This window comes from Sphingobium sp. R-21 (assembly GCF_049913335.1).
Lineage (GTDB): Bacteria > Pseudomonadota > Alphaproteobacteria > Sphingomonadales > Sphingomonadaceae > Sphingobium.
This window is the reverse complement of sequence record NZ_CP184374.1, coordinates 564,299-679,641: the sequence shown is the minus strand read 5'-3', so window position 1 is coordinate 679,641 and position 115,343 is coordinate 564,299. Positions and strand designations below refer to the sequence as shown.

Here is a 115,343-nt window from a genome sequence, read left to right as displayed (position 1 = left end):
GACGGCCGCCGGCTGTTCGAAGGATTGGTGGAAGGGCTGCTTACCCAAGCCTGAGTCCGACGGATATCGCGTTCGACAACTCGACCGGGTCTGGCAAGCAGGGACGGCCTTGTACCCGTCATTCGCACGATCATTCTTAGCGCACTAAGCAAATTTTCCGTCTTAGTCGCGCCGCGCTACTTGGCTCACCCGCCACGATGATAGTCATATTCAAAGGCACGGCCTTCCTGTTTGGTGAGGATCGCGCCAATGATCGCCCCGCCCGCCCGGCGCAACCGATCGACGGCGACGCGCAGGCCGCCATGATGATTGCGTCCCCATTCGACGACCAGCAGCGTCACCTGCGCCTTGCTCGCCAGCAGGCAGGCGTCGGACAGGCCCAGAACGGGCGGCGCATCGATCAGCACGGTGTCGTACCGCCCCCGGACGGTTGCCAGCAGGGAGTCCATCGCGGGCGTCACCAGTAATTCGGCGGGATTGGGCGGGATCGCGCCGCAGGGCAGCAGGGCTACCCCCGGCAAGCCGCTGTCCACGACAACCTCCTCCATCTTCGCCTGGCCCGTCATCAGTTCGCTGATCCCCCGCGCCGGCGAGATGCCGAACAGGCTGTGCTGCTTGGGCCGACGCATGTCGGCATCAATCACCAGCACGCGCTTGTCCAGCTTCGCCAACGCCTTGGCCAAGGCATATAGGGTAGAGGACTTCCCCTCCCCCTCCTGCGCACTGGTGACCAGGATGGAACGCGGCAGCCCCGCTGCGGACCCCAGAAGCAGGGAGGAAGCCATCGGCGCGAAAATCTCCGCCGCCGGCTTCTCGCCCGCCGGGACCGCGCCGAGCAAAGGCAGGTTCACCCGCTCCGCCAGCGTGTCGGCAGACGTAACGGCGTCATCAAAAATATGCCGCCCGACCACTGCCATCAGCCCGAGGATCAGCCCGCCCAGCGAAGCGAACAGCATCGTGATGCCGATATTGGGCGAGGATGGCCGGGAGGGCACGGCCGCCCGGTCCAGCGGCTGGATACGCCCCGCCTGGAACCCAGCCTGCGATGCCATGTCGCGATAGCGCTGGAGCAGGCTATCGTGCAGCAGGCGATAGGTATCGACCTGCCGTTCCAATATGCTCATCTGCACGCCGCGTCCACGTTCCGCCGTGGCCTGCCGCTCGACCTTGGCGATCTCGGACTGGATCTGCTTTTCGCCATGGACGGCGACGTCATATTGTTCCTTGAGCGACGCGCGGATCGTGCCCGCCATTGCTTCGGCCTGATCATCCAGCGCCGCGAGCCGGGCGCGCGCCTCGCGCATCTCAGGATGGGCGTCCTTGCGGAACTGGCGTTCCTGCACGACCTGAGCCCGCGCCTGCGCCCGTTCCGTCATGATCTGCTGCATCGCGCCATTGTTCAGCACTTCGGGCAGGGTCTCGACACTCGACATGCGGGCGCTTTCCCAGCGCTTTTGCGCCGCGATCCGATCCGCTGTCGCCTGCGCGCGGAAGGCGTTGAGCTGGGCAAGCCGCGTTGCCGTAGTGCCATCGGGCGCGGGATCGGCGCCGCCATTGCGATCGGATTCGGGTGGCATCATGGCTCCGGCATTGGCCGCATAGACCGCCAGGTCGCGCTCCGCCCGTTCCAGATCCTTGCGCGCGCCGTCCAACTCTCCCAACAGGAATCGTCGGGCCTGAACCCCGGATTCGAATCCACGCTTCAAGTCCGTCCGGATCAGGCTGTCCGCATAGCTGTTGGCAACCCGCGCCGACAGCACCGGATCAGCGCTTGTGAAGCTGATGCGGATGACCCGCGACTTGCCGGGCAACTCAACGTGCAGATTGTCGCGTAGCAGGCTGACGACGGTTTCGGTTTCGACCTGCCGCTGGCTGAGCGAGCCAGTCCCCTGTTCCGGCCGCCGGACATTCATGCCCTCGAAGAAGGTTCGACTGCCGATCAAGGCCAGTTCGCGCGCCACATCTTCAGCCAGAGCACGGCTGCGCAGCACTTCCAGTTCGGTCTGCATCAGCGCTTCATTGTCGGACGGCGCCGTCTGCCGCTGCGCTGCGGCAGCTCCCGCGGCACCAGCCGGGACATCCTCTACCTCCACGGAAGCGGTGGCGCTATAATCAGGCGTGGACAGCAGGATGAAGACCACGCCAGCCAGCACGCAAAGCGCCATGGTGACGAACAGGATGATGCGATGCCGCCGTACCGCCGTCCACGCCGCGCCGGCCGTTGTCGCGAAACGCGCGGCGCGCCCCTCCATGGAGGAAGAGGCGCCGCTGTCGTCGATCAGCAGTCCCGAGCGCGCCATCAGAGCCCTCCATCCAGCGCGACGAACCCTGCACCAACGGCAGGAAGCGCCAACAGCGCGCCACCCAGGATCGCCTTCGCGCGCGACAGGCCGACGATGATGGTGTCGCCCGGCAGGATTTCGGGATCGGGCGCCTCTCCCTTGCGAATCGCGCCAAGGTCGAACATCGCGGCCTTGCGCTCTCCCTCCGCTTGCCGGACCACGACGATCTGCCCCATGCTGGCAAGGCGGGTCGGGCCCCTGGCCATCGCGATCGCCTGCAGGAGTCCGACGCGACCGTCCACGGGAAACAGGCCCGGCTCGCGAACCTCTCCATCCACGGTGATGCGGCGGCCCACCGCCTTCTTGATGAACACCGTCACCTGTGGCGAGACGAGATAGCGCTCACCGAGGCGCCCGGCGATGACATCGGATGCTTCACTGGCGGAGAGGCCAGCCACGGAAACGTCGCCGACCAGTGGCATGCGCACCATGCCTGCGGCTGTCACCTGGGCGTCCTCAAGGGACAGGCCGGGTTCGTGATAAACCTGTATGCGCAGGACATCGTCGGGCGAGATGCGATAATCCATCCCCACGGCAGGAGCGGGCGGGATGACGGCATAAGCCGCCTCGCCCTTCGGCGCATCCTCCACGGTCGAGCAGGCGCTGAGCAAGAGGCAGGCCGTGACCATGATCCTCGCTCGGCTCTTGCTGTCGGTCGGCCACCTCATGCCGCTAAAGTCCCCCGCAATTCAGTGGGCACGCGCAAAGCCTGCCATTGCGGGCGGGGTTAACGACGCGACGGGGACATGGCAACCATTCGCCGGGCGAACGCGGCGCCGATGCGCCGGATCAGATGGCGATCCGGGCCTGTTCCGGGACGGCCTGACCCGAGGTCGGCCGTCGGGGCTGATCCGGCCAGACGCCGCGGGTGTCGTAGACCGCCTTGTCGGCGCGTTCGTCCACCGGAACCGATTTGAACATGTCATGATCGACAAGAATGACGAAAACGCCGCATTGTTCCAGAGCCGTATCGAGATCGGTCAGTTCAGCGCCGGTTCCGGCAAATTCCATCGGCAGGTCATGGGCATAGGGTTCGACCAGCCTGATGCGGCGGCCATAACGCTTGGCGAGGCGCGCCGCGACCTTCACGGCCGGGCTCTCGCGGAAATCGTCGATATTGGGCTTGAAGGCAAGACCAAGGCAGGCGACCGCTTCGCCCGGAAATTCATCGATCAGGTCGGACGCCTTTGCCACGACATAGTCGGTCTTGCCGTCATTCACTTCGCGAGCCGTGCGGATGAGACGGCTGTTTTCCGGATCGCCATGGACGATGAACCAGGGGTCGACAGCGATGCAATGCCCCCCGACGCCAGGCCCGGGCTGAAGGATGTTGACGCGCGGGTGACGGTTGGCGAGGCGGATGACCTCCCACACGTCGATGTCCATCCGCTCCGCGATGACGGACAGTTCGTTGGCAAAGGCGATATTGACGTCACGGAAGCTGTTCTCGACCAGCTTCACCATTTCCGCCGCGCGGGCGGACGTGGTGATGCAGGCACCGCGAACGAACTGGCGGTAGAAACCCAGCGCCTTGCGGGCACAGCGCGGCGTGATGCCGCCGATGCAGCGGTCATTGTCGATCAGTTCGACCAGAATGCGTCCGGGAAGGACGCGCTCCGGACAATAGGCGACGGCGATGTCGCCCGCGACGCCAGGCTCCGGCATTTTGAGATCGGGGCGAAGTTGCGCGAAAAGGTCGCGCATGGCTTCGGTGGTGCCGACGGGGGAGGTGGATTCGAGGATGACGGTGTCCCCAGCCTTCAGAACCTGCGCGACCGTACGAGCGGCCTTGAGGACATGGCTGATGTCAGGGGCGCGATCTTCAGCCACGGGAGTTGGCACGGCGATGATGAAGACGTCGCTGGCTTCTACTTCCAGGCTGGCGCGGAGATTGCCGCGGGACACGACACCCTGGACCAGGCCATCCAGGTCGACTTCCTCTATATGGACGCGGCCGGAATTCACCGTCTCCACGACATGGGCGCTGACATCCACGCCGACGACCTGCGCGCCGCCGCGGGCGATCAGGGCGGCGGTCGGCAGGCCGATATAGCCGAGGCCGATGACGGATACCTTCTGCTGGAGTTTATCGAGGGGCATTGGGCGGGGTCCTGGGGAAGCCGATGATCTGCACCGGTTTGTGACGGGAAATGCTGAAGATTTGGGTAACGGAACGTCGAGTCCCATCGCCAGTTCGTCGCGGGCCTGCGCTCAGGCGGCCCGTTCCAAATTCCCTTGCGATCTTGCGCTTGCGGCTATGATGCCCGCAATGCGTTCCGACGCATGGCCGTCGCCGAAGGGATTATGCGCGCGCGACATGGCGGCATAGGCAGCATCATCATCCAGCAAGGTGACAACGGAGCGGACGATCCTGGCGCGATCCGTGCCAACCAGCTTCGCCGTGCCGGCCTCCACCCCTTCCGGACGTTCGGTGGTTTCGCGCATCACCAGCACCGGCTTGCCGAGTGAGGGAGCCTCCTCCTGCACGCCGCCGCTGTCGGTCAGGACCAGGTCGCTCATGTCGAGCAGGCGTACGAAATGCGGATAGTCCAGCGGCTCGATCATCGCGACGTTGGCAAGGCCGCCCAGCACGGCGTCCATCACCGGGCGGACATTGGGATTGGGATGGACGGGGAAGATCACGGCGACGTCGGGGCGCGCCGCAATGTCGGCCACCGAACGCGCAATCGCCTCCATCCCGCCGCCGAAATTCTCGCGGCGGTGGCTGGTGACCGCAATGATGCGCTTCCCGGTGAACCGCCGCGCAAGGCCGTCCAGGCCCGATGCAAGAGGGGGTTCGGACAGCACCCGTTCGCGAGTGGCGAGGAGCGCGTCGATCACCGTATTGCCGGTCACGAATATGCTGGCCGGATCGCGATTTTCCGCCAGCAGCGCATCCGCGGCCGCCTGGGTCGGCGCGAAATTCATGTCCGCAATGCAGGCGACCACACGGCGGTTCACCTCTTCCGGCCAGGGGTGATGAATATCGCCGCTGCGCAGGCCCGCCTCGACATGAGCCACGGGAATCTTGCGATAATAGGCCGCCAGGCTGGCGACCATGGTGGTCAGCGTATCGCCATGCACCACCACACGGTCGGGCTTTTCCGCGTCGAACGCCTTCCCCAGTTCCACGATCAACTTCGCCGTCAGGCCATCCAGAGTCTGGTTCGGCGTCATCACGTCGAGGTCTATGTCAGGCACGATCCCGGCGATCTCCAGGACCTGATCCAGCAGGCCTCGATGCTGCGCGGTCACGATGACGCGCGGCTCTACATCGTCCCGGGCCTGAAGCGCGTGTATCACGGGAAACAGCTTGATCGCCTCAGGGCGCGTCCCGAACACCAGAGCAACCTTCATATCTTACCCTTTGCAAGCCGTCTTTCGGGTAAGTGCTTGGCAGAAAATGGTAACCATCCCCTGAACATGAGTACTCCCGACGCCCGCTTTCGCTTAGGCAAGTAGCTGTGCTAGAGGCCAGCCGGACCTTTTCCCATTCGAGGGCTCAGTTACTATATGAAGATCACGATGATCGGCACGGGCTATGTTGGGCTGGTGTCAGGCGCCTGCTTTGCCGATTTCGGCCATGACGTGGTGTGCGTGGACAAGGATGCCGGCAAGATCGCCGCCATCGAATCGGGCCGCATGCCGATATATGAGCCGGGCCTCGACCATCTCGTCGCGAGCAATGCTTCGGCAGGGCGGTTGAACTTCACCACCGATCTGCCGGCAGGCGTGAAGGGCGCGGATGCGATTTTCATCGCCGTTGGCACGCCTTCACGACGCGGCGATGGGCATGCGGATCTGAGCTATGTCTACGCAGCGGCGAAGGAAATCGCGGATTCGCTCGACGGGCCTACCGTCATCGTGACGAAATCCACCGTGCCGGTCGGCACTGGCGATGAGGTCGAACGGATCGTCCGGGAAGCCCGACCCGATCTGGACATACAGGTCGTGTCCAACCCGGAATTCCTGCGCGAAGGCGCAGCCATCGGGGATTTCAAGCGGCCAGACCGCGTCGTGGTCGGCACCACCGGGAGCCAGCGCGCGATCGACGTCATGGGGCAGATCTACCGTCCGCTGAACCTCAACCAGGCGCCTGTCATGTTCACGGGGCGGCGAACCGCTGAACTGATCAAATATGCCGCAAACGCCTTCCTTGCGACGAAAATCACCTTCATCAACGAAATGGCGGACCTGTGCGAAGCCGTGGGCGCGGAGGTACAGGACGTGTCGCGGGGGATTGGGCTCGACAACCGCATTGGCGCGAAATTCCTGCACGCGGGTCCGGGCTATGGCGGCTCCTGCTTCCCCAAGGATACGCTGGCACTGGTGAAGACCGGCCAGGATTATGACACACCGATCCGTATCGTCGAAACCGTGGTGCAGGTGAACGATCTGCGCAAGCGAGCCATGGGACGAAAGATCGTGAAGGCTCTGGGCGGCGACGCGCGTGGCAAGAAAGTTGCGCTGTTGGGCCTGACCTTCAAGCCCAATACCGACGACATGCGCGATGCGCCGAGCCTTGCCATCGTGCTGGCGCTGGAAGATGCGGGCGCGCAGATCGTCGCCTATGACCCGGAGGGCATGGATGTCGCCGCGCCGCTGATGCCGGGCGTGACCATGACGAAGGATGCCTATGAAGCCGCGACCGGTGCCGACGCGCTGGTGCTGGTGACGGAATGGGATGCATTCCGGGCACTGGATCTGAAACGTCTGGCCGCCTTGATGAACGAACCCGTGCTGGTCGACCTGCGCAACATCTATCCGCGCAGGGAGGCGGAAACGGCCGGCTTTGCACTCACGCGGGTCGGCGGCAAGGGCGTCCTGGCCTGATGCTGCTGAAGCCAAGGGAAGGACGCGATGAGCCCGCCCTTCCCCGGTTGCATCATTGGCTGGTGGCGGCCATTGCCTTGTTCGCGATCATGCTGATCGTACCCGTCATTGCCGGGCTGACCTGATCCGGTCCGGCCGGTTTCAAGTTCAGGCTTACGCCTTCAGCTTCCAGCCGCGCTTGAGCAGCACATAACACAGCACGCCCAGTGCGACATTGAGTCCCAGCAGAACCACGCTGCCCACCACGACATCGCCGTCCGCCGCAGCGACGAAACCATAGCGGAAGCCCGAAATGGCGTAGAAGAAGGGATTGGCATGACTGATCGCGCGGAAAATAGGGGCAAGGCGATCGATCGAATAGAAGGTGCCCGACAATAGCGTCATCGGTCCGATCACGAAATTGGTGATGGCGGCGGCATGATCGAACTTTTCCGCCCAGATCGACGTCAGCACGCCGATAAAGGCCGTCAGCCCTGTACCCATCAGACCGAACCAGAGGATGGCCCAGGGATGCGCCGGAGTTACGTGCACGCCCGGCCACAGCGCCATCGCGCCCCATAGGGCAAGGCCGACGCAAAAGGCCCGGGTCACCGCCGCGCCGACCAACGCCAGCAGCAGCTCGCCGACCGACAGCGGCGGCATCAGATAGTCGATGAGCGTCCCCTGCATCTTTCCCGCAAGCAGGGAGAAGCTGCTGTTCGCGAAGGCATTGTTCATCATTCCCATGATCATCAGGCCCGGCGCGATGAAGTCGGCAAAAGGAACGCCCAGCACATGGCGATTGGCTCCGCCCAGCGCCAGGGTGAAGATGACGAGGAACATCAGCGTCGTGACGGCTGGCGCCCAGATGGTCTGGAGCTGCACCTTCATGAAGCGTCGCACTTCCTTGCGATAGAGCGCGCGGGTGCCGGCCCAGTTCACATTGCGGATGACCAACTCCCCAGGTTCGTGGAAAGGCGCCTGATGCGATGGGGAGGCAGCAATTTTGGACTGGTCGTTCATGGTCGGATCGACTATCGGCTGAGGGGTTGTGCCGCAAGGGCGTTGTGCACGGGAAATTGAACCCGCGCTGGCGCGCCCCATATAGGGTGCGAATTTGAAATTTTGAGGAGTCATTCATTGTCCTGGACCGACGAGCGCATCGACCAGCTCAAGGCAATGTGGGAAAGAGGCCTGACCGCCAGCCAGATCGCCGACGAACTGGGCGGCGTCAGCCGCAACGCCGTGATCGGCAAGGCTCACCGGCTGGGCCTGCAATCGCGTCCTTCGCCGGTGAAAGCCAACGAAGTACCCAAAAAGGCGGCCCCGCCTCTGCGCAAGCCAGCGCCCGAAGCCGAAGCGCCAAAGCCTGCCGCGCCTGCGCAGCAGGCCGCGCCCGCGCCCGTTCGTCCGACCGCGCCTGCGCCAACCCCTGCCGTTGCAGCTCCCGCAGCAGAAGCGCCGGCCACGCCGCAGCCGCGCATCATCTCGGTCGGCCCCGGCGGCTTTCTACGCCAAGGTCCGGGCGACCAGCAGGCACCGATCCCGCCCGCCCCGCCACGCCGTCTGGTGCCGGCAAAGCCCAGCCCTGACATTGCCGGCAAGACCACGTTGCTCGATCTCACGGAACGCATCTGCAAATGGCCGATGGGGCATCCGGGCGAGCCGGATTTTCATTTTTGCGGCGAAGCGGTGAACCCTGGCTTTCCTTATTGCGTCGAACATTGCGGGCGCGCCTATCAGGCACAGTTGCCGCGCGGCACCCGCCGTCCGCCGCCGCCCCTGCCCTTTGGTGGCCCGCGGGTTCGCTGATCGCTGGCTCCCCAACATGAAAAGGGTCGCCCCTCCGGGAGCGGCCCTTTTTGCTGGGCAATGCAGTGATCAGCCCCAGGCTGCTGCTTTGCGGACCAACGCGCTTGCGCCCGCCGTCCGCCGGCTTATAGCTTGTGCCCATGTCTGAAGACCTGTTCGCAGCCAACACCTCCTCCACGCCGCAATATGACGCCTCCGCCATCGAAGTGCTGGAAGGGCTGGAGCCGGTCCGGCGCCGCCCCGGCATGTATATCGGCGGCACGGACGAACGGGCGCTGCATCATCTGGCGAGCGAAGTGCTGGACAACAGCATGGACGAGGCGGTGGCAGGACATGCGACGCGGATCGAGGTGTTGCTGGAGCCGGGCAACAGGCTGACCGTCATCGACAATGGCCGCGGAATCCCGGTCGATCCGCATCCGAAATTTCCGGGCAAGTCGGCGCTGGAGGTGATTCTGACCACGCTCCATTCCGGGGGCAAGTTCACCGACAAGGCCTATGCCACCTCTGGCGGTCTGCACGGCGTGGGCATCAGCGTGGTCAATGCGCTATCAGTCGTCACCGTCATCGAGGTGGCGCGGAACAAGGAATTGTTCCGCCAGAGCTTTGCCCAGGGCTTGCCCACCAGTGGGCTGGAAAAGGTCGGTGCCGCCCCCAACCGGCGCGGCACGTCGGTCAGCTTCATCCCCGACCACGAGATTTTCGGGGAGCAGAAGTTCAAGCCCTCTCGCCTCTATCGCCTCGCGCGGTCCAAGGCCTATCTGTTCGCGGGCGTGGAAATCCGCTGGAAATGCGCACCGGAACTCATCACGGACGACACGCCGCCCGAGGCGGTGTTCCAGTTTCCCGGCGGCCTTGCCGATCACCTCAAGGAACAGGTGGGTGACCGGGAATGCGCCACCAGCGCCTTTTTTTCCGGATCCCAGGATTTTCCGGACGCCGCAGGCCGGGTGGAATGGGCCGTGGCGTGGCCGCTCTGGTCGGACGGTTCCTATTCCTGGTATTGCAACACCATTCCGACGCCCGACGGCGGCACGCATGAAACGGGGCTGCGCGCTGCATTGGTTAAGGGCATCCGTGCCTTTGGCGAACTGGTCGGAAACAAGAAGGCGAAGGACATCACCGCCGACGACATCGTGACTTCTTCGGAAATCATGCTGTCGGTCTTCATCCGCGATCCCCAATTCCAGAGTCAGACCAAGGACCGACTCACCAGTCCGGAGGCAGCGCGGCTGGTGGAAAATGCGGTGCGTGACCATTTCGACCATTACCTCTCCGACCATATGGAGCGTGGCAAGGCACTGCTCGCCTATGTGCTCGACCGGATGGACGAGCGGCTGAAACGCAAGCAAGAGAAGGAGGTCAAGCGCAAGACCGCCACCAGCGCGCGCAAGTTGCGGCTGCCGGGCAAGCTGACCGACTGTTCGAACGACGATCCGGAGGGAGCGGAAATCTTCCTGGTCGAAGGTGATTCAGCCGGCGGCTCGGCCAAGCAGGCCCGTGATCGCAAGACGCAGGCAATCCTGCCCCTGCGCGGCAAGATATTGAACGTCGCTTCCGCCAATACCGCCAAGATCCTGGCCAATCAGGAGATTGCCGACATGATCCTGGCGCTGGGCTGCGGCACGCGCAAGGACTGCAATCCCGACAATCTGCGGTACGAACGCATCGTCATCATGACCGACGCCGACGTCGACGGCGCGCACATCGCGACGCTGCTGATGACCTTTTTCTTCCAGGAAATGCCGGAACTGGTGCGGCGCGGCCATCTCTATCTGGCGCAGCCGCCGCTTTACCGCCTGACCGCCGGCGGCAAGAGCCTCTACGCCAGGGACGACGCCCATCGGGAAGAAATACTGGCCAAGGAGTTCAAGGGCAAGAAGGTCGACATCAGCCGCTTCAAGGGCCTGGGGGAGATGAACCCGGCGCAGCTTCGCGAAACGACAATGGATCTCAAGACCCGCAGCCTGATCCGCGTCACCCTGCCCGACGACATTGAGGACCGGCAGCAGGTCCGCGAACTGGTCGACCGGCTGATGGGCACCAACCCGGCGCATCGCTTTGCCTTCATTCAGGAGAATGCGGCAACAGTCGATGAGGGGGCAATCGACGCCTGACGAGTGATTTTCCGGGAAATCCCGGAAAACCGGATTGTCGTGATTTGCCTCAAAAATGGCCGGGCAAAAATTTGCCGGCAATTTTTTGCCTACTGCCGCGTTAACCAGCGCGGGGCACCGGATGTTCAATTTTCGGCGCGATACGGGCAAGCATGTCAGGCTTCGTCCCGCTCACTCGCTCATCGGTCCTGCGCCGCCTCGCGCTTGGTACCACCTCCTCTCTGCTATTGGTTGCAGCGAGCGGGCATGCGCTGGCGCAGGCGCCCCTGGGGGCGTTTCCGGACGTCTCCGCGCAAAATCGAACGGCCTACGCGCCCGCCGACCGCGTCACCGCAAATCTCCTCGCGGGCGGTATGAGCCGTCTGGCGGCCATCAGTGCGCAGCAAGGGGGCGCGGTCAGTTCGGTGCCCTGGGGCACACAGCCGGTCGCACCGGATACGATCGTCAACGATTGGCGCATCAACGACTTCAGCGGCAAGTTGCCCGGCTGGCGGCTGGAGGGCGTCCAGCTTTCCGTGCTGAGCTTTCGTCAACCAATGCTGGTGCCGGGCTTCATGCAGGGATTTTTGACGACGCAGACGGCTACCGAAATGCCGCAGGGCAGTGCCTTCGTCATGCCGGCACGATCGATCCACGCGCCTTCGGACCGGATGATCGCACCGCGCAATGGGCAGCCTGACGTTTTCAGATCGGTCGCCATGCCGATTTCCCGAACATTGCTCGACAGCAAATGGGCTTCCGTTTCCACAGCGCTGCCCGGCAAGGGGGTGTGGAGCGCTATTCTGAACACGGCGCGCGGTTCGGCGGCACAGCAGCAGGTGGAAACGATCAACAGCTGGGTCAACCGCCGGCTGCATTTCGTCGACGACAGGCAGGGTGGCGACAACTGGGCATCGGCAGCGCATACATTGCAAAGCGGCACCGGCGATTGCGAGGATTATGCCATCGCCAAGATGAAGCTGCTGGAAGCGGCCGGCTTCGACCGTCACGCCATGTTCCTGGTGATCGCCCGTGATCTGGTGCGACAGGCTGACCATGCCGTCCTGGCGGTGCGGATCGGCGATGAATTGATGATCCTCGACAATATGACCGACCGGGTGCTGCCATCCTCCAGCGTCAGCGACTATCGCCCGATCATGAGCTTCAACGCCTTTGGCCGATGGACCCACGGCTATCGCGTGACGTCGCCTGCAAAGGTGCAGTTCGCGTCGCGGTGAAACTCAAGCGCACCCACCCTTTCAAAGGAAAGTGCCGCTCTCTGGCAGGCTCAGAGCGAAGGGTGAATTTCGTCACCTTTCCCTGAGCGCTTCCGATCGAGCCTTCATGATCGGCTTCAGCAGGTAGGCCAGCACTGATTTGCGGCCGGTCAGTATCTCCACATCGCATACCATGCCGGGCGTGATCGGCAGCTTGTGCGCGCCCGATCCGAGCCAGGCGCGATCCGTCTCCACGACCACGGTGAAATAGGCCTCCCGCGTCGCTTCGTCATAGACGCTGTCGGCCGACACCTGCTGCACCGTGCCGGTCAGCCCCCCATAGATCGAGAAGTCGTAGGCGGTCACCTTCACGACCGCCCGGTCGCCGGTCTTGATGAAGGCGATGTCGTTCGGCTTGACCCGCGTCTCTACCAGCAGCTTTTCGCCAATGGGCACGATCTGCATGATCTTCTGACCCGGACTGACATAGCCGCCGATGGTCGTCACCTGCACGTCATTGACCACACCGTCGACGGGCGAGCGGATCTCCGCCCGCTGCGCCCGTCCCCTCGCGCCCCGAAGAGACTCGCTGTTGACGGCGATCTTCGCCTCCAACTGGCTACGCTCGTTGAGCGCGTCCTGACGGAACTGGAAATTCGCTTCCGAAAGCTGTGCCTGCGCCTCGCGGATCGCAGCCCCGGCGCGGGAGGCCTGCTGCTGCGCAGCGTTCAGGCGACCCTGCGCGTCGACCAGCTCACGCCGGGCATCGAGCAATTCGGTCTGCGGGATGATCGACTTGGCGGCGAGCGGTTCCAGCATCGCCACGCGCTGACGGGCCAACTGAACGCTGCCGGTCAGGCTGTCGATGGTCGCCTGCGCCTCGCCCTGTTCGCGGCGGCGCTGGTCGACCTGGGCCGCCATCGCATCCTGCTTGCTGCGAAGCGCCGACTGGCGAACGGCGGCGAGGGCCTGCTCCTGCTGGCATTCCGGCCCGCCGGTCGTGCAGGCGGCGCCCTCACCTGTACCCTCCCTCTCCAAACGTCCGGCGCGGGCGGTCAGCGAACGCGTCTCCGCCTGAAGCTGGCCCAGTTCGGAGGCGAGCATCGCATCGTCAAGCCGAACCAGCAGCTGCCCCTTGCTCACCTTCTGACCGGAGCGGACCAGGATTTCCTCGATCGTGGTCGGCTCTGCGGACTGTATGACCTGCGCCTTGCTGGACGGGATCACCCTGCCCTGCCCGTGTGTCACCTCATCCACTGGGGCGAGGCTGGCCCACATGAGGAAGACCAGCAGGCCGCCGCCGCTGTAAAGGATCACCTGCTTGTTGCCCGGTTGCCCCCGCAGCCAGCTTATCCAGCGCGAAATCATGGTTGCACCCCTTGGATATGATGGTCGTCAGCGGCCAGCGTCACTGGCGCGGCCTTCTGCTGGGCGGCGAGCAAATTGCTCAGGGCGCCCTTTGTTTCTGCAGGATCGGGAATGGACAGCTTCCACCCCTTGGTCGGATCCATGCGCCCGCCGACATCATTGACCGCCCGACGTTCGGGCAGCGCAGCGACCGGCGGATAGTCGATGACTGGCTGGGACGCGGCGGCAAAGCGCGACGGATCGAAGGCCGGAATGATCTCGCCGCCGGCATAGCGGCCCGTGAAGGCCGTCGGCTGGCCCCAGCCTCCTGGCCAGCGATAGAAGATATGCGCGCCGATCTGCGCCAGCTTCGCCAGATGCGGCGCCCAGCGCGGGAAGACATAATCGGCGTGATAATGGGTCGCGGTGCCCACCTGCTTCTCGACCCGCCCACTCAGCGCGTCGGCAGCGATCCGCTTCGCCCGATTCCAAAGGTCTGGCAGGGGATGCCGCGCCAGCGATCCGTCACAGACGAAGCTGAACTGGCAAACGGACGCGTCGAAACGCTGATAGACCACGCCGCATACGGTCTTCGCAAAGGCGGGATGGCGAACGCGGTTCAGCACCACTTGCGCGACGGCACGCTGACCGCTTTCCGGCTCGCGGGCGGCTTCATAATATACCGCCTGGGTCAGACATTGGAGCGCGTGATCATGATCCTCACCAGCCGCAATCAGCGCGCGAAACGGCTTGGCGACGCCGATCACACCGCCGGAGAAGCCGAGACGCTGATTTTCCTCGCGAGCCCTGTCACCTTCTGCGGCCGGGGTGCTCTGCTCCGTCATCTGAACAAGAGCGAGATATTGGCGGGGAATGGCGGGGGCGGTTTCCACGATCTTCGTCTGAATGGCGGGGCGCTGGGACTCATGAGGCCAGAGAAAAACCGCCGCCATCGTTGCGATTCCAAGCCCAAGGAACCACGCGCTCCAGGTTCCTGCGAAGGCAGGAACCCAGTTCAGACGGCGGGGCTGGGTCGAGCCAAGCGACTTGTCTCGCCTCGATGCCTTCGCAGGAGCACTTCGGATGGAATGGACGGGATGAGTGCTCATTGCCCGGCCACCCGCTGGAGTTGGCCAATGATCTCGTCACGTGGCCCATCCGCCAGCACCACACCCTGATCGATCACGATCAGTCGATCCACGATCCGCAACAACGCATGACGGTGTGTCGACACCATCAGTGTCTGGCCGGGATCGAGCGCCTTCTCCAGATGATCGATGAAGAGATTTTCGGTCTGGTTGTCCATCGCGCCGGTCGGCTCGTCGAGGAAGAGCAGCTTTGCAGGCTCCACCAGAGCGCGCGCCAGCACCAGAAAGCTGCGCTGACCGCCGGACAGGCGGTTGCCGCGCTCTCCTATATGCAGGTCGAACCCCGCCGCATCGCGTCCGAAGAACCGCGCCGCCCCCGATCTCTCCAGCGCTTCCAGTAGCTTTTCGTCGCTGGCCTCGCGGGCGCCCAGCAGCAGGTTTTCGCGCACCGACCCGCTGAACAGTTCGGAATCCTGCCCGACATAGCGGAAGGCGGAGCGGAGTTCATGGGGATGATATTGACGGCTGTCGATCTCATCCAGGTTGAGGGCGCCGCCGGTCGGCGGATAGAGACCACAGATCACGCGACCCAGCGTCGACTTGCCCGACGCCACGCGGCCGATGATGCCGATGCGCTCGCCCGGCTCGATGCGCAGGTTAATGCCCTTGAGGCTGGGCTGGCTGGAGCCCGGATAAGCAAATTCAAGGCCCTCTGCGACAATGGCACCCTTGCGGATCCTGGGGATGATGCCGCGCGCGCCGTCCAGCCTTTCGTCGGGCTGGTCGATCAGCGTCTGCAGGCTGTCGAGCGTCGTCATCGCCTGCCGCGCCCGCACGATCACGAAGGCAAGCTGCCCTACCGGCGCCAGCGAACGGCCGGCCAGCATGACGATGGCGATGATCGCACCCATTGAAATGTCGCCTGCCGCGAACATGTAGAAGCCGCCGATGACCAATGCGATGCTTGTCACCTGCTGGCACAGCGACGCCAACGTCACGCTCTTGGACGACAGGCGCCGCAGCTTTTCCTGCGTGGCCGCGCTCATCCGGGCATAGCGGCGCCAGCGCTCCAGCATTCGTCCTTCGGCACGGCAGGCCTTCAGCGTCTCAATGCCGCCGATGGCCTCCACCAGCGCGGCGCTTTGCAGGCTGGAATCCGCCTGCGCATCGCGGGACAGGCGGGCCATGGACCGTTGCAGGAACCATCCCGCAGTCGCCATGATCCCCATCATCACGACCGGTACGATCGCGAGCCAGCCCCCCAGGAGCGCGATGATGGCGACGAAGAAAAAGAGGAAGGCGATGTCCACCACCAGGACCACGGTGGTCGAGGTGAAGAATTCGCGCACGGATTCGAATTCCGACACGCGCCGCGCCAGCGCCCCGGTGCTGCCGGAACGGCTTGCGAGCGGCGTGTTCAGCACCTTTTCAAACAGGCGTTGCGAAAGGCGTTCGTCAATCTCCCGCCCCGCCTCGTCCACCAGTCTTGCCCGGGCGATGCGCAGTGCGAAATCCAGGCTGAAGGCCAGCATCACGCCGATGCCAAGCACCCAGAGGCTGGAGGCCGCCTTGTTCGGAATGATCCGGTCATAGACGTTCATCGTGAACAGCGGCAGCGCGAAGGCGAGCAGGTTGATGATGCCCGCCGCCAGCATGACATAGCCGAAGCCGCCGCGTGCACGCCAGACTTCGCGCCAGAACCAGTGCTGCCGCACCCGTTCGTCCCAGGGACGCTCCTCTGCCCGTTCACGACCGTGATCGGCCATGACGACAAGCGCTTCCCCGGTGAAAACGCCTTCCAGATCGCTCAACGGCGCCCAGACCGCTTCATCCGCATGAGGAAGCTGGACCAGCGCGTCGCCGGCCTTGATGTCCATCAGCAGCAGGAACCGCCCGCCCCGCAGCGGCAGGATGGCCGGCAGATTGCCAGGACGCCATTTGTCCAATCGACCGCGGACGTGGTCGCTCAGCAGGCCGATCTGGTCGAGCGCCGATTCCGCCTGATGAAAGGGCAGGCGCCCGGATTCATCTACGGCGAGGCCGGCTCGCAGTCCCACTATGCCGGGCGAACGGTCGAAATGCCGCGCCGCATGGGCGATGCTCTCGACCAGTTCGTCACCGGGCGTGCCTTGATGGTCCAGCCATTCGGCCAGACTGAGTGTGCTTCGTTCCAACATTGTTTACCCCGCGCCATCCCGGCTTGCGCCAGGATGGCCCCCAATAATGAAACTCAGCCCGGATAGCGCCGCCGCTGCAATTCAGCGGGCGGCAGATCAGGGACATTATAGGTCTTCCGCGCATCGGCCTTGGCGTCCGAAGGCGTGGCCAGGCCCAGCGTATCCAGCAGCGTGTTGGTGGCCGCCAGGATCTGATATTGCGCGAACATTTCCGAGAAGCGGGCCGTTTCCGTCCGCACCTGCGTGTTGAAGCGGGTGTTCTGGCTGTCCAGAACGTCCAGCAGCGAGCGCCGGCCCACGTTGAACTGCTCGCGATAGGAAACCAGCAGTCCGTCGGAGACCGTGCCCTGACGCGACAGGTCGGTGACGCGCTTCTTTTCCGTATCCCAACGGTTCCAGGCGGTGCGGACATCCTCCTCCGCCTCGCGCAACCGCTGGCTCAGGCGGAAGCGCGCTTCGCTTGCCCGGCGGGTCATTTCCTGGACCTTGGCCCGGTTGATGCCGCCATTGTAAAGCTGCCAGCGCAGGACCACCCGGCCCTGGATGTCGTTGGTGCTGCCCCGGAAGCCGTCGACATCCTGGCCGACGCGGCCGGTGCCCTCCACGGAGACCGTCGGCCCAAGCTCCGACTTGGCCTCATCCACCACGGCATGCGCGGCCTGGATATCGGCCTCAGCCTCGCGAACCAGCGGATTGTGCGTCCGCGCGGCGGCTATGGCTTCGTCCAGCGTCGGAGGCAGAGCGCTCGTCACAGCATCAGGCATGGTCACCTGATCGATCGACAGACCGGTCAGGGTGCGGAACTGAATGGCCGCATTGGTCATGTCCTGCTCCGCCTCGCTCTTGCGGACGAGGGCGGCCTGCAGCCTTTCCTCCGCCTGCTGCTGGTCGGCAATGCTGATGGACCCCTTGCTCACGCCCTCGCCCAGATCACCGAGCAGCTTGCGATGGAAGGCGATATTGTCCTCCGCCGCCGCCACGACCCGCTGCTGGAGCATATAGTCCAGATATTGGCGGGTGACGTTGAGCGCCACGAACTGCGACCGTTCGCCGACACGCAACGCAGCGCCATCGGTGCGGGCGGCCTGCCGGCGCTTCTCAGCGCTGCGATAGCCCGAATCCCAAAGCGTTTCCTCGGCGCGAACGCTGGCTTCAAGCGGCCAGAGAGTCTCATTGTCGAGATTGAGCGCGCGGCGGGTGGCGTTTTCCAGGCGGCGGACGCCAGCCGACCCCTCGACGCTGACGCGGGGCAGGTAAAGACCCTGCGCCTGTTCGCGTTCGAATTCGATGGCCTGCTTGTTCTCTATCGCCTGGTTGATCTCCGGATGGCTGTCGAGTGCAGCAGCGATCGCGCTCTTGAGATCCGTCGTCTGGGCCCAGCCCGTACTCACCATGGCCGCCGCACAAAGGGCGATCAGGCTGCCACATGTTTTGCGCATGATAGTCATGCCGTCCTCCCCTTAATTCGCGCTGGCGGTGATTTCGACCCGACGGTTCATCGGTTCGCGCACACCATCGGCGGTTTCGATCTTGAGCTGGGTTTCGCCCAGGCCGTTGACGGTCATGGCATCCGTGGGGATGCCACCCTGGCTGAGCAGATTGGCGACATTCTGCGCGCGGCGCAGCGAAAGGCCGTCATTATAGCGGTTGCTGCCCGAAGTATCGGTATAGCCGGTCACGCCAAAGCGCTTCCACCCGCATTGCGCCGCCGTCTGGGTCAAGGTCGTGACAGTGTTCACCCCTTCCGGCAGCGGCATGTCCATGTTCCAGTCGAAGAAGATGGACACCGCCGGCGCCGTGCAGTCCAGCGCGGGTGGGGCTGAAGCTGCCGACACCGGCGGCGGTGGCGGCGCCGTGAGGCGTGCCACAAAGTCGTCGCACTTGTTGATGCTTTCCGCATCCTTCGTGCCGGATTTGATGAAGCCGATGGCGATGCCGCACTGGTTCTTCGCCTCCACGGCGTAGGTCCAGCGGCTGTCCTGGGCCGCGCGGATGCTGGCGTCGCCCACGGCCTTGACCGCCGTGTCGTAACGGCTGTCGAGTGCATCCCGCAATTCCGACTTGCCCAGTTGCAGCAAGGGCGAAGCAGGCGCCGCCCAGGCCGCTGTCGTCGTCAGCATGGCGGTCGTCAGCCCAACGGCCACCGCCTTTCCAACAGCATTTCGCATATTCACTCTCCCCAAAATTCCCCGCGAGAAAATTTCTAGATCAACCCCAAGTTCAGGCATGCCCGGCTGCCATCGCTTCATGCGCGACCATCGCCGCGTCGAAGATGGCTGTCGCCGCCGCCAGATGCCCGCTGTCCACTGCCTCGCCCGCGACGGGGTTGAGCAGGAAGGGCGCGGCGGCATGTTCGCCGCCCGGCAGCGCCGCCAGCAGCGCATCGATGTTCGGCGCGTCATGGGCGCCCAGCGCTTCCTTCACGACCTCTGCCGCATCGGCAGCCGGAGCCGCCTGCTGCGCCGCCAGAACCGCCGCGGCATTGCCGTCGAAGGCGGGAGGCAGGTCGATCGATTGCGCCAGCAGCCCTTCATGACCGCTGAGCTCGGGCTGAGCCGCATCCGCCGTTTCGACAGCAGCATGCGCGTCGTTGCCGTCGGACAGGCTGGCATGTTCCGGCGCGGCTTCCTCGCTGGCATGGCCAGTCGGCGCAGGCTGCTCATGCACGGCCTGATCGTCGCTCGCGGCGAGCGTGGTCGGCGCGCTTTCCTGCGTGGCGGTCGGCTCGTCCGAAACGGTATCGGTCGGCGCGGTTTCCGTGACTGGAACGTTGCTTTCGGTCACGGTCGGCTCAGGCTGCTGCTCGGTCGTCGCCTCGGCGGCGCCCGCCACCGCAACCAGGCTTGCCGCAACCAGCGCCTGGTTGAAGCCGCTGCTCGTGCTTTCCGTCTTGCTGGCATCGCTGCTGGTGCCGGTGCGGAAAGTGACGTCGCCGATCGTTCCGGTTGTGCCATCGGTGCGGGTGAAGCTTGCCTCGCCCAGAACCGTCACATCGCCATCGGCAGCGACATAGCCATTGCCATCGGCCGTCAAGTTGATGGAGGCGATGCCCATGTCGGCAAGCGACTTGAACTCGCCCGCATCCACAACGCCGTTGCTGTTCGCATCCTGCCACACGCCGAACTCGGCAAATGCGGTATCCGTTGCGTCGAACACGCCGTCGCCATTGCTGTCATAGGCAAGGCGCAACCCTTCCAGGTCGCTCGACGCATTGGGCGCGTCGTCGGCGAAGACGATGTCGTAGCCGCCGCCCGTCGCATGGGCGAGCAGGCCGTCGTCGGAGGACACCCAGGCGGTGTTGACCGCACCGGCGCCATAGTCGTGCGTGACACCAGCGGAAAGGCCCAGAAACTCCAGCCCGTCTCCATCCAGGTCGATGGCGACCGGTGGAACGGCGACCGGGTTCAGCGTGACGCTGATCGCGCTGTTGACGCTGTCGCCATCGGCATCCGAAGCCACGATGGCATGGTTGATGTTGATCGGCGTGCCGCTGTTCAGCGTCTCGACGGAGAAAATGCCGAGGTCGAACGGATTGTTGACGTGCGGCGATTCCACCAGCACCGCGTCAAAGCCCTGGGCGCCGACAATCTCATATTTGTCGTTCACCTGCAGGCCGGAGATGAAGACGCTGCCGGAGGAGAAGGTGACGCCGAAGCCCGCCTGGGTGCCATCGGCGGTGAAGGTATAGACATTGCCCGTGCTGAAATCGGTCACCGAGACCTTGACGATGCCTACGAAGCTTTCACCCGCCTCTGGAGATGCGGACGAGTAACCCAAATCCTGGTCATTGTCGGCATTGATCGCCGTGACCTTGACCGTCACGCTGTTGTTGGGGCTGCCGCCGACCTGGGCGATGCTCTGCTCGAAGCTGATAACGCTCTGGTGATCGACATAGGCGAAGCCCGTCGTCGTGCCCGCGCTGGTGGTCAGGGTCTTCACCAGGTCGATGCGAACCGCTTCATCGGGATTGACCGAGTTGTTATCGACGCCGATGGAGTCAGCGTCGGTATTGATCGACCCACGCCCACCGGAAGAGTTGCGTCCGGAGAGGAGTACGTCGATGGCGTCGGTGGTGTCGACCCCCAGCCCGCGATAATCGGTATTACCGGCCTTGGCGGAACTGAAGCTGCTGATCGAGATTTCGCTGCCATTGGTGATCGTGCCATGCAGGTCGAACACATATTTGTCCGTCCCCGGCTGCAACGTCACCGTATAGCCAATGTCGCCATCGGCCGTCCTGGCGGTCAGCACATTGGTGCCATTGCCGAAGATGAACAGGTCTTCGCCATTGAACCGCAGCGTTGCGCCGCTGGTGTCCTTGGCGGGCGCACCATCGGTGATGTTGAACAGCGCATCGCCGACACCGTCAGCCCCCGCCACGCTGGCAAAGTTCAGGTTGAAGGCCGTCGCCGGGCTGTCATTGTTGGCGACCGCCCCGGCCGCAGGCGTGAAGGCGCTGGGCATATCGTCGTCAAAGCTGATGTTGAGCTGGCCGACCGCCGACGATGTCGGGTTGGTCGACAGATCATAATCGCTGTCGGTGACGAGGAAATTGAGGCTGACGGAGGCATCATTCTCATTCCCGCCCGCCGCATGCAGGACGTTGTCGAGCAAGGTCACCGTATAGGCGCCGGTCGTGGGGTTGACGACCACCTGGAACAGCGGCGTACCGCGCCCGCCAACCGTCGTGATGGTCGCGGTCAGCGTGTTGCTGGCGCCGTTCCAGCTATAGGAAACCGTGTCCGTGCCAACAGTGCCGGTCAGGCCGTTCATGTTGGCGAAGGTCACGCTGCCGCCGCCGTCATCACCGAAGGTGAATCCCAAAGTGCCGCTGAAGCTGGCCTCGCTGGGGCCTGCGTCGTTGTCGCCCACATTGGCGTCGACATCGCCAATCGTGCTCAGCGGATTGCCGCCGGTCAGGCCATCATCGTCCAGCTTGGCGGCGGTGTTGTCCGCCGTCGGCTTGTTCGCGTCGCCCTGGAAGGTGAACTTCAGCGTCGCGCTGGCCGTGTCGTTGTCGGCATCGCGCATGACATAGGTGAAGCTGTCGGTCGATCCCGAAGGGACCGAAACCTTGGGCGTGTAGATGTAGCTGCCGTCTGAGAACAACTGCAACGTACCATAGGTACCGACGATCGTCTGGCTGCCGCCCAGCGTTATGGCGCTGCCGCTAACCGAAACCACCGCGCCGGGCGTGTCCGCGCCGACATGATCGTTGGTGAGGACATTGCCGGTCGATGCCAGCGCCTTTTCGATGGTCGTAACATTGTCATCGGCGGCTGTCGGGCTGTCATCCTCGATAGTGACGGCTATGCTGGTGCCGACCGTCGTGGTGCCGTCGCTGACATTCACGGGGACCGAGAAATTCTTCAGATCCTCTACATTGATGCCGCTGTGATCGACGGACTGGAGCAGCGTGACCGTATAGGCGCCCGCATTGTTGATCGTGATCGTGATGACCGGCACACCGCCAGCCGATCCGGTCAGGGACTGCGTGCCGACACCAGTCCAGGTGACGGGCAGGCCGTCAGCGCTGAGTACCGCGCCGGGGTCGCCCAGGGTCATGGTGACGGCATCGCCATCCACATCGGTTGCGGTGATCGTGCCGCCCGCCGTCACCGAGTTCGTCGTATCGCTGGGGGTGCCGGCCGTGTCCGCATTGGCGCCTGACAGCCCCTCTTCGGAAACCACCGCAACCCCGCTGCCGACCTGCGGCGCGTCATTCGTGCCCTGGATCGTGATGGTCAGCACGGCAGTGGTGCTGTCCCCGTCCCCATCGGTGATGGTGTAGGTGAAGCTGTCCTGCAGCGTTTCGCCATCGTCCAGTTGCTGGACGGCGGCCAAGCCGTTGTTCAGCGTATAGGTATAGCCGCCCGTGGAATTGAGGACGAGCGAGCCGTAGCTGCCGATGGCATTGCCGCCGATGGCGCCCCCGGTGACCGCCGTGACCGCGCCACCCGCCGCCGGGCCATCGGCGCCCAGCGAGTCCGCACCCGCCGGATTGCCGTCGCTGCCCGCGCCCGTCAGCACATTGCCGCTGGCGCTCAGCGTGACGTCTTCCTTCACGACGTCGGTATCGTTGGCCGCGACCGGCGTGTCGTCGTCGACATTGATGGTCAGCGTGCCGGTGGCGGTGTCATTGTCGGCGTCGCTCACCCGATAGGCGATGTCGAAGCTGACATTATTCTCGTCGCCGCCAAGCGGATGGACGATGGCGGCATTCTGCACCACCGAATAGGTGCCCGCGACCGGATCGGTCAGCGTCACGGTCAGCACGGTGGTGCCGCCCTGCTTCACCAGCAGGACAGTGCCATTGCTTTCATAAGTGAAGCCGACCGGCGCGCCCGTGCCGAGCAGGGTAATGCCGCCCGGACCGTCCGCGCGATAATCATGCGCGAGCGTGCCCGTGGCGTTGACGCTGTTCGCATCGTCGCCCGTGCCATTGGCGTTGCCGCCCAGCGCATCGTCGTCCAGTTGCACGGTCGGATTGGCGCTGACGACCGGCAGATCGTCGGACACGCTGACCGACACGGTGCCGGTGGCGGTGTCGCCATCGCTATCCTGCGCGATCACCTGCACCGAACCAAGCGCGACCAGATCATCGGCATTGATACCCGGATGGGTGTCGTAATTGTCGTTCAGCGTGGCCGTCACGGTTGCAACGGTGCCGACGACCGACAGGTTCAGCGTCACGACGACGCCGCGCTCATCCGAACCGGTGATCTGCGTGTCGGACACCCGCAGCCAGGTCAGGTCGCCCGTCAGGCTGCCCGTGCCGCCGAAAACGATCGAGACGATCGCATCCGAACCGGGTGTGAAGGTGATGGAGCCGCTGTCGAAATCAGGGTTAGCCTCGCTGGTACCGCCAGCCAGGTTCTGGTCGTCCAGCGCCAGGCTGATCGGGCCGCTCGCGGTCGGAATCGCACCATCGGTGACCGTGATCGGCTGGTTCGCCGTCGACTGGTCGCCATCGCCATCGGTGATGACATAGGAGAAGCCCGCGTCGACACCGCTCGCATTGTTGAGGTTGGTGGACGGGTTGAAGGTCCAGGCACCCGCCGCCGTGAACGTGTAGGCGCCGAACGCCGTGTTCACATTGGTCGTGCCCACAGCGTTGATCGCCGTGGTGACGCCGCCGATGGTGACCGAAGTCAGCGTGGCGCCATCCGCGCCCAGCGTGTCGTTGGCCAGGACATTGCCGTTGATGTCTGCGCCATCCTCCGCCACGGTCCGGGCCGCGTCGTTCACGGCGGTCGGAACATCGTCCACCACATCGATGGTGATGGTGCCATTGGCGACATTGCCCGCACCGTCGACCGCCTGATAGGTGAAGATTTCGGCGCCCAGGAAAGTCTGCGGACCGTCATTGGTGGTCGGGCCATCGACAGGCGAAGTCAGCGTATAGGTATAGCTGCCATTGCTGTTCAACTGGATCTGCCCATAGCCGCCATTGGCGGAGCTGGTCAGCGTGTAGCTGACGGCGCCGGTGACATTGAGCTGACCAGTCGTCGTCTCGGTGGTTTCGCCGGGCGTGCTGCCGGTCACGCTGCCCGCCGCGATGTCGTCGCCGGTCACGCTGGTGTCCAGTGCCGCCTCATAGACAGTCTTGGTCTGGTTGTCTGCCGGCAGGGCAACGTTCGCGACGTCGATGGTCAACGTCGCCGTCGCCAGATCGCCGTCCGCGTCGCGGATCGTGTAGACGAACACGTCCTGCTGATCCGCAGAGATCGCGTTGGGCGTCGCATCATAGCGATAGCTGCCGTCCGCGAAGAGGGTCAACGTGCCGTAGTTGCCCGCGACCGCCGTGCCGACATGGCCGCTGACGGGGGTGTTCGCATCGCTGCCCTTCGCCACGCCGACCACACCCGGCGCATAGCCGTCCGCGCCCGGTTGGTCGTTGACAAGCACGCCATTGGCCGCCGAGACGATCAAGGAGCCGCCCTCATCGACCGAGCCGCTGTCCGCTACCGCGATGGGCGCATCGTCCAGCACGGTCACGTTGATCGCATCGGCTGGCGAGACATCGCCATCGCTGTCCGTCACGCGCACGGCGAAGGCATCGCCCGCCTGGGGGTCGGCCGCGCCGCTGATCCCGTCGCCGTCCAGCGGATCATTGTCGGGATGGGTGGGATCGTTGACCGCCAGCGTATAGCTGTAGCTGTAATGGCCCGCCCCGTCCGAAGTCACGGTCAGCGTGCCCGCCGCGCCCGCGACCACGACCGGCGTTCCCGCCGTCGCCGCGGTCACATCAACCCAGGCACCGTTCTTGTCCTGCACCTCTACCTTGGTCAGCGTGTCGCCGCCGGTCGCGATGGTCATGGAACCGGTCGCCGTCTCGCTGTCCCCGGCTGCCTGCGTGCCGCCGGGCAGGCCAGCTTCCGACACAGTCATGTCGGTGACGCTGACGGTCGGCGTCGAATCCCTGAGCAGGTTGATCGTCACCGTCGCGGTCGACGTGTCGCCATCGCCGTCGGTGATGGTGTAGGTGAAGCTGTCGCTGCCCTCAGCGCCCGCATTGGGGGTATAGAGGAATACGCCATTGCCCTGATAGACGACGCTGCCTTTGGCCGCGCCGGTTTCCAGCGCGACGCCGCTGGCGAGGTCGACGCCATCGGCCCCGGCCACGTCATTGGCGAAGACATTGACGGTTACCGACGCATTTTCAGCAAGCTGGCCTGCACTGTCGTTCACCGCGGTCGGCACATCGTCCACCACGCGGACGTCCAGGCTGGCCGTGTCAGTCGATCCGTCGGTGTCGGTGACGACCACCGCAAAGCTGTCCGTCAGGCTGCCATCATTGGCGCCCGCATGCAGCAGCGTATTGTCGTTCAGCGTATAGCTATAGCTGACCGTCCCGCCGGTGACGTCGCCATCCGCGCCGATAACGGGCGTGAAGCCGGTGATGGTCAACGTGCCATAGGCGTTGGACAGGGTGACGCCGCTGATGAAGCCGCTGGCACCGAAGATCGGCTGGCCGCCAACGGTTATGGTCGCCACGCCGTCCGGCGCGGAGAGGGAGAAATTGCCCGTCTGGGTCAGCGCCGCCGCATCCGCCGAGCTGCCGTCCGCCAGATCGTTTTCGAAGACGGTTTCTTCCGCGCCCTCGCCGTCCAGGCCATTGATGGTCACGCCATCATCGCTGCCCTGGATGGTGATGGTGATGGTCGCGCTGGACGGATCGCCATCGCCATCGGTCAGCGTGTAGGTGAAGGTTTCGGTCAGCGTCTGGTTCTTGTCCAGGCCCTGGACCACGCCATTTTCATTGTCCAGCGTATAGGCATAGCTGCCGCCCGGCTGGATCACCAGCGAACCATAAAGACCGGCGAGTGGTGCGCCGACCGTGCCGTTCGTCCCGGCAAAGGCGATGGCGGTGACCTGCGCGCCGTCGGCGCCCTGCACGTCGGCATTGCCGTCGGTGGCGTTGGCGTCCGTGCCGCCCGATCCGGCGATGACATTGCCGTCGGCGACCAGCGGGCCATCCTCACGCACCGAATCCACGTCATTGGTGGCAGTCGGAACGTCATCGATGATCGTGATGGTCAGCGTGTCGGTCGCCTGGTCGCCGTCCACATCGGTGACGGTGACGACGAAGCTGTCGGTCACATCGTCGCCATCGGTATTGGTGGTCAGCGTATAGCTGTAATCGATGCTGCCGTCGCTGATGCCGGTGACGGTCAGAATCCCCTTGTCGGTAACGATCTGCTGGCCGGGGCCAGTGATCAGGACACCGTTGATGGTGACGGTCGCGGGGCCGTCCGGCGCGGTATAGGTGATTGTGCCGTCAGTGGTCTCGACATCGGTGCCCGCCTCTGACCCGACCGGGTCGTTGAGGCCTGCTTCGTCGACGATCGTGCCCTCGCCAACCTTGGGGATGGAGATGATCATGACGTCGCCATCGGCGATATCGATCCGCAATATGGCGCTGGACGTGTCGCCATCGCCGTCGAGCAGCGTGTAGCTGAAGCTGTCGCTGACGCCACCCGGCGTGCCTGCGGCACGGACATAGCTGTAGCTGCCATCCGCATTGAGCGTCAGCGTGCCATATTCGCCTTCAAAGGTGCCGGTGGTTGAAACCATCGCCCCGTCCGCGCCCTTGACGTCATTGGTCACGACATTGCCGGTGACCGGGCCATAGGTGCCCGCGGCAATCGACCCGGCATCGTTGTTGGCGGTCGGGACGTCATCGACGATCTGCACGTCGATACTGGCATTGGCGGTCGATCCGTTGCGATCGGTCGCCACCACGGCAAAGCTTTGCAGGATGCTGTCCGCGCCCGACGCGTCATGGTCCAGGCTGTTGTCGGTCAGCAGGAAGCTGTAGGTGAAGGTGCCCGCGGTCGGCACGCCGCCCTGGGTCGCCGTCGCGGTGAAGCCGGTGATGGTCAGCGTGCCGAGCGGCGTCGTAACCACCTGTCCGGCAACGAAGGCGCCATTGGCCAGCACCGAAACGCCGCCAATGATGACGCCCGACAGGCCGTCCGCGCCGCTGACGGCAAAGGAACCGGTCTTCGTCAGCCCGGTCGCGTCAGGCGAACTGCCGTCCGACAGGTCGTTTTCCAGCACCACGAGTTCGGCGCCCTCAAGGCCGAGCGCGCCGTTCAGGCCGGTGATGGTGATGCCGTCATCGGCGCCGTTGATGGTGATCGTCAGCGTTGCGCTGGACGTGTCGCCATCCGCGTCGGTGATCGTATAGCTGAAGCTGTCGGTCAGCGTCTGGCCAGGCACCAGAAACTGCACCGCCGGGTTGGCATTGGCCAGGGTATAGCTGTAGGCGCCCGACGCCGTCAGCGTCAGCGTGCCATAGGTGCCCTGGAAGGTGCCGGTGGTCGTCACGGCCGCGCCGTCCGCACCCTGCACGTCGGCCACGCCGTCCGTGCCGTTCGCGTCGCTGCCACCGCTGCCGGTCATGACATTGCCATCCGCGACCAGCGGGCCATCCTCGGTCACGCTATCGGCATCGTTGACGGCCGTCGGCGCATCGTCGGCGATGGAGATGGTCAGCGTGGCGCTTGCCTGATCGCCGTCATTGTCGGTGACGACGACGGTAAAGACTTCCGCAGGCGGCGCGCCGACGACATTGTCGCTCAGCGCATAGCTGTAGCCGATCGAACCATCCGCGATCGAGGTGATGGTCAGCACGCCCAGCGGCGTCGTTACCGTCTGCCCCACGGTCGTGATCGCCACACCGTTGATGGTCACGCTCGCCAGCCCGTCATTGGCGTTGATCGCGATGGTGCCGATCGTCCGCTCGCTATCCCCCGCAGCCGCCGAACCGGCCGGTTCGTTGCCGCGCGCGGGAAGGCCCGCCTCGCTCACACCGGCCGTCGCGGCCGTCGCCCCAGCAGGCTGATCGGGCGTGATGATGGTGACTTCCGGCGGATCGTTCGGCGCAATCGGCAGGATCTCGCGCTCTTCGGGCTGGCTGAAAAGCAATTCGGTCGGCGGCAACAGGTCGCCCAGGCCATGGGGATCGCCCACATCGCCGTCAGGACCGATGAAATTGCCGCCGGAACTGCGCGGCGGACCGGCCGCAGGCTGCGGTTCCTCCCCGATCAGGAGAGCCGCCAGGTTGACGGAAGGAATTTCGACATCGCCGACAACCAGGCGCGGCATGACCACCGCCCCCTCCAGGATCACCAGATCGGTGCCATCGGGCAGGTGGACGATCAGATTGCGGCCGGAAACCTCGATCTGGTTGATATCCGTGCCCGCAGGCAGGACAATGGTACCGTCCGGATTGGGCGCGACCGTCCTGACGACATCCGCGGCATGCGACTTTCCGGGCTGGGCCAGCTTGGCCTTCGCCGCCAGTGCGGCTGCCTCCGGGTGAAGGGCCTGCTGATGGTCAGCGGTATCTTTGCCATCCCAATCGCGCTCGTAATCCATTGTCCATCCCACCTGTCGCCATGGGGGCATGGAAGAAGCGCGCAAAAGGGCTTGCCCCGAATGCCTGATGCATTCGGACCTGACGCCTTTTCCCGACATTGCGGCAATCAGCGGATCAGCTATTGCCCCTAGTCAACGTTCTCCCGCCGGCAGGACCGTTTGAAAGTCGGCTGCCGCCCCGGATTAACATTTTGCATCTGTATTTTTACTGACCCGATGGCTGATCTTATTCGTCGTCCTCGAAATGAGTCACGCAGATTCCAGTTTTGTTAACCATTTTAATACGATACAGCCGAAAAAATAACTTTAGGATTATTACTAAGGATATATATAGTTTCAGAAAATTATATCTTTTCGACTATGCCGATCTTGGCCTTGGTTAACAAATTGGGCTGAGGGCATATGCGACTCGGACAATTCGTTTGCGGTTCGACTCGTCGCGAACCTGGCACGAGCGGACTTTGGCAAATAACGAATTTGGATCGGGACCAGATGAAACGACGGGCGCTTTCCATCCGGAAATGGAAACGGGCGGCCGGTTTACGCAACCGACCGCCCGCCCTAATGCGACCCATAGGCTTATCTTTCGGAGCCGTGCTTTCCTTCCCGCGGCTTCGTCCAGTCGGCCTGTGACCGGCGATAAGCTATGGAAATTCAATCCCCCTCCGACAAGAATCAGGAATAACGGTTGCGTAATTTTAAACAATTGACCCGATGACTTATATCCAAGGTTAATCGTTCAAACCACTGCGGCAGAACGCAAGGATATTCTTCGTCAGGGACGAATTTGGTCTATGGCCGTTGCTGCATCGGGCGAAGGTTTTTCCACATCATTCCCCTGCCCTGTGGATTGATCGGACGATTTGATTGCATGATCCTGTTCATTCGCCCCGCCGCCCGCGACAATTTCGACCGATCCGGCGGAAGGGAAGGAATCCATCGTCACAGCGGGCCTGGGCATGTCGGCCAATATCCGTTCCATCCGCTGACTGCGTGCGCTCCCCGAACCGGTGGTGCGCCGGAAACTGGCCAGGGCATAACCCGCCAAAGGCTCAGCTGCGTCATAGCGTTTGCGCGCCATGTAGAAATCAACAAGATTTTCCAGGGCAAGCTGCGTGTTGGGATCGTCACCCCCCCTGGTCCGCAAATAGCTGTCGAACACGCGCCGATACAGGCTTTCCGCCTCCCTGAACTGCCCGATGGATTCCAGTTGCAACGCCAGGTCGTTGGCGGAAATCAGCGAGCGGGGATCATCCGGGCCGAATAGTTCATCGGCCAGCGCCAGGCCTTTCCGTGCGGGATCGATGCCATCGGTCGCCTTGCCCGACGCATAGGCAGCCTGGGACGCCGCCACCAGCTTGCGCCATTCCTTTTCCCGCGCTTCGGTCACGTCCGGGACATAAGGCGCTTGCGCGTGCGCGGGCGAAGCAATGCACAGCAGCAGGGCGCCTCGCACCATCCAGACCCTTTTGCCGACGCCCAAGCCACTCTCCCTTCGCAATCTTTCGGCTGATGGATGCTATGTCCAACAGGCTTAAGAAAGTGCAAGCGCGGACTTTTACGCTGTCAGCGCCTCGACCAAAGCCCTGACCTTCTTTTGCCGCCATTGCGGCAGGGGCGCGATCAGCCAATAGGCCAGTATCGAAGGCGCAGCGTCGCCCACCTGCCGCACGCGCCCAGCCGCGATATCCGCCTGGGCCAGCAGGAAGGGCACGCAGGCATGGCCGAATCCGTTGGCGGCCGCTTCGATCGCCAGCCCCGCATCGGCGACGCGGATCGTTGATGGCACATCCTCCTTGGGACAACCGGGCCATTCGATGCGATGATCGGAACCGTCCTTGACCGCTTCCACGGTTACAAAGGCCGCCTCGCCCAGCTTCACGCCCTCATTCTCGCCCGGCCCCTCGGCCAGACGCAAGGCGAGGTCGAGATTGGCTTCGGTGAAGTCCAGCGCCTCGTCAGCCGCGACTAGCGCGAACTTGAGGTCCGGCTGGCTGGCCGCATAGCCCGCCAGACGGGGCTGGAGCCATTTGGCCGTGATGTCTCGCGGCGCCGCTATGGTGAGCGAACTGCTGGACTGACCCGCCTGCATGGCGCGCACCGCTTCCTCGAACTCCAGGAAACCGGCACGCAGGGCAGCGAGGCCCGCTTCGGTCTCAGGCGTCAGTTCCAGCCCCTTGGGAGTCCGGCGAAACAGGACGACGCCCAACAGATCCTCCAGCGCGCGAATCTGCTGCCCCACGGCAGCTGGCGTCACGGCCAGTTCATCCGCGGCGCGCGTAAAGGACAGGTGCCGCGCCGCGGCATCCAGCACGCGCAGGCCGTTGAGCGGCAAATGGGTACGCTTCATTCGGCCACCGCCGGCGCGATCAGCGCGAAATGCGGGATGGCGATGTCGAACGTCTCGCCGCTGGCGCCGATCATGTGATAATGCCCCTTCATCGATCCCGTCGGCGTATTGAGCGGGCAGCCTGATACATAGTCATAGCTCTTGCCTGGCTGCACCACTGGCTGTTCCCCCACGACACCGTCTCCATCGACACGATGCTGCGTGCCGCGCCCATCGGTAATGATCCAATGACGCGTCAGCAGTTGCACCGGCTGGTCCCCGTCATTCTCGATACGGATATGATAGGCCCAGAACCATCGGCCCCGGTCCGGCTCCGACTGTTCGGGCAGGAATGTGACCGCGACGTGCACGTTGATGTCGCGCGTTGTCGCGTGGAAGGGAAAAAGTGCGTTCACGGGTTAAGAAATGCGCCTTTCACCCCTGTCCCGTCAACGCCCTATCGACTTCAGCGCGCGATCCAGATCCTCGATGACATCCTCCGGATCCTCCAGCCCGACGTTGAGGCGCAACATGTCCTCGGTGATGCCGACCTCCAGCCGCGCCGCTTCCGCCATGCCGTAGTGCGTGGTGGATGCGGGGTGCGTCATCAGTGAGCGGGCGTCGCCGATATTGTTGCTGATGTCGACCAGTTCGAGACCGTTGAGCAGACCATGCGCTTCGGCCCGGCCGCCGCCGACATAGAGCGAGAAGATGGGCCCGGCCATCGCCATCTGCTTCATGGCGAGCGCGTGCTGGGGATGGCTTTCCAGACCCGGATAGAGCACCCGAGCCACCCGGCCTTCCAGGAATTTCGCGACCTTCAATGCATTTTCGCTCTGTCGGCGGATGCGCAGGTCGAGCGTCTCCAGCCCCTTCAGCACCACCCAGGCGTTGAACGCACTGAGCGTCGGCCCGGTGTTGCGGTGAAAGGGCAGCAGCGTGTTGATGATGAAATCTTCCGTGCCGCAGATCGCGCCCGCGAGGACGCGGCCTTGCCCATCCATCATCTTGGTCGCGCTATAGGCCACCACGTCCGCGCCATATTCCATCGGACGCTGGAGCGCGGGCGTAGCGAAGGCATTGTCGACAACGCTGGTGATGCCATGGGCCCTGGCGATGCCGCAGATGGCGGCAAGGTCCACCACGTCCATCGTCGGATTGGCAGGCGTCTCAAAGAAAAACACCTTCGTATTTGGCCGAACGGCAGCTTCCCAGGCAGCATTGTCGGTCGCATCGACCGTGGTCGTCTCGATACCGAATTTGGGCAGCAGCGTGTCGGTCAACCAGCGGCAGGACCCGAACAGCGCCTTGCCCGCTACCACATGATCACCCGCGGAAAGCTGGCACAGCAAGGCAGCCGTCATCGCCGCCATCCCCGTTGCGGTCGCGCGGCAGGCTTCGGCCCCTTCCAGCAGGGCGATGCGCTTTTCCAGCATCTCGACCGTGGGGTTCTGAAGGCGCGAATAGGTCATGCCCTGCTGCTCGCCGGCAAAGCGCGCCGCGGCGTCCTCAGCCCGGTCGTAGCTGTATCCGCTGGTCAGGAACAGCGCCTCGGACGTCTCGCCATATTCGGTCCGGGCGCTGCCGCCCCGCACAGCAAGGGTCGCGGGACGCCAGGTCCGGGTGATTTCGGGATTCTGCCCGCTCTTGCGCTTCATTTCCTTATCCTCGGATCCCGAAATTTCAGACCAGAGCCGCCAGCACGGCATCGCCCATTTCAACCGTATTCATCGTGCCGCCCAGATCGAAACTGCGCGCGCCATCGGCAAGCGCCTTCGCCACGGCGGCGTCGATCCGGTCGGCCTGCTCCGGCATGCCGAGCGAGTAGCGCAGCATCATGCCTGCGGACAGGACCGTTGCCAGCGGATTGGCCTTGCCCTGTCCGGCAATGTCGGGCGCGGAGCCGTGGATCGGCTCATACAGTCCCTGATTACTGTCGTTGAGCGTGGCCGAAGCCAGCATGCCGATGGATCCCACGCACATGCTCGCCTGATCCGAAAGGATGTCGCCGAACATATTGCCGGTGACGATGACATCGAACTGCCCAGGATTGCGCACAAGCTGCATCGCGGCATTGTCGACATACATGTGGCTGAGCGCGACGTCGGGATAGTCCGCCGACACCTCTATCACCACGTCGCGCCAAAGCTGGCTCGTCTCCAGCACATTGGCCTTGTCCACCGAGCAGAGCTTACCCCGGCGCGCGCGCGCTGCCTTGAACCCCTGATGCGCGATCTTGCGCACCTGCTCCTCATTATAGGACATGATGTCATAGCCTTCGCGCAGCCCCTCCGGCGTCTTGCGCATGCCCTTTTCGCCGAAATAGACGTCGCCATTGGTCTCGCGCACGATCAGCAGGTCGATGGCGCTCGCCACCTCCTGCTTGAGGGCGGAGGCGTCAGCCAGCTCGGGAAAGACCTTTGCCGGGCGCAGGTTGGAGAAGAGACCGAGTTCCTTGCGCAGGCCCAGAATCGCCTGTTCAGGGCGGAGATGGCGTTCCAGTGAGTCGCAATCCGGATCGCCCACGGCGCCGAAGAGGATCGCGCTGGCACGCCTGGCAAGGTCCAGCGTTTCGGGCGGCAGCGGATGGCCAACGGCCTTGTAGGCCGCGCCGCCGACCAGCCCTTCCTCATAAATGATGCCATCGATCGCCAGCGCATCGAGCACGCGCCGTGCCTGCGCGACGATCTCGGGACCGATACCGTCTCCGGGGAACAGGGCGATCAACATGGGGCAACTCCTTCAAACGCGTGGCTGCCCCTTATGAAGCGCGTGCGGCCAGCGCAAGCGTTTAGGCGAAGGAGAAAGCGCCCGCTCCCGCAAAGGCAGAAACGTGAAACAGGCAAATTCAGGCAACAGCTCTTTTGAGCCGCTCCACCAGACGCTCCCGCGCGGCCAGCACATCGGTCCGCCAATCGGTCAGCACCGATCGTTCGAGGAAGAAGCCCGTCAACCGCAGCCCGTCCAATATGGCGGGCCAATCCCCTGCTCCACCCTCCAGCAGAAAAGCGGGCAGAGGCAACAGCCGGTCCTCATAGCCCGCAGCGCCCGCGCGGCTGACTCCCGCCGCACTGCGAGGACTGACATAGGCGAGGTCGTCGTTCCCGCCGGTCGCAGCGCACCGGGTTAGATCCAGCCCGAAGCCCAGTTCCGCCAGCAACAGCAATTCATAGCGGACCAGCGCCACTGCCCAGCCCCGCGCGGCGGGCGCGGCCTCCACAGCGCCCAGCACGCCGTCCAGCGCCGCATAAAGCGCTGGATAGGGCGTCCCCTCGGGCAAGGCCACGGCCGTGAGCGCGCAGACCCAGTCGATCGCTGCCGCAGGCAAGGGCTCCGCCAGAAGGGGAGCGCGGCTATGGTCCAGTTCGACTGTCAGTCCGGCCAATTGCTCCTCGGTCCGGGCGCGGAACTCGGCCTTGACGGCATTGCCGGGAAGCAGGACGGGGCGGAGCTGGCGCGACCGTCCGCCTCGGACGTAGCCTGCAAGCAGGCCATGATCGGGCGTCAGAAGACGCGCGACCGCCCCATGTTCGCCATGGGGCCGCAACGCGCACATCAGGGCCGGAGTGATCAGCGTTGCCATATCCCTTCATATCGGCCCGCAGCCCCCCGCGCCATCCATCTCCTCTTCAGCTCGACTGTCCCAGAATCGCGCAGAAATCGCCGCCCAGGGCAAGGCCGCCTTTTGATATAGGTTGCTTTTCCATCAGGCCATGCGCACAATCATGCGGGGACTTGTCGGGGGACAAATTTCACCATGTATCACATGCCCTTGGCATCATCTTCCGCGATGGACCGCTTGGTGCTTTGGCTGGGACGTTCGCCGACGCTGGGTTTTGCCATATCCCGCGTCGCCTTTTCGGCTGCGGCGACGTGGCAGATCGAAGCGATGTTCAGCAACGAGCCGGATTTCGCCCACACGGCCTTGCTGCTGAAGGCTGCCGTGTGGACATGGACGGCGATCAGCATCGCGCAAAATTCGCTGACGCCGCCTCTGGGCCTGCTGCTGCGTCCCATTTTCCTGATATTCGACCTTATCGCCTTCCTGACGGTCATCGTGCTGTGCGAACCCTTGCAGATCGCGGCGCTGGGTTGCCTGTTCTTCGTCGCCTGGTCAGCATCCGACCGTTTCGGTCGCGGGGCGGTCCTCATCCTGGGGATATGCCTGATCTTCGCTTTCATCGCGCGGGGATATTATGAAAGCTGGGCTTCGGCCCGCCACGTGGCCGCAGTGGACCGCGCGATCGACAGCCTGACCATCGTCATCGGCTGCGTCATCGCGGCATCCATGTTGAGCATGAACATATTGGAACGGCGACTGATAAGCTGGTCGGAAAGGCTGCAAGGCGTCGGTCTGTCCTTCCAGAAGTCGCTGGCGCAATTTCTGGTGGAGCAGGTCTCCCAGTTGATGAACTCCCGCTATTGCGCGTTCGTTTGGGAGATGATGGACGATACCACCGTCCACTGCGAACTGTACGACGGCGACGGCGTGCGGCATCTCATTCTGCCACAGAAGCAGATTGACGGGCTGTCGAATGTCACCCCGCGGGAAGCGCCCTTCCTCTATTCCACCCAGTCGCCACGGCTGTTGCTGCGCAGCCGCCTCGGCATATTGCGGAACGAGCGGGCACCGGATCTGGTCGACAGCATATCCGACGTCTTCGGCGCAGGTCAGGGCGCGAGCATTCATATCCAGGCGGGCGAACTGCGCGGCAGGCTGTTCATCGGGACCAGCCATGGCTGGTCGCCCGCCGTGCTGTTGCGTTGCCTTCGCATACAGGAGGGGATCGACCTTTTCCTGGAGCGCCATTTCTTCTTCCTCGCCTGGCGCCAGCGCACCTTTGCCGAAGCGCGCCAGGCGCTGAGCCGCGATCTTCACGACAGCGTGCTGCAGACATTGGCCGCGCTTCGCGTCCGGCTGGCGACCACTATCCATGGCCTCTCCAACGCCGCCGTTCCTGACCAGTTGACGGAACTCAGGTCGATGGAGGAACTGGTGACGGCCGAACAGGCGCATCTGCGTCGGTTGCTAAGCCAGCAAAGTCCGGTTGCGGCTGAGACGGATGTCGACCTTGGCCGGGAGGTCGAACGCTGCTGCCGCTTCATCGCCCTGCAATGGGCGATAGATTGCCGCCTGAACCTGGCCGAACGTTCGATGACCGTATCCGCCGAAACGGCGGCGGAAGTCGAATATCTGATCCGCGAGGCCGCGGCCAATGCCGTCAAGCACGCAAATGCGCGCCACATCACCGTATCGATCGCACAGGTCGAGGATGAGATATTGATTGCATTGAAAGACAATCCCGGGCCGCAGGCGGTCGCCCGCGAAAACTATACCGGCGATTTCGAACTCCAGTCGCAGTCCATCATGAAGCGACTGGGCAAGATCGGCGGAACAGCATATTTTCATAATCTGAGTATGAATTCGCTGATCTCGATCAGATTACCCTCCTCCTTACCAAGGTCTCCGATATGATGGCCCAGATAGCGATAGTCGACGATCATCCGATCTTCCTGGATGGCATGGCCCAGTTCCTGAGCTCCCACGGCCATGACATATTGTTCTGCGCCCGGTCGGTCGAAGAAGCGCTGGAACGGATGCAGGCGGGCGAGCCCGACCTGCTCATCCTCGACGTCAGCATGAAGAGCGGCGGCGGCCTTGCGATCCTTTCTGCCATCCGGAATAGCGGCAGCACCGTACCGGTCATCTTCATGACCGTGCATATCCGCCCGGAACAGACGCTGGAAGCGATCAAGCTGGGCGTTGACGGGGTGGTGCTGAAGGACAGTGACCCCAATGATCTGCTAGGCTGCATCCAGCAGGTCCTGAGCGGCAACAAGAGCATCGCACCCTTCGTCATGGAACAGGCGCTGGTGCACAGCATTTCCGCTCCCGCCAGCGAAGCCAATGTGCTTGCCGTCCTGACCGACCGGGAACTGGAGATCGCCGGCCTGATCCGCGCAGGCCTGCGCAACCGCGAAATAGCGAACCGGTGCGGTTTGACCGAGGGGACAGTGAAGGTCCACCTGCACAGCATCTTCCAGAAATTGAACATCAAGTCGCGATCGGAACTGATCATCATGATGATGTCGATGGACAGCGAAATACCCGCCGTCGGCATGGAGCATTAGAGGACGCAGATCGCGCACTTCAAATCGTTGTTCTCACATCATTTGAAGCGTAATCCGATCCCTACCTTTCTGCTCGATGCTTCCTTGTTTTCAGCGATTTTCTTAACCAGCAACAGGTTGCGATCGCGTGAAAATCGCCATTGTCTTTTAATGCCGCATTTTCCGAGCCGTTGACCGTAAACGGTCGACTTGAAAATACTTTAGAGCATTTTCGGGTTGCGCCGAGTCATATGTTCTGATTCGAAGGTGTCGGTTAATCGGCGAGGCTGAGATGACGGCACCCTTATCCCAGGATTTGCGCAAACGGCTTGTCGCGGCTGTAGCGAAGGCAGTTCTGCCCGCGCGGCAGCGGCCCGGTTTCAGGTGAGCCCGGCAGCGGCGGTGAGCATCGTGCGCCGAGCACGGGAGACCGGTAGTACAGAGCCTGCCCGGATCGGCGGTTATCGTCGGCCGCTTCTGGCGGATCATGAGGCCTTGTTGCGTGAACCGATGTCCACCCGGAAGGGTATCACGCTGGCCGAGATCAGGGCGGAACTGGTCGAACGAGGTATCCAGCCGGGTTCGCTCTCGACGATCTGGTCAACCCTCAAGCGGTTTGGCCTGTCCCATAAAAAAAGTCGCTGAGGGCCGCCGAGCAGGATCGGCCTGACGTTGCCGATCATCGTCAGCGCTGGCGGGTGTGGCAGCGCTTCATGGACCCAGCCGCGCTTGTGTTCCTGGATGAAACCGGCGCGACCACCAATATGGCTCGACGCTATGGCTGGAGTCCCAAGGGCGAGCGCCTGATCGACGCTGCCCCATTCGGTCATTGGCGAACGACGACATTCATCGCGGGCCTGCGTTCGACCGGAATCATCGCTCCGATGGTCCTCGATGGCCCCATGACAGGCGAAACCTTCCGCGCCTATGTCGAACAGTTTCTGGCACCGACGCTGTCGCCGGGCGACGTGGTCGTCCTCGACAACCTGCCGGCTCATAAGGTCGCCGGCATTCGTGAGGCCCTCACCGCCGTTGGCGCCAGCATCCTGTACCTTCCGCCCTACAGTCCGGACCTGAACCCGATTGAGCAATTGTTCGCCAAACTCAAGGCGCTTCTGCGAAAGGCGGCGGCTCGCACCCGCGACGCCCTGTGGGATACCATCGGTCGTTTGCTCCCCGCCTTCAGCCCTACAGAATGCCGCAACTACATCGAAAACTCAGGATATGCCTTCGACTAAAACAAAAATACTCTAGCTGAGCCCGCGAACAAAATCGGGCAGGCGTGCCGCGCCGCTGGGATTGGGGCCGGCCATGTAAAGGGCCATGATCGTGCCCAGGGCAATCGCTACGCCATAGGGTATCGGTCCCTTCTTGTCGAACAAGGCAATGGGGGAGCCTTCCCGTACTCTCTGCGGCACCAGCCGCCGTCCGGCCATGAGCACCAACGCCAGCAAGCCGCCGCCTATGGTGACATAGATCAGCCACGGTATCACGCCCGTCCAGTCAAACCACAGCGCGCATGCTGCCATCAGCTTGACATCGCCACCGCCCATCGCGCGCATGGCGAACAGGCCGCAGCCGACCGCGAACATCCCCAGGAAAACGGTGCCGTTACGCCATATGTCATTTTCCCAGCCGACCGTGGCGACCCAGACCGCATAGAGCCCGACAACCAGCAGGGGAAAGACATTGGATATGCGCAATCGGGCCATGTCCTCCACCGCCGCCGCGATGAGCAGGAGTGAAAGGGCAAGCAGAACCAGATCCTTCATCATTTCCCCGCAGTTTTCATGCCGTCCAAAGCCGCAGCGGCATCCGGCACGAAGCTGTCGCCTTCGGTCATCGCCCGGCTTAGATAGGCCTGCGCCTTGGGCAGGTCGCCCATTCGCATCGCAACCTGTCCGGCGTTGCTGAGCCGGCGCGCCCATTCATCGGCTGTGTCGCCGGGCCGGCGGCTGATATCGCGGCCCGCCATGACATAGGCGGTGTCGCCATTGGCGATGATCCGTACATCGTCCGGCGCGGTTTCGCGCGCCTTGTCGAATATCACCGCGGCCTTCGCTGCCTTCCCCTGCTTGAGCAGCGACAATCCGTAATTGTTGAGAACCTGGGACGGCTTGTCCGTCAATTGATACGCCCGCTCATAAGCGGCATTGCTCAGCGCCCAGGATTGGGCCTCGTCATAAGCAACGGCCAGCGCATTCCAGGAACGCCAGCGTCCCTCGCAATCCGCCACGGCCCGCCGCAACGACTCCAGCGCCTCCTGTGCCCGGCCCAGCCGCAGCAAAGCGATCCCTTTTCCCTCACCGACGCGGCAGTCATTGAGACCGCCCCGCTCCAGCGAGGAGAAACGGGCCAGCGCCTCCTCGTCACGCCGTTTTTCGAGCGCCATGCGCGCATCGGCGATCTCTATCGCCTGCAGCGCGGCCGGTTGCGCGGCGACCCGCCACTGGCCCAACATCGCATCCGCCTGGATGATGCGGCCACCGTCAATCGCCTCATCCACCAGCCGAGCATAATCGAGCGGCGCAGGCGCCGCCCCGGCGACCGGCGTCGCGGCCGCCAGAAGCAGCGCCAGGATCATCCCCGCCGGCCTTTCCGATCGGGCTGCGCCATCGACTTCCACAGCCGTTCAAACAGTCCGTCATAAGCCGGCCTGACGTCCTCGCCTGCGGCAAACTTCGGCAAAGACGCCGCATCCGGCCTGCCGACGGTGATGATCGGAGCCGTCAGTTCAGACCGCGCCTGGCTTTCCGCCACCGTGACGATCCGGGTCGTCAGTTGCGGGTTTGTACGTTCCGTCGCGGCCGCATCCATCGTCCGCAACCGCACTTCTCCCAGAGACATGCGTTCCAGCTCGACGCTTGCCGTTCGTACCGGAGAGCCGACCGGAACCGCCGACGCCAGTTGCGCCAGGGTCGAACGAGCGACGACGGTCGCGCCCTTTGGCGCTGCGCCTGCCTGGGCGAGCAAAGCGTCAGCTTCGCTGTTGAAGCCCTGCGCCGACAGACTCCGCGCGAAATTGCGGGCAATGCGCTGATCTTCCGGCGCACGCGACAGCGCCAGTTCGAAAAACTCCCGCGCCAGATCATGCCGTCCCATGGCCGCATAGCTGATCGCGACCCCGTTCAGCCCATGCGCATCGGTCGGATCGCTGCGCACAGCGCGGCGGAACGCATCCAGCGCCAACGCATACTCTCCGCGCGAAAACAGCACGTCACCCCGGACCAGCGCATCCTGCGCTGGTCCGGAGGCTTGCTGGTTGACGGGCCTGATCGAAAGGACGCCCTTTTGCGGCCCGCTGCACGCCGCTGTCGCAATGATGAGAGCGACTGCCACTATAGCTTTGTTCATGGTCCCCCCTCCCTCTTTCTAACGAGTCATGACTGGCAGGATGTCGCGCGCCACGCGAACCACCGCCGGCAACATCAGCACGCCAATCATCACCGGCAGCATGCAGGCGACCAGCGGCACCGACAGCAGAACCGGCAGGCGATGCGCCTTTTCCTCGGCGCGCATCCGCCGCTTCTCGCGCATCTCCGCCGCATAGACGCGCAAGGTCTGTCCAATGCTCGACCCCAGTTGATCGGACTGGATCAACAGCGTCGCAAAGGAGCGGATCTCGTCCACATCGACATCATCCGCCATGCGCCGCAAGGCGTCCTGCCGACTACGCCCCGCGCGCAGTTCCAGAACGACCTTGCCGAGCGCAGCCGATACCAGCGGATGCGATACCGCCAGTTCCCGGCCCACGCGATCCATGGCCGCCTCCAGTCCAAGCCCCGCCTCGACGCAGACCAGCATCAGGTCCAGGGCATCGGGAAAGCCGTGTATGATCGCCTCCTGACGCCGCGAAGCCTTTGCCGAAATATAGAGGTTGGGCATGTAGAGCCCGAGTACCGCCAATATCGACGCCACCATATAGAGCGTCAGCGGAGTAGGCGGTTCCGGATTGCCGAGCGATGTCAGCACGAATATCGCAGGCAAGGTGAATGTCAGCACGAGACGGAAAAAGGTGAAGAGCTTGGGTGCATCCGGCGACATATAGCCGGCCGCGATCAGCCGCCGGCGCAGAGTCACATTGTTCGTGTCGACCAGCGAGATGCCCATTTTCTCGATGCGGTCGATCAGCTTCTTCCATTCGCTGTTGTTGCGATCACCACGCAGCGTCTGACTGCCGGATTGGGATGAGCTGCCTTCACCTACCACGTCCAGCCGACTGCGCACCCGCGCGTTGCGCATCACCAGTTCCGACAGGCCGAACACCAATGCAACGATGGCGATGAACAGAAGGCCGAGAATGAACGGCCGCAACTGGGTCAGGAATGCGGGATTCAGCATCGCATCACACCTTTAGATCGACCATGCGGCGTATCGTGACGAAGCCGATGATGTAGAGCAGGATCAAGCCGGTAAAACCGATGATGAACATGTTGTCCTGGGCAACGTCCAGATAAAAGGCCGGATTGACCAGGAACAAGCCACAAAAGGTCAGGATCGGCAAAGCGGTCAGCATCACCGCAGTCATTCGACCTTCCGAACTGAGCGCCCGAACCTTCATGAACAGGCTGGCCCGCTCCCGGATCACGGTCGAAAGATTTTCGAGGATCTCGGCAAGATTGCCACCCGTCTCGCTCTGCACCGACAGGGAAATGACGAACATGTGCATCTCGTTCATATCCCAGCGCTCCGCCATGCGCTGCAACGCATCGCGCAGGTCGGCGCCATAGGTGACTTCGTCCACCACGATACCGAATTCGCTGCCGATCGGATCGCGCATCTCCTTGGTCAGCAGGTCGAGCGCAGCGGCGATCGGATGCCCGGCACGGAGACCGCGGACGAAGGTATCCAGCGCCACCGGGAACTGCTCCTCCATCTTCTTGCGCCGCCGCTGGGCAAGGCGGGTCAACACCATCATCGGCAATGCGATGCCCAGCGCACCCGCGAAGGCCAGGGCCATCACGAACATGCCCGCCGTCAGCGCATAACCGGCGACCATTCCGCCGATCATCACCAGCAGGAACAGCACGCCCGCAGCAATCAGCATCAGGGTCAGCACGGTACGCGCCGGAAAGGTCAGTCCGGCGCCATGCAATACCCGCATGACCCCCAATCCAGCACGGCCGAAAAGGGAGCTGCGGTCGAAACTCACCGCCTCATCGCTGCGCCGCAATTTGGAGAGTACCGTGCTGCGTTCGAAACCGGCCGCGATCATCTTCAACCGCCGGTTGACCACGCGATCCGTGGTCGCGCGAGCGCGCATCCAACCTGCAATGCCTTCTATCGTCAGGATCACCGCCGCGAACAGCAGGACGAGGACGAAGGCGCGGATATAGAGCGGTGTCATCAGTGGATCACCGCATCGGGCCGGAACAGTTCCGCCGGAAGCGCGATGCCCCGATCGGCCAGTTCGCTCATGAATTTGGGTCGAATGCCCGTTGCTTCGAAATGACCGCGCACCATGTTGTTCTCATCGCGGCCGGTCATCTTGAAGCGGAAGATTTCCTGCATGGTGATGACTTCCCCCTCCATGCCGGTGATTTCCGAAAGGCTGAGCAGACGGCGACGCCCGTCGGCCAGCCGCCCCACCTGCACGATCACGTTCAATGCAGACGCGATCTGCGCGCGGGCGGAGCGCGGCGAAATGTCGATGCCGCTCATGCCGATCATCTGCTCGACACGGGAGAGCGCGTCGCGCGGCGTGTTGGCGTGCACTGTCGTCATCGACCCGTCATGACCCGTATTCATCGCCTGAAGCATATCGAACGCCTCACCTGCTCGGACTTCGCCCACGATGATGCGGTCGGGACGCATGCGCAGGGCATTCTTCACCAGATCGCGCTGGGTGACTTCTCCCTTGCCCTCGATATTGGCGGGACGGGTCTCCAGCCGCGCGACATGGCGCTGCTGCAACTGCAGTTCGGCCGAATCCTCGATGGTGACGATGCGCTCATGCTCGTCGATAGCGGCGGACATCGCGTTGAGCAGCGTCGTCTTGCCTGAACCAGTACCACCGGAAATCAGCACATTGCGCCGCGCCTCCACCACCGCCGACAGGACCTGCGCCATGGGCGCCGGCACGCTGCCCAATTCGGTCAGGCGCGCCATGCTGATCGGCACCTTGGCGAATTTGCGGATGGAAAGCAGCGATCCGTCGATGGCCAGCGGTGGAACCACCGCGTTGACGCGGGAGCCATCGGCCAGGCGGGCATCGACAAAGGGCGATGACTCGTCGATCCGTCGACCAACCGCCGCCACGATCTTCTGGATGATACGCAGAAGATGCTTCTCATCCTTGAACCGGGTGGGCGTTTCGACCAGTCGGCCGTTTCGCTCCACGAAGACGACCTTATGGCCATTCACCAATATGTCGGTGATGCTGTGGTCCTTCAGCAGCGGCTCGAGCGGCCCCAGGCCCAGCAGTTCGTCCAGAATGTCGGAGACCAGGCGGCGGCGCTCCTCCAGGTTAAGCGCATGTTTCTGAAGCGCGAGTTGCTCATGGACGATCTCGCCCACTTCGGCTTCCACCTGTGCCCGCGACATGTTGTCCAGAGCGGAAAGATTGATGAGGTCAATCAGCTTGTGATGCAGCGCCACCTTGAGTTCGGTGTGCCGGTCCTCCTCCAGATGCGAGGCCTCCATCTCGGTCGGCCCGACCTCATCGCGGGGATCGCCACGTTCGCTCTTTCGAATCTGCCACATCAGCCCTTCTCCGTCTGACGTTCGGCCTCAGCGGCCTGGACGCAGCAATGGACAATGTCCTGCATATCCTTGCAGATACGGCTGCGCGCCTTCAGTTCCTGGATCAGCACGCCCTGATCAAGCGCAGAGCTGACCAGCGGAAAGTCGTTGGCGATGCTGAGCTTCACCGGATGGTCCAGCGCCGCCGCCGCGTCCTCCAGACCGATGGCGCGGAAGAATTTCTTTTCCACGCGATTGGCGATGACATGGATGCGGGCGGGATCGATGTCCTGATCGCGCAACAGCGAAATCTGGCGCCGCGCCTGCCGCAGGCTGGCGATGGTGAGTTCGCACACCAGGAAAACGACCTGCGAACGCGCCACAAGCGACATTGACCAGTTTGTCCAGTTGCCCGGCAGGTCAAGATAGACCGTATCGAACTGCCGTTGTGCAAGTTCGACGATGCGGAAGACCTGATCGGCATTCACAGCTTCGATCGGCATGATCTCGGTCGGGGCAGTCACCACTCTCAGGCCGGTTGCGGTTTCTACCGTGACACTCCGCAACAGTTCATTGTCGACGCGGCTGCCCGCGTTGAGGAGGTCCGCCAATGTCAGCGTCGAGGAAATCCCCAGGAAGGTGCCCGCATTGCCGAACTGGACATCGAAATCGAACAGGCAGACTTCGCCGCCTTTCGCCTTGGCCGAACGCGCGTGCAGGCTGGCCGCCTGCGTCGCGATGGTCGTTGCGCCGACGCCGCCCACACTCTTGATGATCGACACGAGCTGGCCGGTCTTTACTTCATCCTGCCGACTGGCCGCGATGCGGCTGCGCAGATCGTCCAATATCGCCGTCAGGTCATGGGCGCGCAGGGGCAGTTCGATGACGTCGTTGATCCCGCTGCGCAACAAGGCGCGCACCACGGCGATCTGCGCACCGCGCACGGCCGCCACCAGCATCAGCCTGGGATTGGCTGCCCGCAGCCCCGCGAGCCTGATCATGGATGCTTCATCGTCGGGCTGAACCTCGATGATGATTGCCTTGGCTTCGGCCACCAGTTGCGCGGGCACGGCCTCGTTGGCGTCGAGCATGGACAGGGCGAGCGACTGGCCCACCAGTTGATCGCCCAATATGTCGGACGCCTGGACCTCCTGCTCCGACAGGATGAGATGAAGCCCCTCATCCCCGATATTGAGGGTCCAGTTCTCGGCGGGTTCCGCTGTGTTTGTCACGATGCCCACTATCTTGTCCCTCAATTTGATGCCGTGCCCTGGCCGTCTTCCATGGTCAGAGCGGCGCTGAAGCTGGGTAGAGTGATGGTGCCTGCAAAAAATCTGAAAAGGAGCGGCCGAAAGGTCAGTTGTTTCAGTGAAACCCTTACCAGCGGCGAGACATCCGATCCATTAGGGTCGCCCGCATAACCGAGACCGGAATAGTCGTAGTCGACTGTAACGTTGCCCGAAGCGATTTCCGGCATGAACAATTGCATCCGGTTGACGATATTGTTGAATGCCGTGAGGGCGTTCGCGCTGTTGCTGACCAGCGGGCTGGGGCAGGTCCCACCGCTCTTGCAAGAGCAGCTCACTGCACCGGCGTTGACCAGACAGGATGCGCCCCCAAACGCTGACTGCGGGATGGCATCGCCCTGCGTAAGTCCACCGCTCACCACAAAACTATATGCGGCAAGGCCGTTAGGAACCATGTCCGTAGCGACTGCATAGCGCACCCCCATCTGCGTCGCCTTTTCCGCGCGATTCCAGGTCCACATGAGCCGTCCGACGTCGATGACGCCCAGGAGCAGGATGAGCAGCAGCGGCAAGACCATCGCAAACTCCGCCGCCGACGAGGCGCGGCGATCAACGAGCAGAGGGGCGAGCCGGCGCATCATATGCCTTGCACCGTAGCTTCGGATTCGGAAACGAGATTGAGCGTACTGCTGGTGAAACCAAGATTGTTGAACAGCGAGCTATAGGGGACCGTGGCCGAAACCTTGACCTTGGGCACGTTGGACATGCCCTTGTAAATCCCGGAATAATTGCCCCCCGTAATCGCCGTGCAACTGACGGTTACAGATACGGTCGTCGGCGTCGTCCAGCCGACCAAACGGGCGGAGCCGCCACTAGCGATCTGTCCGGTACGCGTGATGTTGCGGGTTTTGTCGACAACGTCGGACGCCACTGTATTGGGACATGTAAAGTCAGTGAAGGATCGCCGTGAAGCGTAGCGGGCACCGTCACGCACAGCCTTGGCCACCACATGTTCGCTCAGGAAATAATTCCCCAGCTCGAACGAACCGAACATCAGGACGATGAGCAGCGGCGTCACCAACGCCATTTCCGCGGCTGCGGCGCCGCGCTGGCATATCAGCAGAGAGGCAAGAAAGCGTCGCATCGTCACTCTATCAAATAAGGAACAGAGCGCTGGATGACTTGAGGATTGCTGGCTCCGTTCACGCCACTGCCTGTCTCTCCAATGACTTCGACATACACCTCCTTCTTGTCGGTATATTGGTTGGCGCCGTTCCCGCGATCGATCGACGGTTCCACCAGGAACACGTCGAGCCATTTTGCGGGATCTATGCCCGAAGTCTTCCCATGCAGCGTCAGCGCCCGGCAATTGAGGACTGCGACGGAAATGCGCCGCCTATCCACACCGGCCGAACTGGGCGTTATGCCCGCTACGCCGTTGGCGGGAGAACCGAACCCTCTATTATTGCCGGACAACGTCTGGGGAACGCCAATGCCGCGAGACGCAGAAGCAACGACCACTGAGGGGTGCGCCACCTCCCAATTATAGACTTCATACCGAGTGGCGGTGGAGCCAAGTCCCGTTCCCGTCATCCAAGCGGCTTGAGTGTCCCAACCATAGTTGACGCGAAAATAGGCGTCGCGATCCCAGGTCCCGCTGCCAACAGTGCCGCATGTCTGCGCACTTGCCTGCACCGCATGGCAAAGATCGCGAGGATAGCCCATTATGTCCGGATCGGTTGCGCCACCCGCCGTCGGCAAAGGGGCCACGGTTGTCGGTCGATAGGGATTGCTTGAAACGCCGAAACCGTTGCTGCTGTTGCAGGTGGTTCCATTGGTCGAAGTGCACACCAGGTCCTTGCGCGTATTGCTGGACGGGGAGCAGATTCCGCCATATTGGGACGGGCAGGTATTGCCGTTCGCATAGACATCGAAGCGGGTATTAAGCGAATCCAGTACCGAAGTGCTCATGCCCGTCTTCGTGGTGACGCCATCGGTCTGCTGGCAATCCGCCTGAACGGTGTCATAGCCGAGCGCAGCGCCCAGACCATTGGCGCCATTTGCGAACGTCGCCTCCAGCCAACCAAAATTTCCCGGCGCATCCGCATTGCCAGTGATAAGCTTCAGACCAACGCCTCTCGTTGGATTGAAAGCATAATTCTCATCGCTGTTGTCGCTCGGCTCGTCCGGGTTGCAGATCATGACGGGCGGCACTTTGCAGATCGCCGATCCGACCCCTGCATACGCCTTCGCCGACAATGCGCCCGACGACAGAACCGATACGATCGGCGTCAAGGCGAAGCGGGCAGTACGGGAATTGACCGTAACCTCAACGAAGTTGGCATCCGCGTCGGTCAGCGTCCCCGTGTCACTGCGGTCCTTGTTCTTGTAGAATTTGATGAAACCAGTGCGATCGCAACTTGACTCATTCTGGATCGTCACGGCCAGGTTGCCGCCGTCATTCGCGAAACGGGCATCATTGCGGATCAACCCGCTTGCAGCGCTGGCAGCGCGGCTGCAGGCGTTGACCTTTCCATCCAACTGCGTCGCCGCCGCCAGCGCCGCCTGATCCGCTGCGTTCTGCAACTCCGAATCCAGCCCCGCCATCCGCGCATAGTCAAAAGCGATCCCGCCAGCCGCGATCAGGCCGAAAAGCGACAGTGCAACCGTCGGCGCAACAGCGCCGCTGGTCGACTGCAACAGGCCTTTCCCACCGCCGGACATGAATTCACTCCTTCTCTCTCGATCAGTTCGCGCCGCCGCCAGAGGAGCCCCCGCTAATGCCGCTGGTCGTACGGATCGACTTGGGCTGTTTCACCTTGTCGGTGCGATAGCGTTCGACCGCCGCCGCGGAAGTCTGCCCGTTACCACCCTCGACCAGCGTTCCTTCATAATGGGGGTCGGGATTGATGACCTGCATCGCGTAATTGCTGCGCACCGCGCCGCCGAAGGTCGGGTCGTTCGCCGTACAGCCCGCCAACAGCGGCAGCAGCAGGGCGCTTCCAAGGTAAAGTGCACGCATCGTCAGCCTCCTGCTCACAGCTCATAGCCGCTGGGCGCCTTGCCCGAAGCGGGCGCTTCCTTCGCCGGCACCGGTGCAGGCGCGGGCGCATTTTTCGGCGCCTCGGGCGGCATCGCGTTCGGATCGAGCGGGTTGATGCCCACCGCCTTGTCCGTCCGTCCCATCAGGAACAGGTCCAGTTCATGCGGCGGCGCCACGCGATCGGTGGGCAGGCGCACATCCTCTGCGCGCATCGGTTTCACGAGACGCGGCGTCACGATGATGACCAGTTCGCTCTCGCTCTTCTGGAAACCGCTCGACCGGAACAGCGCGCCGATGATCGGGATGGAGCCCAGGATCGGGAACTGCCGCACCGTATCCTGGAAATCCTTGCGCAACAGTCCGGCCAGGGCAAAGGACTGCCCGTCGCGCAGTTCCAGCGTCGTGCTGGCTCGCCGCGTTTGCAGCCCTGGGATGGTAAGGCCGTTGACCGTAACCGATGCGGACGGATCGATGGAACTCACCTCAGGTTCCACCACCAGATTGATGATGCCGTCCTCCAGCACCGTGGGCGTGAAACCCAGGCTGACGCCGAAAGGTTTGAATTCGATGGTGATGGCATTGCCGCCCGTGCCGCCGGTGCTGCCGCCGCTGTTGCTCTGCGCGACCGGTATGGGGAACTCGCCGCCTGCCAGGAAGGAGGCGGTTTCACCCGAAAGCGCTATCAGGGTCGGCTCGGCCAGCGTGGTCACAACCCCCTTGCGCTCCAGCGCGTCGAGCGCGGACGTGAGGTTGAGGCTGCCGATCGAATATTTCGCCGCGCCGATGCCGAAACTGTCGAGTATCTTGCTCAGATCAACGATGGGCCGTCCATTGGCGTCAGACAGAAGCGCCGAAGACTGGGCGGCATTGCCGATGCCGCCCACCACCTTGCCGCTGTCCGACAGGAAGGCCGTGTTGATGCCGAACTGCTTGGCCGCGCCGCGCGACATTTCGGAGAAGCGCACTTCCAGCATCACCTGCTGCGCCGCGCCCACCGACATCATGTTGACGACCTTGTCGCCAGCATAGGTCTTGGCGATCTGCATCGCCCGATCGACCGCCGCCGCACTCGACACCGTGCCGGTCAGTACGACTGAATCATTGGAGATCCGCGCCCCGATGGGCTGACCGGGCAGCAGTTCCGACAATTGTCGCTTCAGCGTCACGACATCCGGCCCCACGGCGACATCGACGACCGCGATCATCATGTTGCGGTTGTCGTAGAGCGTCAGGCTGGTCGTGCCCATCTTCTTGCCCAGCACATAGACCGATCGGTTGGTCATGGGCAGGACATCGGCGATTTCCGCGTTGCCGACCAATGCCTTCGCAAAGGGCCGGTCCACGGTCAGCACCTGGCTCTTGTTGAGCGGCACGTCGAGTTGACCGGCATGACTGGCGTTGTCGACGCCCAGCGAGGCGATCTGCGCCTGCGCAGGCATGGGCAGCATCGACGCTCCGGCGCCCAGCGCCAGCACGGATGCCAGCATCGGCAAGGATTTAGCGGGAACCATAGCGCTTCACCTCATAGCTGGTGCCAGTCGTGCCGCGCACGATCTCGACCGATGCGGTCGAAGGCAGGGCGTTCGTATTTTTGGGAACGGCGCGCCGGGCGGGCCGGAGGCCGGATGCGACACGCGGTGGCAGATAGGCAAGGTCCGCGACGCGGGCACGAGGGCCAGCATAGCCGCCGACATAGGCGCCGTCGCGCAAATCCTCTATGCCGACGGTCTGTACCGCCGGATTGGGTTTGTCGGTAAGGTTGCGCAGCACGAGCGTGAGTTGCCCGACCTGTTGCGCCAGAACCAGCTTCTGCGCATCGACCTGGTTGACCTCCAGCGTGGCCGTCTTGCCGACCGCGGGGTCTTTCGTGCTGTCATTGGCGTTCTGGTCAATCGCGATCACCCGCGTCCCTTGAAGCAGAACGTCCGTGATCTGCTGGCTGCCACCACCCATGGGATCCTGAAGCGTGCGCGTCACGAACACATCGACGGTGTCGCCGGGAAGCACAAAGCCGCCCGCGGCGGCTACATCGCTTACGCGTACGGCGACGGCCCGCATTTCCGGGGCCAGGACTGCCGACATTGTGGCTCGCCCCCCTTCGCCGGAGAGCTTGGAGGCCAATATGGGTTCGCCCGGTTCGATCTGCCGGATGACCACCCGCCCCTTGCCCAGCGATGTCAGTTGGATAGGGTCACGAAATGATCCGGGTGGCACGGAACTGGCAGGCCAGTCGACCATCCGGATCTTTTCAGGAGTTACTGCCGTGCCAAAGGGCAATGGTACAGTTGCAACGACAATTTTCGCCATACCGCCATCCGCCTGCTGCACCTTCTCGGCGCTGGTCAGATAGCTGTTGGCGATGAAAACGGCTGCCAATCCCAGAAGAATTGCAAAGCCGAGAATTATGAGTGATCTGCGCTGCCCCACGACAACTCCCCCCGGAATTGAAGTTTACAAGGAAGCCAGTCTTTGACCGGCTTCCCCACTTCCGTGATTAGCAGTTTGCCGCCGGTGCATTTCCGGTGCCGACTGTGGCAACGCAATTGGTGGCGGCGTTCATCGAGTTCTTGATCGCGCCGCCAAGGTTCCAGGCAGCGAGAGCAATGCCGGTGCCGACAATCGCCAGGATCAGCGCATATTCAGCAGCCGAAGCGCCGCTTTCGTCAGCCCAAAGATTCTTGATGAAAGTCATGTCCGTAACCCCTTTTAAATGTTTAGCAGCTCGGCTGTGTATTGGTGCCGACGGTCTTGATGCAGTTAGTGGCGGTATTCATCGAATTCTTGATCGCACCGCCCAGGTTCCAGGCCGCCAGCGCAATGCCGGTGCCCACGATCGCCAGGATCAAGGCATATTCAGCAGCCGAAGCGCCGCTCTCGTCGGCCCAGAGGCCTTTCAAAAAGGTCATATCTTTTACCCCTACTCACTGGGAGCGATTCCCAGTTGCCCTTGCTCCGCTCCACGGTAGGGGCCTGTCCACCTCGCGACCCCGGTGCCGGTATGCTCCGGTCACCAGGCAGTTGGCAGTTCCCGTAGAACTTGGGTTCAAATTGAACCAATGCTGACCCAAGTCAACATGGTAAAAAATATCTCTATTTTTCAACCTGTTACGGCAATTTTTTGTTAACCATTTGCCTCAACTACGTTCGTTACCATAAGTAAATGATAGTAGTCACTGAATATATCTTTGGATATATACTTTTGGAAAATGACGGGTTTAAATGAAATTTATTGTAGTTTTTATTTCTCTATATTTCTTACAAAGACAATAAAACGCCCAATAAACAGAATATATCGTGTTTTTTATTTGGAATACGTTAAGATATCTGCGTGATCCGATCGAACCTATTTGCGTATAATATTTGCCGTCGGAAAGCCGAATTACCGGGCAGACTAATACCTTCGGTGTAGGCTATTCGGGACAGTCTAGTTCGAAGACTTGAGCAGCAGAGACGCCCGCCAGCGCACGGGTCGTCGCGAATCAGATACGACTCGGCGCACAAAGGTCCGTAAACAAAGAGCTTTGCATCTGTCCCGTTCAGGGACAATATTGCCGATATCGTTACGTGACACTCACCCGATGACGGAAGGTGAGGTTCACGCGATCGGACAACAGCAGATAGGGCAGCCAGATCGCGGCACTGATCAGGACCTTCTTCACATTGCCCGTCAGCATGTCCAGCAACGCGGCGTCCACGCCCCGCGGCACTTCATTGATCCCCGCGACCAGATGCGCAATGCTCAACTGGGCAAGCAGATCAACACCCCATACCATGACCAGAAAGCGCGGGAACAGAGGCACCAGGCGCAGCGCCATGGCGAAGGCAAACATGTAAAGGCTGGACAGGATCACCACATCGGCGAGCATCACGGAATAAAGGCTGACGAACCAGGTCGGCGAATAACTGCCCAATGCCGGAATGGAACTCAGAAATTCCAGCGTGCGCACCGGCACGTTCACGGCAATTCCAACCAGCAACGACGCCATCACGCCGTAAAGGCCGAATTGGGACATCTCCCGCGCCTTGAGGCAGTCGACCTTGCGCCAACGTCCTACCTGCGCCAATCGAAAAGCGGGCTGCGCATGGATGCGCCCAGCCGGAAACAGCTTCAACCCCAGCAGCAGCGATCCGACGGGTGCACCGACGACCAGCAGATAGGGCAGCAGACCCACACCGCTGCCCCACGGCGTTCCGCTATAGGGCGTTGCCGGAAAGGCCAGCCGCATGCCGCAGGCAAAGGCAGCGATCATGATCCAGATTGCAACGATCCGTTCCAGATTGACCTGCATGGACAGCACGACGGTCACGCTCTTGCGGTAAAGATGATCCCTCACCATTCGCACCATGGAACCGGACCCCCTTCCCAACGCCGAAATCTGATCGCGACTATCCGCGATGTTGGTAAACGCCGGGTAAATGCGCAGCCGCGAGGAAAGTTCTGCGCGAACTTCAGATATGGTCTGCAAAAGAAGAAAATAAAGCCCGCCGGCGGCTCATTTACGGGGCACGGTGATGCGGATCGTCGTGCGGCCGCCAATATTCTGAAGGAACACTTCCCCGCCCAGCATCTGTATCCGCCGCATCAGTGACCGCGAAGGCACCGCCCCGCTCGACCCGAGCCGGGCCATATTCGGCACGCCATCGTCGCTCACCTGAAGGGCAATGCGGTTCCCGTCCGGTTCCAGCGCGAAATTCACGCTGGCGGCCCCGGCATGGCGAACGGCATTGGCGACGATCTCCCGCACGGCGAAACTCAGTTCCCTGCCGATCAGCGCGCTGGTCGCGCAATTGCCGTCCTCCACCTTCAGCTGGCAATCTATACTCCACTGTTCGCCAAGGGAGCGCACCACCATCGCCAGCGTCTCTGGCAGATAGGCGAAATCCTCCTCATCGACCTCCGGATTGATGATCCAGCGAATGGTGGCGATCTGGTCCTTGGCGATGCGGTCGACATTTTCGATCACGGGACGCGCCTCGACCTCGCGCCCGCCCAGCAAGGGGGCGATCTGGAAACGGATGCTGGCCAGCGCCTGCAGGACGCTGTCGTGCAGTTCGCGTTGCAAGCGCTCCCGTTCCCGCGCGCCGGCAATGACATGGGCCAGGTCCAGGCTGTTGCGAACGGTAAGTTCCTCGCACGCGCTTTCGAAAACGCGCTGGGCGATGGCGGCGCGATCTTCATGACAGGGATCGTCCAGGCAGGCCGCGCCGACCGCCTCGAAGGTGCCGATGGTGACCCTGACCGTCAACAGCGTTTCGGCATCCAGCAGCGCCGCCCATGCCCGACCGCCTGCCGACAATGATCCCAATGTGGCTATCCCGTCCGCCGCCAGCGAAATCGACGCGTCCCGGGTTCGATCGTGCCAGCCAGTCTGAACGGCCAGCAAATTGCCGACGCCCATGGAAGGCATTTCCCGCGCAGCGCTGCTGGCGAAGCGCAAGGGCTCATGACTCGCCAGCCGGAACAGCACCGCTCCCCCCTGCCCGCCGGTGGCAAGCCGCAGGGCATGGAGCAGGAACGGCCCGTAATCACGCTTGGCGGGTGGCAACTCCCCCTCCAGTAGCAGCCGGTCGCGCTCGAATTCCAGCAATGTTTCCCGGCGCGGCCCCAGCAGCACTCCCGTCACGAGGATCGCCACCGCCAGATAGCAGGCGCGAAGCACGACCCGCTCCGCTTCCGGTTCTGACGGCAGGGAGGCGATCTGGTCCAGCCATGTCATGGAAACCGCAGCCAGGCCGGCCGCCACAGCGACAAGCAGATGGAGCCGCCGCCGCACGATCAGCGCCACCTCCACCGCAACGAAAAAGCTGCCCGAAAAATAGGGGCTGTTGGAGGGATTGGTGACGAGCAGCAGGGTCAGGAACAGCAAGGTATCTAGGCAGATGACGGGCCGCCTGATCCGCATGTCCATCACCCATGACCGCGACGACAGGAAGACCGCCGAAAGCGCCAGCGCCAGCATGAGCAGGATCACCCCATGCTCCGCAGGCTCCGCCCAGTGACGCGCGCTGGAAAAGCCGAAGCTTACCGCCGCGTAGATCACGGCCAACAACAACCGCGTATAATCCAGCGTCTGCCAGGGCCGCAGCGCCGACAGGGTCCGCCTGTCCCACCTGCTCAAGCGCATCGCGATTTCGTTCCGCCCGTTCATCGCGTGACGCACATCCCCGATCCGACCCGACGCATGTGTCTGCCGGGCAGCTTCTTATGGAAAGGAAATCATGTTTCGGTCAAATGCGATGATGAGATGCCGACGGGTTCATCGCAAGCGCGGCGGACGCTTCAGGCAGGGCAGCGGACATCCGCCCCCTCCCCTGCAATCGCTCAGCCGTGAAAATAGTCATAAACCTGCTGCGCCACGGCCTTCGAAACACCCGGCGCCTTCAACAGATCTTCCAATGCCGCGCTTTTGACGGCCTTGGCGGTTCCGAAATGCATCAGCAGCGCCTTCTTGCGGGAAGGACCGATGCCCGGCACCTCATCGAGAGAACTGACGGTGATCGCCTTGCTGCGCTTCTGCCGATGCGCGCCGATGGCGAAGCGGTGCGCTTCGTCCCGCAGACGCTGGAGGTAGAAGAGCACGGGATGATTGAGCGGAAAATTGATCTCCCGCCCGTCAGGCATGTGAAAAACCTCCCGCCCTTCGCGCCCGTGATGGGGCCCCTTGGCGATGCCGATCATGCAGACATCCTCTATGCCCATATCCTCCAATATCGCGCGAGCAGCGGACAATTGCCCCTTGCCGCCGTCAATCAGGACCAGGTCTGGCCATTCGCCGCTGTCGCGATCCGGATCCTCCTGCGCCGCCCGGCCGAAGCGTCGCTCGAACATCTCGCGCATCATCGCGAAATCGTCCTGTGAGATTTCGGGATTTTTCATGTTGAACTTGCGATAGGCGCTCTTGCGGAAACCCTCCGGACCCGCCACCACCATCGCCCCCAGCGCATGACTGCCCTGGATATGGCTGTTGTCGTAGATCTCTATCCGGTCCGGCAGGCCGTCCAGGCCAAATGCCTCGACCATTTCCTCCAGCACCTTCGCCTGCGTCGTCGTTTCGGCGAGACGGCGGTCGAGCGCCTCCACGGCATTGCGCTGCGCCTGTTTGATGAGACGTGTACGGTCGCCGCGCTGAGGGACTTCGATCCTGACCTTCGAGCCGATACGCTCGCGGAGCGCTTGCGCCATCAGGTCGCATTCCGCCGGAGCGCGATCGGCGAGAATCAGCTTGGGCGGTGGCACCTCCTCGTAAAATTGCGCCATGAAGCTGGCCAGCACCTCCTCCTCCGCCACTTCCGCGGTGTGGACGGGGAAAAAGCTGCGATGCCCCCAATTCTGCCCGCCGCGGATGAAGAAGGCCTGTATGCACATGGCGCCGCCCTTGGTCGCGAGCGCGAAAATATCGGCGTCGCCCAGCCCTTCGGCATTGATGGCCTGGCTGCCCTGGATGAAGGTCAGCGCCTTCAGCCGGTCACGCAGAACCGCCGCCTGCTCGAAATCCATCGCATCGGACGCCGCCTGCATCGCCTCGCCCAGCTTCTTCTGCACGGCTGTCGATTTGCCGCCGAGGAAGTCCTGTGCATCCTTCACCAGTTCGCCATAAGCGGCATCGTCGATCCGGCCCACGCAGGGGGCGGAGCAGCGGCGGATCTGATAGAGCAGGCAGGGCCGGGAGCGATTGGCGAAGAAACTGTCGGTGCAACTCCTCAGCAGGAACAGCTTTTGCAACGCATTGATCGTTCGCGTCACCGATCCGGCGCTGGCAAAGGGCCCATAATAGCGTCCCTTAAATTTGCGCGCGCCGCGATGCTTCTGAACGCGTGGAAAATCATGATCTTCACGCAACAGGATGAAGGGGAAGCTCTTGTCGTCGCGCAACAGGACATTATAGGGCGGCCGGAAACGCTTGATAAGTTGCGCCTCCAGCAACAGCGCTTCCGCCTCGCTGTTGGTGGTCACGATCGTCATGGACCGGGTCTGCGCGACCATGCGCTGGAGCCGCTTGGGCAAGCGATCGACCTGCGTATAGTTGGTGACCCGGTTGCGCAGCGCCCGCGCCTTGCCCACATATAGCACGTCGCCCCGCGCATCCTGCATGCGGTAGACACCCGGTCGCGTCGGCAGGGTTTTGAGCGTCGTGCGGATCGCCTCCACGCCAGCGTCGATGTCGGGCTGACTGCCGGTGACGGTAAAGGTAGCCTTGTCTTCGTGAAAGCGATCGGGTGACTGGGGACGCGACATGAGGCAGAAATAGCGGCGTACGCCCGGATCGCAATGGCATGCAGCCAAATTTAGCGTCCGCGTCGTTGATCCCTCGCCAGCTCCGATCCGAATGGGCGGCACGCGCTATCCCTGCGTTTCCGGGCATGAGGTCGTTGATCATGTCACCGCCGTCGGCGGCGCAGTCACCCGGTTCAGGGTCAGCGACACGGTGGGCGTCGGGTGTATGGTCGACAGTTGCCAGCTTGTTCGGCCTGCAACAAAGGGGCGGAGCAATATTGCGAGAACGGCTTTGTCGGAACCTATAATGATGCACGCAGGACGCACCTGGCCATATGTTCGGCGGCTATTCGCAGAGCATCACCATCAGCGAAAAGTTCGTCCTGAGGATCAGCCATCCCGCGGATCAACTGGCGCCGGTGCCCCCGCTGCTCCGCGCAGGCATGATCACCTACTCGCCATTGGCCGGACCCGGCAAGAAAGTCGGCATCGTCGGGATCGGCGGATTGGGTCATATGGGGATGAAGCTCGCCCATGCCATGGGCGCCCATGTCGTGGCCCTCACGACGTCAGAGAATAAACGGCAGGATGCGCTGGACCTTGGTGCACGACATCGAAAGCGCCTATAGCAGGATACTGAAAAGCGACGTCAAATATCGCTTCGGCATCGACAACGCGTCACTCGCGGGAAGCTGATAACGGGATCGATGGTCAACCTCATCGCTGGTGCTTGATCGACCCCGCATATGTACGGCTTGAAGACGCCACCCAGAGACGTGCAGAGGAATTTAGTCCCTGTCGATTAAGGTCATGCGGAGAAGTGAAAACCGGCTTTCCGTCGAAATGATGCAGTAACATAGTGAGCGGATTTCGATCTGATTGAAGCAGACCAGCATCCAGATGCTTTGCTTCCCACGATGTCTTGATCAGCAAATGGTTTCTATAGCTTGGGAATCGCACATGAGAAAAAACCGGCGCGTACACCGCACCGGCTTTTCTTTCAGTCTTTGCCGGCCGGTCAGACGGTCGGACCAAGTCCCTTGATCGCATCATCGATCAGCAGTTTGTCTGCCTTGGCATCATGGCCCTGGACGATCAATGCTGCGGCTGCTCCAGTTGCGGCGTTCACAGCTTTCGTCCGAATAGCTGCGACCGCTGCCCGCTCTGCCGCGCCGATCTTGTCCTCCGCCATTTTGTGACGGCGAGCCACCAGCGCGACAGCATTGGCCTTCGCGTCCTCCAGCAGCGTTTCCGCTTCATGCTCGGCCGATTTGCGCATCGCTTCGGCCTCGCCTGCGGCAGCCGCCAGCCTGGCCTCATATTCGGCCTTGAGCGCTTCCGCTTCGGCACGCAGCTTGGAGGCTTCCTCCAATTGCGTCTTGATCTGGGCGATCCGACCATCCAGCGCACCGCCGATGAGACCGGGAACCTTCTTGATCACCAGGATCAGGATGAACACCGCCATCGCCAGGCTGACCCAGGCAGTGGCGTCCATGCCGACAGCCTTGGGGTCGGTATGCGGAACCACGCCCTCATGAGCCACGGTACCGACCGGCTCCATCCCCTCGGAATGGATCGCCTGGTTCAAATGCGAGGCATCCGCCTCGCTATGCTGTGCTGCTGCCTCAGCCATGGACCAGTGCCGCCTTTACTGCGTTGCGGGCCGCATCCTCCGACGCGTTCACGCCGGAAATACGAGCCACCATGTCGCGCGCTGCATCAGCGGCAACGGTTTCAATCTCTGCCATGGCTGCATCGGTTGCAGCCTTGATGCGGGCTTCGGCCGCATTGATCTGGCTTGCAATATCCGCATCCGCGGCCGCCAGCTTGGCTTCGGAAGCCTTGGCGGCCTCCGCCTTCGCCCTGGCCAAACTTGACTGGGCGGCAGCGCGGCTTTGGGCGTCACGGGCGCGATAGTCGGCCTCCGCCTCGTCGGCGCGAGCAAAAGCTGCCTTGGCGGCGTCCAGATCGCCGGTGATCTTCGCGTCGCGCGCATCAGCCGTCGCCTGGACTTTGGGCACCATGCCGAGGCCGATGACGAAGAAAACGAAACCAAAGGTCAACAGCAGCCAGAAGATCTGCGATGAATAGGTTTCGGCAATTTGCGCGATTTGAGGCATTTTTCGGGTCCGTCCGATCAGGGCGCGGTCAATCAGGGGATAGGCGTGGCGACCAGGCGGCCGTCCATGCCCATCCCAAGGCGACTGTTCAGGCCACGAACACCAGGATCATGGCGATAACGAACGCCAGCAGACCCAGAAGTTCTGCGGCGGCGAAGCCGATGAACAGGCGGCCCTGCTGACCGTCGGCGGCGCCGGGATTGCGCAGTGCGCCTTCGAGGAATGAGCTGAAGACGTTGCCCACACCGAGGGCAGCGATGCCCGCACCGATTGCGGCCAGACCAGCACCGAGCAGCTTTGCGGCTTCTGCGTCCATGTTCTAAACTCCTTTTCTAAACTCTATTCGAACGTTGAGGTAATGGCGGAAAATCAGTGCAGGTTCTCGGCATCGTTGATGTAAACCGAGGTCAACAGCGCGAAAACATAGGCCTGGATCACTGCGACCAGCACTTCCAGAGCGCTGATGCCGATCATCAGGATGAAGCTGGCGCTGCCGACGGTGAGGCCATAGCCGACACCCGCATTCGATGCGTTGATGACGAAGCCCGCCAGCACCTTGAGCAGCACGTGACCGGCGGTCATGGCGACGAACAGTCGCAGGCCGAGACTGAACGGACGCACCATGAACGAGATCAGCTCGATCGGGAAAATGACCGGGATCATCGGCAATGGCGTGCCGTGCGGCACGAACAGCGAGAAGAAGTGCAGGCCATGCTTGTAGAAGCCCACCGCCAGCACGATCGAGAAGCTCATGATCGCGAGCACGCCGGTCGCGGTGAAATGGCTGGTGAAGGTGAAGGGGTGGAGGCCGACGAGACCCAGCGGCAGCAGGCCTAGCAGATTTGCCAGCAGGATGAACATGAACAGCGAGAAGACATAGGGAATATACTTCTTGCCGCCTTCGCCAACATTGGCGATCAACAGGCTCTTGATGAAGCCGGTCATATATTCGACGGCCATCTGCCAGCGACCGGGCACCAGCTCGCGCTTCATGCCGCCCACGACGAAGATCCAGAGCACCACAGCGGCCGCCACCATATAGAGCGCGCTGTTGGTGAAGGCGATGTTGAAGCCGCCGACCGACAGATGATCCGTACCGAACAGCGGTTCGATCGCAAACTGGTGCATCGGATCGATTTTACCGGATTCTGCCACGCTGGACCCCTGTAACGTCTGTGCAATCGGACTAAGACAAAAGCGTCCCTATTCGTCGGGACGCTTTGTCGTCGTCAATCTGATGATGTTCCTGAACGCAGCCACGATCCCAAGACCGAGAAATGCCAACAGGAGCCAAGGGGATGTCCGCAGAAAGTAGTCCAGAGTCCCACCAACCACGGCACCGCCAGCAAGACCACCGATCAGTTCCGCGAGAACCCTGTTGCCGAGGCGGGACCCATCGTCCGCCTGCTGCACCTGTGTCCCCTGTCTGACCTTTTCGGCATGTTCGGCCTGCGCGATCCGCTCCTCCAGAGAAGCGATCCGCGCATCTTCACCCGCCGGGTCCTGCCCCGGTGCATCCGCCGCCATCCAGCCATCCTTTCCGTTCGGGCTTTGAACCCAACGTCAGGCGGCATGGCGCTTGCGGCTGCACCCGTCAAGGCGCGGCCCGTTTAGAAAGGGCTTTCAGGAGTGTCAACCATCGTTGGACAGGAGAATTTCCTGTCCGAACGAAGCCGGGTCCAAAGTCCACTAGCCGGGCGAGACCGGCGTGAAGTAAATCAGCCGGCCGTGGCGCAATAACCCGGCAACGCAATAGGCCCGGCGCCCTTGGTCTGCCACGCACCCGCGCCGATCCGATAGACCTGTCCGGGCTTCACCCGACTGCTGAGCGTCTGGCATCCCGTTGCAGCCGCCACGTCCTGCACCGTCACGCCCCGCTTGCCGGCAAGGTCGGTATAAGCGGCCCTCCGCTTGATGTTGATTGATTCGACTTCCTGCCGGACCGCATCGCTTACAGAGCCGGCAATGCCCAGATAGCCGTCGGCCTGCTCGCCCACCGTTCCGGCGCTGAGCGCCGCGGCCACAGCGCCCGACTGAGCGCGGGCCGGAGAAGTCATGATAAGGCCAGTGGCCAGCGCGATCGCGGCCGAGGCGGCGATCATCAAAAACTTGCGTGTCATTGCGGGAACAACTCCGGGTTATTCTGGATCAAATCCTGCGCATCGCGCTGGAGCCGAACGACGACCTCCTGCTGCACCTTCACATTGAGGTTGATTTCTATCGGCTTGTCGGGTGCCTTCACCTGGATGCAGCCTCCCAGGGCCAGACCGGCGAAGCCCGCCGTTATGATCGTTCGCTTCTTCATTTCTGCTCCCCGTTTCGCATAGCTTCGCTTTCGGCAGGCTGAACTGCACCCCCCTGTTGCCCGATCCCGGTACGCATCTTTTCCTGCATCTGGTCGCCTATACTATTTTGTATGAGCGTCGAGGGGTCGATGAAGGATTGCGCGGTTCCCAAAAGCCCCCGGAAGGGCGCCGCGATCCGCACGTTGAATATGAAGGGCAGCCCCGTGAAATTCCGCGCCAGACCCGCTGGCGCCCCACCAATCTGACCGCGATTGACGCCGTTGAAGACGACGTTTGTGACCATCTCTCCATCCAGCGCGCCGTCCATCAGGATCGTCAGACATTTATACTGCAGGTTCTTCAGCGCGTCGAAGGCCAGACGCCCCATTGCGCCCAATTGCTCGTTCGACACCGGTCCTACATAGGAAAGCGTGCCTGACTGTCGCGACGGATCACAGGGGACGGTGGGCAACACGCCTTCCGGCATCATCAGGGGCGGCATGCCTTGCTGCCTTGCGGTCAGAACGCCGCCCGCGACGCGTCCGCCCTGCCCATTAAAGATCAGAGGCATGATGCCGTCGAACGTACCTGTCGCGGAAATATTTTTGAGGTCCATCGCCTGAATGAAGGCGCCCGCATCCAGGCCGATGACGCGGAAAGTCAGATAGCGGTCCACATCGGCGCTGAAATCCATGGTCGTCGGCAACAGCACCAGTTCGCCGCCGGAGAACGGCCAGCCGCCGCCTTCGACGCGCACCTTCTGCCCTGCCTCCAGCCGGTAACGCACAATGCCGTCGCGAACTTCAACGCCGGGGTTGACCGATCTGATTCGCGCTTCCTGCCCTGGCGCGCTGACCAGTCCAAGCAGGTCAGTGAAGCGCAATTGTCCCGACAGCCCCTCCACCGGACCGAAGGCCGCGGCAAGGCTGGCATTGTCTGTCCGGAACACCCCATCGCTGGTCACATGCGTTCCATCCCAGCGAACATGCCCTTCCCCGCTGACCCGCGCAGTCACATTCGCCACTACGCCCAGCGCAAGGCGAGTCACATCTTCCGGCTGAAGACCAGGACCAAAGGATAATCCCGGCACCGCCAGATCTGCCTTGCCCCGCCCATTGCCCAGATCATGTGCAATGACGGCATGCGCCACCAACGCATCATTACGCGGCGCCCGCAGCGATCCCGTGGCGGCAATCTTCCCGTCCTTCAGAATCAACGCGAAATCAGGCACCTTGAGCGGCTCGAAGCGACCCGGCGCCTGCGCGTCACGCACGGTCATTCGCGCCGCCAGCTTCAGTATTCCTGCGGTAAAGCTCCAGTCCCCCGCACCATTTTCCACGATCAACGGCACGGACCCGATCCGACCGCCCGCTCCGGTCAATGTGCCGCCCAGCCCCTTGTCCGTCGCTTTCCCGGCGAACATCGCCGCGCTCAGTCGAACCGGCGAATCCTGCGGCCCGATCGCCAGATCGGCATTGACGAGCGCGAAACCCTGCTGCCCTATGGCAAAGCGCGCCTTGTCGGCGGAGAGCCGCATCGGGCTGTCTCCGCTCTTGCCAGCCAAAGCGAGCTTGCGGATTTCCGCACCACCGCGCACACCGCCCGAACCCATGGCAATCAGCGACTGCCCGATCGGACAAAGCGTCTGCTGCGTGCGGCCGAGGGAGAAATTGCCGTAACGCGCCTCTATCAGCGAGACCGGGACACATCGCTGGTTGATCGCCAGCGCCCCATCGGCGCTCACCTGCCCTTCGACCGGCGCCACCAACCCACGCAGCCTTCCTCCGGGGAGTGGACCATCCAGCCGCACCTGCGTCACAAAGCGTGTATCGCCCTTCGGCCCGGCAACGAAGCGCACCGGCTCCAGAGACAGCCGGGCATCCCCCGCGGCATAGGGTTCAAGAAATAATTGTCCGCCAAAGCCTCCGCCCTGCCTGCGCCCAAGCCGAAGCGCAGCCCTTGGCAACCCGCCGCCTTCTGTCGTGATCGCTCCATCCAGCGCCCAGTCGATCGCCCGCCCGCCTTTGGCCGGCCAGCCGATGGTCACGCGCCCTTCCTGAGCCACGGCAATCTTCGCACCGCTGCGCGCCCAAAACCGAGTGCCTGTCAGGACCAGACTGCCGCCCTTCCCCTGCTGCGCAAAGGCCAGGCTGGTTTGCAGGATATTGTTCTCGGCCGCCCGTCGCACCGCATCAGCCAATCGCGCCGCGAGCGGCCCTACAGGGGTCCCGGTGGTCGATTCGCGCACAGATCGCAGGGGATCACGGCCCGCAGTCCGCAATTGCCGGACATCCAGTTGCCCCTTCAACGCAGCATTGCCTTTGTCGATGTGCCAAGCGCCCTGGAACCTTGAGGTGCCTGCCATCGCGCTCCCGAATGACAGGGCGGTCGCCCCGATTCGGGCTCGCCCGGCGGTCGCGGCGGCAGTCCCGTCCAAGTCGATCAGGCCCGAAGGTTCGACCAGGACCATCTTGCCGGCTCTGAGCGCCTCCCCCGACAGATAGACATGGCCAGTCCAACGATCCAATGCCTTGCCAAATCGCACATCCACGTCCGCCGCTGGTTTTGCGACGGCAATGCCGGCATCGCGACAGGCCAGTGCCTTGCCGCGCAACGGGCCAGAAAGATGCGGGCGGCCCTCCTGCATCGCCACCTCCAGCGTCGCCCGCAGATCAGCCAGGCCGCAGCCCCCGGCCCCGGCATCAGGCATGACCGCTATCAGCCGCCCACGGAAGCCCGAGTGAAGATTTCCCCGCCCGTCGATCTGCATGCTGACCGGCCCGGCATCGGTGTCCAGCTTCAGCCGCGCATCGCTGAGGGCCAGCAGGACGTCAGGCAGGCTGAAGGGAGCCGCGGATCGGGAATCGCGGAACTTGTCGATCTCTCCCAGTTTCAACATGCCATCGTGAAGCGAACCGCGCATCCGGACGCCCCCCGCCCGCACGGCCGCCACTTGCGGTGTAAGTCCAGTGAAGGCGATGTCGACCTCTACCCAGCGCGCGGTCAGGTCGGGATGGGCAGGATCGCCCAGCACGATATTCTCGATCCGCTGGGTCCGCAGGCCGATATCCGCCAGATCGTAGCTGCCCTGCACGCCGCGCCTGTTAAGTTCGCGGCTGATGAAGTTTTCGGCGATCGGCGCGCGCTGCGTCCACAGCGCGGCCAGGATCAGCGCCAGCGACCCTGTCCCCACTCCAAGCCAGCGAAGCCAGCCCCGGCGAACCTCCTTTTCGCCGTCCTCGTCGTCCATGCCTATGGTCAAACCCGCGTGCTCAATTCCGTAACGCCTGCATAACGTATGATCTGTCCTAAATATCCTTGCCCGATAAATCCGCAATGAATAGCGTCGATCCGAATGTGGGGAACAGGTAAGACCTTGTCGGATCAGGATTTGAAGTCCACGCACGATGGCGTGGGGCACCGTGCCCGGCTACGCCAGAAGCTGGCGGAGAACGGTGGCGAAGCTCTGCACGACCATGAACTGATCGAATATCTGCTGGCGCTTGCCATACCCCGCCGCGATACAAAACCGCTGGCCAAGGCGTTGCTGCGGGAATTCGACGGCATCGGTGGGTTGATGACCGCGGACTGGCAGGCGATTGCCCGCGTGCCCGGCATGGGCGAAACCAGTATTGCCGCGATCAAGATCGTCCAGGCCACCATGCTGCGACTGCTGCGGAACGAAGTGGCGGAAAAGCCTGTGCTGGCAAGCTGGCAGGCGCTGCTCGATTATCTGCGTGCAGACATGGCTTTCCTGACCGTGGAAAGGGTGCGCGTGCTGCACCTCAACAGCCGGAACATGCTGATCCGGGACGAGCATATGGGCGACGGGTCGATCGACCAGGCGGCGATCTATACGCGGGAGGTTATCAGACGGGCGATCGACCTCGGCTCCGCAGCGTTGATCCTGGTCCACAATCATCCAAGCGGATCACCTGAACCCAGTCGGCAGGACATAGAGATCACCCGGCAGATCGCGGAGGCGGGCAAGCGACTCAACATCGCCGTGCACGACCACATCATCATCGGAACCCAGGGGCACAGCAGCCTGCGCGCCAAAGGATTGATCTGAAGCATTTTCAAGGTGACGGTTTGGAGTCAAAGGCACGGGAAATGCGGCATAGGCCGTGCCTTTGAAGGCTTCAGGCAAGCACCTCAGTAATTCCACTGCACCTGCGTGCGGACGAGATTGCCCCTGGCGCGCCCGGTTCGGCGTTCATCGGCTTCGGCGCGCCTCGTGCGAGCGAAGGCGAGAGTGAATTCCAGTACCTTCCACGGTTGCCATTCGATGCCCAGTTCCAGTTCGTCGGTTGCCAGGCGCGGGGCGTTGGTGCCGGCCTTCCACCCTCCGCGATAATATTGCCAACGCGCATAGGGTATCAACACGCCAAGAGAATCCGTGGGCGCGCGGTACATCATCTGGACATATCCGCCATTCAGGTTCCTGGTCAGGATAGACTGAGCGACGCGGTCATATTCAGGCCCTTTGCCCCAGTTCCATTCAGCCTGAATGCCGAAAGGTTGCGGATAGAGCATGGCATGAATGCCGACCCGATCATCATCATAGGCCACCGCACTGATCGTTCCGCTGCGCAGTTCGGGCTGAACCTCGTTCATCATCGCAGAGCCACCGATTTCGAACACCTGCCCGGCAAATGCGCTGCCCAGCCCGTCCAGCTCGAACGGCCATGTGGCGAAAGCCACCTTCATAAGGCCGCGATTTTGTTCCGTCCTGTTGGTGCCTTGTCCGTTGAAGGCGCCGATACCGAAAGCACCGTAATTGCCAAACAGCTTTTGCCCGTCATGCGCCAGCCGGTCCCAGATCTTCTGGACCGAAGGCGGAGTATAGTAGCCAACGATGCCGAGGTCTCGCTCGCTCGGCACCGCGCTATTGACCGCATCGCTGCGGTCGAGGGTGAGCCGGTTGGAGGAGGATTGCATGTTCTCCCAGCCGAAGGGGACCTTGGACTGACCGAAGCGCAGGCGAAAGCTTTTTCCCTTGTCCAGAAAGACGTCGGCATAGGCGTCACGCAGTTGCGCAAAGCCCTCCCGCCGCTCGCTGCCCGCCTGATTGTTCACGGCCGTGGCGAAATCGGATTGCAGATAGAGCGAGACGCGATCGGAAATGTCGCCCTGAAGAACCAATCTCGCCCGGCGCAGCGAAAAGCCGCTGCGATCGGAGATCGAACCGTCATGCACCGAACGAAGACGGGAAACACCTGCCGGAGCAACATCGTCGCCGGAGAGGAAGGCATTGTAGCGCATCTGGGTATAGCCACGCAGCGAGAGCCGTTCATACCATGGCTTCGACTTTGGTGCGGGGGTCGATGGGGGGGCGGCCGCCGGCAATTGGGCGGAGGCGGCAGCCAGTTCAGGAGACGGCACAGCAGCAGGCGCAGGAGCGGCCGCGAGAGGTTCGGCCGAGGCGGCGACTTGCCTGCTCTCGGCGAGTGCGGACGTCAGCACCTTTACCTGCGCCTTCAATTCATCAATCTGGCGCTGCAGGTCCACATTGCTCTGGGCGAGCGCCGCCTCCGGCATCAGCGCCAGCAGGCTGACCATCAAAATTCCGCCACCAAATGACTTTCGCCGCACTATCCGACTCCCCTGAACAAGTCGGATGAGGCAGCTATGGCATTTCAGTGACAGAAAAGTGACAATGTTATTTCATTTTGGTGACAAACCCGCCGAAACTGAAGGTCATGAGGAGCGACAGCCCTCCTCCGTCAATGGCCCCTGAGGCGTGTAGATCGCCCAGAAACCGCCATCGAGTCCGCCCTTCTTCATGCGCGGCAGGTCGACCTGGGTATAGTCACCATGCACATCATGCTCCTCCTCGATCGACCAGCCGGGCAGGTCGAGCGAAGCGGGCGTGTCGAGGTGGCTGTCCAGTGTCAGCATCTTCTGGTGCAATTGATAGACTTTTTTCGGCACAGCCTGCGCTGATGCTGCGGTGGGGAGCAGCGCGATCAGCGCCGCTCCGGCAAGAAGGCAAACTCGCATCAAATCTCCCCGGAAATGGTGAACTGGAAGGTGCGCGGCGACAGCGGCCGGAACGCGCCGTCACCCGATACCGCGGAGGATATGAAGGACAGTCTGTCCTTGTCGACGATATTATCGACATCGAACCGCGTCCTCATGACATCAATGTTGAACATGATGAAACTCTCAATCTGCGCCAGGCTGACGGTAGACGGATGACGGAATGGATTTCCTCCATTCCAACGCAGGCAAATCCGCGATCATTACCATTTTAGCATCCATGATACTACTGTTTCTAATAACCAGAAATTCTGATACATATGAATCATGATAACGACCAACGCCACCCCATGGCTTGCGCTGCTGCATCAATTGCCTGCCAAGCCGCCTTATCTGCGCGTGAAGATTTGGCGGAGGCTCCAGGCCATAGGTGCGGTACCGCTCAAAAATGCGGTCCATGTACTGCCTCGTTCAGAAGAAAGTGCAGCCGCCTTCCACAGCCTGATGACGGAAATCCTCGACAATGGCGGCGACGCGACGCTGGTCGAAGTGCGGCTGCTGGCCGGCCAGTCAGATGGTGACGTACGCGCCCTGTTCGATGCGGCGCGGCGCGCGGATTATGAAGAGATCACCCAGCTTGCCCGCCGGTTGTTGGAAACCGGCCCCCCCAGCGGAACGGACATCGCGCGGCTGCAGAAGCGGCTGGAGGATGTCGGACGGCTCGATTTCTTCAACGCATCCGGTCGACAGCAAGCCGAAGCGGCGCTCATGGAACTGGACCAACGGCGCTTCCAGCATCCGGACGTCGGCCGAACCCATCCTGCCGTCGGAACCGAGCCGATCGATCTCGCCGAAAAAACATGGGTGACGCGCAGCGGCGTCCATGTCGATCGCATCGCCTGCGCATGGCTGATCCGCCGCTTCATCGACCAGAACGCCCGATTCAAATTCGTGGATAAGCGCCGTTATGATCCGGCCGACGGCGAGCTGCGCTTTGACATGGCCGACGCCGAATTCACCCATGAAGGCGACCGGTGCAGCTTTGAAACATTGTTGCTGCGGGCGGGTCTTGCGAACGACCCCGCGCTGGTTGCGATCGGCGAGGTCATCCATGATCTCGACATCGGCGACAGCAGGTTCGAGCGACCGGAAGCCCCCGGCCTGGGAGCCATATTGGCGGGCGTCTGCGCATCGACCGACGACGACCTGCAGCGCATCGCCATGGCAAGCGATGCGCTCAACCAGTTTTATTCCTTTTTCAGCAGCAGAAGGGCGGACCGATGACGGCCAAGACATCCTCCACCATTCCGGCACATTCTCCGTCCGATGGTCATCACGGAATATCGTTGAGCGAAGCAACGCGCCTATGGGCGCGGATCGCGGCGCTCAGCTTCGGGGGACCGGCAGGACAGATCGCCGTAATGCATAGGCTGCTGGTCGAGGAAAAGCGCTGGATCGGCGAGGAACGGTTCCTCCACGCCCTCAATTATTGCATGCTGCTGCCGGGACCGGAAGCGCAGCAGCTTGCCGTCTATATCGGCTGGCTCCTGCACAAGACCAGGGGAGGGCTGATCGCTGGGATATTGTTCGTGCTGCCGGGCTTCCTGGCTATCCTGGCGCTCAGCTACATCTATGTGCTGCTGGGCCATGTTCCAATCATCGAAGGGCTCTTCTTCGGCCTTAAGGCAGCGGTACTGGCCATCGTCATGCAGGCGGTGGTGCGGGTGGGATCACGCGCGCTGAAGAACAATGCGATGCGCGGGATCGCGGTCGGCGCCTTCCTCGCCATTTTCTTCCTTGGCGCGCCTTTTCCGCTGATCATAGTGGCGGCTGGCCTCATCGGCTTCCTCGGCGGGCGCAAAGGGCTTGCAGCCTTTCGGGGCGGCGGCGGTCATGGCGCTGCGAGCGGACATGTGGTCCATGATTGCGACACGGCATTGGGCGAGCGATTACCGGATCATGCGCGCCCTTCCCTCAGCTGGTCGCTGCGTATCTCGGCGCTGTTTCTGCTGCTGTGGCTGGGGCCGGTGCTGGCGCTGTTCCTGACGCTGGGGCCCGACAATGTGTTCACCCATATCGCCAGCTTCTTCAGCCAGATGGCCGTCGTCACTTTTGGCGGTGCCTATGCGGTCCTTGCCTATGTCGCGCAGGAGGCGGTCGGCACCTTCGGCTGGCTTCGGCCGGGCGAAATGCTCGACGGCCTGGGCATGGCGGAAACGACGCCGGGGCCGTTGATCATGGTCACGCAGTTCGTGGGATTTCTGGCTGCGTTCCGCGAGTCCGGGGCGATGCATCCGCTGCTGGCAGCGACCCTGGGCGCCATGCTGACCACATGGGTGACGTTTGTGCCCTGCTTCCTCTGGATTTTCGCTGGCGCTCCTTTCGTCGAGCGCCTGCGCGGCAACCCGGCGCTTTCGGCGGCGCTGACGGCGATCACGGCCGCCGTGGTGGGCGTGATCCTGAACCTTGCCATCTGGTTTGCCATTCACACCCTCTTTCGGCAGGTCCAGCGGCTGGGTTGGATCGACATGCCCGTGCTGTCCAGCGTCAATATTCCTGCTGTCCTGCTGTCGGCGGGCGCAATGATCGCGGTATTCCGGTTCAGGATCGGCGTGTTGCCGGTCCTGGGTGCCTGTGCGGGCATCGGTGCCGCTTATATCCTGCTGGTCTGAACATGGGGCCGACATGAAAGGGCCGGCGGAGCGACGCTCCACCGGCCCTTTTCATATGAGAGCTTTGAGAACTTCCCCGGTTGCGGGCGAGCCGCTGGCCCGCCCGCAACGCGATCTTAGAAGTCCATGCCGCCCATGCCGCCCATGCCGCCGCCGGGCATACCCATCGGCGCCTTGTCGTCGGAGGGCAGTTCAGCGATCGTGGCTTCGGTCGTGATCAGCAGGCCGGCCACCGAAGCGGCATCCTGCAGCGCGGCGCGGACGACCTTGGTCGGGTCGATCACGCCAGCGGCAACGAGGTTCTCATAGGTGTCGGTCGCAGCGTTGAAGCCCTTGGTCTCGTCATTTTCACGCAGCAGGTTGCCGGCAACGACCGCACCATCGACGCCCGCGTTCGTGGCGATCTGGCGCAGCGGCGCTTCGATGGCCTTGCGGATGATGTCGATACCGCGGGTCTGGTCGTCATTGGCGCCCTTGAGGTCCTTGAGGGCCTTGACAGCGTACAGCAGGGCCGTGCCGCCACCAGGGACGATGCCTTCTTCCACAGCCGCGCGGGTCGCGTGCAGCGCGTCGTCGACGCGGTCCTTGCGCTCCTTCACCTCGATTTCGGTCGCACCGCCAACCTTGATGACGGCAACGCCGCCAGCCAGCTTCGCCAGACGCTCCTGGAGCTTCTCGCGGTCGTAGTCCGACGTGGTCGATTCGATCTGCGCACGGATCTGCTCGGTGCGGCCCTTGATCGCTTCGGCGTCACCGGCGCCATCGACGATGGTGGTGTTGTCCTTGTCGATGGTGATGCGCTTGGCGGTGCCGAGCATGCCGAGGGTCACGTTCTCAAGCTTGATGCCGAGGTCTTCGGAAATCACTTCGCCCTTGGTCAGGACGGCGATGTCTTCCAGCATGGCCTTGCGGCGGTCGCCGAAGCCCGGAGCCTTGACCGCAGCAACCTTCAGGCCGCCGCGCAGCTTGTTGACGACCAGGGTCGCCAGCGCTTCGCCTTCGATGTCCTCGGCGATGATGAGGAGCGGACGGCCCGACTGCACCACGGCTTCGAGGATCGGCAGGATCGACTGCAGGTTCGACAGCTTCTTTTCGTGGATCAGGATGTAGGGGTCAGCCAGTTCGACCTGCATCTTTTCCGGGTTGGTGATGAAATAGGGCGACAGGTAGCCGCGGTCGAACTGCATGCCTTCCACGACGTCCAGTTCGAAATCGAGGCCCTTGGCTTCCTCGACAGTGATCACGCCTTCCTTGCCGACGCGCTCCATCGCTTCGGCGATCTTCTGGCCGACTTCAACGTCGCCATTGGCCGAGATGATGCCGACCTGGGCGACCTCGTTCGAACCGGCAACCGGCTTCGAGCGGGCCTTGATGTCCTCGACGACCTTGATGACGGCGAGGTCGATGCCGCGCTTCAGGTCCATCGGGTTCATGCCGGCGGCGACCGACTTCATGCCTTCGCGAACGATCGCCTGGGCGAGGACGGTCGCGGTGGTGGTGCCGTCACCGGCGATGTCGTTGGTCTTCGAAGCGACTTCGCGGACCATCTGGGCGCCCATATTCTCGAACTTGTCTTTCAGTTCGATTTCCTTGGCGACCGAAACACCGTCCTTGGTGATGCGGGGCGCGCCGAAGCTCTTGTCGATAACGACGTTGCGGCCCTTGGGGCCCAGGGTCACCTTGACCGCGTCGGCCAGGATGTCGACGCCGCGCAGGATGCGCTCACGAGCGTCACGCGAAAACTTTACGTCCTTCGCTGCCATGATCTTCTACCTCTCTTTGAGAATTGCAAATCTTGCGAAGTTCACACCGTTACAGGCACGAAAATCCGCCAAAAACTGGAATGTCAGTCCGGTTCGCCGCTTTACGCGACGATGCCCAGAATGTCCGATTCCTTCATGATCAGCAGGTCTTCGCCATCGACCTTGACCTCGGTGCCCGACCATTTGCCGAACAGGATGCGGTCGCCGGCCTTGACGTCCAGCGGGGTGACCTTGCCATCTTCCGACTTGCTGCCGATGCCGACGGCGACGATTTCGCCTTCCTGCGGCTTTTCCTTGGCGGTGTCGGGGATGATGATGCCGCCGGCAGTCTTCTCTTCCGCCTCTACGCGGCGAACGAGAACGCGGTCATGCAACGGACGAAATGCCATGTTGAGTGCCTTTCCCTCTTTACGACGTTGAAGGGGATCGGATGGAATCGCTGCGCGAATCCGGTTCCTTCTCCCCGATGAACCCGTGTCTGTTAGCACTCCTCTTCAGGGAGTGCCAGCGCCGTTGCATATGGACAGGCTGGATCGGAGATCAAGGGGGGACAAGGAATTTTTCCGCGAAGATTTTCCCTGCATGGCATCGCCGCCGGTCGCCATCCTCTTCAGGCAAATAAACACGGACGCCGCCCATAGCACAGCCCCGTCCCCTCGGATGCCGGAAACTGTTGCAGATATGCCTCAACGTGCAGAAAATGCGACAAGTGATTGAAGTCGGCCAGAGATTATTACTTTACGATAATAAAACAGGAAGGCACCCTTTCCCGCAGCCATAGTCCATATGGCGTAAAGCAGGGGTCGCGCGACGACCGGCACGCATAGCCGGCGCGCGCGCAACAGGGGTATTTTCATGTCCATCAAGAAGACGTTCGCCGGGCTGCGCCATGGGGTCGCCATTTCCGCCTTTGCCATCGGCACCATCGGGACAGTGCCCGCTTTGGCCCAGTCGTCACCGCAGACCGCGACCCCAGACGAGGAAGGCGCAACCATCGTCGTCACCGGGTCGCTGCTGAGCCGCGCAAATGCGGAAACACCCTCCCCTGTCAGTGTGATCACCGCCGAAACGCTCAAGCGCGCGGGCGTTACCAACATGGCCGACGCGATCCGCCAGGCTTCGGCCGATGGCGCCGGCTCGATCGGCATCGGCTTCACCAGCGGCTTCTCCGCCGGCGGCTCCGCCGTTTCGCTGCGCAATTTGGGCGTCTCGTCGACGCTGTTGCTGGTCGATGGCCTTCGTTCCGCCAACTTCCCGCTCAGCGATGACGGCCACAACAGCTATGCCGACCTTGCCAGCATCCCGCAGGTCAACGTCCAGCGGGTCGAAGTGCTGAAGGATGGCGCATCGTCGACTTACGGCGCCGATGCGATCGGCGGTGTGGTGAACATCATCACGCGCAAGCAGTTCAATGGGATCGAAGGCAGCGCCGAGTCCGGCGTCAGCCAGGAGGGCGACGGCCAGAAATACCGGCTGAGCCTGCTCGCCGGCTATGGCGACTATGACAGCCAGGGCTGGAACCTCTATGTCGGCGGCGAATATGAGAAGGGCGGAAAGGTCACGGCCAACTCGCGCGGCTTCCCCTTCAACACGCAGGACCTGCGCGCCATCGGCGGCATCGACAACAACCGCGCCGACGACACGCTGACCAGCCCGACGACCAACGCCGTCGTCACGCGCGTCACCCAGACCGATCTCAACAATCCGCTGGCGGGCAGCGTCGCAAACGCCACGTCGCCGGCGATCTTCACCTCGCTGACGCCGCTCGCGAACTGCCCCTACGGCACCTTCTCGGAGAATACGACATCGCGCGTCGGCACCGCCTGCGCGCACGACCTGACCCGCGAATATGTCCAGATACTGCCCAAGCAGGAACGCTATGCTGCCGTCGCCCGCTTCAGCTTCCGACTGAGCGACAATATCGAGGGCTATGTCGCGGGCAGCTATTCGCACAACAAGGTCGACATCACCCTGCTGCCGCGCGGCATCCGGCAGAACCAGGCGTTTGGCGGCTCGCCATCGACCTCGACGTCGAACCCCGGCATCGTGCTGCCCGTGTGGATCTGTCCGTCGGGCGTCAACTGCGCCGATCCCGCGACGCCGGGCCGCACGCTGAACCCCAACAATCCCTATGCCGCCGCCTATGCCAACAATCCCGCAGCCGGCGCGGCGCGCATCTATTATCTGTTCGGCGACGTGAAGTCGGGTTCTGTCCGCACCAACGAGTTGTATCGCATCACCAGCGGCCTCAACGGCACGTTCGGCGACAGCTGGAAATGGAATCTGGAAGCGGGCTATTCGCGCGACGACCTGAAGCTGGTCCAGACGGGCTGGGCCAATCTCGCCGGTCTCACGCAGGCGATCAACACCGGATCGTACAACTTCGTCAATCCAGCCCTGAATTCGCAGGCCGTCCGTGATTCCGTGCTTCCGCCGATCACCTCGCTCTCCAATTCGAGCGAATTCACCGTCGATGGCTCGCTCAGCCGCAGCCTGTTCACCCTGCCGGGCGGTGACCTGCAGGTCGCCGTGGGCGGTCAGTATCGCAAAGAGAAGCTGACCAACCGGAGCGCCAACCCGAATCTCGACGTTCCTGGCCTTTCGACCGCGCAGGCCTTTGGCAACCGTGACGTCTGGGCCGGCTATTTCGAAATCGACGCGCCGATCCTCGACTCGCTCGAAGTGAACGCGTCGGGCCGCTACGACCATTATTCGGAAGGCTTCAGCCACTTCTCGCCCAAGTTCGGCGCGAAGTTCACCCCGATCAAGCAGATCTCGCTGCGCGGCACCTATTCGGAGGGCTTCCGCGCCCCGACCTTCGCCGAAAGCGATCCGCGCAGTTCCTTTTCGGGCTTTGTCGGCTACACGCCAAATGCGGCGTTCCGCGCCGATCATAGCCAGAATGCAGCCTACTTCGCTCCCTATTCGGTCGGTCGCGGCTTCGTCGGCAACCCCGATATCAAGCCGGAAACCTCGACCAGCTACACGCTGGGCGCGGTGTTCCAGCCGACCAACAGGATCAGCTTCACCGTCGACTATTTCCACGTGAAGAAGAAGGGGCTGGTCACGGCCGGGCCGTTGGCGGGTGACGCGATCAATGCCTATTACTCGGTCGCGGGCCAGACCTTCGCCTCGGCGGCGGCGGCTTCGGCGGCCGGGTGCGCCGCGGTCGCTGCGGTCGGCGCGGGCTATTCGTGCAACGTCATCGACGGTGCCGATCCCTTCGCGCTCAACGCCCTGCCGCGCCTGCTGGTGGTCAATGCGCCTTATGTGAACTCGAACTTCGACGTCACCACGGGTCTGCAATTCGGCGCCGACGCGCAGTTCAATATCAACGACAACGTCCAGTTCCAGAGCCGTCTGGACCTGCAGACGACGCTGAAGTTCAACCGCCACCTCGCCAGCGGCGCGGTGCAGCGCTTCGCGGGCACGGTCGGCCCGGCGGATCTCTCGTCGGGCGGCGGCACGCCGAAGTGGCGCGGCAACTGGCAGAACACGCTGACAGTCGGCAAGGTCTCGCTGACCGCGACGACCTATTATGTGGGCAGCATGAAGGGCGTCGCGACGGACCAGGGCAATCTGGACACATCGTGCGCTGCCACGCTCTACGGTGGCGGACCCGCTTTCTGCAAGATCAAGACCTTCGTCTATGCCGATCTGAACGCCACGGTGGAGGTGAACGAGAATTTCAGCTTCTTTGGCTTCATCGGCAACTTCACCAATGCCGGGGCGCCGCTTTATGCGAACACGCTCTATACGACTCAGCCCAACTATCTGGCCTCGTGGCACTTGCCGGGCCTGATCGGTCGCACCTACCGCGTCGGGGCGAACTTCAAGTTCTGATCCTCGGCAAGGGGAAAGGAACGGAAAGGGCGGTCTCCCTTGGGCCGCCCTTTTTGCAGATCGAGAAAGGTAAATATGGGCGGGCCGCGCTTGCGGCCTACCCTTCTGCTCCCTACCTGCAGGGCCATTGCCAATCAGCGGAGCACGCCTGCATGAGCCAAGACTATATACCACCGCGCGTCTGGACCTGGGACAAGGAGAATGGCGGCGCCTTCGCCAGCACCAACCGGCCGATCGCGGGTCCGACCCATGACAAGGAACTGCCGGTCGGCAAGCACCCGTTCCAGCTCTATTCGCTCGCCACGCCCAACGGCCAGAAGGTGACGATCATGCTGGAAGAGCTGCTGGCGGCGGGCAAGGATGCCGAATATGACGCCTGGCTGATCCGCATCAGTGAAGGCGACCAGTTCGGCAGCGGATTCGTGTCGGTCAATCCCAACAGCAAGATCCCGGCATTGATGGACCACAGCGTCTCGCCGCCGCGGCGGGTGTTCGAGTCCGGGTCGATCCTGGTCTATCTGGCCGAGAAATTCGGCGCTTTCCTGCCGACCGATCCGGCGAAGCGGACCGAGACGCTCAACTGGCTGTTCTGGCAGATGGGCAGCGCACCGCTGCTGGGCGGCGGATTTGGGCATTTCTTCGCCTATGCGCCGGAGAAGTTCGAATATCCGATCAACCGCTATGCGATGGAAGTGAAGCGGCAGCTGGACGTGCTCGACCGGCAACTGGCCGAGCATGAATATGTCGCGGGCGACGAATATAGCATTGCCGATATCGCGATCTGGCCCTGGTATGGCGGGGTCGTGCTGGGCCGCGCCTATGATGCGGCGGAATTTCTCGACGCGCAGAGCTACACCAATGTGCTGCGCTGGGCGCGGCAGATCGATGCGCGGCCCGCAGTTGCGCGCGGACGCATGGTCAACAAGGCGAACGGGCCGCTGGAGGGACAGCTTCGGGAGCGGCATGACGCCGGCGATTTCGAGACGCGGACGCAGGACAAGCTGGAGCCGGCGGACTGAGACTCCCGTCGGAGGGGCGGGTCCGGCACGGCCGGGGCGCCGCCCCGCCCTTCAGTCCCCTCCCCTGACGGGGAATTTCGAGTGCCTGTCTAGCCGGCGGCCTTGACGATTTCTGCCCAGGCGGCTTCATCGATGACGTCGATGCCCAGCGCCGCCGCCTGCTTGAGCTTCGATCCGGCGCCAGGGCCCGCGACCACAAGGTCGGTCTTGGCGCTGACCGAGCCGGCCGCCTTGGCGCCCAGCCTTTCGGCCTGCGCCTTGGCCTCGTCGCGGCTCATGGTTTCGAGCTTGCCGGTGAACACCACCGTCTTGCCCGTGACGGCGCTGGCCGTGGTTTCGACCACATAGTCGGGCGGGGAGACTTCGTTCAGCAGGTCGTTCCAGACGTCGACATTATGCGGTTCGTGGAAGAAATCGGCCAAGGCGTGGCCGACCGCCGATCCCACATTCTCGACGCCGATATGTTCCGCAATCGCCTTGTCCAGACGGTTGCGGAAGCGGGATTCCTCCTCCCCCTCCGCAAGGGCGGCGGCATCGCGCAGCGCGATGATCCCGACAGCGAGCGCGCGGATCCCCTCCAGCGTGGTATAGCGCTTGAGCAGGTCGCGGGCAGTGACCGCTCCGACATGCCGGATGCCGAGGCCAAAGAGCAGGCGCGCGGCGTCGGGCTGGCGCTTTGCCTCTATCGCGGCGAGGAGATTGTCGACGGACTTTTCCTTCCACCCCTCCCGGCCCAGCAGGTCGGCCCGGCGTGATTTCAGGCGGAAGATGTCGGCCGGTTCCGCGATCCAGCCGAGGTCGAGAAATTCCTCGATGCTCTTTTCGCCCAGCCCCTCGATATCCAGCGCGGCGCGACTGACGAAATGGCGCAGGCGTTCGAACCGTTGCGCCGGGCAGATGAGGCCGCCGGTGCAGCGTATGTCGACCTCCCCTTCCTCCCGCACGGCCTCCGACTGACAGACGGGGCAGTGGTCGGGAAAGGCGAAGGGCGCGCGCGGTTCGTCCCGCGTGAGGTTGTCCACCACCTGCGGGATGACGTCGCCGGCGCGCTGGACGATAACGCGATCGCCGGGGCGGACGCCCAGCCGCGCGATCTCGTCGGCATTGTGCAGGGTGACGTTGGAGACGACGACGCCGCCGACGGTGACGGGAGTGAGGCGACCCACGGGGGTCAGCTTGCCGGTGCGTCCGACCTGTATGTCGATGGCCTCCAGCGTCGTCTGGGCGCGTTCGGCGGGGAATTTATGAGCGATCGCCCAGCGCGGGGCCTTCGCGACGAAGCCCAGGCGCTGCTGCCAGTCGAGGCGGTCGACCTTGTAGACCACGCCATCAATGTCGAAGGGCAGGTCGGCGCGCGCGGCTTCGATGGCGCGATAATGGGCGATGAGCGCCTCCAGCGTGTCGACGCAGGCCAGGCGGTCGGACACGGGCAGGCCCCAGCTTGCGATCGCCTGCATGACGCCAAGCTGGGTCTCCGCGGGGACGGCGCTGACCTCGCCCCAGCCATGGGCGAGGAAGCGCAGCGGGCGGATGGCAGTGACCGCGGCGTCCTTCTGACGCAGCGAGCCGGCGGCGGCGTTGCGGGGGTTGGCGAACTGGCGGGCCTTTTCAGGGTCTTCGGCTTCGGCGAGAAGGCGGGCGTTGAGCGCGACGAAATCGGCCTTCGCCATATAGACCTCGCCCCGCACCTCGAACAGGTCGGGGATGCCGGGGCCGGCGAGCGTCTGGGGAATGTCGGCGATGGTGCGGACATTGGCGGTGACATCCTCCCCGGTCGTGCCGTCGCCTCGCGTGGCGGCGAGGACCAGTTCGCCCTTTTCATAGCGCAGCGAGCAGGACAGGCCGTCGATCTTCGGTTCGGCGGTGAGCGCCACGGCGGCGTCCTCCGGCAGCGCGAGGAAGCGGCGGACGCGGGCGACGAACTCGGCAATGTCCTCATCGGAAAAGCCGTTGTCGAGGCTCATCATGCGGACGGCGTGCTGGACCTTCCGGAGGGCGGAGGTCGAGGCGGCGCCGACCAGGGCATTGGGGGAATCGCTGCGGACGAGATGCGGGAAGGCGGCTTCCAGCGCGTTGTTCTCGCGGATCAGGGCGTCATAGGCGGCGTCCGTGATCTCCGGTGCGTCCTGGTCGTGATAGAGCCGGTTGTGGCGCGCAATCTCCCGCGCAAGGCGCATCAGGCGGTTGGCGGCTTCGGCTTCTGTCATTTGCGCGGGGTCGGTCATGGACACGTCTTTAGCGTCGGCCTTTGCGCGCGGGTAGCGGATATTCGGGGGTGGCAGGGGAGAGCGGGCATTGTGGTGGTGATGGGTGAGAGTGGACCCGCTGAAGGAGCACGACAGCGTTTGCGGAAAGGGGTGGTTAGCGGAAAGTCCGCTTCCGCGTCTGTAGCCGGTGTTTTAGCCATCCAAGCCCAATGCCCATTGGTATCGATACGGTGACTAGCATCACTATCGAAAGCGACCATGACCATCCGCGCTCTTTGGCAAAAACCAAGAATGCGTATGTGCAAAGCACTCCTATAATGGTGAAGCCATAGTCGTAGCGGTCGGGTCTGGAGCGTCGCATTTGGAGGGTATGCCCTGACATTCCAGCGTCCGCAATTGGAAGCCGCAATAGCGGCAGCGTTAGTCAATTTCTGGTCGAGAGTTGCCGTTGCGAGGGTGCTCGTCGTGCGGCGGGGTTCGCGAAAGCCGGTCAGTCGGGAGGCTACATTTGTGGACGGCCCCCTGGGGCAAGTCTTTTGGCCGGGCGTGGTTCTGATCGCGAATGGTGCGTTCATATGTCCGGTCTCAAGGGAGCGCCGAACCCCCATCCATTTGACTTGCCCCGCTCGATATCAGAGGCCTGATTGCTGGAGTTCGGCATGATATGCCGCATAGGCTCGTCCCGAGCGACTGGCGCCTTCCAGATATTCCGCGGGGACGAGATGGTATGGCGGACGAGGGTCGCCAATCCGCACCCAACCGGCCGCGTTCATCCGCCCCCTTTCGAGCCCCACGGCGAACTTCGAAAATTCCGTGAACTCACCACGCGGGAACAGGCCCTGTTCGCATTGCTGGAAACGGTCGGCGATCGCCTTGGCATTGCTCCAGTCGCCGCTGACTTTGGCCTTGGCCACCGCGTCGCGCAACGCCAGCGCCGGCCGTGGCCCGCACAGCGCGCTGCTTGACCAGAACGCAGTCATCCTGTCCGGAGCAATACGCGAGGCGGCATAATAGTCCGCCTCGTGCGTCAGGAAGCGGATATCGGGAGCAAGGTTGAGGTCGGCCGCCAACAAACCGATTCCGAGATATTTGCAAGCAACGACCTGCGGCAGCTTGCCGACCTGGGCCCAGAACGGACGGGGGAATTCGAACTTGAATGCCTCGCTGTTGGCATAGATCATGATCGCCGTGTCGGGGCAGGCTTCGCTGACATCATTATAGAATTGAACGGCTGTCGCGACATCGTTCTTGCACCACATCGGCACGCCCAGCATCGTCCCCGAAACGCCAAGCTCGTGCATCGCCCGGGTCTGGGCAATGACCTCACGGGTATTGGGGGCTGTCGTACCAGCGAAAAACGGGATGCGTCCGCCAATGGTCTCCATGACGCAGCCGACGAAGGCCAGCTTTTCATCCCAGGTCAGGCTATGGCACTCACCATAGGTGCCCAGGCTCAAAAGCCCATCGACTCCCGCCTCGATCAATGCCTCAACCATTCGCGCCGTTTCGTCGAGATCGACAGTATCGCGGCTACGCCAGTCCGAAGCGCCTTCCTTCGACGGCGTGGGCAACATCGGCCACAGGCCATTGATTCCAGCAGATTCGATCCTGAGTTTCGGGGCGGACATTATCTTCTCCTTGAAGGGGCATCCGAGGCACTAAAGCGACTTCCAAGCGATCGGAACCGATCGCTGATAAAAAATCGCGGCAATCAAGGAAGCCAGAGTGGCAATCTGATTCAATCAGATCGAAACCCGCTCTAACGCGGGTAATGCTGTCAGAACAATCGCCATTGTCTCCGTTTGACGCGAAGGGGACCAATGCGGGTGCTATTTCTGGATGGACGGGCGCGTTACAGCTTTTCGAGCAGCCGTTCCGCCTGTGCCCGCGCTTCTGCCGTGATCTCCGCGCCGGACAGCATGCGGGCGATTTCCTCGCGGCGTTCGCCGTCGCTCAGCGCATGGACGCCGGTTCGCGTTACGGTGCCGTCGCTGGATTTTGCGATCAGCATATGGTCCTGCCCCCGTGCCGCGACCTGCGGGCTGTGGGTGACGACGAGGATCTGGTTGGTCTGCGACAGACGGGCGAGGCGTTCACCGATGGCGGAGGCGACGGCGCCCCCTACCCCGCGGTCGATCTCGTCGAAGATCAGCGTGTCCGCGCCGCCCTGCTGTGCCAGGGCGACCTTGAGCGCGAGGATGAAGCGGGACAGTTCGCCGCCGCTCGCGATCTTGACCAGCGGGGCGAAGGGCGCGCCGGGATTGGTGGAGATTTCGAATTCCACCCGGTCCATGCCATGGGCGCCCCATTGCCCTTCCTCCTGCGGCGCGACGACGGTGCGGAAGCGGGCGGCGTCCAGTTTCAGCGGGGCGAGTTCGGCGGCGACGGCGGCGTCGAGCTTGCCGGCCGCCATCTGGCGTTCGGCGGAAAGGGCCTGGGCGGCGGCGCAATAGGCGGCGGCGCGTGCCTTCACCTCGGCCTCCAGGGCGGCGAGATGTTCCTCCCCGCCTTCGATCGCGGCCAGTTTCGCCGCCATGTCGTCGCGCAGTGCGGAGAGATCGTCGGGCTGGATATGATGCTTGCGGGCGAGGCCGCGCAGGTCGAACAGGCGGGTTTCGATGGCGTCGAGTCGGGCGGGGTCGAAGCTGAGCGCTTCGGCGGCTTCATTGAGGCGATCCTCCGCCTCGCTCGCCTCGATCACGGCGCGGTCGAGGGCGGCGAGAACCTCGGCCAGCGGTTCATATTCGCCGGCGATGCGGTCGAGGCGGCGGGCGGCCTGCCGCAACTGGGCAAGGCCGCCATCGGAGCCGGTGAAGCATTGAGTGACGGCGGAAAGATCGTCGGAAAGGCGCGCGCCCTTCTGCATGGTGGCGCGTTCCTCCGCCAGCGTCGCTTCCTCGCCGGGTTCGGGGGCGAAGCGGGTGAGTTCGTCCACCGCATGGCTCAGATAATCGCGGTCGCGGGCGGCGGTCTCCACGCTGGCGCGGCTTTCCGCAAGGCGGTCGGCGGCGGCGCGCCATGCATGATAGGCCTGCGCCGCCGCGCCCGTGTCGCAGCGGCCATAGGCGTCGAGCAACGAGCGGTGCCCGCGCGGGTTGAGCAGGCCGCGATCGTCATGCTGGCCGTGGATTTCGACCAGCGCGCTGCCAAGGTCGCGCAGCAGCGCCGCCGAGCAGGGCTGATCGTTGACGAAGGCGCGGCTGCCGCCATCGGCCTTTACCATGCGACGGATGATGAGCGGTTCGCCGGGTTCCACGTCTATGCCATTGTCGGCCAGCAGGTCCGTCGCGCGATGATCGGCGGGAGGCGCGTCGAAGGTGGCGGTGACGCTGGCCTGCGCCTCCCCGCTGCGGACAAGGCCGCTGTCGGCGCGGGCGCCCAGTGCGAGGCCCAGCGAATCGAGCAGGATCGACTTGCCCGCACCCGTCTCACCGGTCAGCACGCCTAGGCCCGACCCGAAATCCAGGTCCAGCGCCTCTATCAGCACGACGTTGCGGATGGACAGGGCAGTCAGCAAGGGCGAGCGACTCCCCCCTCCCGCAGGCGGGAGGGGCCGGGGTGGGTGCACCGCGCCAGCGGCGCTGAATTGGGCAGGAGGGAACGCTCGCTTCGCTCGCGATCCTCCCCTGAACAGAGGCGCGTGATGCCGTTCGACCCCGCCCGCCTGCGGGAGGGGGAACAGGACAGGTCAGGCCTTGTTCGGATGTTCGCGCATCAGCTTGAAGCTGCGCTCATACCATTTCGAACCCGGATAGTTCCGGCCCAGCACCGCAGCGGCCTTCTGCGCTTCGGCGGGGATGCCGAGCGAGAGATAGCTTTCCACCAGGCGCTCCAGCGCCTCCGGCGTGTGCGTGGTCGTCTGATATTTGTCGATGACCGTGCGGAAGCGCAGAGTCGCCGCCAGCCACTGACCACGACGCTGGTAGAAACGGCCGATCTCCATCTCCTTGCCGGCGAGGTGATCGTTGACGAGGTCGAGCTTCAGCCGGGCATCGGCGGCGTAGCGCGTGTCGGGATAGCGGCGGATCAGTTCGCCCAGCGCGTCCAGAGCCTGTTGCGTGATCTTCTGGTCGCGGGTGACGTCGGCAATCTGTTCATAATAGCAGAGCGCGATCAGATAATAGGCGTAGGGTGCGTCCTTGTTGCCGGTGTGGATCGACAGGAAGCGCTGCGCCGCGCCGATCGATTCCGGATAATCCTGATTCATGTAATAGCTGAACGCGGACATGAGCTGCGCGCGGCGGGCCCAGGGCGAATAGGGATGCTGGCGCTCCACTTCGTCGAAGAGCGCGGCGGCAAGCTTGTACTGGCCGCGATCCAGGCGGTATTTGCCCGCATTGTAGAGCGTCGACACGTCGCGGGCGACATATTGCGTGTCGGATTTGTTCTTCGACGTCGCGCAGCCCGAGAGCAGGGCGGCAAGCAGAAGCGGTGCGGTAGCCGCGCCGATGCGCGTCATGGTTTTCGTCAGCATGGCCGGGTCATAGCGGAGCGAATGCGCCTCGCCAAGCGGCAGAATGTGCATGTCGGTCGCTATGCGCGGGCAGGCAGGTCAAGCCGTGCTATCGCGCCGCCCTTTACCGAGGGCATCAGGGAGAAGCGGCCGTTCAGTTGCAAGGCCAGTGCATTGGAAATCCGCAGGCCCAGACTCTGGCTGAAGCCGGGATCGAAATCGGCGGGCAGGCCCCTTCCATCGTCGGTGACGTCAAGGATTATCGTGCCGTCGCTGACGTTCAGGCTGACGTGGATGCTGCCGCCCCGATGCGGCAGGCCATGTTCGATGGCGTTGTTGACCGCTTCGGTCACGATCAGCGCCATCGACACGGCGATGTCGGGTTGCAGGGTCAGCGCATCGGGCGCATCGACGGTGAGAGCGATGTCGTCGCGACCGCTGGCCGCCAGCACATCGGCGGTCAATGTCGTCAGGAAGGCGCGGACGTCCTGCCCCTCCCCCGATGGATTGTAGAGCTCCCGGCTGATCCGGCCGACCAGCGCGAGCCGGGCCGAAGCGTCGTCCAGCGCCCGGCGGGCCAGGTCATGGTCGACATGGCGTCGCTGGAGCGAAAGCATGGCCGCGACGACCTGAAGATTGTTGGACACGCGGTGCTGCAATTCGTGGAACAGCAATTCGCGATTTTCCGCCAGGGCGCGGCTGCGTTCCCGCTCCAACGCCAGTTTGAAGTTCGCCTTCTGCAAGAGATGGATCAGCGCGATGTCGATGATCACGACGATGCCGTAGAAGGCGAGCGCCAGCAGCACGCCTGGATGGAAGTCGAACGTCATGCGTGGCGGAATGAAGAAATACCAGGACAAGAGGCCGCACAACACGCCCGCATAGATGCCCGGCCGCACCCCGAACAGGAAGGAGGTCAGGATCACGACGGGAAAGAAGGAGACGAAGGGATAGCCCACCGGCATGGCGATTTCGGCGACGGCGCGAATGGCGAGGGCGATCAGGCAGAAAACGGTCGCCAGCAGATAGGCATGCCAGGGTCGACGCAGGGCCAGCGGCAGGCGCTCCACGAATCGTTCGTTCCTGCGCTGCATAAATCCCCCCACAGCTTGATCGTTACCCTATCACAACTTCCGCCCAGGCCAATTGGAGATCAGAAAAGCATTCAAATTCATCAAAAAGGGCGCCCGGATGACCGGGCGCCCTTCCTGTATTATCGGGCCTGATGGACCGGGATCAATCCTGGGTCAGGAAGTCCGGCAGACCGGCATTGGAGCCGTCGTCATCGCCATTGCCCCGGCCTTCGCCGCGCGGGCCGCGGTCACGGCGGGGGCCGCGATCACCCCGGTCGCCACCGCGTCCGCCGCGGTCGCCGCCACGGTCGCGGCGATTGCGGTCGCCACGGCCGCCTTCACGCTCACCGCCGCGATCGCCCCTGGGTTCGCGGGGAGGACGGGTATCTTCCAGTTCCTCGCCGGTTTCCTGATCGACGACGCGCATGGACAGGCGAACCTTGCCGCGCGGATCGATTTCGAGAACCTTGACCTTCACTTCCTGGCCTTCGGAGACGACGTCCGTCGGCTTTTCGACGCGCTCATTCTTCATTTCGGAGACGTGGACGAGGCCGTCCTTGCCGCCCATGAAGTTCACGAACGCACCGAAGTCGACGATGTTTACGACCTTGCCGGTGTAGACCTTGCCGACTTCCGCTTCCTCGACGATGCCGAGAATCCACTTCTTGGCGGCTTCGATCTGGTTGATGTCGGACGAGCTGATCTTGATGATGCCCTCATCGTCGATGTCGACCTTCGCGCCGGTTTCCGCGACGATCTCGCGGATGACCTTGCCGCCGGTGCCGATGACGTCGCGGATCTTCGCCTTGTCGATCTGGATCGTCTCGATGCGCGGGGCATGGGCCGACAGCTCGGTGCGAGTCGAGGACAGGGCCTTGCTCATCTCACCCAATATGTGGGCGCGGCCTTCCTTCGCCTGGCGCAGAGCGACCTCGAAGATTTCCTGCGTGATGCCGGCAACCTTGATGTCCATCTGCATGGTGGTGATGCCCGCTTCCGTGCCCGCCACCTTGAAGTCCATGTCGCCGAGATGATCCTCGTCGCCCAGAATGTCGCTGATGACAGCGAAATCCTTGCCTTCCAGGATCAGGCCCATGGCAATGCCGGAGACGGGGCGCTTCAGCGGCACGCCGGCGTCCATCATCGAGAGCGAACCGCCGCAGACCGTCGCCATCGATGACGAGCCGTTGGACTCGGTGATGTCGCTGAGGACGCGGATGGTGTAGGGGAATTCTTCCTTGCTGGGCAGCACGGGGTGCAGGGCACGCCATGCCAGCTTGCCATGGCCGACTTCGCGACGGCCCGGCGCGCCGAAGCGGCCGACTTCACCGACCGAATAGGGCGGGAAGTTGTAGTGCAGCATGAAGCTTTCATAATGAACGCCGGTCAGGCCGTCGACCATCTGCTCGGCGTCCTTGGTGCCGAGCGTGGTGGTGCAGATCGCCTGCGTTTCACCGCGGGTGAACAGGGCCGAACCGTGGGTGCGCGGCAGGAAGCCGACCATCGCCTCGATCGGGCGGATCTGCGTCGTGTTGCGGCCGTCGATGCGCTTGCCGTCCTTGAGGATGGCGGTGCGGACGATTTCCGCTTCCAGCTTCTTGGTCAGCTTGATGCCGGCCATGACCGTCTGGGCGTCGAGGCCTTCCTCGGCGAACCAGGCCTTTGCCTTGGCGCGGGCCTCGTTCAGCGCGTTGGAACGGGCGGACTTGTCGGTCAGCTTGTAGGCGGCCGTGATGTCCTTGCCGATCAGCTTCTTCAGCTTCTTCTTGAGGTCGTCGAGATTGTCGCCCTTGGCAACGTCCCACGGATCCTTGGCGGCCTGCTCGGCGAGGTCGATGATCGCATTGACGACCTTCTTCGACGCTTCATGCGCGAACAGCACGGCGCCGAGCATGACGTCTTCCGACAGTTCCTTGGCTTCGGATTCGACCATCATCACGGCATTGCCGGTGGCGGCGACGACGAGGTCGAGTTCGCCTTCCTTCGCCTGGTCCAGCGAGGGGTTCAGCTGATATTCGCCATCCTTGTAGCCGACGCGGGCGGCGCCGATCGGACCCAGGAAGGGAACGCCCGACAGGGTCAGCGCGGCCGAAGCGGCGATCATCGCCACGATGTCGGGCTCACTTTCGCCGTCAAAGCTCAGAACCTGGGCAATGACGTTGATTTCGTTGTAGAAACCTTCGGGGAAGAGCGGGCGGACCGGGCGGTCGATCAGGCGGGAAACCAGTGTTTCCTTTTCCGTCGCGCCGCGTTCACGCTTGAAGAAGCCACCCGGGATGCGGCCGGCGGCGGAATATTTTTCCTGATAATGGACGGTCAGCGGGAAGAAGTCCTGCCCTTCCTTCACCGACTTGGCGGCGGTCACGGCGCACAGCACCACGGTTTCGCCATAGGTCGCCAGCACGGCGGCGTCGGCCTGACGCGCAATACGGCCGGTTTCGAGCGTGAGGGTCTTTCCGCCCAGCTCGATTGATACCTTCTTTACATCGAACATGTTGTTTTCCTTCGCCCGCCTGGCCCTATTGCCGGGCGGGGCCTGTCATGCGGGCTAAACCGGCCCGCAGCGGTTTCGGAGCATCGTCTGGCCCCTTGGTCGGAACATCCTGCCGAATTGCAGGAGCCCCGGAATCGGAAACGGCCCCGACATGGGGGCCGCTCCTTCTTTAGCAGGCTTACTTGCGCAGGCCCAGCTTGGTGATGAGGTCGGTATAGCGACCCGCATCCTTTTTCTTGAGATAGTCCAGCAGCGAACGACGCTTGTTGACCAGCATCAGCAGGCCGCGACGGCTGTGGTTATCCTTGTGATGACCCTTGAAATGCTCGGTCAGGTTCGAAATGCGCTCCGAGAGGATCGCAACCTGGACTTCCGGCGAACCGGTGTCGCCTTCGGCGCGGGCATGTTCCTTGATCAGCGCTTCCTTGCGCTCGGCAGTAATCGACATCGGCTTCCTTTCGTAACATCTAGAGATTGAAGCCGCGCACCACCCTGATTTCCCTACGGGTTTCTGGGCCACTGGCCTCCACCAGCGCGACGGGCGTTTCGCCCTCCATCGCCAGTAACAAGCCGGTATGCGGTTTCCCCACGAGCACCTTCCCCTGTCGGAGAGCCAGCGCGTCGTCGGGAGAGACTGCTAGAGCCGGGATGTCGTCCAGCCCTGCGGTCAACGGCAGCATAAGCTGCGCGATGCCGCCGCCCGTAGCAGCTTCGTCCAATTTGTCCAGCGAAATCGCGGTTTCCAGGGTGAACGGCCCGGCCTTCACCCGGCGGAGCATGGTGACATGGCCGACCGTGCCGAGCGCCAGCGCGATGTCGCGCGCGAGGGAACGGATATAGGTGCCCTTCGACACATGGGCGCGCAGGGTGACCTCCCCTACCATTTCCTCCTTCGCGATCTCGCGGGAGGGACGAAGGTCAAGGCGGTGGATGGTCACGGCGCGCGTCTTCATTTCCACCTCCTGCCCCGCGCGGGCCAGGTCATAGGCGCGCCGGCCGTCGATCAGGATCGCGCTATAGGCGGGCGGCACCTGTTCGATGGGGCCGGTGAAATCGGGGAGGACGGCCTCCACCTCCGCCAGGGTGGGGCGATGCGCGCTGGACGCGACCTCCCTGCCCTCCCGGTCGAGCGTGTCGGTCTGCACGCCCAGGCCGATGGTGAAGTCATAGATCTTGTCGCTGTCGAGCATCCGCCCGGCGAGCTTCGTCGCCTCTCCCACCGCCACCGGGAGAACACCGGTCGCCAGCGGATCGAGCGTGCCGCCATGGCCGACCCTAAGCTTTCCCGCGCCGCTTTGCCGCAAGGCGCGCTTCACCGCGCTCACGGCCTGCGTCGAGCCGAGGCCCAGGGGTTTGTCGAGGATGATCCAGCCATGCATGGCGGGCCCTCTATAGCGGGCGCCGCCTGCTGTCAGCCCTTCTTTGTCCTGGCGGGCGGGCCGGCGCTGTAGGTGAAGCTGGTGATCGGGCAATGCTGGCCGCGCACGACCAGCGTGCCGAACCTGTCGAGCGTATCGATGCCGCGCGTTTCGAAGCCGATGGCGTTGGCGAAGGGCAGGTCGAAACAGTTGCTCATCAGCTTCGCATAATACCATTGGCGATGCTGGTCCTGCACATAGACGCCGCGCGATCCATCGGCTTGCCAGTTCCAGACCCCGCCATGGTTGACGAAGGGAATGGATGCTTCACCGCTTGCCGGCTGCTGCATCGCGGCCATGGCCGGGACGCTCGCGAACATAAGGGGAAGGGCCAGGAAAGCGGCCCGATATCTGGCGAACATGCTCTGTCTCCTGCAAGAGCGGATTTCGATTTGATGGGATCAGATCGCCGCTCCATCTTCATGACGCCGATATGGGTAGAAGGCCGCTCCGTCGGGAGGACGAGGCGACAATTTGATACAAGATTCAGCGCTGCATCCGCTCCGCGAAATGGCGGCGGCAGAGCGCGACATAGCGGTCATTGCCGCCGATTTCGGTCTGCTCGCCCCGCCGGATCGGCGCGCCCTGCGCATCGACGCGCAGGTTCATCGTCGCCTTGCGCCCGCATTCGCAGATCGTCTTTATCTCGTTCAGCGTGTCGGCCAGGCCCAGCAGCGCGGCGCTGCCCTCGAACAACTTGCCCTGGAAATCGGTGCGGATGCCGTAACAGAGCACCGGAATGTTCAGCCGGTCGCAGACAGTGGCGACCTGCCAGACCTGTTCTTCGTTCAGGAACTGCGCCTCGTCGATCAATATGCAGGACAGCGGGCTGTGCGCCTGCTGGGCGGCGATGGCGGCAAAGAGATCGGTCGCGGCATCGAAGATATGGGCCTGCGCCTCCAGCCCGATGCGAGAGACTATGCGTCCGGCTCCGTAACGATCGTCCACGGCGGCAGTCCACAGCATGGTTTCCATGCCACGCTCACGATAGTTGAAGCTGGACTGGAGCAAAGTGGTCGATTTGCCCGCGTTCATCGAGCTGTAGTAGAAATAGAGCTTCGCCATGGTCAGCGCGCCATTGGCGCGATCTGCTTGAGGAAACGGACCAGGGCGTCGGCCAGCGCGATACGCTTGTCGGAAAAGCCGTGATCGGTGGGCCAGACCATCAGCCGCGTGTCGGGATTGGCCGATTGCGCGTCCGCCGTCACCTTGCGCGCCATGGCGCCGATGCCCCGCTCCGCCCCGATGATGATCAAGGGGCGGCGGCCATAGCCCACCAGCCTGCGGCCGAGGTCGAACTTTTCGACATTGCCGCTGATTTCGGCGGTCAGGCTGTCATAGCTGGCGCCATGGAGCGGGGGCAGGTCGTCGGCAACTTCGGCCTTCCAAGCGGCTTCGCCCTGCGGCGTGGAGAGGGCGGCGGCGGTTTCGGCTGGATCCCAGGGATCGATCAGGAAGAGGCCCGCGACATGGGGTTCGGCGGCGGCGACGTCGGCGGCCATGAAGCCGCCCATGCTGTGCCCTGCGACGACGATGGCGCTCGTGTCGATGCGATATTTCGCCACCGTGGCGGATTGCTGGAGATATTGCAGCGCGTTCCAGGCGTCTTCCGAAGCGTGGGTGAAGGAGAAGTTTCCGGGACTGCCCCAGGAACCGCGATAGTGGAGCGTCAGCACATTCCAGCCGGCACGGCGGGCCGCCTGCGCCAGGTCCAGATTCTGCTCATTGCCGGGAAAGCCGTGGAGGAGGAGGAGCGTCGGGTGCAGGCCCGAACCGGCGGCGGTATAGAGGACAGCGTTGAGCGCGCCATCTCCGGAAGGGATGACGAAGGCGCTCATGCCGGCGGGATAGGCGGGATCAGGGGCCGGGTCCGTGGTGACAGCCGGATGGACCGGCGCTTCCCTGGCAGCGGCGGGCGTGGCGAGCGCCAGAAGCGCGGTTGCGAATATGCCCGTTCTTTTCATCTGCCCTGCCCCTTGCCTTGCCTTGCCTTGCCTGCGGACAAGACGCTGTTAGCCGGGCTGCGCCGTCGCGTCGATGGGGACGATGTTTGTCGGGCAGCGGCCTATTCGCCCTCGGCCTCGGGCTTGTCCAGATCGCGCGCTACCTTGGGATCGCGCAGCAGCCTGTCGATATGGTTGCCTTCGTCGAAGCTTTCGTCCGCAAGGAATTTGAGCTTTGCCGCATATTTGAGGCGCACGCGGGTCGCGACTTCGCGCTGGAGATAGGCGGTGTTGGTGCGCAGCGCCTTCAGCACAGCCTCCTCATCCTGGCCGAGCAGCGACTTGATGAAGACCGTCGCGTGGCGCAGGTCGGGCGACATGCGGACTTCGGTGACGCTCACCACATGGCTGGCGAGCACATCGTCATGGACGTCGCCGCGCTGAAGGATCTCGGAGAGCACATGGCGCACCTGTTCGCCCACGCGCAGCAGGCGGACGGAGGGACCTTCCTGCAAATTGTTCATGCCATTCACTCCGGCAAATCGGTAAAGAAGGTCAAATTATTTCCGGCCGGGTCCGTGATCGTGATTTCAAGGCTGCCCCATTCCGTCTCGACCGGTTCCCCCGGCCGGGCGTTGCCGAAATGCTTGGCGCGCAGCTCCGCCGCATAGGCCCGCACGTCATCGACGGCGATGCGAATGCCCGAACCCGGCGTCCCGTCGCCATAATGTTCGGACAGGTGCAGTACGCATCCCTCACGCGCCACGCCCATGTAGAGCGGCATGCCAGGTTCGAAGCGATGTTCGAACACCACCCCGAACCCCAGGAAGTCGCAGTAAAAGGCGCGCGTCCGCGTTTCATCGAAGCTGCGGAGGATTGGCGTGACCTTGCCTAGCATGACCATGTCCTTTTCCTCCGCGCCGCGTCGAGCGCGCTCTTGTTACAGCGTCCGGGCGCGTTCCTCGACCTCGAACAGCTCGAGCGTGTCGCCAGGCTTGATGTCGTTCGTGTCCTGAAGGACCGCGCCGCACTCCATGCCGGCGCGGACTTCGGCCACGTCGTCCTTGAAGCGACGGAGCGAGGCGATGTTGGTGCGCGACACGATGACATCGTCGCGGGTAAGGCGCGCGGACAGTCCCTTGCGGATGATGCCGTCGAGGACGAGCAGGCCCGCCGCCTTGTCCTTCTTGCCCGCGGGGAAGACCTGAAGCACCTCGGCCCGGCCGACGATGGTTTCGATGCGTTCGGGGGCAAGCTGGCCCGCCATTTCGCCGCGAACCTCTTCGAGCAGGTCGTAGATCACGTCATAATAGCGCAGCGAGATCTTCTCGCGCTCCGCCAACTGGCGCGCCTTGGCATTGGGACGGACGTTGAAGCCGATCAGCGGCGCGCGGCTGGCGGCGGCCAGCGTGACGTCGCTCTCTGTGATCGCGCCGACACCCGAATGCAGGATGCGCACCTTGATCTCGTCGGTCGAAATGCGGTTCAGCGACGACACGATCGCTTCAACCGAGCCCTGCACGTCACCCTTCACCACCACCGGATATTCGATGACGGTCGTGTTGAGCGCCGAGAACATGTGCTCGAAGCTGGTCGGCGCGGCAGTGGTGCGCTTCTTGGTCGCCTGTTCCTGACGATAGGCGGCGACTTCGCGGGCGCGCGCCTCATTCTCGACAACGGTGAGCTGGTCGCCCGCCATCGGCACGCCGGAGAGACCCAGCACCTCGACCGGCGTCGAGGGACCGGCGACCTTCACCTGCTGGCCCTTGTCGTTGATCATCGCGCGGACCTTGCCGCTTTCCGAGCCGATGACGAAAGTGTCGCCGATCTTCAGCGTACCCTTGCGCACCAGAACGGTGGCGACGGCGCCGCGCCCCTTGTCGAGCTGCGCCTCGATCACATTGCCTTCGGCGGCGCGATCCGGATTGGCGGTCAGTTCGAGCAACTCGGCCTGGAGCAGGATCTTTTCGATCAGCTCGTCAAGGCCGGTCTTCTTGAGTGCCGAAACCTCCACGTCCTGGACGTCGCCGCCCATATCCTCGACCACGACCTCCTCGCTCAGCAGGCGCTCGCGCACCTTCTGCGGATTGGCATCGGGCTTGTCGCACTTGTTGATCGCGACGATCATCGGAACGCCGGCCGCCTTGGTATGGTTGATGGCTTCGATCGTCTGCGGCATCAGGCCGTCGTCCGCCGCCACCACCAGGATGACGATGTCGGTGACGTTGGCGCCGCGGGCGCGCATTTCCGAGAAAGCCTCGTGACCCGGCGTATCGAGGAAGGTGATGATGTCGCCGCTCTTCGCCTTGATCTGATAGGCGCCGATATGCTGGGTGATGCCGCCGCTTTCGCCGGACACGACATTGGTGCCGCGCAGCGCGTCGAGCAGAGAGGTCTTGCCGTGGTCGACATGGCCCATGATGGTCACGACCGGCGGACGCGACTTCAGCGTTTCGGGTGCGTCAACCTCACCCTCCATGCCGATTTCGACGTCGGCATCGGACACGCGCTGGATGCGGTGACCGAATTCCTCCACCAGCAATTCGGCCGTATCCTGGTCGATCGCCTGGTTGAGCGTGACGGCGGTGCCCATCTTGAACAGGGCCTTCACCAGGTCCGCGCCCTTTTCGGCCATGCGGTTGGCGAGTTCCTGGACAGTGATGCTTTCGGGGACCACCACGTCGCGCGACTGCTTTTCCCGCTGCTGGGCGCCGCCCGAATAATGGGCGCGGCGTTCCTTCTCGCGGGCGCGCTTGAGCGCGGCGAGGCTGCGGGCGCGGGCGCTGTCATCATCCGCGAGGGCGCGGGTGACGGTGAGCTTGCCTGCCTGACGGCGATTGTCGTCGCCGCGCTTGGCCCGCTCCGGCTTGGCCGGTTCGGGGCGCTTGACCGGGGCGACCGGCGTGAAGCGGCGCGGCGGGGGCATGGTGGACGTTGCGGGCTTCGTTTCGGCAGCGGCCGGCGCGGCCTCGGCCGGGGCATCGGCCGCGACAGGCGCGGCTTCCTCAACGTTCGCCTTGGCCGTTTCCTCGACGGTCCCCGCGTCCACTTCGGGCTGGCGCGCGACTTCGGCCTCGGAAGCCTCTGCGGCCAGGCGATTTTCCTCGGCGCGGCGCTTTTCCTCCTCGCTTGCGGCAAGGCGCTGGGCGTCTTCGCGACGGCGCGCGTCCTCCAGCGCGGACATGCGGGCTTCCTCCGCCTCGCGCAGCAGCTTCGCTTGCAATTCCTGACGGGACATCAGGCTCTGCGGCGGGGCCGGGCGCGCGGGAGCCGGCTGCGGCGCGCGCGCCTGCGGCTGGGGCGCCGCCGGAGCGGCGGGGGCAGCCGCAGGCGTGGGATCAGCCTGCGGTTCAGGCGCAGCGTGGCCGGCTTCGCCCGGCTTGCCCAGGATGCGGCGCCGCTTCACCTCAACCACGACCGTGTTCTTGCGGCCGTGGCTGAACTGCTGCTGCACCTGACCGGACTCGACCGTGCGCTTGATCCCCAGCGGCTTGCGGCCCAGAACCGGCTTGTCTTCCTTGCTGTCACTCATACGACTGAACTATACCCTTCACATCAACCCGACCGGCAAGGCCCGTCGGCGCCTTCATTCCAATGCCAACTCAGGCATTCCAATACCAACTCAGGCGCCCAATGCCCCTGCGGAGTCCTGCTCCCCATGCACCGGCGCTCCGTTAGCGCAACCCAGATAGCTTTCCAAGCGGCCTATGGCGCCGCGCAGACGTGACGCCGCACGCGAGTCGGTCACCGCGATATGGACGACATTGTCCCGCCCCATTGCCATAGATAGGGCGTGTCGGTCCACAGGCAAGACGATGCCCGCCAAATCCGTGCCTTCCGCCTCCTGCCCGACGCGCAAAGCCTGGTCGAGCTTGCGGTTGCCGTCGGGGGCGGCGTCGGCGGCGTGGAGCAGCATCGTCACCTCCCCCTTGCGGCAGGCGACATCGATTTTTTCAGAGCCCGTGAGGACCATGGATGCCTTCGCCTCCAGTCCCAGCCGGTCGAGCAGCGCCTTGCGCAGGCCGTCCTCGATCAGCGCGGGGAGGTTGTCGGGGATTTGCAGGTCGCCGGTCTTGAACGCCCGAGCGAGCGCGCCCTTGAGCTTGCCCCTGGCGAGCGCCTGTTCGACTTCCGCGCGGGACACTCCGATCCAGGCGCCACGGCCGGGGGCCTTGGCGCGGATGTCGGGCAGAATTTCACCATTCGGGCCGCAGGCGAGACGGACGAGCATGTCCGGGTCGGCGCGGTCGCCCGACAGGATGCATTTGCGTTCGGTCATGACGCGCCCTTTCCGAACGAAATCCGTATTCCTGCCAGGGCAGGAATCCAGTTCCACCTTTTCGGGTGCGCACGACCTCTGGACTGGGCTCCCGCCTTCGCAGGAGCACGGCTGTCCGTCAGTGCTGGGGAAGCGCTTAGCCTCTCATTGGGAAGTGACCGCGGCATTGGCGTCCTCCCCTGTCGGCCGGGGCGCGACCCGATCGGCCATGAGCTGGCCGGCCGAGCCGTAATTTTCCATCGAGATTTCCGAAATCACCACCTGCACGGCAGAGGCCGGCTTCCCGAGACGCTCGACGAGCGACCGGGTGACGTCGGCGACGATGGCCGCCTTCTGTTCGCGGGTGGCGTTTCCGGCCAGACGGATATCGACGAACGGCATCTGCGCTTATGCTTCCTCGTCTTCGAACCAGTGGGCGCGGGCGGCCATGATGATCTCATTGCCCTGCTCTTCACTGAGGCCATATTCGGCCAGAATGCCGCCCTTGTCCTCGCTGCCTTCGTTGCGGCGGCGGCGCTGGTCGACGCGCTTCTTGGCGATCAGTTCGTCCGTGGCCAGATCGGCCAGGTCGTCCAGCGTCTTGATGCCCGCCTTGCCCAGCGTCACCAGCATCGCCTCTGTAAGGTGCGGCATGTCGGCCAGCGCATCCTCGACGCCCAGCGCCTGACGCTCCTCGCGGGCAGCGGCCTCGCGGCGGTCCAGCGCTTCCTGCGCGCGGCTTTGCAGTTCCTGCGCCAGTTCCTCGTCAAAGCCCTCGATCGCGGCCAGTTCGTCGATGCCGACATAGGCCACTTCCTCCAGCTCGCCAAAGCCCTCGGCCACGAGGAGCTGCGAGAGGGTTTCGTCGACGTCCAGTTCGTTCTGGAACAGTTCGGAACGGGCGACGAATTCCTTCTGGCGCTTCTCGGACGCGTCGGCCTCGGTCATGATGTCGATGGCCTTGCCGGTCAGCTGGCTGGCGAGACGGACATTCTGGCCGCGACGGCCGATGGCGAGCGAAAGCTGATCGTCGGGGACGACGACCTCGATGCGTTCCTCTTCCTCGTCGATGACGACGCGGGCGACCTGCGCGGGCTGAAGCGCGTTGACGACGAAGGTCGCGGTATCCTCCGACCAGGGGATGATGTCGATCTTCTCGCCCTGCATTTCCTGCACGACGGCCTGCACGCGGCTGCCCTTCATGCCGACGCAGGCGCCGACCGGGTCGATGCTCGAATCGCGGCTGATGACGCCGATCTTGGCGCGGCTGCCCGGATCGCGGGCGGCGGCCTTGATCTCGATCACCCCGTCGTAGATTTCGGGCACTTCCTGCGCGAACAGCTTCTTCATGAATTCGGGATGCGCGCGGCTGAGGAAAATCTGCGGCCCGCGGTTTTCGCGGCGGACGTTCAGGATCACCGAGCGGATGCGGTCGCCGACGCGGACGACTTCGCGGGGGATCTGCTGGTCGCGGCGGATGACGCCCTCGGCCCGGCCGAGATTGACGACGACATGGCCGAATTCGACGGACTTGACGACGCCGGTGATGATCTCACCCACGCGGTCCTTGAATTCCTCATGCTGGCGCTCGCGCTCTGCGTCGCGGACCTTCTGGAAGATCACCTGCTTGGCCGACTGGGCGTCGATGCGACCAAGGTCGATGGGCGGCAGCGGATCGACGATGAAGTCGCCCACGACCGCGTCCTTCTTCAGCTTGGTAGCCTGCTTCAGGTCGACCTGCTTGAAATAGTCGTCGACCTGCTCGACCACCTCCACGACTCTCCAGAGACGAAGGTCGCCGGTGTCCGGGTCCAGCTTGGCGCGGATGTCGTTCTCCGCGCCGTAACGGGCGCGGGCTGCGCGCTGGATCGCGTCTTCCATCGCCTCGATGACGATCGCCTTGTCGATCATCTTCTCGCTGGCGACGCTGTTCGCAATGGCGAGCAGCTCGGCCTTGTTGGCGGAAATGGCGTTGGCCATGGTCGTAAACCCTTATTCTTCGGTTTCGAACTCGTCCGCCCCATCGGAGGAGAGCGGCATGCTAGCAGAAATCAATGCGTCGGTCAGTATCAGCTTGGCGTCGCCCACCAATGCGAAGGGGATCACCACATCGCCCGCCTTCACGTCGGTGAAGAGAATGCCCTCCCCCTCTATCCCGTTCAGAACACCACGGAAGCTCTTGCGGCCCCCGACGGCTTCGGTGGCGGAAATCTTCGCCTCATGCCCGGCCCATTCGAGAAAATCGGTGAGGCGGGTCAGCGGACGGTCGATACCGGGCGAGCTGACTTCGAGGCGATAGGCCTCCTCGATCGGGTCGGCTTCGTCCAGCACGTCGGACAGGCGGCGGGAGATGGCGGCGCAATCCTCAATGACGAGCTGCTTCGTCTCCGGCCGCTCGGCCATGATCTGCAGCGTATACTCGTCACCCGAGCCGAACAGCTTGATGCGCACGAGGTCGAAGCCCAAGGCCTTCACCTCCGGTTCGATCAGGGCTGTCAGTTCGGCGATGTCCGCCATGGGGTCTCCAAAAGAACAAAATTGCAGCTTCCCGTCGCCGCAGGCGATCCGCCCGCGACCCCGACATGTTTGACGATGTAAGGAAGCAGGGGCGATATAGGCGGGATGCCGCAAAGCTGCAACATTATTTGTCGCGAGGCATTTGATAAGCCTTCTGTTAGCGTCATCAGCGCCGAAATTCAGCCCCGGAGGAGACGATATGCGCCATCTTGCCCTGACTGCCCTGCCGCTGGCCCTGATCGCCTGTTCGGCTGACAATGCCGTGGGGCAGAACAGCACCACCTCCGCGACGAAGCCGTTCAAGACCTCCGTGATCGCGGATTTCGATGCGCCCTGGGCCATGACCTTCATGCCCGACGGACGGATGCTGGTCACCGAAAAGGCGGGCGAGATGATCCTGTTCGATCCGAAGAACGGAACGAAAATTCCCGTCGCGGGCATTCCGCCGGTCGACAGCGAAGGTCAGGGCGCGCTGATGGACGTGGTGCTGGCGCCCGATTTCGCGCGGAACCGGTCGGTCTATTTCAGCTTTTCCGAGGCGGGTCAGGGCGGCAAGGGCGTGGCGCTCGCCACCGGCGCCTTCCACCAGGCGAGCGATGGGACGACGAAGCTGGACGGCGTGAAGGTGATCTTCCGCGCAAGCCAGTATGTGGATGGAAACGGCCATTATTCCGGGCGGATCGCCTTCTCGCCCGATGGCAGATATCTGTTCTTCACCAATGGCGAGCGACAGAAATTCGATCCCGCGCAGGATCCCAAGTCGACATTGGGCAAGGTGCTGCGGCTGAACCTGGACGGCACCCCGGCGGCGGGCAATCCGCTGGCGGCGAAAGGCTTTCATCCGGCGGTCTGGTCCTATGGCCATCGCAATCTGCTGGGGATCGCCTTCGACAAGGACGGGCGGCTGTGGGAACAGGAAATGGGGCCGAAGGGCGGCGATGAGGTGAACCTGATCAGGCCCGGCCTCAACTATGGCTATCCGCGGGTTTCCAATGGCAGCCATTATGACGGGCGGGACATTCCCGACCACAAGGCAGGCGATGGCTATGAGGCGCCCAAGCTCTGGTGGAACCCGGTCATCTCGCCGGCGGGGCTGGCCTATTATTCGGGCGACCTGTTCCCGCAATGGAAGGGGTCGCTGTTCATCGGCGGGCTGTCGAGCCAGGCGCTGATACGGGTGAAGCTGGACGGGGACAATGCGTCCAAGGCGGACCAATGGGACATGGGCGCGCGAATCCGGGAGGTGGAGCAAGGGCCGGATGGCGCGCTCTGGCTGCTGGAGGATGGCGGGCGGGGTTCTGAGGGGCGGTTGTTGAAGTTGACGCCTGCCCAGGGTTAGGGTGAAACGGGGCCATTCCGGCCCCGCTCCTCCTTTATACCAGCCGGCTCTGCTTCACCGCCGCTTCGATGAAGCTGGCAAAGAGCGGATGCGGGTCGAAGGGCTTGGACTTGAGTTCGGGGTGGAACTGCACACCGACAAACCAGTGATGATCGGGGCGTTCGACGATTTCCGGCAGCGTGCCGTCTGGCGACATGCCCGAGAAGATCAGGCCGCCCTTTTCCAGCGGCTCGCGATAGCCGGCATTGACCTCATAGCGATGGCGGTGCCGCTCGCTGATTTCGGTCGCGCCGTAAATGCCCGCCACCACGCTGTTGCCAGCGAGCCTGGCCGGATAGGCGCCAAGCCGCATGGTGCCGCCCAAGTCGGTTTCGGCGGTACGCTTCTGCAGGCCTTCCTTGCTCATCCATTCGGTGATGAGGCCGACCACCGGCTCGCTGGTTTCGCCGAACTCCGTGGTGGAGGCGTTCGCGATTCCCGCCGTGTTCCGCGCGCCTTCGATGCAGGCCATCTGCATGCCCAGGCAGATGCCGAAAAAGGGCACGTTGCGTTCGCGGGCGAATTTGACCGAGGCGATCTTCCCCTCCGACCCGCGCACGCCGAAGCCGCCGGGGACGAGGATGCCGTGCATCGGCTCCAGGCGAGCGGCGATGTCCGCGCCCTCTTCCTCGAACAGTTCGGCGTCGAGCCATTTGATGTTGACCTTGACCCGATTGGCGAGGCCGCCATGGGTCAGCGCTTCATATAGCGACTTGTAGGCATCGGGCAGGCCGACATATTTGCCGACGACGCCGATGGTGACTTCGCCCTCCAGATTCTGCTGCCGGTCCATGATGTCGTGCCAGCGGTCGAGCTTGGGCGCGGACGCGCCCTCCATGCCGAAGGCGCGCAGCACTTCGTCGTCCAGCCCCTCTGCATGATATTGCATCGGGACCGCGTAGATGCTGCTGGCGTCAAGCGCCGGGATCACCGCTTCGGGGCGGACATTGCAGAACAGGGCGATCTTGCGCCGCTCGCTTTCCGGCAGCGGATGTTCGCAGCGGCAGAGCAAGATGTCGGGCTGGATCCCCAGCGACGTCAGTTCGCGCACGCTGTGCTGGGTCGGCTTCGTCTTCAGTTCGCCCGCCGCCGCGATATAGGGGACCAGCGTCACATGGACGAAGATCGACCGGCCGCGGCCAAGGTCGTTATGGAGCTGGCGGATCGCCTCCATGAAGGGCAGCGATTCGATGTCGCCCACGGTGCCGCCAATCTCGCACAGCACGAAATCGAGATCATCGGATTCGGCCATGGCAAAGGCCTTGATCTCGTCCGTGACGTGCGGGATCACCTGGACCGTCGCGCCCAGATAGTCGCCGCGCCGTTCCCGCTGGATGATGGTCTGATAGACCCGGCCCTGCGTCACATTGTCCGACTGCCGCGCCGAAACGCCGGTGAAGCGCTCATAATGACCAAGGTCGAGGTCGGTTTCCGCCCCGTCGTCGGTCACATAGACCTCGCCATGCTGATACGGGCTCATCGTGCCCGGATCGACGTTGAGATAGGGATCGAATTTCCGAATGCGCACACGGAAACCTCGCGCCTGCAGCAGTGCTGCGAGCGAAGCGGCCATCAGGCCCTTGCCAAGCGAGGAGACCACGCCGCCGGTGATGAAAATATACCGCGCCATGGGGGGAGAGGCTTAGCCTTTTACAAACGAGTTGGGCAAGCGCGCGAATCATCGCGCGTGCGAAAAAAGCGAAATTGGGAGTGTCGCGCGCCTAGTTGGCGAGCGGGACAGCGCCGTTGGAAGCCTTGCCGCTCGCCGCGCCGGCGGCGCCCGCCAGCGGATCCTTGCCGGTCGCCGGGGCCGGCGCGGACGCCGGAGAAGATGTCGGAGCCTGGGGCGCCTGCTTCACCAGCGAGGTGTCGATGTCGCTCGGCCGGTGCTGAATGGAGGCGATCACCGCCAGCACGATCGACAGCGTCACGAAGATGCCGGCGAGAACCGTGGTCGAGCGAGTCAGGAAATCCGCCGCGCCGCGCGCCGACATGAACCCCGCCGGGCTGCCGCCGACGCCCAGGCCGCCGCCTTCCGACTTCTGCATCAGGATGACGGTGACAAGCAGGGCAGCGACAAGAGCCTGCACGACGAGAAGGAAGGTGAACATGAGACGAATATCTGTCCGGTAAAGGGAGCGTTGCCGCGCACATAGCGATGATAGGGCGCGGGGGCAACCGCCCCTGTCTTTCCCGCCCCCCTCCCACAGGCGGGAGGGGATTGTCATCCGTCGGCGGTCAGGCAGCAGCCGCGATCACCGGAGCGAATTTCGCCGCTGCAAGGCTCGCGCCGCCGATCAGGCCGCCATCGACGTCGGCCAGCGCCAGAAGCTCCGCCGCATTGTCGCCGTTCATCGATCCGCCATAGAGGATTCGCGTCGCGTCCGCCTGCGCGCCGATCCTGCCAGCAAGAGTGGCGCGCAGGGCCGCGTGCATCGCGGCGACCGCTTCCATGGTGGGGATTCGGCCCGTGCCGATGGCCCAGATCGGTTCATAGGCGATGGCCAGCCAGTCCGCCGCCGCTCCATCCGGCAGGGAGGCCAGCAATTGCGCCGCAACCACCGCCTCCGCATTGCCGGCGTCGCGCACGTCGAGGCTTTCGCCCACGCAGAGGATGACCTTCAGACCCGCGGCCCGCGCCGCCAGCGCCTTTGCCGCGATGTCGGCGTCGGTTTCGCCCTGGTCCTGTCGCCGTTCGCTATGGCCGACGATGGTCCAGCTTGCCCCTGCCTCCGCCAGCATGGCCGCGGACAGGCAGCCGGTATGCGCGCCGCTTTCCTTCATGTGGCAGTCCTGCGCGCCGATGAAGGCCCCACCCTTGACGCCGTCCGCCGCCGCGATCAGCGTCGCGGGCAGGCACAGCCCGACCTCCACCGCCGGATAGTCGCGCGCCAGGGCGCCGATCGCCTCCACCTCGCCCAGCTGGGCGCGCAGGCCGTTCATCTTCCAGTTACCGACAATCAGCTTCCGCCTGCTCATCGATCTTTCCCCTTATGGTTATTGCTGCACGGTCCCCCGCGGCGCAGCTCTCCAATCCGAACCGCCGGGTTGGCCGAGCCGATGAACGGCGTGCGGCCATTTGTCCAGCCTTGCAGCCCCAGCGCCCCTTGCCCGCGCGACGATCCGCCCTTAAAGCGGGCCGCCATCAAAGCCGCTTTTACGGACTTTCCTCCATGCTTTCAGTCTTTCGCCGTTTCATCCACTCCAAATTCGGCGCCTTTGCTGCGCTGATATTCCTGGGGATCATCGCGGCCGCCTTCATCATGGGGGACATTACGAGCGGCAAGTTCGGATCGTCCCTTGGAGGCGGCGAAACCGCCGCCAAGGCAGGCGGCGCGCGCCTGACCATGACCGAATTCCAGGACCGTGTGCAGCGCGTGTTCGAAAATGCGCGCCGGTCCAATCCGGGGTTGCAGATCGGCGATTTCCTGGCGCAGGGCGGCGCGGCGCAGGTCTATGACCAGCTTGTCGCGTCCCTGACGCTGAAGGAATATGCGAGCGACCAGAAGGTGCATATCTCCAAGCGGCTCGTCGACGCCCAGATCGCGCAGATTCCCGCCTTCCAGGACGCAGCGGGCAATTTCAGCCAGGAAAATTTCCGGCAATTGCTGCTGCGCGAGCGGATCACCGAGCAGGCGCTGCGCGATGACATCAGCCGCGAGATATTGGAGCGGCAGATGCTGGCGCCGCTGGGACTGGGCGTGAAGCTGACCGATTCCCTGGTGCTGCCCTATGCCTCGCTGCTGCTGGAGGCGCGTCAGGGCACCATCGCCCTTGTCCCCGCGACGGCGTTCATGGACATCGCGGAGCCGACCGACGCGCAACTCGGCGATTTCTACAAGAAGAATGCCGCGCGCTATACGATCCCGGAACAGCGCCGCATCCGCTATGCGGTGATCGACGCCGAACGCTTCGCCCAGGCGGCACAGCCCAGCGATGCGGAGATCGCGGGCTATTACAACCAGAACAAGACCGTCTATGCCGCGAAGGAAAGCCGCAGCTTCGAGCAGTTGATCCTGCCGACGCAGGCGGCGGCAAAGGCGATCGCGGAACAGGTGAAGGGCGGCAAGTCGCTCGCCGCAGCGGCGCAATCGGCCGGCCTTTCGGTCGCCGAACTGGCCGACCAGAGCCGCGAGAAGCTGGCCGCCGCAGCGTCCGCCTCCGTCGCCGATGCGGGCTTTGCCGCGAAGCAGGGCGATCTGATCGGGCCGCTGCGCGGGTCGCTGGGCTGGGTGCTGCTGCGGGTCACGGCGGTCAGGACGACCCCTGCCCGTGCCCTGGCCGCCGCGCGGGACGAGATCGTCACCACGCTACGCGCCCAGAATGAGAAGCGGCTGCTCAACGACTTCACCGGCAAGATCGAGGATCAGATCGCCAATGGCGGCAGCTTCGAGGAAGTGGTGAAGGACAATGGCCTGAAGCTGGAAACGACGCCGTTCCTCCTTTCCTCCGGCAAGCAGGTCGAGGATGCGGCCTATCAGGTGCCGGCCGACGTCAAGCCGCTGCTTGCCCCTGTCTTCGGCATGAGCCAGGACGATGACGCGCAACTGGTGCCGATCGCGGCGGACAAGCGCTATGCGCTGGTTGCGCCCGGCGACATACAGGCCCCTGCGCCGCCGCCGCTTGCCAAGGTCAAGCCGCTGGTGGCGATGCAGTACAAGCTCGCCCAGGGCAATGAAAAGGCCAAGGTGCTGGCCGAGCAGATCCGCGCCAAGGTCGCCAAGGGCATGACGCTGGACCAGGCGGTCGCCTCCGCCGGCATCGCCCTGCCCAAGCCGCAGATGGTGGGCGGGCGCCGTGCCGACATCATGCGCGACGGCCAGCGTCCCCCCGCGGAAGTGGCCATGCTGTTCACCATGGCGACCAACAGCGTGAAGACGCTGCCGGCCGGGCAGGATCGCGGCTATTTCGTCGTGCAGTTGAACGGCATCAAGCGCGGCGATGCGGGCACGGACAAGGCGCTGGTCAATCAGGTTCGCGACCAGCTCAGCGAAGTGGTGGGCCAGGAATATGACCAGCAGTTCGAGCGCGCGGTCGAGAAGGAACTGGGCGTGAAGCGCAATGCCAATGCCGTCGCCTCCGTCCAGCGCGCCCTGGTCAGCGCCAATGGCAGCGGTCAGTAAGATGGGCGCAGGGGGACCGGCGGCAATGGACGGCATAGAAAGCGCACGCAGGGCACTGGCGGCGGGACAATCCGCGCTGGTGTGGCGGCGCCAGATTGCCGACACCGATACGCCGATCTCCGCCGCGCTCAAATTGTTCGAGGCCGATCGCGGCGACTTCCTGCTGGAATCGGTCGAAGGCGGGGCGGTGCGGGGCCGTCACAGCCTGATCGGCCTGGCCCCCGACCTCGTTTTCCGTGCGCAGGGTCATGCGGCGGAGATCAACCGGCAATGGGCGACCGATCGGGATGCCTTCGTGCCGGAAGAGGCCGATGCGCTCGACGCGCTGCGGGCGCTGGTCGCGGAATGCCGGGCGGAGCTTGACCCCGTCCTGCCCGCCGCCCTGGCCTGTCTGGTGGGCTATTTCGGCTATGAGACGGTCGGGCTGGTGGAGAAGTTGCCGCGTCCTCCCGAAAATTCGATCGCGCTGCCGGACATGCTGTTCGTGCGGCCGACCGTCATATTGGTGTTCGACCGGCTGGCCGACGCGCTGTTCCTGGTCGCGCCCGTTTGGAAGGGCAGTTTTGCCGATGCCGACCGCGCCGTCGAACAGGCGCTGGAACGGATCGACGCCGTCGCCGCGCGGCTGGCGGCTCCCCTGCCCGCACAGACCGCCCCGGCCGAAATCGCCGATGTCGCGGTGACGCCAATGCTGGAACCCGGGCGCTATGCCGCGATGGTCGAGAAGGCGAAGGACTATATCGTCGCGGGCGACATTTTCCAGGTGGTGCTGGCGCAGCGCTTCACCAGTCCCTTCACCCTGCCGCCCATCGCGCTTTACCGGGCCTTGCGACGGATCAATCCCTCGCCCTTCCTCTATTATCTCGACCTGCCCGGCTTCGCCCTGATCGGGTCGAGCCCGGAGATCCTGGTCCGGGCGCGTGACGGCGAGGTGACGATCAGGCCGATCGCCGGCACCCGTCCGCGCGGCCGCAATGCCGTCGAGGACGCGGCCAATCGCGAAAGCCTGCTGGCCGATCCCAAGGAACGGGCGGAACATCTGATGCTGCTGGACCTGGGCCGCAACGATGTGGGCCGGGTGGCGACGGCGGGCAGCGTGACGGTGACGGACAGCTACAGCGTCGAATTCTACAGCCATGTGATGCATATCGTGTCGAACGTGGTAGGACGGCTGGCACCCGGCAAGGACGCGCTGGATGCCCTGTTCGCGGGCTTTCCGGCCGGCACGGTGTCGGGTGCGCCCAAGGTGCGGGCCTGCGAGATCATCGCGGAACTGGAGCCGGAAACGCGGGGCGCCTATGCCGGCGGCGTCGGCTATTTCGGGCCGGACGGCAATATGGACAGCTGCATCGTCCTGCGCACGGCGGTCCTCAAGGACGGGGTGATGCACGTGCAGGCGGGCGCCGGCATCGTCGCGGATTCGACGCCGGAATATGAGCAGCGGGAATGCGAGGCGAAAAGCGGCGCACTGCTCGCGGCCGCGCGGGAAGCCGTGACGCTGGCCCGTGCTTCGGGATTTGGGCAATAAAAGTTGGATGGGCGACGGCGGGGAGCGAGTAGTCCGTCGCTGACATTCGCGGTTCCCTGAACCGGGCAGAGCTGGGGGACCAGAACCGGCTGCCGCCTGTAATTCGCTATCGCAACGACCGGATCAGACCCAGCCTTCCAGCACCTGATTGGGCGGTCGATGGCCATCGACCCAGCTGCGGATATTGGCGATCACCCGTGCTCCGGTGGCGTCGCGCCCTTCGATGGTGGCGGACCCCATGTGCGGCAGCAGCACGACGTTCGAAAGGTCCAGCAGGCGCGGATCAACAGCCGGCTCATGGGTGTAGACGTCCAGCCCCGCCCCCGCGATCCGTCCTTCCGCGAGCGCGCCGATCAGGGCGGATTCATCCGTGATCTCTGCCCGCGACGTATTGATCAGATAGGCATCGGGCCGCATCAGCGCGATCCGCCGGGCATCGATCATCGCCCGGCTGTCGGCATTGAGCGGACAATGTATCGACACGATGTCGCTTGCCGCCAGCAGGGAATCGACATCCTCGTGCCAATGGGCCTGCAATTCCTGCTCGACCTCGAAAGGCAGGCGATGGCGGTTGTGGTAGGCGATGGACAGGCCAAAGGCCGCCGCGCGGCGGGCGACGGCGCGGCCGATGCGGCCCATGCCGATGATGCCCAGCTTCTTGCCGCCGATGCGATGCCCCAGCATGCCCGAGGGGCTCCAGCCGGTCCACGCGCCGGATCGCACCAGCTTCTCCCCCTCCGCCAGGCGGCGCGGCACCGACAGGATCAGCGCCATCGTCATGTCCGCCGTATCCTCGGTCAGAACGCCGGGCGTGTTGGTGACGATGATCCCCTTCTTCCGCGCGGCATTGAGGTCGATATGGTCGACGCCGCTGCCGAAGCTGGCGATCAGTTGCAGCCGTTCAGGCGCCGCATCGATCAGCGCGGCGTCGATCTGGTCGGTGACCGCGGGGACCAGCACGTCGCATTGCGCCATGGCGCGGGTCAGCGCTGGCCGGTCCATCGGCACGTCGCCGATGTTGAAGACGGTGTCGAACAGTTCGGCCATGCGCGCCTCGACATTGGGAGGCAGGCGGCGCGTGACAATGACGCGCGGCGTGGCGGGGCGCGGTTTCTTGGCCATGTCTGGCCGCTATTCCCCGTGAGGACGATGGTCAAGCGCTTATCCATATGCGCAAGAGAGCGGTTGTCGCTGGCGGCCGCGAACGGCTATGGTCGGGCGGTCAGATGATGGGGACGATATGGGCATGAAGGGCTATCTGGGCGCGGGCATGGTCGCGGCGCTGTGCTGGGCGGGCGGAGCATGGGCCACGCCAGCGAAGCCGGTGCCCTATTGGGCTTCGCTGACGCAGGCGGAGGCACGCATGCGGGTCGGCCCCAGCCTCGATTACCCGTCAAACTGGGTCTATCGCCGCCGCGACCTGCCGGTGAAGGTGGTGCAGGTGCTGGGCCTGTGGCGCAAGGTCGAGGATTCGACCGGCACGCAGGGGTGGATGCATGTCCGCTTGCTGAGCGATACGCCGACCGCCATCGTCACCGCCGACATCGCGCCGATGCGCGATTCCCCCAGTGACGACGCCCGCGCCCTGTTCCGCGCGCAGAAGGGCGTGGTGGGGCGGCTTTCCTCCTGCGGCAAGGGCTGGTGCGCATTCGACGTCGGCGGCCAGAAGGGCTTCGTCCGCGCCAGCGACATATGGGGCGCGACGCAGTAGCGCGGCCTTATTCGCCCTCTTGATCGAAGCGGTCGGCATGCATCAGGCGCTTCGCCAGGGGCGCCAGCGCCATGACGGCCAGCCCCGCGCCCACCGACCACCAGCCGATCGTCCCGTAGACCGCCAGCACATCGCCGCGGGAGGCCGCACCGCCCTCCCCGCCCGTGGCGGCCGCGATCAGCCCGGCGGCATATTCGCCAAGAGCCATGGCCAGGAACCAGATGCCCATCATCAGGCCGATCATGCGCGAGGGCGCCAGTTTCGACATGGCGGACAGGCCGACCGGCGACAGGCAGAGTTCGCCCAGCGTGTGGCAAAGGTAGAGCAGGAAGATGAACAGCACCGGCGTGAGCGTGCCGGGCGCGCCGGCCCCCGTCACCAGGATGAGGAAACCGGCACCGACAAGGGTAAGCGCGATGCCGAACTTGGCCGGGGTGGAGGGTTCCCATCCCCGCTTCGCCAGCCATATCCACAAACCCGCCAGCACGGGTCCGAACATCAGGATATAGGCCGCGTTGACCGACTGGAACATCGATGCGGGAACATTGAAGCCCCATATGTTGCGATCCGTATAGCGGTCCGTGAACAGGCTGAGCGATGATCCGGTCTGTTCATAGAGACCCCAGAAAAGCGGGTTGATGACCAGCAGGAACAATGCCGCCAGCATCCGGTCGCGACCGATCCGCTCCATGCGGCCAAAGGCTTCCCACAGGATGTACAGCACGACCGCGGCGCTCGCCACGGCAAGCATCCAGCCGACGATCACATGGTTCTGGATCAGGGCCCAGCACAGCCCGATCGACGCCAGGCTGGAGAGATAGACCAGCCATTCGCGGCTGACGATGCCGCCGACCCGTTCCTTCAGATGATCGGGATCGCGGGGTTCCCCCCTTCCCTGCAACAGTGGCTTGCACAGCATGAAGCCGATGACGCCGGCGATCATGCCGACCGATGCCGCGCCGAAGCCCCAGTGCCAGCCCCATGTCTGGCCCAGATAGCCGCAGATGACGGGACCGATGGTCGCGCCGGCATTGATGCCCATGTAGAAGATCGTATAGGCCGGGTCGCGCCGCATGTCGTCGCGCGGATAAAGCTGTCCCACCAGCGCCGACGCGCTGGACTTCAGGAAACCCGTGCCGGTGATCACCGTCGCCAGGCCGAGCCAGAACAGGCCAAGGCCCATGGCGCCCGCATCGTCGCTTTCCATGCCCAGGATGAGGTGGCCGATGGCGATCACGACGCCGCCGAACAGAACCGCCTTGCGCTGGCCCAGATAGCGGTCGGCCAGATAGCCGCCCATCAGCGGGGATATGTAGATCAGCGACATATAGGCGCCATAGGCATGGCTGGCGTCGCGGTCGGAAAAGAGGAAATGCTGCGTCAGGTAGAAGATCAGCAGCGCGCGCATGCCGTAGAAGGAGAAACGTTCCCACATTTCCACGAAGAACAGCAGGAACAGCCCGCGGGGATGGCCGAGCCAGGTCTTGCCCTTACCCGGTGCGTCGGCATTTGAAACTGAGGTCGCCATCCGGCCCCTTATCCTATCCTGTTGCGGACGCGCGAAGGGCATCCCTGGTCGGCCCCAGCCTGCAGCATTTTCCGGGCGGATGGAATCATCTGCCGCCGGGAAAACACTGCAAAACAAACATCTGGAGCAGCCGAGCCGACAAGGCCGGACCGGCACCTGCTCTTCTAGAGCCCGAATTATTCATCTGTCAAAGAGCGGCCATGCCCTTGCGTCATCGTCTCCGCCGCTCCATTTGGGCCAGCATGTTCAATGATCGCAGCTCCCCCCTCTCGCTCCTGCAGACCCGTCGGTCCGGCAAGCCGCGCGACCTGATCGCGCCGGGACCGGACGAAGACCAGCTTCGCACGATATTGGAAGTCGCGCAGCGCACGCCCGATCACGGCAAGCTGGCGCCATGGCGCTTCGTCATCGTGCCGCTGGAAAGGCGTGACGCTCTGGCAGCGCTGCTCGAACGGGCCTATCGCGCCGAGAAGCCCGATGCCGGGCGGCTGGAGATAGAGGCCATGCACCAGTTCGCGCACCAGGCGCCGACACTGGTCGTCGCGCTTTCCGCGCCGGTGGAGGGCAGCAAGATCCCGCTGTGGGAACAGGAGCTTTCGGCGGGCGCCGCGATCATGAACCTGCTTCACGCGACCCATGCCCTGGGATTTGCGGGCGGCTGGCTGACCGGCTGGGCCAGCTATAATGAGGATGTGCGCGCGGCTTTCGCCAAGGGGCAGGAAAGGATTGCCGGCTTCATCTTCATCGGCACGCCGGGCCGGCCGCAGGACGAGCGGCCCCGGCCAGAATATGACAATATAGTTTCGGTCTGGGACAGATAGTTACAGGATTGACGGGGTATTAGGTAAGGCCATCGCTTGACGCGCACCGCTGTATTATGGCACTGATGCACCCATGGCCGACGATACAAAACCCGTCTATCTCCGCCTTCGGGAGATCATCGCCGCTTCGATACTGGACGGGGAATTTCGCGACGGAGACATGCTGCCGTCGGTGCGCGCGCTTGCCGCGCAGCAGGGCGCCAATCCGCTGACGGTGGCGAAGGCCTATCAATGCTTTCAGGACGATGGACTGATCGTGGTGAAGCGCGGCGTGGGCATGTTCGTTGCCGACGGCGCTACCCGGCGACTGCGGGAGGCCGAGCGCATGCGCTTCCTGGAAACCGTCTGGCCGCCCGTGGCGGAGCAGATCAGGCGACTGGGGATCAGCGCGGCCGATCTGGGGGTCGAGCGGGTCTAGGGATCGGCATTCTGTGCCGGGCAGGGGCGGAAGGCCGGGCCGGGTGGATGAATTCGGGATGTCGGCAAACGACCAGAAATCGCCGTCCGCAGACAGTTTTTGCTTTCCCGACATCCGTCGTTACCTCAAAACTGTGGACACCTTTGGGTCTACAGAATGGCGACGGTGTGGGATGACGATATTCATTTTGTTATTAGCAGCGTCTGCGTCGCCGCTGCCGCCAACTAACTCTCTGACCGAATATAAAAAGTGCTTAATAGGTAGCCGACAGGATGAGGCTCCACCTGGATCGCCGGTTGAAGCTATGGCAGCCGCGATAGTGAGGTGCGGGGCAAAGCGTGAAGCTGCAATTACACTTTTACATGCGGATGCACCAAAGGACGAAGAAGCGCGAAACAGGGCAGAATTAGAGCTTATCCAACAGGAAATGAGTTTGATCTGGACGCAGGCCCGGCAACGTTTGCCGATATCAGTTCATAGCGACAGATGGGGTTCTAACGGGCCCTGCCTATGAGGTCCGCTTTCAACGAATACCGACCAAAAGCCGACAGTCCGCAATCCACCCAGATCAGTCGGTCCGCACAGCGGGGAACGCCCTCAATTCTGCATCTGATATTGCTTCAGCAGGTCGTAGAGCGTCGGCCGGCTGATCCCCAGCATCTTTGCCGCGCCTGATATGTTGCCGTCCGTCCGGGCGATGGCGCGGCGGATCGCGCGGCGGTCCGCCATTTCGCGTGCCGCCTTCAGGTTCACCGCATCGCCGCCTTCGGCGCGATCTCCGTCGAGGTCGAGATCCGCGGCGGTGACGTGCTTGCCGTCCGCCATGATGACCGCGCGCTTCATGCGGTTTTCCAGCTCTCGCACATTGCCGGGCCAACCCCATGCGTCAAGCGCCGCCAGTGCATCCGGCGCAAGGCCCTTGACCTGCGGATTCATGTCCTTGGCGAAGCGGCGCAGGAAGTGTCGCGCCAGCAGCGCGGGGTCGCCCGGCCGCTCCCTGAGCGCGGGAATGCGCACAACGATCTCCGCCAGGCGGTAATAGAGATCCTCGCGGAAGGTACCCGCGACGATCATGGCGTCGACATCCTGATGCGTGGCGCAGACGATCCGCGTGTCGACCGCAATGGGCTGGCGTCCGCCGATCCGCTCGATCGCCCGCTCCTGCAGGAAGCGCAGCAATTTGACCTGCAAGGCGAGCGGTATGTCACCCACTTCGTCCAGGAAGAGGGTGCCTCCCTGCGCCTGCTCGATCTTCCCCGGCACGGTCTTGATCGCGCCGGTAAAGGCGCCCTTCTCATGGCCGAACAGCTCTGCCTCCAGCAAGGTTTCGGGGATCGCCGCGCAGTTGATCGCGACAAAGGCCCCTTCCCGGCGCGGGCTGGCATCATGCAGGCCCTGAGCCAGCAATTCCTTTCCGGTTCCACTTGCCCCCAGCAGCAGGACGGAAACGTCCGCAGCCGCCACCCGCTCTATGGTGCGCGCGACCTTCATCATTTCCGGCGCGGCGGTGATCAGCCGGCCCAGCACGCGCCCGCTTTCCGGCGCGGTTTCGGCCATCCGGGCATTTTCCCGCTCCAGCGCATGGACGTGGAAGGCACGGCGGACGATCAGCCCCAGCTCGTCAATATCGACCGGCTTCTGGTAAAAATCATAGGCGCCGCCGGAAATGGCCTGAAGCGCGCTTTCCCGCGCGCCATGGCCGGAAGCGACGATGACCTTGGTATCCGGCTTGATGCGCAGGATCTCCGCCAGGGTCGCGAACCCCTCGCTGGTGCCGTCGGGATCAGGCGGCAGGCCGAGGTCCAGCGTCACCACATCGGGCGCCTGCTCGCGCAGCATCTCGATCGCTTCCTCGCGGTCGCCGGCGATGAAGAGCTGATATTCCTCATAGGCCCAGCGCAATTGCCGCTGCAGGCCCGGATCATCCTCCACGATCAGCAATTTCGGTCGCGTGTCGCTCATCAGGCGGCCTTCCCCCTCATATCCTGTTGCGCCAAGGGCAGGCGCAGCGTGAACCGGCTTCCCACGCCGGGCTTGCTTTCCACATCGATGCTCCCGTCCATGGCCTGCGCAAGCGCCCGCGCCTCGAACGCGCCGATGCCAAAGCCCCCCGCCTTGTTGGAGGAGAAAGGCTTGAAAAGTTCGCGGCGAATGAATTCCGCGGTCATCCCCCGGCCCTGGTCGATCACCGCCAGCGAAGCGCCCTGGTCATCGGCGGACAACCGCAGTTCGACGGAACTTTGCGGCTCGCTGGCGTCGATCGCATTCTGAAGCAGGTGGGTGACGATCTGTTCGACCCGCGCAGGATCGGCCATTACGGGCGGCGCGTCTCCGGTCACGCTTATCTCATGCTGGCGCGAGCGGGTGCGCGCGACCTGTTCCGCCACATCGCGCAGCGCCATGGGACGGGGTTCCTCCGCACGCCCCTTGTTATGCTGCGACAGGCGGGCGAGCATATCGTTCATCTTGCCCACCGATTCCTTCAGCGTCAGCACCATGTCGGCCCGGAAATCCGGATTGTCGGCGTGCCGCTCCGCATTGCGGGTGAGCAGGGAAAGCTGGCTCACCAGATTCTTGACGTCATGCATGATGAAGGCAAAGCGGCGGTTGAACTCCTCGAAACGCTGGGCATCGTCCAGCGCCTGTTGCCCCTGCGCCTCGCTCAGATAGCTGGCCGCTTGCCGTCCGGCGGCGCGCAGCATGTCGAAATCCTCCCAGTCCAGGCGCCGGTCGATCGGCGGGCGGGCCAGCAGGATCGCGCCGATCAGCCGGCCGAAATGGATCAGCGGCACCAGCGCCCAGGCGCGGCGGTCGAGGCTCATCCAGCCCGGCGCGCTGATTTCCCCGGCACCCGAAGGCGGGCGGTCGATGTCGATGATCCAGCCGCTCTGTTCGATCAGGGCGGCGAGCGGCGCGGGCACGACCGATCCGTCAGGCCTCTCGCCCTGCCAGTTCCAGTGCGTTTCGAACGCCAGCGCGCCGTCATCCGCGCGCAGCATCAGCAGCGCTGCGGGAGAATCGGTGATGTCGGCCACTGCCTTCGCCACCCGTTCCCCCAATGGCAGGGCATTGTCGCCCGGACGGCCTATGGTGTCGCCAAAACGCATCCATTCGGTGCGATAGTCATAGCGGTGCTGGAAAAAATGCTTGGCCACCTGCACCTTCCAGAAGGCGCGCAGCCGGCGGGAGGGCAGCAGCACGAGCGCGCTGACGGCCAGGAAGAAGACGCAGCCGATCTCCACGACCCGCGCATAGGGGCCGGCGACCAGTTCCAGCAGCACCGCCGCAGCAGCCAGCACCACGACGTAGAGCGCGATCGCCGCGAGCGAAAGCGACTGGAAGGTCAGCGCGCGCGACAGTTGCAGCCGTCCGGCCATGTCGGCGCGCATGCCCGCCCCGATCACCGGCGCCAGCAGCGCCATCATCGCCCCGCGCAGGGCATAAAGGTCGCTCGCGCGATCGATGGCAAAGGTGGCGATGGCATAGAGATTGAGGTCATATGTCCACATCGCCGCCAGCGCGCCCAGCAGCAGCGCCACCCGTTCCTTTTCCCGCGCCGGCCAGCTGACATAGAGGTGATGGACCAGCATCAGCCCGCCGATGGCGGTCATCATGTGCAGCACCAGCGAGACGTGAAGAAGCGCGCGGTGCAGATCGCTCGATGTCGGCAATTGCCGCCAGATGAGATCGGTAAATGTCTGGAGCAGGATGATCCCCGCCACGGCGGCGTAGACCGAGCCGATCGCCAACAGGGGTTCGCCCCGCGCCGCGCCGTTCCGGCGCATCATCGCGAAGAGCAGCAGCAGCCAGGCAGCGTTGCGGATATTCTCGCCAATGCCGGTCAGCGGCTTTTCGACCCCGCCGAAGGAAACATAGAGCGACCAGCAGGAGGTCAGCAACAGCGCGGCCGCCAGCAGGCGCTGTTCGGCTGCGTCGTCCCGGCGGCGCAGGACGAAGATGCCGAGCGCCGCGAACAGCACGGCGGCCAGGGCATGACCCCAGTCCCCGATGAAGTGCAGCAGGCTGCTCACCGCGCCCCCTCTGGCCAGAGCACGACGCGCAGGGTCTGGATGAGGATCAGCAGATCAAGGAACGGCGTGTAGTTCTTGGCGTAATAAAGATCATATTCCAGCTTGTTGCGGGCATCCTCTATCGATGCGCCATAGGGATAGTTGATCTGCGCCCAGCCGGTGATGCCGGGCTTTACCATATGGCGTTCCGCATAATAGCGCAGATGCTGTTCCAGATCCTCGACGAACTGGCGGCGTTCGGGCCGCGGCCCGACGAAGCTCATCTCGCCCTTCAGCACGGTCCAGGTCTGGGGCAGTTCGTCGATGCGCAGCTTGCGCAGCCAATAGCCGAGGCGCGTGATGCGCGGATCATCCTTTTCCGCCCACACCGCCTGGCCGGACAGTTCGGCATCCTGCCGCATCGTGCGCAGCTTCACGATCCAGAATTCCTCGCCATAGAGGCCGATGCGCTGCTGGCGGTAAAAGGCAGGCCCCTTGCTGTCGAGCTTCACCAACAGCGCGGCCAGCAGAATCATGGGCCCGGTCAGCAGCAGCAGTATCGAGCTGGCGATCACGTCGAACAGCCGCTTGGCGATGCTGGACAGGCGGCGACCGGCGGAAAAGCCGTCGGAGAAGATCAGCCAGCTCGGATTCACGCTGTCCAGGTCGACGCGGCCGGTTTCCCGTTCCAGGAAGGTGGAGATCTCGTTCACATGGACGCCAGTGGTCTTGATGCGCAGCAGGTCGCCCAGCGGCAGGGCGTTGCGCCGTTCCTCCAGCGCCAGCACGACCTCGCTCGCTGCCAGGCGGACCACGAAATCGGCGAGATTGTAGATGGCGCTGCGGTTGATCGCCTCCGGGATCACCTGCACGCCATCGTTCATGGCGATATAGCCGACGACAAGAAAGCCCGATCCCTTGCGCTGCTCGATCTCGCGGATGCGGTCGGCGCGATTGCCCGCGCCCAGCACGACCAGACGGCGCTTGAACGCCTCGCCACCCAGCATCGAGCCCAGAAGAATGCGGATCCCCAGCAGCAGGGCAATGGAAAGCCCCATGGCATAGAGCGAATTGGACCGCCACAGGGTGATGTCCGGCAGCAGGAAATGCATGACCGACAGGAACAGCACGCCCAGCGAAATCGCCACCAGCAGGCGCGCCAGCGCGTAGCGGATCGATTGCAGCGCCTCCGGCCCATAGACGCCGACCGCGATCATCGCGGTCTGGATGGCGATGCTGAAGCTGAGCAACGGCGCGATGCGAGTCGCGATATGATCGACGTCCATGCCGATCTGGCGCGCGCGCAGGATCCACCCGCCCTCGGCCGCCGCCATCAAGAGCATGAAGTCCAACAGGCCGAGCAGCAGAACAGCGTGCGGCACATAATGTTTGAACAATCTGATCATTCGTCGCGCGTTCCCGCTGCGCCCTGCGGGCAGGTGATGGCCGGATCATCTTACAGGCACTGTAAGAAAATCCGACACTGGCCGGCAGAATGCACGACAATCACAAAGATTTTCTGAACGACATCATCGCTGCGGGCCTTTCGCCCGCGACAGCGCGCTGGAAATGGGAACCGGTTTTCCGCTTGTTACGAATGACAATAAAGGCGCAACGCGCTCCACCGCACGGCTGGATGCCGCGGGGCGATCAATTGCGCTTGTGGAGGGTGTCGGCCGCGTTCCTGGCAGCATCGCCCACCACATGGGCGGCGCTGTCGACAGAGTCCACCGCCTGCGTCAACGCGTCGGTGCGGCTCGTATCGCGTTCCTTGGTCATGTAGAAGAAGCCGATTGCCAGCACGAGGGCGATGGCGACCAGCAGGAATATGATCAGGCTCCCCCGTGACCGGCGTGGCAAGGACCCCGGCCCGAAGGATTCGTCGTCACGACCTCCGTCCATTCTCCTTCTCCTGATCCTCGTATGCCGAGGTGGAGAGTATAGCACAGATCAATCGGGATCGGAGTCGGTATCTGCGTTGCCTTCCCTGACTTCCCGGCCGCGGCTCAATCTGTCCACATCGTCCATGATCTCGTCCAGTACGGCGCCCTCGCTGCTTTCCTGGCTCCGGCGTGACGGCAGTTCGCCATTTTCCAATATATGTTCGAGCGCGGCCCGACCGCGCGCCACGCGGCTCTTGATCGTGCCCACGGCAACGCCGCAGATTTCGGCGGCCTCCTCATAGGCGAAGCCACCCGCGCCGACCAGGATCAGCGCCTCCCGCTGGGGCTGCGGCAATTGCAGCAATGCGCGCTGCATGTCGGACAGTTCAACATGCTTGTCCTGTCCGGCGGGCGCCGCGAGCAGGCGGTCGGCCGCCAGATCATCCCAGTCGCCCCGGAAGCGGGAACGGCGCATCTGCGACAGATAGTGATT

Annotated in this window: 94 protein-coding genes and 3 pseudogenes (2 of these 97 running past the window's edge); 21 read left to right on the top strand and 76 right to left on the bottom strand. The window is 63.5% G+C overall.

Annotated elements, in window-relative coordinates; translation table 11 throughout:
• Positions 1 to 54, top strand: the 3' portion of a protein-coding gene (gene purQ, locus ACN9MX_RS03165; protein WP_363735081.1) for a phosphoribosylformylglycinamidine synthase subunit PurQ. 621 nt of this gene lie to the left of the window's left edge; only the last 54 of its 675 coding nucleotides appear in the window; the start codon falls outside the window, past its left edge; the stop codon is at positions 52 to 54.
• Positions 55 to 185: 131 nt separating this feature from the next.
• Here the strand turns inward: purQ and ACN9MX_RS03160 are convergent, their stop codons facing one another.
• The 4 genes from ACN9MX_RS03160 to wecB all read right to left on the bottom strand — a co-directional run bounded on the left by ACN9MX_RS03160 (position 186) and on the right by wecB (position 5,699).
• Positions 186 to 2,300: a GumC family protein gene (locus ACN9MX_RS03160; protein ID WP_363735082.1), complete on the bottom strand. Its 2,115-nt coding sequence runs from the start codon at positions 2,298 to 2,300 to the stop codon at positions 186 to 188.
• Positions 2,300 to 3,010, bottom strand: coding sequence for a polysaccharide biosynthesis/export family protein (locus ACN9MX_RS03155; RefSeq protein ID WP_363735084.1), 711 nt, complete (start codon positions 3,008 to 3,010; stop codon positions 2,300 to 2,302). The genes ACN9MX_RS03160 and ACN9MX_RS03155 overlap by 1 nt, the downstream gene beginning before the upstream one ends.
• A gap of 121 nt (positions 3,011 to 3,131) precedes the next feature.
• The gene (gene wecC, locus ACN9MX_RS03150) at positions 3,132 to 4,442 is read right to left on the bottom strand and encodes a UDP-N-acetyl-D-mannosamine dehydrogenase (RefSeq protein ID WP_363825438.1); all 1,311 of its coding nucleotides are present in this window, start codon (positions 4,440 to 4,442) and stop codon (positions 3,132 to 3,134) included.
• 111 nt (positions 4,443 to 4,553) lie between these two features.
• Positions 4,554 to 5,699, bottom strand: coding sequence for a non-hydrolyzing UDP-N-acetylglucosamine 2-epimerase (gene wecB / locus ACN9MX_RS03145; RefSeq protein WP_363825435.1), 1,146 nt, complete (start codon positions 5,697 to 5,699; stop codon positions 4,554 to 4,556).
• Between the two features lie 156 nt (positions 5,700 to 5,855).
• On the opposite strand from wecB, the gene ACN9MX_RS03140 reads away from it, so the two are divergent.
• Positions 5,856 to 7,175: a UDP-glucose dehydrogenase family protein gene (locus ACN9MX_RS03140; protein ID WP_363825432.1), complete on the top strand. Its 1,320-nt coding sequence runs from the start codon at positions 5,856 to 5,858 to the stop codon at positions 7,173 to 7,175.
• Positions 7,175 to 7,300 (top strand): hypothetical protein, encoded by a 126-nt coding sequence (locus ACN9MX_RS03135; protein ID WP_363735092.1) that lies wholly within the window; start codon positions 7,175 to 7,177, stop codon positions 7,298 to 7,300. Before ACN9MX_RS03140 ends, ACN9MX_RS03135 begins: the two co-directional genes overlap by 1 nt.
• 28 nt (positions 7,301 to 7,328) lie before the next feature.
• On the opposite strand, the gene ACN9MX_RS03130 is transcribed toward ACN9MX_RS03135, so the two are convergent.
• Positions 7,329 to 8,177, bottom strand: a complete 849-nt coding sequence (locus ACN9MX_RS03130; protein WP_133651849.1) for an ABC transporter permease — start codon at positions 8,175 to 8,177, stop codon at positions 7,329 to 7,331.
• A 117-nt stretch (positions 8,178 to 8,294) separates the two neighbouring features.
• Here ACN9MX_RS03130 and ACN9MX_RS03125 point away from each other — a divergent pair, with 117 nt between their 5' ends.
• The 3 genes from ACN9MX_RS03125 to ACN9MX_RS03115 all read left to right on the top strand — a co-directional run bounded on the left by ACN9MX_RS03125 (position 8,295) and on the right by ACN9MX_RS03115 (position 12,300).
• Positions 8,295 to 8,966 (top strand): GcrA family cell cycle regulator, encoded by a 672-nt coding sequence (locus ACN9MX_RS03125; RefSeq protein WP_363735094.1) that lies wholly within the window; start codon positions 8,295 to 8,297, stop codon positions 8,964 to 8,966.
• A gap of 140 nt (positions 8,967 to 9,106) precedes the next feature.
• Positions 9,107 to 11,083, top strand: coding sequence for a DNA topoisomerase IV subunit B (gene parE, locus ACN9MX_RS03120; protein WP_363825429.1), 1,977 nt, complete (start codon positions 9,107 to 9,109; stop codon positions 11,081 to 11,083).
• Positions 11,084 to 11,235: 152 nt separating this feature from the next.
• Positions 11,236 to 12,300, top strand: coding sequence for a transglutaminase-like cysteine peptidase (locus tag ACN9MX_RS03115; protein WP_363825426.1), 1,065 nt, complete (start codon positions 11,236 to 11,238; stop codon positions 12,298 to 12,300).
• Between the two features lie 72 nt (positions 12,301 to 12,372).
• On the opposite strand, the gene ACN9MX_RS03110 is transcribed toward ACN9MX_RS03115, so the two are convergent.
• From ACN9MX_RS03110 to recO, 12 genes are all read right to left on the bottom strand, one after another.
• Entirely contained in the window at positions 12,373 to 13,647 is a 1,275-nt protein-coding gene (locus ACN9MX_RS03110) for an HlyD family type I secretion periplasmic adaptor subunit (protein ID WP_363754015.1), read from the bottom strand.
• Positions 13,644 to 14,579: a cell wall hydrolase gene (locus ACN9MX_RS03105; RefSeq protein ID WP_363825423.1), complete on the bottom strand. Its 936-nt coding sequence runs from the start codon at positions 14,577 to 14,579 to the stop codon at positions 13,644 to 13,646. Before ACN9MX_RS03105 ends, ACN9MX_RS03110 begins: the two co-directional genes overlap by 4 nt.
• Before the next feature lie 152 nt (positions 14,580 to 14,731).
• A complete protein-coding gene (locus ACN9MX_RS03100) occupies positions 14,732 to 16,891 on the bottom strand; it encodes a type I secretion system permease/ATPase (protein ID WP_363825420.1) in 2,160 nt (719 codons plus the stop codon).
• A 53-nt stretch (positions 16,892 to 16,944) separates the two neighbouring features.
• A complete protein-coding gene (locus ACN9MX_RS03095; RefSeq protein ID WP_363825417.1) occupies positions 16,945 to 18,339 on the bottom strand; it encodes a TolC family protein in 1,395 nt (464 codons plus the stop codon).
• Between the two features lie 12 nt (positions 18,340 to 18,351).
• Positions 18,352 to 19,059, bottom strand: a complete 708-nt coding sequence (locus tag ACN9MX_RS03090; protein WP_208108027.1) for an OmpA family protein — start codon at positions 19,057 to 19,059, stop codon at positions 18,352 to 18,354.
• 52 nt (positions 19,060 to 19,111) lie between these two features.
• Positions 19,112 to 28,777 (bottom strand): beta strand repeat-containing protein, encoded by a 9,666-nt coding sequence (locus ACN9MX_RS03085; RefSeq protein ID WP_363825415.1) that lies wholly within the window; start codon positions 28,775 to 28,777, stop codon positions 19,112 to 19,114.
• Positions 28,778 to 29,552: 775 nt separating this feature from the next.
• Entirely contained in the window at positions 29,553 to 30,260 is a 708-nt protein-coding gene (locus tag ACN9MX_RS03080; RefSeq protein ID WP_363735107.1) for a tetratricopeptide repeat protein, read from the bottom strand.
• A 75-nt stretch (positions 30,261 to 30,335) separates the two neighbouring features.
• Positions 30,336 to 31,127, bottom strand: a complete 792-nt coding sequence (locus ACN9MX_RS03075) for a LysR family transcriptional regulator (protein ID WP_363825412.1) — start codon at positions 31,125 to 31,127, stop codon at positions 30,336 to 30,338.
• Entirely contained in the window at positions 31,124 to 31,522 is a 399-nt protein-coding gene (gene apaG / locus ACN9MX_RS03070; RefSeq protein WP_025546552.1) for a Co2+/Mg2+ efflux protein ApaG, read from the bottom strand. Before apaG ends, ACN9MX_RS03075 begins: the two co-directional genes overlap by 4 nt.
• A gap of 33 nt (positions 31,523 to 31,555) precedes the next feature.
• Entirely contained in the window at positions 31,556 to 32,764 is a 1,209-nt protein-coding gene (gene metZ / locus ACN9MX_RS03065) for an O-succinylhomoserine sulfhydrylase (RefSeq protein ID WP_363825410.1), read from the bottom strand.
• Positions 32,765 to 32,789: 25 nt separating this feature from the next.
• The gene (gene leuB / locus ACN9MX_RS03060) at positions 32,790 to 33,836 is read right to left on the bottom strand and encodes a 3-isopropylmalate dehydrogenase (protein WP_363825407.1); all 1,047 of its coding nucleotides are present in this window, start codon (positions 33,834 to 33,836) and stop codon (positions 32,790 to 32,792) included.
• Positions 33,837 to 33,954: 118 nt separating this feature from the next.
• Positions 33,955 to 34,689: a DNA repair protein RecO gene (gene recO / locus ACN9MX_RS03055; protein WP_363825405.1), complete on the bottom strand. Its 735-nt coding sequence runs from the start codon at positions 34,687 to 34,689 to the stop codon at positions 33,955 to 33,957.
• 207 nt (positions 34,690 to 34,896) lie between these two features.
• On the opposite strand from recO, the gene ACN9MX_RS03050 reads away from it, so the two are divergent.
• From ACN9MX_RS03050 to ACN9MX_RS03040, 3 genes and pseudogenes are all read left to right on the top strand, one after another.
• Positions 34,897 to 36,582 (top strand): sensor histidine kinase, encoded by a 1,686-nt coding sequence (locus tag ACN9MX_RS03050; protein WP_363825402.1) that lies wholly within the window; start codon positions 34,897 to 34,899, stop codon positions 36,580 to 36,582.
• The gene (locus ACN9MX_RS03045) at positions 36,579 to 37,238 is read left to right on the top strand and encodes a response regulator (RefSeq protein WP_133651835.1); all 660 of its coding nucleotides are present in this window, start codon (positions 36,579 to 36,581) and stop codon (positions 37,236 to 37,238) included. Before ACN9MX_RS03050 ends, ACN9MX_RS03045 begins: the two co-directional genes overlap by 4 nt.
• Before the next feature lie 271 nt (positions 37,239 to 37,509).
• Positions 37,510 to 38,455: pseudogene (locus ACN9MX_RS03040) on the top strand (IS630 family transposase).
• 12 nt (positions 38,456 to 38,467) lie between these two features.
• Here ACN9MX_RS03040 and ACN9MX_RS03035 read toward each other — a convergent pair.
• The 18 genes from ACN9MX_RS03035 to uvrC form a co-directional block, all read right to left on the bottom strand.
• Positions 38,468 to 38,992 (bottom strand): A24 family peptidase, encoded by a 525-nt coding sequence (locus ACN9MX_RS03035; protein WP_363735116.1) that lies wholly within the window; start codon positions 38,990 to 38,992, stop codon positions 38,468 to 38,470.
• Positions 38,989 to 39,801: a hypothetical protein gene (locus ACN9MX_RS03030; protein ID WP_363825399.1), complete on the bottom strand. Its 813-nt coding sequence runs from the start codon at positions 39,799 to 39,801 to the stop codon at positions 38,989 to 38,991. Before ACN9MX_RS03030 ends, ACN9MX_RS03035 begins: the two co-directional genes overlap by 4 nt.
• On the bottom strand, positions 39,798 to 40,571 hold the full coding sequence (locus ACN9MX_RS03025) for a tetratricopeptide repeat protein (protein WP_363825397.1): 774 nt from the start codon (positions 40,569 to 40,571) through the stop codon (positions 39,798 to 39,800). The genes ACN9MX_RS03030 and ACN9MX_RS03025 overlap by 4 nt, the downstream gene beginning before the upstream one ends.
• An 18-nt stretch (positions 40,572 to 40,589) precedes the next feature.
• Positions 40,590 to 41,558 (bottom strand): type II secretion system F family protein, encoded by a 969-nt coding sequence (locus ACN9MX_RS03020; RefSeq protein WP_363825394.1) that lies wholly within the window; start codon positions 41,556 to 41,558, stop codon positions 40,590 to 40,592.
• 4 nt (positions 41,559 to 41,562) lie between these two features.
• The gene (locus tag ACN9MX_RS03015) at positions 41,563 to 42,564 is read right to left on the bottom strand and encodes a type II secretion system F family protein (RefSeq protein WP_363825392.1); all 1,002 of its coding nucleotides are present in this window, start codon (positions 42,562 to 42,564) and stop codon (positions 41,563 to 41,565) included.
• Positions 42,564 to 43,919, bottom strand: a complete 1,356-nt coding sequence (locus tag ACN9MX_RS03010; protein WP_363735121.1) for a CpaF family protein — start codon at positions 43,917 to 43,919, stop codon at positions 42,564 to 42,566. Before ACN9MX_RS03010 ends, ACN9MX_RS03015 begins: the two co-directional genes overlap by 1 nt.
• Positions 43,919 to 45,130 (bottom strand): AAA family ATPase, encoded by a 1,212-nt coding sequence (locus tag ACN9MX_RS03005; protein WP_363825390.1) that lies wholly within the window; start codon positions 45,128 to 45,130, stop codon positions 43,919 to 43,921. Before ACN9MX_RS03005 ends, ACN9MX_RS03010 begins: the two co-directional genes overlap by 1 nt.
• A 20-nt stretch (positions 45,131 to 45,150) precedes the next feature.
• Positions 45,151 to 45,786 (bottom strand): TadE/TadG family type IV pilus assembly protein, encoded by a 636-nt coding sequence (locus ACN9MX_RS03000; protein WP_363825387.1) that lies wholly within the window; start codon positions 45,784 to 45,786, stop codon positions 45,151 to 45,153.
• On the bottom strand, positions 45,783 to 46,289 hold the full coding sequence (locus ACN9MX_RS02995; protein ID WP_363825384.1) for a TadE/TadG family type IV pilus assembly protein: 507 nt from the start codon (positions 46,287 to 46,289) through the stop codon (positions 45,783 to 45,785). Before ACN9MX_RS02995 ends, ACN9MX_RS03000 begins: the two co-directional genes overlap by 4 nt.
• A 2-nt stretch (positions 46,290 to 46,291) precedes the next feature.
• On the bottom strand, positions 46,292 to 47,869 hold the full coding sequence (locus ACN9MX_RS02990; RefSeq protein WP_363825382.1) for a pilus assembly protein TadG-related protein: 1,578 nt from the start codon (positions 47,867 to 47,869) through the stop codon (positions 46,292 to 46,294).
• A gap of 22 nt (positions 47,870 to 47,891) precedes the next feature.
• Entirely contained in the window at positions 47,892 to 48,167 is a 276-nt protein-coding gene (locus ACN9MX_RS02985; RefSeq protein ID WP_363735127.1) for a hypothetical protein, read from the bottom strand.
• 14 nt (positions 48,168 to 48,181) lie between these two features.
• Entirely contained in the window at positions 48,182 to 49,699 is a 1,518-nt protein-coding gene (locus ACN9MX_RS02980) for a type II and III secretion system protein family protein (RefSeq protein ID WP_363825379.1), read from the bottom strand.
• Positions 49,686 to 50,615 (bottom strand): Flp pilus assembly protein CpaB, encoded by a 930-nt coding sequence (gene cpaB, locus ACN9MX_RS02975; protein WP_208108026.1) that lies wholly within the window; start codon positions 50,613 to 50,615, stop codon positions 49,686 to 49,688. Before cpaB ends, ACN9MX_RS02980 begins: the two co-directional genes overlap by 14 nt.
• 67 nt (positions 50,616 to 50,682) lie before the next feature.
• Positions 50,683 to 50,880, bottom strand: a complete 198-nt coding sequence (locus tag ACN9MX_RS02970) for a Flp family type IVb pilin (RefSeq protein WP_133651823.1) — start codon at positions 50,878 to 50,880, stop codon at positions 50,683 to 50,685.
• A gap of 22 nt (positions 50,881 to 50,902) precedes the next feature.
• Positions 50,903 to 51,094 carry a Flp family type IVb pilin gene (locus tag ACN9MX_RS02965; RefSeq protein ID WP_133651822.1) on the bottom strand — a complete coding sequence of 64 codons (192 nt, stop codon included), beginning with the start codon at positions 51,092 to 51,094 and terminating at the stop codon, positions 50,903 to 50,905.
• A 654-nt stretch (positions 51,095 to 51,748) separates the two neighbouring features.
• Entirely contained in the window at positions 51,749 to 52,534 is a 786-nt protein-coding gene (locus ACN9MX_RS02960) for a DUF2569 domain-containing protein (protein ID WP_363825376.1), read from the bottom strand.
• 147 nt (positions 52,535 to 52,681) lie between these two features.
• The gene (locus ACN9MX_RS02955; protein ID WP_426387225.1) at positions 52,682 to 54,313 is read right to left on the bottom strand and encodes a sensor histidine kinase; all 1,632 of its coding nucleotides are present in this window, start codon (positions 54,311 to 54,313) and stop codon (positions 52,682 to 52,684) included.
• A 197-nt stretch (positions 54,314 to 54,510) separates the two neighbouring features.
• Entirely contained in the window at positions 54,511 to 56,424 is a 1,914-nt protein-coding gene (gene uvrC / locus ACN9MX_RS02950; RefSeq protein ID WP_363826596.1) for an excinuclease ABC subunit UvrC, read from the bottom strand.
• 77 nt (positions 56,425 to 56,501) lie between these two features.
• On the opposite strand from uvrC, the pseudogene ACN9MX_RS02945 reads away from it, so the two are divergent.
• A pseudogene (locus tag ACN9MX_RS02945) lies at positions 56,502 to 57,011 on the top strand (alcohol dehydrogenase catalytic domain-containing protein); the annotation flags it as partial.
• A gap of 410 nt (positions 57,012 to 57,421) precedes the next feature.
• Here ACN9MX_RS02945 and ACN9MX_RS02940 read toward each other — a convergent pair.
• From ACN9MX_RS02940 to ACN9MX_RS02905, 8 genes are all read right to left on the bottom strand, one after another.
• A complete protein-coding gene (locus tag ACN9MX_RS02940; RefSeq protein ID WP_363825370.1) occupies positions 57,422 to 58,036 on the bottom strand; it encodes a F0F1 ATP synthase subunit B in 615 nt (204 codons plus the stop codon).
• Positions 58,029 to 58,523 carry an ATPase gene (locus tag ACN9MX_RS02935; protein ID WP_363735138.1) on the bottom strand — a complete coding sequence of 165 codons (495 nt, stop codon included), beginning with the start codon at positions 58,521 to 58,523 and terminating at the stop codon, positions 58,029 to 58,031. The genes ACN9MX_RS02940 and ACN9MX_RS02935 overlap by 8 nt, the downstream gene beginning before the upstream one ends.
• 88 nt (positions 58,524 to 58,611) lie before the next feature.
• Positions 58,612 to 58,839: a F0F1 ATP synthase subunit C gene (locus ACN9MX_RS02930; protein WP_004207392.1), complete on the bottom strand. Its 228-nt coding sequence runs from the start codon at positions 58,837 to 58,839 to the stop codon at positions 58,612 to 58,614.
• Between the two features lie 53 nt (positions 58,840 to 58,892).
• Positions 58,893 to 59,678, bottom strand: coding sequence for a F0F1 ATP synthase subunit A (locus ACN9MX_RS02925; protein ID WP_133651818.1), 786 nt, complete (start codon positions 59,676 to 59,678; stop codon positions 58,893 to 58,895).
• Between the two features lie 48 nt (positions 59,679 to 59,726).
• Positions 59,727 to 60,050: an AtpZ/AtpI family protein gene (locus tag ACN9MX_RS02920; RefSeq protein ID WP_133651817.1), complete on the bottom strand. Its 324-nt coding sequence runs from the start codon at positions 60,048 to 60,050 to the stop codon at positions 59,727 to 59,729.
• Positions 60,051 to 60,241: 191 nt separating this feature from the next.
• On the bottom strand, positions 60,242 to 60,643 hold the full coding sequence (locus ACN9MX_RS02915) for a YdbL family protein (protein WP_363825369.1): 402 nt from the start codon (positions 60,641 to 60,643) through the stop codon (positions 60,242 to 60,244).
• The gene (locus tag ACN9MX_RS02910) at positions 60,640 to 60,828 is read right to left on the bottom strand and encodes a YnbE family lipoprotein (RefSeq protein WP_363735140.1); all 189 of its coding nucleotides are present in this window, start codon (positions 60,826 to 60,828) and stop codon (positions 60,640 to 60,642) included. Before ACN9MX_RS02910 ends, ACN9MX_RS02915 begins: the two co-directional genes overlap by 4 nt.
• Positions 60,825 to 64,058: an intermembrane phospholipid transport protein YdbH family protein gene (locus ACN9MX_RS02905; RefSeq protein ID WP_363825366.1), complete on the bottom strand. Its 3,234-nt coding sequence runs from the start codon at positions 64,056 to 64,058 to the stop codon at positions 60,825 to 60,827. The genes ACN9MX_RS02910 and ACN9MX_RS02905 overlap by 4 nt, the downstream gene beginning before the upstream one ends.
• 126 nt (positions 64,059 to 64,184) lie before the next feature.
• Between ACN9MX_RS02905 and radC the strand changes: the two genes are divergently transcribed.
• On the top strand, positions 64,185 to 64,880 hold the full coding sequence (gene radC, locus ACN9MX_RS02900) for a RadC family protein (RefSeq protein WP_363754346.1): 696 nt from the start codon (positions 64,185 to 64,187) through the stop codon (positions 64,878 to 64,880).
• Positions 64,881 to 64,963: 83 nt separating this feature from the next.
• On the opposite strand, the gene ACN9MX_RS02895 is transcribed toward radC, so the two are convergent.
• The 3 genes and pseudogenes from ACN9MX_RS02895 to ACN9MX_RS02885 form a co-directional block, all read right to left on the bottom strand.
• A complete protein-coding gene (locus tag ACN9MX_RS02895; protein ID WP_363825363.1) occupies positions 64,964 to 66,370 on the bottom strand; it encodes a porin in 1,407 nt (468 codons plus the stop codon).
• A 141-nt stretch (positions 66,371 to 66,511) separates the two neighbouring features.
• Positions 66,512 to 66,811, bottom strand: a pseudogene (locus ACN9MX_RS02890) (membrane dipeptidase); the annotation flags it as partial.
• On the bottom strand, positions 66,811 to 66,966 hold the full coding sequence (locus ACN9MX_RS02885; protein ID WP_426387526.1) for a hypothetical protein: 156 nt from the start codon (positions 66,964 to 66,966) through the stop codon (positions 66,811 to 66,813). The gene ACN9MX_RS02885 and the pseudogene ACN9MX_RS02890, both read right to left, overlap by 1 nt.
• Before the next feature lie 151 nt (positions 66,967 to 67,117).
• On the opposite strand from ACN9MX_RS02885, the gene ACN9MX_RS02880 reads away from it, so the two are divergent.
• Entirely contained in the window at positions 67,118 to 68,074 is a 957-nt protein-coding gene (locus ACN9MX_RS02880; RefSeq protein ID WP_363825360.1) for a chromate resistance protein ChrB domain-containing protein, read from the top strand.
• Positions 68,071 to 69,462 (top strand): chromate efflux transporter, encoded by a 1,392-nt coding sequence (chrA, locus tag ACN9MX_RS02875; protein ID WP_363825357.1) that lies wholly within the window; start codon positions 68,071 to 68,073, stop codon positions 69,460 to 69,462. Before ACN9MX_RS02880 ends, chrA begins: the two co-directional genes overlap by 4 nt.
• 116 nt (positions 69,463 to 69,578) lie before the next feature.
• Here the strand turns inward: chrA and groL are convergent, their stop codons facing one another.
• A complete protein-coding gene (gene groL, locus ACN9MX_RS02870; RefSeq protein ID WP_363825354.1) occupies positions 69,579 to 71,225 on the bottom strand; it encodes a chaperonin GroEL in 1,647 nt (548 codons plus the stop codon).
• Between the two features lie 101 nt (positions 71,226 to 71,326).
• On the bottom strand, positions 71,327 to 71,614 hold the full coding sequence (groES, locus tag ACN9MX_RS02865) for a co-chaperone GroES (RefSeq protein WP_363735148.1): 288 nt from the start codon (positions 71,612 to 71,614) through the stop codon (positions 71,327 to 71,329).
• A gap of 466 nt (positions 71,615 to 72,080) precedes the next feature.
• Here groES and ACN9MX_RS02860 point away from each other — a divergent pair, with 466 nt between their 5' ends.
• Together ACN9MX_RS02860 and yghU are read left to right on the top strand one after the other, a co-directional pair.
• A complete protein-coding gene (locus tag ACN9MX_RS02860) occupies positions 72,081 to 75,068 on the top strand; it encodes a TonB-dependent receptor plug domain-containing protein (protein WP_363735149.1) in 2,988 nt (995 codons plus the stop codon).
• A gap of 152 nt (positions 75,069 to 75,220) precedes the next feature.
• On the top strand, positions 75,221 to 76,087 hold the full coding sequence (gene yghU, locus ACN9MX_RS02855; RefSeq protein ID WP_363735151.1) for a glutathione-dependent disulfide-bond oxidoreductase: 867 nt from the start codon (positions 75,221 to 75,223) through the stop codon (positions 76,085 to 76,087).
• A gap of 89 nt (positions 76,088 to 76,176) precedes the next feature.
• Here yghU and ligA read toward each other — a convergent pair whose 3' ends face one another.
• The 18 genes from ligA to rimP all read right to left on the bottom strand — a co-directional run bounded on the left by ligA (position 76,177) and on the right by rimP (position 96,450).
• On the bottom strand, positions 76,177 to 78,312 hold the full coding sequence (gene ligA / locus ACN9MX_RS02850) for an NAD-dependent DNA ligase LigA (protein WP_363825351.1): 2,136 nt from the start codon (positions 78,310 to 78,312) through the stop codon (positions 76,177 to 76,179).
• Positions 78,313 to 78,926: 614 nt separating this feature from the next.
• The gene (locus ACN9MX_RS02845) at positions 78,927 to 79,922 is read right to left on the bottom strand and encodes a dihydrodipicolinate synthase family protein (protein ID WP_363753961.1); all 996 of its coding nucleotides are present in this window, start codon (positions 79,920 to 79,922) and stop codon (positions 78,927 to 78,929) included.
• A 224-nt stretch (positions 79,923 to 80,146) separates the two neighbouring features.
• Positions 80,147 to 81,811, bottom strand: a complete 1,665-nt coding sequence (recN, locus tag ACN9MX_RS02840) for a DNA repair protein RecN (protein WP_363825348.1) — start codon at positions 81,809 to 81,811, stop codon at positions 80,147 to 80,149.
• Positions 81,812 to 81,982: 171 nt separating this feature from the next.
• Positions 81,983 to 82,768 carry an outer membrane protein assembly factor BamD gene (locus ACN9MX_RS02835; protein ID WP_133651988.1) on the bottom strand — a complete coding sequence of 262 codons (786 nt, stop codon included), beginning with the start codon at positions 82,766 to 82,768 and terminating at the stop codon, positions 81,983 to 81,985.
• 59 nt (positions 82,769 to 82,827) lie between these two features.
• A complete protein-coding gene (locus tag ACN9MX_RS02830; protein WP_363753955.1) occupies positions 82,828 to 83,841 on the bottom strand; it encodes a sensor histidine kinase in 1,014 nt (337 codons plus the stop codon).
• Positions 83,842 to 83,983: 142 nt separating this feature from the next.
• Positions 83,984 to 86,314 (bottom strand): polyribonucleotide nucleotidyltransferase, encoded by a 2,331-nt coding sequence (gene pnp, locus ACN9MX_RS02825; protein WP_363735158.1) that lies wholly within the window; start codon positions 86,312 to 86,314, stop codon positions 83,984 to 83,986.
• A gap of 178 nt (positions 86,315 to 86,492) precedes the next feature.
• Positions 86,493 to 86,762 carry a 30S ribosomal protein S15 gene (gene rpsO / locus ACN9MX_RS02820; RefSeq protein WP_046763409.1) on the bottom strand — a complete coding sequence of 90 codons (270 nt, stop codon included), beginning with the start codon at positions 86,760 to 86,762 and terminating at the stop codon, positions 86,493 to 86,495.
• Between the two features lie 19 nt (positions 86,763 to 86,781).
• Positions 86,782 to 87,693, bottom strand: coding sequence for a tRNA pseudouridine(55) synthase TruB (truB, locus tag ACN9MX_RS02815; RefSeq protein ID WP_363825345.1), 912 nt, complete (start codon positions 87,691 to 87,693; stop codon positions 86,782 to 86,784).
• Positions 87,694 to 87,725: 32 nt separating this feature from the next.
• A complete protein-coding gene (locus tag ACN9MX_RS02810; protein WP_363735161.1) occupies positions 87,726 to 88,094 on the bottom strand; it encodes a DUF6491 family protein in 369 nt (122 codons plus the stop codon).
• A 124-nt stretch (positions 88,095 to 88,218) separates the two neighbouring features.
• On the bottom strand, positions 88,219 to 88,797 hold the full coding sequence (locus ACN9MX_RS02805) for a thymidine kinase (protein WP_363735163.1): 579 nt from the start codon (positions 88,795 to 88,797) through the stop codon (positions 88,219 to 88,221).
• Positions 88,798 to 88,799: 2 nt separating this feature from the next.
• Positions 88,800 to 89,696 (bottom strand): alpha/beta hydrolase, encoded by an 897-nt coding sequence (locus ACN9MX_RS02800; protein ID WP_363825342.1) that lies wholly within the window; start codon positions 89,694 to 89,696, stop codon positions 88,800 to 88,802.
• A gap of 101 nt (positions 89,697 to 89,797) precedes the next feature.
• Positions 89,798 to 90,199 (bottom strand): 30S ribosome-binding factor RbfA, encoded by a 402-nt coding sequence (gene rbfA / locus ACN9MX_RS02795; RefSeq protein WP_133651794.1) that lies wholly within the window; start codon positions 90,197 to 90,199, stop codon positions 89,798 to 89,800.
• 5 nt (positions 90,200 to 90,204) lie between these two features.
• A complete protein-coding gene (locus ACN9MX_RS02790) occupies positions 90,205 to 90,579 on the bottom strand; it encodes a glyoxalase superfamily protein (protein ID WP_133651793.1) in 375 nt (124 codons plus the stop codon).
• Between the two features lie 36 nt (positions 90,580 to 90,615).
• Positions 90,616 to 93,207 carry a translation initiation factor IF-2 gene (infB, locus tag ACN9MX_RS02785; protein WP_363735165.1) on the bottom strand — a complete coding sequence of 864 codons (2,592 nt, stop codon included), beginning with the start codon at positions 93,205 to 93,207 and terminating at the stop codon, positions 90,616 to 90,618.
• Between the two features lie 90 nt (positions 93,208 to 93,297).
• Positions 93,298 to 93,954, bottom strand: coding sequence for a DUF448 domain-containing protein (locus ACN9MX_RS02780; RefSeq protein WP_363735166.1), 657 nt, complete (start codon positions 93,952 to 93,954; stop codon positions 93,298 to 93,300).
• Between the two features lie 144 nt (positions 93,955 to 94,098).
• Positions 94,099 to 94,335: a tautomerase family protein gene (locus ACN9MX_RS02775; RefSeq protein WP_133651790.1), complete on the bottom strand. Its 237-nt coding sequence runs from the start codon at positions 94,333 to 94,335 to the stop codon at positions 94,099 to 94,101.
• Between the two features lie 6 nt (positions 94,336 to 94,341).
• Positions 94,342 to 95,913: a transcription termination factor NusA gene (nusA, locus tag ACN9MX_RS02770; protein WP_363735168.1), complete on the bottom strand. Its 1,572-nt coding sequence runs from the start codon at positions 95,911 to 95,913 to the stop codon at positions 94,342 to 94,344.
• Positions 95,914 to 95,925: 12 nt separating this feature from the next.
• The gene (gene rimP / locus ACN9MX_RS02765; protein WP_133651788.1) at positions 95,926 to 96,450 is read right to left on the bottom strand and encodes a ribosome maturation protein RimP; all 525 of its coding nucleotides are present in this window, start codon (positions 96,448 to 96,450) and stop codon (positions 95,926 to 95,928) included.
• Between the two features lie 199 nt (positions 96,451 to 96,649).
• On the opposite strand from rimP, the gene ACN9MX_RS02760 reads away from it, so the two are divergent.
• Positions 96,650 to 97,789: a PQQ-dependent sugar dehydrogenase gene (locus ACN9MX_RS02760; RefSeq protein WP_363825339.1), complete on the top strand. Its 1,140-nt coding sequence runs from the start codon at positions 96,650 to 96,652 to the stop codon at positions 97,787 to 97,789.
• 34 nt (positions 97,790 to 97,823) lie between these two features.
• On the opposite strand, the gene ACN9MX_RS02755 is transcribed toward ACN9MX_RS02760, so the two are convergent.
• The 3 genes from ACN9MX_RS02755 to tpiA all read right to left on the bottom strand — a co-directional run bounded on the left by ACN9MX_RS02755 (position 97,824) and on the right by tpiA (position 100,807).
• A complete protein-coding gene (locus ACN9MX_RS02755) occupies positions 97,824 to 99,458 on the bottom strand; it encodes a CTP synthase (RefSeq protein WP_363735170.1) in 1,635 nt (544 codons plus the stop codon).
• Positions 99,459 to 99,549: 91 nt separating this feature from the next.
• On the bottom strand, positions 99,550 to 99,939 hold the full coding sequence (secG, locus tag ACN9MX_RS02750) for a preprotein translocase subunit SecG (RefSeq protein ID WP_363735171.1): 390 nt from the start codon (positions 99,937 to 99,939) through the stop codon (positions 99,550 to 99,552).
• Positions 99,940 to 100,066: 127 nt separating this feature from the next.
• Entirely contained in the window at positions 100,067 to 100,807 is a 741-nt protein-coding gene (gene tpiA / locus ACN9MX_RS02745) for a triose-phosphate isomerase (protein ID WP_363825336.1), read from the bottom strand.
• Positions 100,808 to 101,001: 194 nt separating this feature from the next.
• Between tpiA and ACN9MX_RS02740 the strand changes: the two genes are divergently transcribed.
• Together ACN9MX_RS02740 and trpE are read left to right on the top strand one after the other, a co-directional pair.
• Positions 101,002 to 102,951, top strand: a complete 1,950-nt coding sequence (locus ACN9MX_RS02740; RefSeq protein WP_363825333.1) for a peptidylprolyl isomerase — start codon at positions 101,002 to 101,004, stop codon at positions 102,949 to 102,951.
• Between the two features lie 25 nt (positions 102,952 to 102,976).
• On the top strand, positions 102,977 to 104,479 hold the full coding sequence (gene trpE, locus ACN9MX_RS02735) for an anthranilate synthase component I (protein ID WP_363735400.1): 1,503 nt from the start codon (positions 102,977 to 102,979) through the stop codon (positions 104,477 to 104,479).
• Positions 104,480 to 104,602: 123 nt separating this feature from the next.
• Here the strand turns inward: trpE and ACN9MX_RS02730 are convergent, their stop codons facing one another.
• Positions 104,603 to 105,601 (bottom strand): 2-hydroxyacid dehydrogenase, encoded by a 999-nt coding sequence (locus ACN9MX_RS02730; protein ID WP_363735174.1) that lies wholly within the window; start codon positions 105,599 to 105,601, stop codon positions 104,603 to 104,605.
• Positions 105,602 to 105,719: 118 nt separating this feature from the next.
• Between ACN9MX_RS02730 and ACN9MX_RS02725 the strand changes: the two genes are divergently transcribed.
• The gene (locus ACN9MX_RS02725) at positions 105,720 to 106,190 is read left to right on the top strand and encodes an SH3 domain-containing protein (protein ID WP_363753944.1); all 471 of its coding nucleotides are present in this window, start codon (positions 105,720 to 105,722) and stop codon (positions 106,188 to 106,190) included.
• 7 nt (positions 106,191 to 106,197) lie between these two features.
• On the opposite strand, the gene ACN9MX_RS02720 is transcribed toward ACN9MX_RS02725, so the two are convergent.
• Complete coding sequence (locus tag ACN9MX_RS02720; protein WP_363825330.1) at positions 106,198 to 107,718, bottom strand: peptide MFS transporter; 1,521 nt, start codon at positions 107,716 to 107,718, stop codon at positions 106,198 to 106,200.
• Between the two features lie 242 nt (positions 107,719 to 107,960).
• On the opposite strand from ACN9MX_RS02720, the gene ACN9MX_RS02715 reads away from it, so the two are divergent.
• Positions 107,961 to 108,539, top strand: a complete 579-nt coding sequence (locus ACN9MX_RS02715) for a nitroreductase family protein (RefSeq protein ID WP_363735402.1) — start codon at positions 107,961 to 107,963, stop codon at positions 108,537 to 108,539.
• A gap of 73 nt (positions 108,540 to 108,612) precedes the next feature.
• Positions 108,613 to 108,957: a GntR family transcriptional regulator gene (locus tag ACN9MX_RS02710; RefSeq protein ID WP_133651779.1), complete on the top strand. Its 345-nt coding sequence runs from the start codon at positions 108,613 to 108,615 to the stop codon at positions 108,955 to 108,957.
• A gap of 597 nt (positions 108,958 to 109,554) precedes the next feature.
• On the opposite strand, the gene prsR is transcribed toward ACN9MX_RS02710, so the two are convergent.
• The 5 genes from prsR to ACN9MX_RS02685 all read right to left on the bottom strand — a co-directional run.
• Positions 109,555 to 110,919, bottom strand: a complete 1,365-nt coding sequence (gene prsR / locus ACN9MX_RS02705) for a PEP-CTERM-box response regulator transcription factor (RefSeq protein WP_363753938.1) — start codon at positions 110,917 to 110,919, stop codon at positions 109,555 to 109,557.
• On the bottom strand, positions 110,919 to 112,988 hold the full coding sequence (prsK, locus tag ACN9MX_RS02700; RefSeq protein ID WP_363825327.1) for an XrtA/PEP-CTERM system histidine kinase PrsK: 2,070 nt from the start codon (positions 112,986 to 112,988) through the stop codon (positions 110,919 to 110,921). Before prsK ends, prsR begins: the two co-directional genes overlap by 1 nt.
• Positions 112,985 to 114,373, bottom strand: a complete 1,389-nt coding sequence (locus ACN9MX_RS02695) for a TIGR03013 family XrtA/PEP-CTERM system glycosyltransferase (RefSeq protein ID WP_363753933.1) — start codon at positions 114,371 to 114,373, stop codon at positions 112,985 to 112,987. Before ACN9MX_RS02695 ends, prsK begins: the two co-directional genes overlap by 4 nt.
• Positions 114,374 to 114,617: 244 nt before the next feature.
• Positions 114,618 to 114,869, bottom strand: a complete 252-nt coding sequence (locus ACN9MX_RS02690) for a hypothetical protein (RefSeq protein WP_363753930.1) — start codon at positions 114,867 to 114,869, stop codon at positions 114,618 to 114,620.
• A gap of 48 nt (positions 114,870 to 114,917) precedes the next feature.
• Positions 114,918 to 115,343, bottom strand: the 3' portion of a protein-coding gene (locus ACN9MX_RS02685) for a sigma-70 family RNA polymerase sigma factor (protein WP_363735186.1). The gene runs 231 nt beyond the window's last position; only the last 426 of its 657 coding nucleotides appear in the window; the start codon falls outside the window, past its right edge — the gene reads right to left on this strand; the stop codon is at positions 114,918 to 114,920.

Excerpts from the sequence above, each read along its gene's own strand:
- ACN9MX_RS03160 (WP_363735082.1), bottom strand. The coding sequence starts at position 2,300 with ATGGCGCGCTCGGGACTGCTGATCGACGACAGCGGCGCCTCTTCCTCC.
- ACN9MX_RS03155 (WP_363735084.1), bottom strand. The coding sequence starts at position 3,010 with ATGAGGTGGCCGACCGACAGCAAGAGCCGAGCGAGGATCATGGTCACG.
- wecC (WP_363825438.1), bottom strand. The coding sequence starts at position 4,442 with ATGCCCCTCGATAAACTCCAGCAGAAGGTATCCGTCATCGGCCTCGGC.
- wecB (WP_363825435.1), bottom strand. The coding sequence starts at position 5,699 with ATGAAGGTTGCTCTGGTGTTCGGGACGCGCCCTGAGGCGATCAAGCTG.
- ACN9MX_RS03140 (WP_363825432.1), top strand. The coding sequence starts at position 5,856 with ATGAAGATCACGATGATCGGCACGGGCTATGTTGGGCTGGTGTCAGGC.
- ACN9MX_RS03135 (WP_363735092.1), top strand. The coding sequence starts at position 7,175 with ATGCTGCTGAAGCCAAGGGAAGGACGCGATGAGCCCGCCCTTCCCCGG.
- ACN9MX_RS03130 (WP_133651849.1), bottom strand. The coding sequence starts at position 8,177 with ATGAACGACCAGTCCAAAATTGCTGCCTCCCCATCGCATCAGGCGCCT.
- parE (WP_363825429.1), top strand. The coding sequence starts at position 9,107 with ATGTCTGAAGACCTGTTCGCAGCCAACACCTCCTCCACGCCGCAATAT.
- ACN9MX_RS03115 (WP_363825426.1), top strand. The coding sequence starts at position 11,236 with ATGTCAGGCTTCGTCCCGCTCACTCGCTCATCGGTCCTGCGCCGCCTC.
- ACN9MX_RS03110 (WP_363754015.1), bottom strand. The coding sequence starts at position 13,647 with ATGATTTCGCGCTGGATAAGCTGGCTGCGGGGGCAACCGGGCAACAAG.
- ACN9MX_RS03105 (WP_363825423.1), bottom strand. The coding sequence starts at position 14,579 with ATGGCGGCGGTTTTTCTCTGGCCTCATGAGTCCCAGCGCCCCGCCATT.
- ACN9MX_RS03100 (WP_363825420.1), bottom strand. The coding sequence starts at position 16,891 with ATGTTGGAACGAAGCACACTCAGTCTGGCCGAATGGCTGGACCATCAA.
- ACN9MX_RS03095 (WP_363825417.1), bottom strand. The coding sequence starts at position 18,339 with ATGACTATCATGCGCAAAACATGTGGCAGCCTGATCGCCCTTTGTGCG.
- ACN9MX_RS03090 (WP_208108027.1), bottom strand. The coding sequence starts at position 19,059 with ATGCGAAATGCTGTTGGAAAGGCGGTGGCCGTTGGGCTGACGACCGCC.
- ACN9MX_RS03085 (WP_363825415.1), bottom strand. The coding sequence starts at position 28,777 with ATGGATTACGAGCGCGATTGGGATGGCAAAGATACCGCTGACCATCAG.
- ACN9MX_RS03075 (WP_363825412.1), bottom strand. The coding sequence starts at position 31,127 with ATGAAGCGTACCCATTTGCCGCTCAACGGCCTGCGCGTGCTGGATGCC.
- metZ (WP_363825410.1), bottom strand. The coding sequence starts at position 32,764 with ATGAAGCGCAAGAGCGGGCAGAATCCCGAAATCACCCGGACCTGGCGT.
- leuB (WP_363825407.1), bottom strand. The coding sequence starts at position 33,836 with ATGTTGATCGCCCTGTTCCCCGGAGACGGTATCGGTCCCGAGATCGTC.
- recO (WP_363825405.1), bottom strand. The coding sequence starts at position 34,689 with ATGGCAACGCTGATCACTCCGGCCCTGATGTGCGCGTTGCGGCCCCAT.
- ACN9MX_RS03050 (WP_363825402.1), top strand. The coding sequence starts at position 34,897 with ATGGACCGCTTGGTGCTTTGGCTGGGACGTTCGCCGACGCTGGGTTTT.
- ACN9MX_RS03045 (WP_133651835.1), top strand. The coding sequence starts at position 36,579 with ATGATGGCCCAGATAGCGATAGTCGACGATCATCCGATCTTCCTGGAT.
- ACN9MX_RS03035 (WP_363735116.1), bottom strand. The coding sequence starts at position 38,992 with ATGATGAAGGATCTGGTTCTGCTTGCCCTTTCACTCCTGCTCATCGCG.
- ACN9MX_RS03030 (WP_363825399.1), bottom strand. The coding sequence starts at position 39,801 with ATGATCCTGGCGCTGCTTCTGGCGGCCGCGACGCCGGTCGCCGGGGCG.
- ACN9MX_RS03025 (WP_363825397.1), bottom strand. The coding sequence starts at position 40,571 with ATGAACAAAGCTATAGTGGCAGTCGCTCTCATCATTGCGACAGCGGCG.
- ACN9MX_RS03020 (WP_363825394.1), bottom strand. The coding sequence starts at position 41,558 with ATGCTGAATCCCGCATTCCTGACCCAGTTGCGGCCGTTCATTCTCGGC.
- ACN9MX_RS03015 (WP_363825392.1), bottom strand. The coding sequence starts at position 42,564 with ATGACACCGCTCTATATCCGCGCCTTCGTCCTCGTCCTGCTGTTCGCG.
- ACN9MX_RS03010 (WP_363735121.1), bottom strand. The coding sequence starts at position 43,919 with ATGTGGCAGATTCGAAAGAGCGAACGTGGCGATCCCCGCGATGAGGTC.
- ACN9MX_RS03000 (WP_363825387.1), bottom strand. The coding sequence starts at position 45,786 with ATGATGCGCCGGCTCGCCCCTCTGCTCGTTGATCGCCGCGCCTCGTCG.
- ACN9MX_RS02995 (WP_363825384.1), bottom strand. The coding sequence starts at position 46,289 with ATGCGACGCTTTCTTGCCTCTCTGCTGATATGCCAGCGCGGCGCCGCA.
- ACN9MX_RS02990 (WP_363825382.1), bottom strand. The coding sequence starts at position 47,869 with ATGTCCGGCGGTGGGAAAGGCCTGTTGCAGTCGACCAGCGGCGCTGTT.
- ACN9MX_RS02985 (WP_363735127.1), bottom strand. The coding sequence starts at position 48,167 with ATGCGTGCACTTTACCTTGGAAGCGCCCTGCTGCTGCCGCTGTTGGCG.
- ACN9MX_RS02980 (WP_363825379.1), bottom strand. The coding sequence starts at position 49,699 with ATGGTTCCCGCTAAATCCTTGCCGATGCTGGCATCCGTGCTGGCGCTG.
- ACN9MX_RS02970 (WP_133651823.1), bottom strand. The coding sequence starts at position 50,880 with ATGACTTTCATCAAGAATCTTTGGGCTGACGAAAGCGGCGCTTCGGCT.
- ACN9MX_RS02965 (WP_133651822.1), bottom strand. The coding sequence starts at position 51,094 with ATGACCTTTTTGAAAGGCCTCTGGGCCGACGAGAGCGGCGCTTCGGCT.
- ACN9MX_RS02960 (WP_363825376.1), bottom strand. The coding sequence starts at position 52,534 with ATGGTGCGAATGGTGAGGGATCATCTTTACCGCAAGAGCGTGACCGTC.
- ACN9MX_RS02955 (WP_426387225.1), bottom strand. The coding sequence starts at position 54,313 with ATGCGCTTGAGCAGGTGGGACAGGCGGACCCTGTCGGCGCTGCGGCCC.
- uvrC (WP_363826596.1), bottom strand. The coding sequence starts at position 56,424 with ATGTCGCGTCCCCAGTCACCCGATCGCTTTCACGAAGACAAGGCTACC.
- ACN9MX_RS02940 (WP_363825370.1), bottom strand. The coding sequence starts at position 58,036 with ATGGCTGAGGCAGCAGCACAGCATAGCGAGGCGGATGCCTCGCATTTG.
- ACN9MX_RS02935 (WP_363735138.1), bottom strand. The coding sequence starts at position 58,523 with ATGCCTCAAATCGCGCAAATTGCCGAAACCTATTCATCGCAGATCTTC.
- ACN9MX_RS02930 (WP_004207392.1), bottom strand. The coding sequence starts at position 58,839 with ATGGACGCAGAAGCCGCAAAGCTGCTCGGTGCTGGTCTGGCCGCAATC.
- ACN9MX_RS02920 (WP_133651817.1), bottom strand. The coding sequence starts at position 60,050 with ATGGCGGCGGATGCACCGGGGCAGGACCCGGCGGGTGAAGATGCGCGG.
- ACN9MX_RS02915 (WP_363825369.1), bottom strand. The coding sequence starts at position 60,643 with ATGACACGCAAGTTTTTGATGATCGCCGCCTCGGCCGCGATCGCGCTG.
- ACN9MX_RS02910 (WP_363735140.1), bottom strand. The coding sequence starts at position 60,828 with ATGAAGAAGCGAACGATCATAACGGCGGGCTTCGCCGGTCTGGCCCTG.
- ACN9MX_RS02905 (WP_363825366.1), bottom strand. The coding sequence starts at position 64,058 with ATGGACGACGAGGACGGCGAAAAGGAGGTTCGCCGGGGCTGGCTTCGC.
- ACN9MX_RS02895 (WP_363825363.1), bottom strand. The coding sequence starts at position 66,370 with ATGGTCAGCCTGCTGGCGCTGATGCCGGAGGCGGCGCTCGCCCAGAGC.
- ACN9MX_RS02885 (WP_426387526.1), bottom strand. The coding sequence starts at position 66,966 with ATGTTCAACATTGATGTCATGAGGACGCGGTTCGATGTCGATAATATC.
- ACN9MX_RS02880 (WP_363825360.1), top strand. The coding sequence starts at position 67,118 with ATGATAACGACCAACGCCACCCCATGGCTTGCGCTGCTGCATCAATTG.
- chrA (WP_363825357.1), top strand. The coding sequence starts at position 68,071 with ATGACGGCCAAGACATCCTCCACCATTCCGGCACATTCTCCGTCCGAT.
- groL (WP_363825354.1), bottom strand. The coding sequence starts at position 71,225 with ATGGCAGCGAAGGACGTAAAGTTTTCGCGTGACGCTCGTGAGCGCATC.
- groES (WP_363735148.1), bottom strand. The coding sequence starts at position 71,614 with ATGGCATTTCGTCCGTTGCATGACCGCGTTCTCGTTCGCCGCGTAGAG.
- ACN9MX_RS02860 (WP_363735149.1), top strand. The coding sequence starts at position 72,081 with ATGTCCATCAAGAAGACGTTCGCCGGGCTGCGCCATGGGGTCGCCATT.
- yghU (WP_363735151.1), top strand. The coding sequence starts at position 75,221 with ATGAGCCAAGACTATATACCACCGCGCGTCTGGACCTGGGACAAGGAG.
- ligA (WP_363825351.1), bottom strand. The coding sequence starts at position 78,312 with ATGACCGACCCCGCGCAAATGACAGAAGCCGAAGCCGCCAACCGCCTG.
- ACN9MX_RS02845 (WP_363753961.1), bottom strand. The coding sequence starts at position 79,922 with ATGTCCGCCCCGAAACTCAGGATCGAATCTGCTGGAATCAATGGCCTG.
- ACN9MX_RS02835 (WP_133651988.1), bottom strand. The coding sequence starts at position 82,768 with ATGCTGACGAAAACCATGACGCGCATCGGCGCGGCTACCGCACCGCTT.
- ACN9MX_RS02830 (WP_363753955.1), bottom strand. The coding sequence starts at position 83,841 with ATGCAGCGCAGGAACGAACGATTCGTGGAGCGCCTGCCGCTGGCCCTG.
- pnp (WP_363735158.1), bottom strand. The coding sequence starts at position 86,314 with ATGTTCGATGTAAAGAAGGTATCAATCGAGCTGGGCGGAAAGACCCTC.
- rpsO (WP_046763409.1), bottom strand. The coding sequence starts at position 86,762 with ATGTCGATTACTGCCGAGCGCAAGGAAGCGCTGATCAAGGAACATGCC.
- truB (WP_363825345.1), bottom strand. The coding sequence starts at position 87,693 with ATGCATGGCTGGATCATCCTCGACAAACCCCTGGGCCTCGGCTCGACG.
- ACN9MX_RS02810 (WP_363735161.1), bottom strand. The coding sequence starts at position 88,094 with ATGTTCGCCAGATATCGGGCCGCTTTCCTGGCCCTTCCCCTTATGTTC.
- ACN9MX_RS02805 (WP_363735163.1), bottom strand. The coding sequence starts at position 88,797 with ATGGCGAAGCTCTATTTCTACTACAGCTCGATGAACGCGGGCAAATCG.
- ACN9MX_RS02800 (WP_363825342.1), bottom strand. The coding sequence starts at position 89,696 with ATGAAAAGAACGGGCATATTCGCAACCGCGCTTCTGGCGCTCGCCACG.
- rbfA (WP_133651794.1), bottom strand. The coding sequence starts at position 90,199 with ATGAACAATTTGCAGGAAGGTCCCTCCGTCCGCCTGCTGCGCGTGGGC.
- ACN9MX_RS02790 (WP_133651793.1), bottom strand. The coding sequence starts at position 90,579 with ATGGTCATGCTAGGCAAGGTCACGCCAATCCTCCGCAGCTTCGATGAA.
- infB (WP_363735165.1), bottom strand. The coding sequence starts at position 93,207 with ATGAGTGACAGCAAGGAAGACAAGCCGGTTCTGGGCCGCAAGCCGCTG.
- ACN9MX_RS02780 (WP_363735166.1), bottom strand. The coding sequence starts at position 93,954 with ATGACCGAACGCAAATGCATCCTGTCGGGCGACCGCGCCGACCCGGAC.
- ACN9MX_RS02775 (WP_133651790.1), bottom strand. The coding sequence starts at position 94,335 with ATGCCGTTCGTCGATATCCGTCTGGCCGGAAACGCCACCCGCGAACAG.
- nusA (WP_363735168.1), bottom strand. The coding sequence starts at position 95,913 with ATGGCCAACGCCATTTCCGCCAACAAGGCCGAGCTGCTCGCCATTGCG.
- rimP (WP_133651788.1), bottom strand. The coding sequence starts at position 96,450 with ATGGCGGACATCGCCGAACTGACAGCCCTGATCGAACCGGAGGTGAAG.
- ACN9MX_RS02760 (WP_363825339.1), top strand. The coding sequence starts at position 96,650 with ATGCGCCATCTTGCCCTGACTGCCCTGCCGCTGGCCCTGATCGCCTGT.
- ACN9MX_RS02755 (WP_363735170.1), bottom strand. The coding sequence starts at position 99,458 with ATGGCGCGGTATATTTTCATCACCGGCGGCGTGGTCTCCTCGCTTGGC.
- secG (WP_363735171.1), bottom strand. The coding sequence starts at position 99,939 with ATGTTCACCTTCCTTCTCGTCGTGCAGGCTCTTGTCGCTGCCCTGCTT.
- tpiA (WP_363825336.1), bottom strand. The coding sequence starts at position 100,807 with ATGAGCAGGCGGAAGCTGATTGTCGGTAACTGGAAGATGAACGGCCTG.
- ACN9MX_RS02740 (WP_363825333.1), top strand. The coding sequence starts at position 101,002 with ATGCTTTCAGTCTTTCGCCGTTTCATCCACTCCAAATTCGGCGCCTTT.
- trpE (WP_363735400.1), top strand. The coding sequence starts at position 102,977 with ATGGACGGCATAGAAAGCGCACGCAGGGCACTGGCGGCGGGACAATCC.
- ACN9MX_RS02730 (WP_363735174.1), bottom strand. The coding sequence starts at position 105,601 with ATGGCCAAGAAACCGCGCCCCGCCACGCCGCGCGTCATTGTCACGCGC.
- ACN9MX_RS02725 (WP_363753944.1), top strand. The coding sequence starts at position 105,720 with ATGGGCATGAAGGGCTATCTGGGCGCGGGCATGGTCGCGGCGCTGTGC.
- ACN9MX_RS02720 (WP_363825330.1), bottom strand. The coding sequence starts at position 107,718 with ATGGCGACCTCAGTTTCAAATGCCGACGCACCGGGTAAGGGCAAGACC.
- ACN9MX_RS02715 (WP_363735402.1), top strand. The coding sequence starts at position 107,961 with ATGTTCAATGATCGCAGCTCCCCCCTCTCGCTCCTGCAGACCCGTCGG.
- ACN9MX_RS02710 (WP_133651779.1), top strand. The coding sequence starts at position 108,613 with ATGGCCGACGATACAAAACCCGTCTATCTCCGCCTTCGGGAGATCATC.
- prsR (WP_363753938.1), bottom strand. The coding sequence starts at position 110,919 with ATGAGCGACACGCGACCGAAATTGCTGATCGTGGAGGATGATCCGGGC.
- ACN9MX_RS02695 (WP_363753933.1), bottom strand. The coding sequence starts at position 114,373 with ATGATCAGATTGTTCAAACATTATGTGCCGCACGCTGTTCTGCTGCTC.
- ACN9MX_RS02690 (WP_363753930.1), bottom strand. The coding sequence starts at position 114,869 with ATGGACGGAGGTCGTGACGACGAATCCTTCGGGCCGGGGTCCTTGCCA.